Source organism: Parabacteroides sp. AF14-59, assembly GCF_003479515.1.
Lineage (GTDB): Bacteria > Bacteroidota > Bacteroidia > Bacteroidales > Tannerellaceae > Parabacteroides > Parabacteroides faecis.
Genome location: NZ_QUHH01000026.1, coordinates 1 through 103248, shown reverse-complemented (window position 1 = coordinate 103248; position 103248 = coordinate 1). Strand labels below are relative to the sequence as shown.

The 103248-nt window shown below is 41.0% G+C and carries 70 protein-coding genes and 1 tRNA gene; 42 read left to right on the top strand and 29 right to left on the bottom strand.

Going from position 1 to position 103248, the window contains the following annotated elements:
- Positions 1–1048, top strand: a 1048-nt coding sequence (locus tag DWW23_RS21735; protein WP_122356118.1) for a DUF6051 family protein, incomplete at its 5' end; no start/stop codon positions are given.
- A 76-nt stretch (positions 1049–1124) separates the two neighbouring features.
- Here DWW23_RS21735 and DWW23_RS21730 read toward each other — a convergent pair.
- Positions 1125–2537, bottom strand: a complete 1413-nt coding sequence (locus tag DWW23_RS21730; protein ID WP_187576771.1) for an MFS transporter — start codon at positions 2535–2537, stop codon at positions 1125–1127.
- 247 nt (positions 2538–2784) lie between these two features.
- On the opposite strand from DWW23_RS21730, the gene DWW23_RS21725 reads away from it, so the two are divergent.
- Positions 2785–6795: a hybrid sensor histidine kinase/response regulator transcription factor gene (locus DWW23_RS21725; protein WP_187576768.1), complete on the top strand. Its 4011-nt coding sequence runs from the start codon at positions 2785–2787 to the stop codon at positions 6793–6795.
- Here the strand turns inward: DWW23_RS21725 and DWW23_RS21720 are convergent.
- Entirely contained in the window at positions 6781–7854 is a 1074-nt protein-coding gene (locus DWW23_RS21720; RefSeq protein ID WP_262410112.1) for a LacI family DNA-binding transcriptional regulator, read from the bottom strand. The two genes, DWW23_RS21725 and DWW23_RS21720, sit on opposite strands and share 15 nt — an antisense overlap.
- 317 nt (positions 7855–8171) lie before the next feature.
- On the opposite strand from DWW23_RS21720, the gene DWW23_RS21715 reads away from it, so the two are divergent.
- From DWW23_RS21715 to DWW23_RS21630, 18 genes are all read left to right on the top strand, one after another.
- Positions 8172–9104 carry an aldo/keto reductase gene (locus tag DWW23_RS21715; RefSeq protein ID WP_122356112.1) on the top strand — a complete coding sequence of 311 codons (933 nt, stop codon included), beginning with the start codon at positions 8172–8174 and terminating at the stop codon, positions 9102–9104.
- Positions 9101–10024 carry an amidohydrolase gene (locus tag DWW23_RS21710; protein WP_122356110.1) on the top strand — a complete coding sequence of 308 codons (924 nt, stop codon included), beginning with the start codon at positions 9101–9103 and terminating at the stop codon, positions 10022–10024. The genes DWW23_RS21715 and DWW23_RS21710 overlap by 4 nt, the downstream gene beginning before the upstream one ends.
- A 22-nt stretch (positions 10025–10046) precedes the next feature.
- Positions 10047–11297, top strand: coding sequence for an L-fucose:H+ symporter permease (gene fucP, locus DWW23_RS21705; RefSeq protein ID WP_122356108.1), 1251 nt, complete (start codon positions 10047–10049; stop codon positions 11295–11297).
- Positions 11298–11318: 21 nt separating this feature from the next.
- The gene (locus DWW23_RS21700; RefSeq protein ID WP_122356130.1) at positions 11319–12335 is read left to right on the top strand and encodes a zinc-binding alcohol dehydrogenase family protein; all 1017 of its coding nucleotides are present in this window, start codon (positions 11319–11321) and stop codon (positions 12333–12335) included.
- A 125-nt stretch (positions 12336–12460) separates the two neighbouring features.
- Entirely contained in the window at positions 12461–14980 is a 2520-nt protein-coding gene (locus DWW23_RS21695; RefSeq protein ID WP_122356105.1) for a GDSL-type esterase/lipase family protein, read from the top strand.
- 7 nt (positions 14981–14987) lie between these two features.
- Complete coding sequence (locus DWW23_RS21690) at positions 14988–16427, top strand: tagaturonate reductase (protein WP_122356103.1); 1440 nt, start codon at positions 14988–14990, stop codon at positions 16425–16427.
- Positions 16427–17914: a UxaA family hydrolase gene (locus DWW23_RS21685; RefSeq protein ID WP_122356101.1), complete on the top strand. Its 1488-nt coding sequence runs from the start codon at positions 16427–16429 to the stop codon at positions 17912–17914. Before DWW23_RS21690 ends, DWW23_RS21685 begins: the two co-directional genes overlap by 1 nt.
- Before the next feature lie 220 nt (positions 17915–18134).
- Positions 18135–19289 carry a DNA polymerase IV gene (gene dinB, locus DWW23_RS21680; RefSeq protein WP_255419619.1) on the top strand — a complete coding sequence of 385 codons (1155 nt, stop codon included), beginning with the start codon at positions 18135–18137 and terminating at the stop codon, positions 19287–19289.
- A gap of 38 nt (positions 19290–19327) precedes the next feature.
- On the top strand, positions 19328–19921 hold the full coding sequence (locus DWW23_RS21675; protein WP_122356097.1) for an RNA polymerase sigma factor: 594 nt from the start codon (positions 19328–19330) through the stop codon (positions 19919–19921).
- A gap of 74 nt (positions 19922–19995) precedes the next feature.
- Entirely contained in the window at positions 19996–20985 is a 990-nt protein-coding gene (locus DWW23_RS21670) for a FecR family protein (RefSeq protein WP_122356095.1), read from the top strand.
- Between the two features lie 315 nt (positions 20986–21300).
- The gene (locus DWW23_RS21665; RefSeq protein WP_158583228.1) at positions 21301–24603 is read left to right on the top strand and encodes a TonB-dependent receptor; all 3303 of its coding nucleotides are present in this window, start codon (positions 21301–21303) and stop codon (positions 24601–24603) included.
- 24 nt (positions 24604–24627) lie between these two features.
- On the top strand, positions 24628–26439 hold the full coding sequence (locus tag DWW23_RS21660; RefSeq protein WP_122356091.1) for a RagB/SusD family nutrient uptake outer membrane protein: 1812 nt from the start codon (positions 24628–24630) through the stop codon (positions 26437–26439).
- Between the two features lie 116 nt (positions 26440–26555).
- Positions 26556–28676, top strand: a complete 2121-nt coding sequence (locus DWW23_RS21655) for a right-handed parallel beta-helix repeat-containing protein (protein ID WP_122356089.1) — start codon at positions 26556–26558, stop codon at positions 28674–28676.
- A gap of 252 nt (positions 28677–28928) precedes the next feature.
- A complete protein-coding gene (locus tag DWW23_RS21650) occupies positions 28929–29522 on the top strand; it encodes an RNA polymerase sigma-70 factor (RefSeq protein ID WP_122356087.1) in 594 nt (197 codons plus the stop codon).
- Positions 29523–29592: 70 nt separating this feature from the next.
- The gene (locus DWW23_RS21645; protein ID WP_122356085.1) at positions 29593–30612 is read left to right on the top strand and encodes a FecR domain-containing protein; all 1020 of its coding nucleotides are present in this window, start codon (positions 29593–29595) and stop codon (positions 30610–30612) included.
- Positions 30613–30963: 351 nt separating this feature from the next.
- The gene (locus tag DWW23_RS21640; protein ID WP_158583227.1) at positions 30964–34068 is read left to right on the top strand and encodes a TonB-dependent receptor; all 3105 of its coding nucleotides are present in this window, start codon (positions 30964–30966) and stop codon (positions 34066–34068) included.
- Positions 34069–34097: 29 nt separating this feature from the next.
- On the top strand, positions 34098–35627 hold the full coding sequence (locus DWW23_RS21635; RefSeq protein ID WP_158583226.1) for a RagB/SusD family nutrient uptake outer membrane protein: 1530 nt from the start codon (positions 34098–34100) through the stop codon (positions 35625–35627).
- 72 nt (positions 35628–35699) lie between these two features.
- Complete coding sequence (locus DWW23_RS21630; RefSeq protein ID WP_122356079.1) at positions 35700–38069, top strand: TIM-barrel domain-containing protein; 2370 nt, start codon at positions 35700–35702, stop codon at positions 38067–38069.
- Between the two features lie 117 nt (positions 38070–38186).
- Here DWW23_RS21630 and DWW23_RS21625 read toward each other — a convergent pair whose 3' ends face one another.
- Positions 38187–42500: a cellulase family glycosylhydrolase gene (locus tag DWW23_RS21625; RefSeq protein WP_158583225.1), complete on the bottom strand. Its 4314-nt coding sequence runs from the start codon at positions 42498–42500 to the stop codon at positions 38187–38189.
- A gap of 630 nt (positions 42501–43130) precedes the next feature.
- Positions 43131–43367 carry a helix-turn-helix domain-containing protein gene (locus DWW23_RS21620; RefSeq protein WP_183671922.1) on the bottom strand — a complete coding sequence of 79 codons (237 nt, stop codon included), beginning with the start codon at positions 43365–43367 and terminating at the stop codon, positions 43131–43133.
- A gap of 150 nt (positions 43368–43517) precedes the next feature.
- Between DWW23_RS21620 and DWW23_RS21615 the strand changes: the two genes are divergently transcribed.
- The 12 genes from DWW23_RS21615 to DWW23_RS21560 all read left to right on the top strand — a co-directional run bounded on the left by DWW23_RS21615 (position 43518) and on the right by DWW23_RS21560 (position 57805).
- Entirely contained in the window at positions 43518–44078 is a 561-nt protein-coding gene (locus DWW23_RS21615; protein WP_122356126.1) for an RNA polymerase sigma-70 factor, read from the top strand.
- A 78-nt stretch (positions 44079–44156) separates the two neighbouring features.
- Positions 44157–45095 (top strand): FecR family protein, encoded by a 939-nt coding sequence (locus DWW23_RS21610; RefSeq protein WP_122356124.1) that lies wholly within the window; start codon positions 44157–44159, stop codon positions 45093–45095.
- A 203-nt stretch (positions 45096–45298) separates the two neighbouring features.
- Entirely contained in the window at positions 45299–48760 is a 3462-nt protein-coding gene (locus DWW23_RS21605; RefSeq protein WP_158583224.1) for a TonB-dependent receptor, read from the top strand.
- A 26-nt stretch (positions 48761–48786) separates the two neighbouring features.
- Positions 48787–50808 carry a RagB/SusD family nutrient uptake outer membrane protein gene (locus DWW23_RS21600; RefSeq protein WP_158583223.1) on the top strand — a complete coding sequence of 674 codons (2022 nt, stop codon included), beginning with the start codon at positions 48787–48789 and terminating at the stop codon, positions 50806–50808.
- Between the two features lie 445 nt (positions 50809–51253).
- Entirely contained in the window at positions 51254–52558 is a 1305-nt protein-coding gene (locus tag DWW23_RS21595; RefSeq protein WP_158583222.1) for a site-specific integrase, read from the top strand.
- A 13-nt stretch (positions 52559–52571) separates the two neighbouring features.
- Positions 52572–53558: a hypothetical protein gene (locus DWW23_RS21590; RefSeq protein WP_122356069.1), complete on the top strand. Its 987-nt coding sequence runs from the start codon at positions 52572–52574 to the stop codon at positions 53556–53558.
- Positions 53559–53702: 144 nt separating this feature from the next.
- Positions 53703–53981 carry a hypothetical protein gene (locus tag DWW23_RS21585; protein WP_122356067.1) on the top strand — a complete coding sequence of 93 codons (279 nt, stop codon included), beginning with the start codon at positions 53703–53705 and terminating at the stop codon, positions 53979–53981.
- On the top strand, positions 53978–54970 hold the full coding sequence (locus tag DWW23_RS21580; RefSeq protein ID WP_122356065.1) for an AAA family ATPase: 993 nt from the start codon (positions 53978–53980) through the stop codon (positions 54968–54970). Before DWW23_RS21585 ends, DWW23_RS21580 begins: the two co-directional genes overlap by 4 nt.
- Positions 54939–55643, top strand: a complete 705-nt coding sequence (locus DWW23_RS21575; protein WP_122356063.1) for a hypothetical protein — start codon at positions 54939–54941, stop codon at positions 55641–55643. The genes DWW23_RS21580 and DWW23_RS21575 overlap by 32 nt, the downstream gene beginning before the upstream one ends.
- A gap of 168 nt (positions 55644–55811) precedes the next feature.
- On the top strand, positions 55812–56069 hold the full coding sequence (locus tag DWW23_RS21570; RefSeq protein WP_122356061.1) for a hypothetical protein: 258 nt from the start codon (positions 55812–55814) through the stop codon (positions 56067–56069).
- 326 nt (positions 56070–56395) lie between these two features.
- Positions 56396–57205, top strand: coding sequence for an Ig-like domain-containing protein (locus DWW23_RS21565; RefSeq protein WP_122356059.1), 810 nt, complete (start codon positions 56396–56398; stop codon positions 57203–57205).
- 66 nt (positions 57206–57271) lie between these two features.
- Positions 57272–57805 carry a hypothetical protein gene (locus DWW23_RS21560; RefSeq protein ID WP_122356057.1) on the top strand — a complete coding sequence of 178 codons (534 nt, stop codon included), beginning with the start codon at positions 57272–57274 and terminating at the stop codon, positions 57803–57805.
- 316 nt (positions 57806–58121) lie between these two features.
- Here the strand turns inward: DWW23_RS21560 and DWW23_RS21555 are convergent.
- From DWW23_RS21555 to DWW23_RS21545, 3 genes are all read right to left on the bottom strand, one after another.
- Positions 58122–58195, bottom strand: a tRNA-Ile gene (locus DWW23_RS21555).
- Between the two features lie 80 nt (positions 58196–58275).
- Positions 58276–59401, bottom strand: a protein-coding gene (gene prfB / locus DWW23_RS21550) for a peptide chain release factor 2 (protein ID WP_122356055.1) whose coding sequence is annotated in 2 segments (ribosomal slippage) — positions 58276–59337 and positions 59339–59401 — 1125 coding nt in all. Because the reading frame shifts where the segments join, the coding sequence is not laid out codon by codon here.
- A 52-nt stretch (positions 59402–59453) separates the two neighbouring features.
- Positions 59454–61262 (bottom strand): long-chain fatty acid--CoA ligase, encoded by a 1809-nt coding sequence (locus DWW23_RS21545; RefSeq protein WP_122356053.1) that lies wholly within the window; start codon positions 61260–61262, stop codon positions 59454–59456.
- 221 nt (positions 61263–61483) lie between these two features.
- Between DWW23_RS21545 and DWW23_RS21540 the strand changes: the two genes are divergently transcribed.
- Both DWW23_RS21540 and DWW23_RS21535 read left to right on the top strand, forming a co-directional pair.
- Positions 61484–61810: a PadR family transcriptional regulator gene (locus tag DWW23_RS21540; RefSeq protein ID WP_122356051.1), complete on the top strand. Its 327-nt coding sequence runs from the start codon at positions 61484–61486 to the stop codon at positions 61808–61810.
- A 12-nt stretch (positions 61811–61822) separates the two neighbouring features.
- Positions 61823–62920, top strand: a complete 1098-nt coding sequence (locus DWW23_RS21535; RefSeq protein WP_122356049.1) for a PspC domain-containing protein — start codon at positions 61823–61825, stop codon at positions 62918–62920.
- Positions 62921–63131: 211 nt separating this feature from the next.
- Here the strand turns inward: DWW23_RS21535 and DWW23_RS21530 are convergent, their stop codons facing one another.
- From DWW23_RS21530 to DWW23_RS21520, 3 genes are all read right to left on the bottom strand, one after another.
- Positions 63132–63527, bottom strand: a complete 396-nt coding sequence (locus tag DWW23_RS21530) for an HIT family protein (protein ID WP_122356047.1) — start codon at positions 63525–63527, stop codon at positions 63132–63134.
- Positions 63528–63538: 11 nt separating this feature from the next.
- The gene (gene greA / locus DWW23_RS21525) at positions 63539–64009 is read right to left on the bottom strand and encodes a transcription elongation factor GreA (RefSeq protein ID WP_122356045.1); all 471 of its coding nucleotides are present in this window, start codon (positions 64007–64009) and stop codon (positions 63539–63541) included.
- 194 nt (positions 64010–64203) lie between these two features.
- A complete protein-coding gene (locus DWW23_RS21520; protein ID WP_122356122.1) occupies positions 64204–65361 on the bottom strand; it encodes a TlpA disulfide reductase family protein in 1158 nt (385 codons plus the stop codon).
- A gap of 204 nt (positions 65362–65565) precedes the next feature.
- Here DWW23_RS21520 and pnp point away from each other — a divergent pair, with 204 nt between their 5' ends.
- Entirely contained in the window at positions 65566–67803 is a 2238-nt protein-coding gene (pnp, locus tag DWW23_RS21515; protein ID WP_122356043.1) for a polyribonucleotide nucleotidyltransferase, read from the top strand.
- 187 nt (positions 67804–67990) lie between these two features.
- Here pnp and DWW23_RS21510 read toward each other — a convergent pair whose 3' ends face one another.
- Positions 67991–69631 (bottom strand): fumarate hydratase, encoded by a 1641-nt coding sequence (locus DWW23_RS21510; protein ID WP_122356041.1) that lies wholly within the window; start codon positions 69629–69631, stop codon positions 67991–67993.
- 162 nt (positions 69632–69793) lie between these two features.
- Between DWW23_RS21510 and DWW23_RS21505 the strand changes: the two genes are divergently transcribed.
- The 3 genes from DWW23_RS21505 (at position 69794) to DWW23_RS21495 (ending at position 74829) form a co-directional block, all read left to right on the top strand.
- Positions 69794–72025: a trypsin-like peptidase domain-containing protein gene (locus DWW23_RS21505; RefSeq protein WP_122356039.1), complete on the top strand. Its 2232-nt coding sequence runs from the start codon at positions 69794–69796 to the stop codon at positions 72023–72025.
- Between the two features lie 304 nt (positions 72026–72329).
- A complete protein-coding gene (locus tag DWW23_RS21500; protein ID WP_122356037.1) occupies positions 72330–74021 on the top strand; it encodes a hypothetical protein in 1692 nt (563 codons plus the stop codon).
- A 148-nt stretch (positions 74022–74169) separates the two neighbouring features.
- Entirely contained in the window at positions 74170–74829 is a 660-nt protein-coding gene (locus DWW23_RS21495; RefSeq protein ID WP_122356035.1) for a hypothetical protein, read from the top strand.
- Between the two features lie 67 nt (positions 74830–74896).
- Here DWW23_RS21495 and typA read toward each other — a convergent pair whose 3' ends face one another.
- Positions 74897–76693 carry a translational GTPase TypA gene (gene typA, locus DWW23_RS21490; protein ID WP_122356033.1) on the bottom strand — a complete coding sequence of 599 codons (1797 nt, stop codon included), beginning with the start codon at positions 76691–76693 and terminating at the stop codon, positions 74897–74899.
- 170 nt (positions 76694–76863) lie between these two features.
- Between typA and rpsO the strand changes: the two genes are divergently transcribed.
- From rpsO to ahcY, 4 genes are all read left to right on the top strand, one after another.
- On the top strand, positions 76864–77133 hold the full coding sequence (gene rpsO, locus DWW23_RS21485; RefSeq protein WP_122356031.1) for a 30S ribosomal protein S15: 270 nt from the start codon (positions 76864–76866) through the stop codon (positions 77131–77133).
- Between the two features lie 149 nt (positions 77134–77282).
- Positions 77283–77867, top strand: coding sequence for a helix-turn-helix domain-containing protein (locus tag DWW23_RS21480; protein ID WP_122356029.1), 585 nt, complete (start codon positions 77283–77285; stop codon positions 77865–77867).
- 13 nt (positions 77868–77880) lie between these two features.
- A complete protein-coding gene (locus DWW23_RS21475; RefSeq protein ID WP_122356027.1) occupies positions 77881–79536 on the top strand; it encodes an AMP-binding protein in 1656 nt (551 codons plus the stop codon).
- Positions 79537–79926: 390 nt separating this feature from the next.
- Positions 79927–81345: an adenosylhomocysteinase gene (gene ahcY, locus DWW23_RS21470; RefSeq protein WP_122356024.1), complete on the top strand. Its 1419-nt coding sequence runs from the start codon at positions 79927–79929 to the stop codon at positions 81343–81345.
- 67 nt (positions 81346–81412) lie between these two features.
- Here ahcY and DWW23_RS21465 read toward each other — a convergent pair whose 3' ends face one another.
- From DWW23_RS21465 to DWW23_RS21385, 17 genes are all read right to left on the bottom strand, one after another.
- Positions 81413–82414, bottom strand: a complete 1002-nt coding sequence (locus tag DWW23_RS21465; RefSeq protein WP_122356022.1) for a glycosyltransferase — start codon at positions 82412–82414, stop codon at positions 81413–81415.
- 2 nt (positions 82415–82416) lie between these two features.
- A complete protein-coding gene (locus tag DWW23_RS21460) occupies positions 82417–84942 on the bottom strand; it encodes a YfhO family protein (protein WP_122356020.1) in 2526 nt (841 codons plus the stop codon).
- Between the two features lie 16 nt (positions 84943–84958).
- Positions 84959–87475 (bottom strand): YfhO family protein, encoded by a 2517-nt coding sequence (locus DWW23_RS21455; RefSeq protein WP_122356018.1) that lies wholly within the window; start codon positions 87473–87475, stop codon positions 84959–84961.
- A 28-nt stretch (positions 87476–87503) separates the two neighbouring features.
- Positions 87504–88262 (bottom strand): glycosyltransferase family 2 protein, encoded by a 759-nt coding sequence (locus tag DWW23_RS21450; protein ID WP_122356016.1) that lies wholly within the window; start codon positions 88260–88262, stop codon positions 87504–87506.
- Between the two features lie 138 nt (positions 88263–88400).
- Entirely contained in the window at positions 88401–89858 is a 1458-nt protein-coding gene (locus tag DWW23_RS21445; protein WP_122356014.1) for an ATP-binding protein, read from the bottom strand.
- Positions 89859–89965: 107 nt separating this feature from the next.
- Positions 89966–90904 (bottom strand): hypothetical protein, encoded by a 939-nt coding sequence (locus DWW23_RS21440; protein WP_122356012.1) that lies wholly within the window; start codon positions 90902–90904, stop codon positions 89966–89968.
- 5 nt (positions 90905–90909) lie between these two features.
- On the bottom strand, positions 90910–91989 hold the full coding sequence (locus DWW23_RS21435) for a DegT/DnrJ/EryC1/StrS aminotransferase family protein (RefSeq protein ID WP_122356120.1): 1080 nt from the start codon (positions 91987–91989) through the stop codon (positions 90910–90912).
- On the bottom strand, positions 91982–92347 hold the full coding sequence (locus DWW23_RS21430) for an FdtA/QdtA family cupin domain-containing protein (protein WP_122356010.1): 366 nt from the start codon (positions 92345–92347) through the stop codon (positions 91982–91984). Before DWW23_RS21430 ends, DWW23_RS21435 begins: the two co-directional genes overlap by 8 nt.
- A gap of 3 nt (positions 92348–92350) precedes the next feature.
- Positions 92351–93325 carry a glycosyl transferase gene (locus DWW23_RS21425; RefSeq protein WP_122356008.1) on the bottom strand — a complete coding sequence of 325 codons (975 nt, stop codon included), beginning with the start codon at positions 93323–93325 and terminating at the stop codon, positions 92351–92353.
- A gap of 1 nt (position 93326) precedes the next feature.
- Positions 93327–94232: a glycosyltransferase gene (locus DWW23_RS21420; RefSeq protein WP_122356006.1), complete on the bottom strand. Its 906-nt coding sequence runs from the start codon at positions 94230–94232 to the stop codon at positions 93327–93329.
- Between the two features lie 19 nt (positions 94233–94251).
- Positions 94252–95385 (bottom strand): CapA family protein, encoded by a 1134-nt coding sequence (locus DWW23_RS21415; protein ID WP_122356004.1) that lies wholly within the window; start codon positions 95383–95385, stop codon positions 94252–94254.
- 1 nt (position 95386) lies between these two features.
- Positions 95387–96619: a hypothetical protein gene (locus tag DWW23_RS21410; RefSeq protein WP_158583220.1), complete on the bottom strand. Its 1233-nt coding sequence runs from the start codon at positions 96617–96619 to the stop codon at positions 95387–95389.
- A 104-nt stretch (positions 96620–96723) separates the two neighbouring features.
- A complete protein-coding gene (locus DWW23_RS21405; RefSeq protein ID WP_122356000.1) occupies positions 96724–97617 on the bottom strand; it encodes a glycosyltransferase family 2 protein in 894 nt (297 codons plus the stop codon).
- 20 nt (positions 97618–97637) lie between these two features.
- On the bottom strand, positions 97638–98543 hold the full coding sequence (locus DWW23_RS21400) for an FkbM family methyltransferase (protein ID WP_122355998.1): 906 nt from the start codon (positions 98541–98543) through the stop codon (positions 97638–97640).
- Positions 98544–98570: 27 nt separating this feature from the next.
- Positions 98571–100013, bottom strand: a complete 1443-nt coding sequence (locus DWW23_RS21395) for a lipopolysaccharide biosynthesis protein (RefSeq protein ID WP_122355996.1) — start codon at positions 100011–100013, stop codon at positions 98571–98573.
- Between the two features lie 564 nt (positions 100014–100577).
- Positions 100578–101891, bottom strand: coding sequence for a UDP-glucose/GDP-mannose dehydrogenase family protein (locus DWW23_RS21390; protein ID WP_122355994.1), 1314 nt, complete (start codon positions 101889–101891; stop codon positions 100578–100580).
- Between the two features lie 22 nt (positions 101892–101913).
- Positions 101914–102843 carry a UDP-glucuronic acid decarboxylase family protein gene (locus DWW23_RS21385; protein ID WP_122355992.1) on the bottom strand — a complete coding sequence of 310 codons (930 nt, stop codon included), beginning with the start codon at positions 102841–102843 and terminating at the stop codon, positions 101914–101916.
- Between the last annotated feature and the right edge of the window lie 405 nt (positions 102844–103248).

The window sequence follows — 103248 nt, the reverse complement described above, 5'->3', positions numbered from 1 at the left end:
TTTTACGCAGACAATAGGTGCCAGCGAAATTAACGAATTCCAGAAAGAGCTCGCCACGACAGAATTCTGTTCCGTCACCGACGACCATATCCAGGAAAATAAAATATTCAATTATACCGTATTCGCTCCTTCCGGAAAAGAGAAGCGCGACAAAGCCATTATCCTCCTACACGGACTGAACGAACGAACCTGGGAAAAATACCTGACCTGGGCCGAATATCTGACCGAGTCGACCGGAAAGCCGGTCATACTTTTCCCGATCGCTTTCCACATGAACCGGACACCGGGCAGCTGGTGCAATCCGCGAACCGTGTTACCCTGGGTCGGTAAACGGAAACAGGAAATAGACAACCTGGTAAATTCCACTTTCGCCAATGTTACGTTGAGCAGCAGACTGTCGATAAATCCGCTGCGTTTCTATGCTTCAGGGCGCGAATCGGTGTATAACCTCTGGCAACTGGTCTATGAGATCAAGAGCGGAAGACATCCTCTATTCAAAGAAGACACTTCCATTAATCTGTTTGCCTATTCCATCGGCGCTTTGCTGTCGCAGGTATTATTACTGAGTAATCCGGAGAAAATGTTCAACGATACCCGCCTGTTCATGTTCTGCGGAGGTTCCATTTTCAGCGAGATGGATGGTAACGCACGCGATATTATGGACAAGGATGCATTCGACAGCCTGCAACGCTTTTATCGTCATGACTTTCTGGAAAACCGTTCTTTACCGACTTCGTTCAGGAATGATTTTCTCGAACAGGCATTCAAGGCTATGATACGTCCGGATGTTCTGCAGGAATACCGCGAATCCTTTTTCCAGAAAGCGTGTAACCGGATCAAAGCGATCTCATTGAAGAAGGATGTCGTCATGCCTACAAACGGAGTGATCAAGGCATTGGGTAAAGCATCCGACAAAATACTGGAAGAACTGGATTTTCCTTTCTCTTATTCGCATCAGATACCGTTCCCTTTCCGGGCAAAGATCGACCAGACACTCGTAAACCGGGAGTTCAACAATATATTCAGTAAGGCGGCAGCATTCTTATAATGCTAAAAACAAAAAGCGAACGCAGACTTGTATCATCTACGTTCGCTATTATTTTTAATACTTATTTTATCTTTAATTACTCCAACGTAATCACCTTATATTTCGGAACCAACGCCTTCATAGCCACCCATCCGATCAGATAAGCAACAGAACATACGCAGAAGATAATAAAATATCCGGCCGGTTTTCCTTCAAATCCCATAAACGTCATGTGAGTTTCATCAGCATAGACAAACAGGTTACCTGCCACTTTCTGCAGGATCATCGAACCTACACCGCCTGCCATACCACCGATACCGGTAATACTGGCAATAGCAGATTTCGGGAACATATCGCCTACCGTAGAGAAAATATTGGCAGACCAGGACTGGTGAGCCGCACCGCCGATACCGATCAAAATTACCGGGAACCAGGGAGAAATAGTACCTAACGGCTGCGCCAACAATACGACCAATGGGAAGAAAGCGAAGATCAGCATCGCTTTCATACGGGCAGCATACGGATTCATACCTGTACGGTTGATAAATATAGTCGGAAGTTTACCCCCGTAAATAGAGAGCATCGTAATCGCATATAACGTAAAGATCAATGCCATTCCCAACGGATCGGAAGTCTTGATCCCGAACTGTGTATTCAGATAAGAAGGAGTCCAGAACAGGAAGAACCACCATACACCATCCGTCATGAATTTACCGACAATGAACGACCAGGTCTGCTTATAACTGAAACATTGCCAGAAACCGATCTTTTTCTCCTCTTCTTCTGTTTTTGCAATTCCGCCGTCTTCATCCTTATCCTGTTCGATATAAGCCAATTCGGCTGCATTCACATGTTTACTCTTTTCGGGAGTGGTGTACATGAACACCCACATTCCCATCCAGATAAAACCAAGCGCACCGATCACGATAAAAGCCATTTCCCATCCCAGCCATTTAGCCAACGGCGGAATACTGAGCGGAGCGATCAAGGCACCGATAGAAGCACCGGCGTTGAATATAGAGGTCGCGTAAGCACGGTCTTTCTTCGGAAAATATTCGGCTGTTACCTTAATTGCTGCCGGGAAGTTTCCGGCTTCACCCAAGGCCAGCACACAGCGGGCAACCAGGAAGCAATACATACTGACAGTCGCCAGTACAACAACTACATCACCCGTTGCGCCGATCAGCTCGGCCGCACTGTTCATTCCTACATAATGTTCCGTTACAACACCACATAACGCGTGCATGCAGGCACCCACCGACCAGACACCGATCGACCAGAGGTATCCTTTTTTTGTACCCATCCAGTCGATAAAGCGACCGGCAAAAAGCATACAAATAGCGTATACAATAGAAAATACAGATGTGATCGTACCGTAATGAGATTCGTTCCAATGAAATTCGGGTTTGATAAATTCATCCCAGGTTAGTGATAAGACCTGACGGTCGAGATAATTTACTGTTGTCGCAAAGAACAACATCGCACAGATCGTCCATCTGTACTGGGTCATTTTCTGACCAACATTGCCTAATGTGCTCATTTCTTACTGGTTTTTCATGATTTGCGGCAAATATATATCATTTTTTTTAATTACAAAGCATATTGTGTGTGCGAATACACGATTATTTACATTTAATTGGAAACATACAGTAATACGAGAATATAATCAGGAAATGATTTCATAGAGAGTTGGGTGCTATGTTTTTTTTCATCATCTTTGTATGAAGAAAACACACAACACATTACAGGCTGTCTTTATGAGAAAATCTATTCTATACCTTCTGCTAATGATTTTCTGTCTGTCCGGGCTATATGCCGCAAACAGAAAGCCATTCAATTATTACTTTTCACATATTTCAAGTGAAGACGGTTTATCAGAAAGTCAGGTAAAAGTAATATTGCAAGACAGTTACGGCTTTATGTGGTTCGGTACGAAGAACGGACTGAACCGCTATGACGGAACCTCTATCCGTACGATCAATTGCGACGATTATATTGCAGGGACAAGCAATCACAATATATCCGCCCTTTTCGAAGATGAAAATAAGAAGTTATGGGTGGGCACCGACCGGGGCGTATATATCTATGATCCGGTCCACGACATATTCTCTTTCATTGACATGGAAGCAGAGAATGGAGAGAAAATGTTCAACTGGGTAGCTAAAATCACTTCCGACCACGAAGGGAATATCTGGATACTGATCCCTGACCAGGGTGCATTCCGTTATAAAGACGAGAAATTATATTATTATGCCATCACCAATAAAGACAATATCAAGCGGGAAAGCCCCGGAGCCATTTGTGTAAGAGAAAACGGAGAAGTGTGGATCGGGACAACAGGAGTCGGCATCTTCCGTTACGACCCGAAAACGGATTCATTCACCCAATACCATACCGACAAAGAGGGTAATACCCTGATGGGAGAACATATCTTCGCCATGTGCGAATATGGTGACTGGATCGCCCTGGCAGTCCATGACGGCGAACTGAAAAAGTACAATCCGGCTACCAACGTCCTGCAAACAGTGAAAGCACCGGGCGTGCATCATACGATATTACGTGATGTAGTTTGTTTTGATAAGAAAAGACTTTGGGTCTGCTCACACGCCGGCCTGTTCATTGTCGATGAAGAGAACAAAGAGGTGATTCATCTGAAAGAAGACCTGATGCATTCCTACAGCCTCTCTGATAATATCATTTTCTGCATTCATAAAGACAGGGAAGGCGGGATTTGGCTCGGTACTAAGTTCGGGGGTGTCAACTACCTGCCGAATCATAAACTGTTGTTTGAGAAATATGTACCTTCCAGTTCGGAAAAATCGCTCAATACGCGGCGTATCCGTGAGATTGCGGAAGCTCCCGACGGTAATATATGGATCGGAACGGAAGATAACGGCATCAATATTCTGAATCCGGCAACCGGCGAAGTAACGCAGATCGACTATCCGGCTTCCGACAGGAAGAACCATCTCATGACTCAATCCCTGAGCATCCACGACGGGAAAGTATACTGCGGCTTATTCAAATACGGGCTGGACATTATTAACATATCCGACCATTCGATCAAACACTACACCCACCAGCAATTAAATCTCGATGAAGAAAGCGTCTATTCCCAGCTGATCGACAGCAAGGGACGCCTTTGGGTCGGGAATGCATGGGGACTATCCAGAGCAGAGGCCGGTTCTTCGGTTTTTACCCGGATACCGGAAATAGGGCTCGACTGGATCGTATGTATGAAGGAAGATAAAAAAGGACGGATATGGCTTGCTTCCATGGGAAGCGGCGTATGGAAATACACACCGGAAGACAACTCGTTCAAGAAATACTTTAACGACTCGAAAGATGCAAACAGCCTGAGTTCAAATTCCGTCAGTTCCGTTATGGAGGACAGCAAAGGGCAGATATGGTTCTCTACCGACCGGGGTGGCATCTGCCGGTATAATGAAGCCGACGATAATTTCACCACCTTCTCCAAAGAACAGGGATTACCTGATGATGTAGCTTATAAAATACTGGAAGATAAAAATCACAATTTCTGGTTCGGTACCAACCAGGGGCTGGTGAAATTTAAACCGGAGACCGGTGATATCCGTGTATTTACCGTACAGGACGGACTGATCGGCAACCAGTTCAACTACAATTCGGGAGTGAAGGCTAGCAACGGGAAATTCTACTTCGGGACGATCGACGGACTGATCGCCTTCAATCCGGACGATGACCAGCAGAGCGATTTCATATCGCCGGTTTATATTACTAAATTCAGCATATATAATAAGGAAGTAACAGTGCATACCCCTCGCTCGCCGTTGAGTAAAAGTATCCTGCATACGAACCGGATCGTATTGCCCTACGACCAGTCGAACATCAGTTTCGACGTGGCTATACCATCCTATTCGTCGGCACGCAGCGAGGAATGCTTCTATAAGATGGAACCACTGGACCATAATTGGGTAAAGTCGAACAGCAATCAGAATATATCCTATGCCAAACTTCCTCCGGGCAATTATATCTTCCATGTCAAGGCGACGCAGGATGAAGGGGCGGACAGTCAATCGGCCACATCGCTCCGCATCACTATCCTGCCCCCCTGGTGGTTATCTACCTGGGCCTATTTCGTCTATACGATACTGGTATTATGCCTGGTATACGGATGGTTCCGTTGGTACAAACGGCGTAAGGAACGGCAGATGGAAGAAAAGCAGAAACTTTTCGAAATAGCCAAAGAAAAGGAACTCTACGAAGCCAAAGTGGAGTTTTTTACCGAGATCGCCCATGAGGTACGCACCCCTTTGACACTGATCAACGGACCGCTGGAGACAATCCTCGATATGAATATCCAGGACAGCAAGATCACACGTAACCTAACCGTAATTGCCCAGAACACCAAACGCCTGCTCGAACTGACCGGGCAGTTGCTGGACTTCCGGAAAGTCGGCGCCAATAAGTTCAAAATGGATTTTGCCTGGGTGAACGTCACGACGTTGCTGAAAGATACGATCTTACGCTTCGAACCAACCATCCTACAACAGGATAAGGTATTATCCGTCGATATTCCCGAAGAAGAAATCACGGCAGCCATCGACCAGGAAGCCGTCACCAAGATATTGAGCAACCTGCTAAACAATGCCCTGAAATATTCAGCCCATACGATCCGGATCGAACTGCGGCAGGAAGAAACGACCTTCAGTATCCGTGTCACCAGCGACGGGAACCGGATACCGGCCGAACTCAGCCAGCAGATATTCGAACCTTTCTATCAGATCAATAAGAAAGAGGGAGCATCGACCGGTGCCGGTATCGGTCTGCCGTTAGCCCGCTCGCTCGCCATGCTCCATTCCGGAAAGCTCTGGCTCGATACCGAAGTTAACGGTAATTCATTTGTACTGACACTGCCTCTTGTCCAGGAAAAAGTCCGGCAACAGGAAAGCGCCGTTATTCAGGAAGAATTTATTTTCCCTGAAGAAGGTACTACCGTCAATGCCGAAGGCCGGAACTATACGCTCCTGCTCGTAGAAGACAACGAAACCATGCGTTCGTTCCTTTCCGAAAAGTTACAGGAACTGTTCATCACGGAAACTGCTCCAGACGGAAAGGCGGCACTTGAAATCTTGCGCGAACATCATATAGATATTGTCGTCAGCGACATTATGATGCCCGTCATGAACGGTCTCGAACTGTGCAAAGAGATGAAAGCGGACATTGAACTCAGCCATATCCCGGTCATATTCCTGACAGCCAAGAATGACCTCGACAGCAAGATCACCGGCCTGCGCCTGGGTGCGGAAGCCTATGTAGAGAAACCATTCTCATTCAATTACCTGGCGACACAGATATTCTCCCTCCTGAACAACCGTCAAAAAGAACGCGAGGCTTTCTCCAAACGTCCGTTCTTCCCGGTCAATAATATGCAGATGAACAAGGCCGATAAAGAATTTATGGACCGGATTATCGCTATTATTCACGAAAATATCACGGATGAGAACTTCGGCGTAGAGAAACTGGCAGAAATATTATTCCTGAGCCGTTCCAGCCTGTTGCGTAAGATAAAGGTTCTGTCCGGACTGTCACCCAACGACTTTATCCGCCTCATCCGCCTGAAGAAAGCGGCAGAACTGATACTCGACGGCAAGCACCGGATCGGGGAAATTTGTTATCTGGTCGGCATCAACTCTCCTTCCTATTTCAGTAAGATATTCCTGAAGCAGTTCGGGATGACACCGAAAGACTTTGAGAAGCAGAACCAAGGCGCTTCAAACGAGGGATGAGGGAATACCGACTGTGTTCATATTCTTCCGGGAAGTTTCCCGTACTGATAAATGGGTAGGAACGACAATCTGCCGGGGCTTCTCCCGTTTTTTGATCTGTTTGAGAAGCAGGTTACAGCATTCCTCCCCCATCTTATAGGTCTGATGGGTAACGGCTGTCAGGGCCGGTTCCACATAGTTGGAGTGAAGCTCGTCGGTGTATCCGATCAGGGCAATATCGGCAGGGATACAGAGCTGGTGTTTTTTGATCTCTTTCATGGCAGCAAAAGCCAGTGTGTCATTCATTGCCAGAATAGCATCCGGCGGTTGCGGTAACGAGAGTAACCGGTTACATCCTTCCCGTCCTTCCTCATAAGTCATCTTTTTACAAACAATCAGGTCATCCTCCACCGGTAAGCCATATTCTTTCAAAGCTTCTACATACCCGTCACGGCGTTGTTGGACAATCGCCAAATGATCGGAACCACCCAGGAAAGCCACCCGTTTCGAACCCGACTCCAACAGGTGGCAGGTAGCCACCCGCGCTGACTCCTTATTATCGGCAACAACCGAAGGGATCGTATTCGTCAGGCAGACACGGTCGAAAAAGACCAGCGGGATATCCATATCTTCCAAAGAAAGGAAATGAGAGTAATCGGTCGTTTCCTGAGATAGACAGGCCAATATCCCCTCCACCCGCATATTCACCAGGTCCTCCACACAATGCACTTCCTGTTCGTATTGTTCATAGGAGGAAGTAATAATGACGGAATACTCGTTCTTACGCGCCACGTCATTGATGCCGCTGATGATCGATGAATAGAAATGAGTGACAATATCAGGCACGATAATGCCGATAATACGCGGCGTATTTTTCAGCAGGCTAAGGGCAAACGGGTTCGGACGATAATTCCATTCTTCGGCAAGCGCCTTCACACGTTCCCTCATCTCGGGACCGATCTCGTAACTGTCGTTCAACGCACGGGATACGGTAGAAACGGAAACACCCAGTTCTTTCGCCAGGTCTTTCAATGATATGTGTCTTTTCTTAGGCATCACAAATCCGATTAGGTCCGACAAATATATATTTTTTCCGGCAGATACAAGCGATTACCTCCGAGATAGATGCTATCGTATACCGACATCGAGCCGTTTATACCCGATTCTTTATTCGTATCACAGCTGTGATACAAAAGAAATCCATCTGTGAAACAAAAGGAATCCAATAGTGAAACAAAAGAAACGCAACTGTGATATGCAATACTCATAGCGGGATAATAACGATCCGACAGGATCTGCCACGCAAACCTTTGCGTAGATTTTTATGTACAAAACGGTTATAATCAATACATAAAAGCTATACTTTTGGACTATTGCAAACTCAATCTATTTAAACCATGAAGTACTCATATTGCGGAAAAACCGGGATGAAAGTTCCCGTACTAAGTTTTGGAGCATCCTCCCTGGGAAGCGTATTTCACGAAACCCGTGAAGCGGAAAGTATCAAAGCTGTATTCACTGCCATTGAAAACGGGATGAACTTTATCGACGTTTCTCCTTATTATGGGCATTACAAGGCGGAGACAGTATTAGGAAAAGCGTTGAAAGATATTCCGCGCGACCATTTCCTGCTGTCGACTAAAGTAGGGCGTTACGGTAAAGACGGTGTGAACACCTGGGATTATTCTGCCCGGCGGGCCACCGAAAGCATTTACGAAAGTATGGAACGCCTGCACTTGGACTACATAGACCTGATTAACGTTCACGACATCGAATTTGCCGACCTCAACCAGGTGGTAAACGAAACATTACCCGCATTGGTGGAGCTACGTGAAAAAGGGATAGTGAAACACGTCGGTATCACCGACCTGCAACTGGAAAACCTGCAATGGGTAGTCGACCGTGTGCCGGAAGGAACGGTAGAGACTATACTCAATTTCTGCCACTATTGCCTGAACGACGATAAGCTGGCCGACTATTTCGATTATTTCGAATCGAAACAGATCGGCATCATCAATGCCTCCCCCCTTTCCATGGGATTATTGTCACAACGGGGTGTTCCCGACTGGCATCCGGCACCGGCGGCATTGGTTAAAGCCTGCCAAAAAGCGGTGCAGCACTGCGCTTCAAAAGGTTATCCGATTGAAAAGCTGGCTATGCAATACTCCGTAAGCAATCCGAGAATCGCAACAACCCTGTTCAGTTCGGCAAACCCGGATAACGTCCGGAAAAATATCCAATATATAGAAGAACCGATCGACTGGGAGCTGGTTCACGAAGTACAGGAGATTATCGGCGACCAGAAACGTATAAGCTGGAGTAACTCATGAACAGAAAGATTATAGATGCCCATTCGCATCTTTGGCTTCAACAGGACACTGTAGTCGATGGAATGCCGGTACGGACACTTGCCAACGGACGTTCACTCTTCATGGGCGAAATACGGCAGATGATCCCTCCCTTTATCATCGACGGCAGGAATACGGCAGAAATATTTCTGTCGAACATGGACTATGCACAGGTTTCGGCTGCCGTTATCACACAAGAGTTTATCGACGGCATGCAAAATGATTATTTACTGGAGGTTGCCAATCGGTATCCCGACCGGTTCTTTGTTTGCGGCCTCTGCGAATTTCGTCGCCCCGGCTATGCTGCACAGGCACGTGAACTGGCAGCACACGGGTTCAGGGCAATCAAGATTCCGGCACAGCGCCTCCTGCTTAAAGAAGGACGAATCTACCTGAATAGTGACGAAATGATGGAAATGTTTCGTTTTATGGAAAACAACGATATGATCCTCTCCATCGACCTGGCTGATGGCGACAGCCAGACCGGTGAACTGGAAGAGGTGATACAGGAATGCCCCGGATTAAAAATTGCGATCGGACATTTCGGTATGGTTACCCGGCCGAACTGGTTGGCGCAGATCAGCCTGGCCCGCTACCCGAACGTCCGTATCGAATCCGGCAGTATTACCTGGTTGTTCAACGACGAATTTTATCCTTTCCCCGGCGCCGTTAAAGCGATACGCGAAGCTGCTGATCGGGTAGGTATGGATAAACTGATGTGGGGATCCGACTATCCCCGCACGATCACGGCTATTACTTACAGGATGTCGTACGATTTTATCCTGAAAACCAATGAACTGTCTGAATCGGAGAAAGACCGCTTCCTGGGAGAAAATGCCGCCTCTTTCTACGGATTCAGAGAACTTATCGAATTACCTTATATCAAAAATATGTCCGAATAAACACACCCTAATACGATATATTATGAAACAAAGAAATTACGCACTGCCTCTGGCTCTGATATTCAGCCTTTTCTTCTTGTGGGCGATCAGCAGCAACCTGCTGCCGACCATGATCCGGCAGCTGATGAAAACCTGCGAACTGAACCCGTTCGAGGCGTCATTTACCGAAACGGCTTACTGGCTGGCTTACTTCATCTTCCCGATCCCGATCGCCATGTTCATGAAACGTTACAGCTACAAGGCAGGAATCGTTTTCGGACTGCTTCTGGCTGCTTTCGGAGGATTACTATTCTTCCCGGCCGCCATATTAAAGGAATACTGGGCCTATCTAAGTATCTTCTTCATCATCGCAACAGGTATGTGTTTTCTGGAAACGGCAGCCAACCCATATGTAACGGTACTGGGAAATCCGGAAACGGCCCCCAGACGGTTAAACCTGGCACAGTCGTTCAATGGATTAGGAGCCTTTATCTCTGCCATGTTCCTCAGCAAACTGGTTTTAAGCGGAAATCATTACACCCGCGAAACCCTCCCTATCGATTATCCCGGCGGTTGGAATGCTTACATTCAATTTGAGACGGACTCGATGAAACAGCCTTACCTTATCTTAGCACTTTTATTACTGATCATTGCAGTTGTTTTCATTGTCTCGAAACTCCCCCGTATACAGGATGAGGAGCATCAAGGGGAGAAAGAGGGAAAACTAATCGACTTCGGCGTACTGAAACGCTCACATCTGCGCTGGGGAGTAATCGCACAATTCTTTTATAACGGAGGACAGACAGCGATCAACAGTCTTTTTCTGGTTTACTGCTGTAGTTATGCGGGATTATCGGAGTCGGTTGCTACTACTTTTTTCGGCCTGTATATGCTGGCTTTCCTGCTGGGACGGTGGATCGGCACCCTGTTGATGGTCCGCTTCCGGCCACAGGATATGTTACTGGTTTATGCACTGCTCAATGTCGTACTTTGCGGAGTGATCGCTTTATGTGGCGGCATGGTCGGATTATACGCGATGCTGGCCGTATCGTTTTTTATGTCGATCATGTATCCGACACAGTTCTCACTGGCTTTGAAAGGGCTGGGCGATAATACCAAGAGCGGTTCGGCCTTCCTGGTGATGGCAATTGTCGGGAATGCCTGTCTGCCGCAGTTGACAGCTTATGTGATGCATCATTTCGAAGCAGTCTATTATATCGCTTATCTGATTCCGCTGGTTTGCTTTCTTTTCTGTGCTTACTACGGATGGAAAGGCTATAAAGTTGTCGATTAATTTATAATATATATAATGTATATGAAAGCAATACAAATTCCCGCTCCCGCAGTATTACAGGTAGTCGACATACCGAAGCCGGAGGCAAAGAGCGGTGAAGTCCTCCTGAAAATTAAATTTGTTGGTTTTTGCGGCTCCGACCTGAACACCTTCCTGGGACGTAACCCGATGGTAAAGCTTCCGGTCATTCCCGGTCACGAGGTCGGAGCAGTGATCGAAAGCGTAGGTCCCGGGGTTCCTGGCGGATTCGAACCGGGCATGAGCGTGACAGTCAATCCTTACACGAATTGCGGAAAATGTGCTGCCTGCCGCAACGGACGGGTAAATGCCTGCGAGCACAACGAGACTTTCGGCGTACAACGTAATGGGGCCATGGGAGAATATCTTGCACTACCCTGGCAGAAGGTCATTCCGGCTCCCGGTATTTCACCTCGCGACTGTGCCCTGATCGAACCGATGAGTGTAGGATTTCATGCAGTCTCACGCGGACAGGTCACCGACATCGATACCGTGCTGGTCATCGGCTGTGGCATGATCGGTTGCGGGGCGATCGTGCGTGCTGCTTTAAGGGGAGCGACAGTGATTGCCATGGACCTGGACGACGAGAAGCTGGAACTGGCCAAACGTATCGGTGCCCGTTATACCATCAATTCACAGACAGAAAATATACATGAACGTTTGCTGGAAATAACAGAGGGTCTGGGACCAGATGTAGTCATCGAAGCTGTAGGCAGTCCTGCTACTTATATAATGGCTGTAAATGAAGTCGCTTTTACCGGACGAGTAGTATGTATCGGCTATGCTAAAAGCGAAGTAACCTTTCAGACTAAATATTTTGTACAGAAAGAATTGGATATCCGGGGTTCACGCAACGCACTACCGGAAGATTTCAGGGCTGTAGTCCGCTATCTTCAGCAAGACAGTTGTCCACGGGAGGATTTGATATCTCAAATAGTAACACCGGAAGAGGCCTTTGCCGCCATGCAGAAATGGAGTGCCGACCCGGGTAAAATATTTCGTATTCTTGTAAAGTTCTGACATATTAAAAAAATAATTACCTTCGCGGAATTACAATTTGATATGAAAAAAACTTTGTTGTAAAAGTTATGTAAAGGCTTTTACCATATTTGACAGATATAAATCAAGAATCGAGATAAGTTACAATGAAAAAGCTAATCAATCTAATCGTATTATTTCTGATCGTCAGCCTGAACGGCTGGGCGCAGGAAGCCGCTGAAGTAATTCGGGTGGCATGTGTAGGAAACAGTATTACATTCGGAGCCGGGATAGCCAACCGTGACCGCGACAGTTATCCGTCAGTACTCGGACAAATGCTCGGGAAAGACTATGAGGTGCGCAACTTCGGTTTCAGTGCCCGTACCATGCTAATGAAAGGAGATTATCCTTACATGAAGGAACAAATGTTCAAAGACGCCCTCAGTTATAATCCCGACATCGTTGTGATCAAACTGGGAACAAACGACTCCAAATCATTCAACTGGAAATACAAGGCCGGACTTCCCGGAGATATCCAGACAATGATCAATGCGTTTAAGGCAATCCCTTCAAAACCGAAAATCTATCTCTGTTACCCTCCCAAAGCCTATGTCAGCAATGCGAGTATCAATGACAGTATCATTGCTGCCGGTGTTATTCCTGTGATCGAACAGGTGGCGAAAAGAAATAAACTACCGATCATTGATTTGCATACGGCATTAAATGGCATGCAGGAACATTTTCCGGATAATGTCCATCCCGATCCAACCGGTGCACATAAAATTGCCGCAACCGTTTACAAAGCGATCACGGGTAAAGATACATCTCATCAGATGCAGGCTTTCCCCGGGCTCAAGAGCGAATGGAACGGATGCGACCGCTATGATTTCCGGTTTAAAGGACGTGATGCGATCGTAGTAGTGCCTAAACAGGCTGCCAAAGGTAACCCGTGGATATGGCGTCCGGCTTTCTTCAACGCATTTCCCAGTGTAGACAAAGCTTTGCTGGAAAAAGGATTTCATGTGGCCTATTATGATGTGACACATTGTTACGGAAACCCGCGTGCAGTGGCACTCGGTACAGAGTTTTATCAATATATGAAAGAATATTACGGACTTTCTCCGAAGGTAACTCTGGAAGGATTCAGCCGTGGCGGTTTATATGCATTGAACTGGGCAAGTAAAAATACGGATAAAATCGCCTGCATTTATATAGATGCTCCGGTTTGTAACGTTTTCAGTTGGCCGGGAAGGAAAAATGCAGAGTTATGGAATGACCTGCTGAAAGAATGGAACCTGACAGACGAAGATATGAATTCGTTCAAAGGCAACCCGGTCGATAACCTGGAACCGTTGGCAAAAGCCGGTATTCCAATCATCAGCGTTTGTGGAGATGCCGACAAGGTAGTTCCGTTCAAAGAGAATATGGACATAGTACGTTCTCGTTACCTGGCACTGGGCGGTCCGGTAGAAGTGATCATCAAACCGGGAGTAGACCATCACCCACATAGCCTGGAAAATCCGGAACCGGTCGTGGACTTCATTCTCCGCCATCAGCCGGAATATGAGAAATATCTGCATTACAACGTGCGCGGCAGCCTGCAGAACTCGTTTGTCAAGTTTGAGAAAGAACGTAAAGCACGTGTTGCATTCCTGGGCGGTTCCATCACGGAGATGAACGGCTGGAAGAATATGATCGAAAAACAACTGCAACAACGTTTCCCTTATACGACCTTCGAGTTTGTGGAGGCCGGAATCGGTTCTACCGGAACCACACCGGGATCTTTCCGCCTGCAAAACGATATCCTGTCAAAAGGAAAGATCGATCTGCTGTTCGTTGAAGCGGCCGTGAATGACCATACAAACCATTTCACCCCGTTAGAACAGGTACGCGGAATGGAAGGCGAAGTGCGCCATGCTTTACTAAGCAATCCGGAAATGGATATCGTTATGTTGCATTTCATCTATGACCCGTTTATCCCGATGGTTGCAAAAAAACAGCAACCGGACGTAATATTGAATCACGAACGGGTGGCAAACCACTATCTGATCCCGTCTGTCAACCTTGTTCAGGAAATAGGCGAACGGATGCAGGACGGCGAATTTACCTGGGAACAGTTCGGCGGAACCCACCCGCTACCGTTCGGACATAAATTCTATGCAGCGGCAATCAACCACCTGTTCGATACGATGTGGAAAGGGACCACTCCTGACATGCCGGTCGTAGCCCATGAAATACCGGAACAACCGCTCGACGCATACAGTTATTACGGTGGCGACTTCATCGACCTGAAAGAGGCCAAACTGAATAAAGGCTGGAAATACATTCCTTCCTGGCGTGCGGATAATACGTATGAAAAGAGAAGAGGTTTCGTAGATGTCCCCATGCTGGAGGCAACCCGTCCGGGTGATAAGCTGACGCTCGACTTCACCGGAAAAGCGATCGGTATCTTCTGTACCCCCGGTCCGACAGCAGGTATCCTTGAATACAGCATCGACGGTGCCCCGTTCAAAAAACTCGATACATTTACCGAATGGAGTAAATATCTTTATATCCCCTGGGTATATATGCTGGAAACAGAATTAGACGATACAACTCATAAACTGGTACTTCGTATCTCTAAAGAAAAGAATCCCGATTCTTTAGGAACGGAATGCCAGATACGGAATTTCGTCGTAAACAGATAAAAACAAAATGAAAGAATTAAACAGGCAGAACGTTCCGGTCACTACCCGGCCGGAACGTATCATACAATTTGGAGAGGGTAATTTTCTCCGGGCATTCGTTGACTGGATCATCCGGAACATGAATACCCAAACGGATTTCAACAGTAGCGTTGTTGTTGTCCAGCCCATTGAAAAGGGAATGGTCGACATGCTGAACAAACAGGATAACCTGTACCATGTCAACCTGCAGGGATTGGACAAAGGAGAAACGATCAATAGCCTTGAACTGATCGACGTGATCAGTCGTTCACTGAACCCTTACACCGATTTCGAAACATTCATTCAACTGGCTGAACAACCGGAAATGCGTTTCGTGATCTCCAACACAACGGAAGCAGGTATCGCTTTCGACCCATCCTGCAAACCGGATGATGCTCCTGCCTCTTCTTATCCCGGTAAACTGACACAATTGCTTTACCACCGTTTTAAAACATTCAACGGAGATAAGAACAAAGGGTTGATCATCTTTCCCTGCGAACTGATCTTCCTGAACGGACACAAATTAAAAGAGACAATCTACCAATACATCGACCTCTGGCAATTGGGTGAAGACTTCAGAAATTGGTTTGAAGAAGCCTGTGGCGTTTATGCCACTTTAGTCGACCGTATCGTCCCCGGTTTCCCGCGAAAAGAGATCGATGCTATCAAAGAGAAATTACAGTATAACGACAATCTGGTAGTACAAGCCGAAATATTCCACCTTTGGGTGATTGAAGCCCCACAGGAAATAGCCCAGGAATTTCCTGCAGACAAGGCCGGATTGAATGTGCTGTTCGTGCCTTCCGAAGCCCCTTATCACGAAAGAAAAGTGACCTTGCTGAACGGACCGCACACCGTTCTCTCGCCTGTCGCTTTCCTTTCCGGAATTGACATCGTACGGGATGCCTGTCAGGATGATGTGATCGGAAAATATATACGGAAAGTGATGTTTGAGGAACTGATGGAAACGCTGAACCTGTCTAAAACAGAATTGGAACAGTTTGCGAACGATGTACTGGACCGCTTCAATAATCCGTTTGTCGACCATCAGGTCACTTCTATCATGCTGAACTCTTTTCCGAAATACCAGACACGCGACCTGCCCGGACTGAAAGAATATCTGAAACGCAAAGGTGTTTTGCCCGAAGGGCTTGTACTGGGACTGGCGGCGATCCTCACCTATTACAAAGGCGGTAAACGTACAGATGGAACTGAGATTGTCCCCAACGATGATCCGAAAACGATAAGTCTGATAAAGGAACTTTGGGCGACTAACTCTACACGGACTGTGGCTGAAAACATTTTGGCAGCAAAAGAAATCTGGGGCGAAGACCTCAACCGGATTCCCGGACTGACAGAACGGGTTATTCATTACCTGAATGCGATTCAGGCAAAAGGTATGAGAGAAGTAGTAAAAGATATTCTCTGATGAAAAAGTATATCCAAATAAATCCGGCCGATAATGTCGTCGTAGCCATAGAACCACTATCGACCGGAGATCAGATAGCAGTAGGCGATCGTCCAGTCATTATCCGGGAAGATATCCCGGCAGGACACAAAGTGGCTTTGAAAGATTTTGTAACCGGCGATCATATTATTAAATATGGTTTCCCTATCGGACACGCCCGATCTGATATCCCTACCGGAACCTGGATAAACGAGAAGAATATAAAAACAAATCTGGACGGGTTACAGGATTATACCTGGCAACCGCAGGATACGACATTGCATATTCCCGACAAAGGCTTAACCTTTAACGGCTACCTGCGTAAAAACGGCGAAGCTGGCATACGCAATGAGATATGGATCATCCCGACAGTCGGTTGCGTAAACGGCATTGTTAACCAGCTGGCAGAAGCTCTCCGACGAGAAACGGAAGGAAAAAACGTAGACGCGATCGTAGCTTTCCCGCATAATTACGGATGTTCCCAGCTAGGCGATGACCATGAGAATACCCGCAAAATCCTCCGGAACATGGTAAAACATCCGAACGCCGGTGCTGTATTGGTCGTCGGTCTGGGCTGTGAAAACAACCAACCGGATGCTTTTCGTGAGTTTCTGGGAGAATATGATACCGAACGCGTTCGTTTCATGGTTTGCCAGAAGGTAAAGGATGAACACGAAGAAGGAATGAATATCCTGCGGGAATTATACACAATCGCCTCGGCCGATAAACGGACAGCCATTCCCATGAGCGAACTGCGCGTCGGACTGAAATGCGGTGGTTCGGACGGCTTCTCCGGCATTACGGCCAATCCGTTGCTGGGCGTATTCTCCGACTTCCTGGTTGCACAGGGAGGAACAACCGTTTTAACGGAAGTCCCGGAGATGTTCGGTGCGGAAACATTGTTGATGAACCGTTGCGCTACAGAAGAGTTATTCAATAAGACCGTCCGTCTGATTAACGATTTCAAAGCCTATTTTCTGGAGAACAAGCAGCCGGTCTACGAGAATCCCTCACCGGGAAATAAAGCCGGAGGGATCTCCACACTGGAAGAAAAGTCATTAGGATGCACGCAAAAGTCCGGCAAATCCGGAGTAAAAGATGTCCTCATGTACGGAGACCGGCTAACCACCCGCGGACTGAACCTGTTAAGCGCCCCGGGCAACGACCTGGTAGCCAGCACTGCATTGGCAGCTTCCGGTTGCCACATGGTGCTCTTCACCACCGGACGGGGAACGCCTTTCGGAACCTTTATCCCTACTGTCAAGATATCGACAAACACCACTCTATCGGAAAACAAACCCGGCTGGATTGACTTTAATGCCGGAACGTTAGTGGAAGGCGAATCAATGGAAACCCTCAGCGGACAGTTTATCCGATTCATACTGGAAGTTGCCGAAGGACGTTCCATAAGCAACGAAAGGAAAGGATACCGGGAAATTGCCATCTTCAAATCCGGAGTCACTCTCTAAGCGGCTAGTTACAAAGAAGTGTTTCTCCCTAATGAAACAGTTGTTTCTTACTGTAGAAACAGTTGTTTCATTAGGGTGAAACACTTTTGATATAGCAGGATTGAGTTTTAGAGAACCACAATCACGATTTAAACTTTCAAGATTGGTTGATTCATAAAAAATGGTCTGAAGGATTTAGACTACTATTTAGTGTTGCAAAAGATATGTAGAGATAAAATCTATACGGTATCTCCTCTCTTTTACGTATCTTTGTTTAGGAAAAGGAGGTTATACGGAACGTAAAATCATACATATAGATATGGATGCATTCTATGCATCGGTTGAACAACGGGACAATCCGGAACTGCGTGGAAAAGCGTTGGCTGTCGGCTATTCGGAAGAACGAGGTGTGGTCGCCGCTGCCAGTTACGAAGCGCGTAAATACGGTGTCCGTTCCGCCATGTCTTCACAAAAAGCCAAACGGTTATGTCCGAACCTTATCTTTGTTCCGGGCAGAATGAGTGTGTACAAAGAAGTGTCACATCAAATCCATGAGATCTTCCATGAATATACGGATATCATCGAACCCCTCTCGCTGGATGAAGCATTTCTCGATGTCACTGAAAACAAAAAGCAAATACCTTTGGCCGTCGATATCGCCAAAGAGATCAAACAACGGATACGACAGGAGTTGAACCTGGTTGCTTCAGCAGGCGTATCTTACAATAAATTCCTGGCAAAAATAGCATCCGACTACCGGAAGCCGGACGGCCTTTGTACGATCCATCCGGCACAGGCCCTCGACTTTATCGCCCGGCTACCGATCGAATCATTTTGGGGGGTCGGTCCGGTCACTGCCAAAAAGATGCATACGCTAGGTATTCATAACGGAGAAAAACTTCGGGAATGTTCACAGGAAATGCTTACCCGTCAGTTTGGGAAAGCAGGTATCCTGTATTATGAATGTTCCCGTGGAATAGACCTGCGCCCGGTAGAAGCCATACGTATCCGTAAATCCGTAGGATGCGAACATACGCTGGAAAAAGATATTTCCCGCCAGTCGTCCGTCATTATCGAACTTTACCATGTAGCGACCGAACTGATCGGCCGCCTGCAACGAACAGGATTCAAAGGAAACACACTGACATTAAAGATTAAATTCCACGATTTCACCTTAAAAACAAAAAGTATTACCCAATCTCGCGAACTGACTACTTTAAACGAGATCCTCCCTCTTGCCAAGCAACTGCTGAAAGAAGTCGATTACGAAACAAACCCGATCCGGCTACTCGGCCTTTCTGTTTCAAACCCGCAGGAAGAACGGGAAGAAACCGTTAAAAAAGAACAGTGGGAACAATTAAGTTTAGAGTTTAGTGATTGGAAAGTTTCGTATTAAAGTTATATTTGCATAAAATCTAAAAGAGATACTATTATATGCACAAGCGGTTCCTCTCCATATCCGGGCAAACCGATGACGAGTTACTTATTCTTTTGCAAAAAGGAAATGAGAGGGCCTTTACTACGATCTATGAACGGTATCATAAATTGCTTTATGTCGTTGCTTTCAAATATTTAAAGGATAACGATACCGCCAAAGATGCCGTCCAGCAAATATTCCTGAAACTTTGGGAGTCGCGTACACTTCTCAACATTCAGATCAACCTAAGAAATTACCTGTACACCATGTTGAAAAACTATCTGTTGAATGAGATCAGGAATAACTATAGTGCGTTAGAAAAAAATTATGAACTGGCACAAGAGACAATCGAGTATGAAAACGAAATACTGGAGAGACTGGAAGAAAAAGAAATGAACGAACAGTTATACCGGGCTATCGGCGACCTGCCGGAACAGAAGAGAGCCGTCTGTCTGTACAAACTGAAAAAAGGATTATCCAATCAGGAGATTGCTGAAAAAATGCAGATATCGATACCGACAGTCAAAACCCATTATTCTCAGGCCATCAAACTGCTCAGGGAACATTTCGAGAAGTTGTTAATCCTATTACTCTCCTCCTTTTTCTCCTGAAAAAGAAAAAAGAATAATAGAGACTCATACCAACAGTCCAGTTATGTGTCAATTAAGAAAACAGGAATAAGAAAATGAAAACACCAGATAAACATATCATCGACAGAACACTCGACAATACCGCCACTCCGGAAGAAGCACGCCAGGTAATCCGCTGGTTCTCCACTCCCGAAGGCTCCCGATATTTGTCGTCGCTAATGGATGAAGATATGGAAAAGATACAGCCCGGCAACGAAGAACTGTATGCAGAACGGTCCATTCCTACAGACGAAATGTACCGGTTCATCATGAAGAAAATCCACCTGCAACAAAGAAAACGGATCATTTTCCGTGCAGCCGCCATTCTCATTCCATTACTGTTGTTCCTCGGGCAATTCTGGTACATAGATAAACGTATCGATCTTTTCGCCGATTCTGGTTACGAAGAAATATATGTACCTAAAGGTGAACGCATGCAACTGATCTTCCAGGATGGTTCGCGAGCCACCCTCAATGCCGAAACACGTATTAAATATCCCCGGAAATTCGGCTTTTCCGAGCGTAAAGTGGAGTTGGAAGGGGAAGCATTCTTCGAGGTCTCCCCGAACAAGGATCGCCCGTTCATTGTCGATATGAAAGATGTCAATGTTAAAGTACTGGGTACCACATTCGATGTAAAGGCATACGCAACCGATCCGGATATCTTTGTTACTCTGGAAACAGGGAAAGTGGTACTGGCAAACAAATCCAGTTCATTAGCTCATATGAAACCGGGAGAGAAAGCAACGTACAACCGGAAAAGCGGCGTTTGTAAAATATCCCGCCCGGAAAACATAGAGCACACTTCTGCCTGGAAGAATAATCAGATTATATTCAATAATACTCCCTTATCTGAAGTAATAACCACTCTATCCCGTTGGTACAATATTGAATTTGAAGTAGTGGATACTTCTGCGCTATACTACAACTACACATTAATATCCATGAACCAGCAACTCGAACAGATATTAAATGATCTAGAAAAAATAACGCCTGTACAATTCATTAAAGAAGAAGGACTTATAAAAGTAAAGATAAAAAAATAAAATAAATCCATCTTTCTCACTCATACTTTTTTTTTCATCGTGTGTCTATTATATAAAGACCATAAAAAACAACTCTTTTCCGGAAGGGGCGAGATTCTATTATATTGTTTAACCTTTAAATTAAGACAAACATGAACAACACAACATAACAAATTCAAAAAATAACCGGAAATGTCCCCACATCTCCGGTTATCCAACGTACCGAAATTCAAATTAATTTCTAATACATAAATTCATTTCAAAAGTATGAAAAAAAATTATTTGTGCCTTATATCCAGGTACCTTTTAATATTAATTGAGAAAATCCCGAATACAATGAAATTAACATTTTTATTTCTGGTCATCTCTTTGTTAACCTTTACAGCAGAAGCCTCTGCTCAAAAGGTATCCATGTTCTTTAATAACGTAAAGGTAGAAAAAGTCTTATCTGCCATTACCAAGCAAACAGGACTCAGCATGGCATATAGTAAACAGATCGTCAATCTGGACAGAAAAGTCAGTATTCAGGTTGAAGATGCTGATGTCGCGCTAGTTTTAGACAAACTCGTTACAGATACCAATCTGAGTTACGAGATCAAGAACAACAAGATTTATTTGTTTGAGAAACAAGCTATAACAATAGCTACAGTAGTCCTACAAAAGAAACAGATTTCAGGAACAATCGTTGATCAAAACGGCGAACCTATTATCGGTGCTAATGTCGTTGAGAAAGGCTCTACAAACGGAACTATCACAGATGTAGATGGAAAATTTGTTTTAGAAGTTGATAATAATACATTGTTGCAAGTAAGTTTCATTGGCTACATAGAATTGGAAGTACCTGTAAAAGGAAAATCTTCTTTGCAGTTGATCTTGCAAGAAGATACTCAAAAATTAGATGAGGTAGTAGTCGTAGGGTATGGTGTACAAAAAAAGAGTACTCTTACCGGTGCCGTTTCTTCTGTTAAGTCAGAACAGCTGACAATAGCTCCGGTGGGCAACGTGACCAACACGTTAAGTGGTAAGTTGCCCGGCTTAATCACAAAACAAACATCAGGTATGCCTGGTTCCGATGCTGCATCTCTGAATATTCGTGGATTTGGATCCCCCTTAATAATTGTAGATGGGGTTGAAAGTAGTTTACAAAATCTCGATGTAAACCAGATCGAAAATATAACCATTCTGAAAGATGGTGCCGCCTCTATCTATGGCTCACGCGCGGGTAATGGCGTTGTATTGGTCACAACCAAACGAGGTATCAATCAAAAACCAACTATAACCGTTAATGCCTCTTATACTTTACAAGGTGTAACCAATTTGGCGAAAACTGCGAGTTCGGGACAATTAGCTCAGATGCAACGGGAAACTCACTTACAGTCCGGACAACCGGAAGCCACTGCCCCGTTTACAGCAGAAGCTGTTGCCAAATTCTTTGCAGGCGATGATCCGGCCTATCCATCTACAGATTGGTACAACGTAGTATTTAGAAATTGGGCACCTCAAAACAATGAAAATATTTCTATTCGAGGAGGTAGCGAAAAGATCAAATATTATGGACTTTTTGGCTATCAAAACCAGGAAACAATGATTAAGAAGAACGGAGGAAGCTATACCCGTTATAATCTGCAATCCAATATTGATGCTGTCGTGACCAACCGGATTACCTTGTCTATAGATTTAATGGCTATTTATGACAAAAGTAAGTTCACCGGTCGGGGAATAGGACAAGGAGAAGGCATAATCTGGCAGGATTTGTATATCACGAAACCCTGGTATCCGGCTTCGCTGCCTGATCCTAACAAACTGGCGTACGGAGGAATCGATGTGGGAAGTGTCGCTTTGTCTTCCGATATGGATGTATGGGGCTACGTCTTAACGAAAAACCGCGATATTCGCACTACGGCCACGCTCGTTTATGATGTTCCTTTTGTCGATGGATTGACGGCAAAAGCGATGATCAATTACCGGGATTGGGAATCGTACAGTAAGAACTTTCAGAAACCATACCAATTTTATACTTATAACCAAGCGGCAGATCTTTATACCTTGGCAGGAGGGATGAGAAGTGCTGCCCAATTGAGAGAAGATGTCAATTTTAACAGGCAATTGACCCAGCAGTACTCGTTAAACTATGATCGTGCGTTTAACCAGACACATCATATTACGGCATTAGCCCTTTTTGAAAGTATCGACCAGTCGGGAAATAACTTTTGGGCATCACGCAGGGATTTTGTAACACCCACCATCGAACAATTATTTGCCGGCTCAGATACGGGTAAAGATAACTCAGGTTCTGCATCTGAAATGGGACGAATGAGTGTAATCGGACGTGTCAATTATAGCTATAAAGACAAATACTTGGTGGAAGCAATTTTGCGGGCTGATGCTTCGGCCAAATTTGCGAAAAGAAACAGATGGGGATACTTTCCAAGCGTCTCTGTCGGATGGACTCTTTCAAAGGAAAATTTCATGGCTAATATTTCAATGTTAGATTTGTTGAAAGTAAGAGCCGGTTATGGTTCATCAGGTTACGATTATAATGGAAATTTCCAGTATTTGTCCGGATATAACATCGGTGGCTTGTACCAATGGGACGACGATTTAGTCAGTTGTTTGATTCCGACGGGAATGGCTAATACGATCTTGACATGGGAAAAAATGCACGTATATAATGGTGGTGTGGACTTCTCGCTTTGGGATCGTATACTTTACGGATCTGTGGATGGTTTTTATCGGGTACGTGACGGTATTCTGGCTACCCGGGCAACATCTGTTCCCGGTACATTTGGCGCTGTTACTCCCTTGGAAAATATTAACAGCAGTAATGACCGTGGATTTGAATTGTCGTTGGGGACAGCTAAAGATAATGGCGAATTTAAATACGACATCAATGTTAACCTTTCGTGGGCACGCGCTAAATGGGATCACTATGAAGAAGCAGAGTATGCCGATCCGGATCAAAAACGTCAAAAGCAACTATCCGGACAATGGACCGATCGTGTATTCGGATATGTATCCGACGGATTATTTACCAGTCAGGAAGAAATTGACGCGTTGCCTTATTCTTATGTTGGACTGGGTGGAGAAAATAAAACACTTCGTCCCGGTGACGTCAAATATAAAGATATGAATGGAGATAATGTTTTGGATTGGAAGGATCAGGTGGAAATCGGCAAAGGCAATACGCCTCATTGGTTTTATGGCCTTACAGGGTCTTTCAGTTATCTGAATTTTGATCTTGTTGCGATGTTCCAAGGTGCAGCAGGATACTCTACCTCGGTTAGCAGTAACAATACGGCACAAACATATGAGCTAAGGTGGACAGAAACGGACAATAATAGCGATGCTTTAGTTCCCAGATTAGGAGGAGCAGCATCTAATCTTTGGACGTCGGATTATTGGATGAGGTCGGTCTCCTATCTGCGTTTGAAGAATTTAGCATTAGGCTATACGATTCCTAGAAAAATACTGGAGAAAGTCAATGTGGAGAGATTACGCGTATATCTTTCAGCGACCAACCTGTTTACATTGAGTAACCTGAGTAAATATAACATTGACCCGGAAGTTCCTAGTGGATTTGCAGCGAAGTACTATCCACAACAACGCACTATCAGTCTCGGAGTTAACTTATCGTTTTAATCACTGTAAAAATTGGAGATAAACATGAAAAGCATAAAATTTTACCGGATATTGGTCATGGCCCTAGTAACCATGCTGACCTCTTGCAACGATGTATTGGATAAAAGGCCGTTGGATATTCTTTCGGATGACGTGATCTGGGATGATCCGTCTTTAGTGGACAAGTATATGGCTAATCAATATGCCAATATGTCTGTTTTGAAATTCGATTCGCCACAATATCCCAGTTCGCTTTGGACTGACGTTGCCGGATTTATGAATGTTATGCATATATCAGACGAAGTCGGTATGCCTGTTTGGGGATTGGTCAACGTCCATGCATACAAAATAGGAGGATTGACCGTGACCGGCGGATTGCTGGAATATTGGGAATTGCCGTATACGATAATCCGCCAACTGAACACATTAATCGATAAATTGCCGAACAGCTCGAATGACAAGGCCTTTATAGAGTCTCGCCTCGCAGAAGCACGTTTTTTGAGAGTGTTAAATTACTTTTACATGGTGAAGCGGTATGGAGGTGTTCCATTAGAGACAGAGGCCTTACCCTTAGATGCCTCGAAAGATAAAATGTTTCCCAAAAGAAGTAGTGAGAAAGCGGTGTACGATTTTATCATCACTGAACTGGATGCTGTTGCGGAACAGCTGGATGGTCTTCCCACCCAATATGGACGTGCTACGCAGGGTGCAGCATTGGCCTTGAAATGCCGTACTGCTTTGTATGCCGGTAGTATCGCACAATTTGGCACGGTGCAACTCGACGGTTTACTGGGAATACCTCAGGCGGAAGCTACAAGCTATTACCAGAAAGCGTACGACGCCGCAAAAAAAATACAAAGTCTCGGTAAATATGAATTGTACAATAATGAGGAGAATAAGGTCCAGAATTACAAGAATGTCTTCTTAAATGAACGAAATAGCGAAATGATTTTTGTCAAACAATACAAACCTACAGTAAACGGTTGGCTTTGGTGTTTCATCCTTTGTCCCAAACCGCACGGATATGACGCAGGAATGGCTGCCGCACCTTACTTAGAGACAGCCGAAGAGTTCGAATATACGGATGGCCGGCCGGGAAAATTGGACAGAGAAAAGATCCAACAAGGATTATGGAGTATGGATGAACTTTGGAAAGACAAAGATCCCCGCTTCTTCGCTACTATCTGGACAAATGGGACACCCTGGAAAGGCGGTCATGTGGATTCTCACCATGGGTTAATCGGTGGGGATGGCGTATTGTATGAAGATCAGCAAGATGCTTACGAGGGGATACCGGCTTGGGGAAATCAACATTTTGGGGGTATTTTTGGCTCTGGCTTCGGAGTATTGAAAATGTTGAACGATGCCTCCAACGCGAATATGGAAGAATTTGGTGACGGTACAGATTGTCCTGTATTTCGCTATGCAGAAGTTTTGTTAAATCTGGCAGAGGCGGCTTTTGAATTGGGTAAAACAAATGAGGCACTCGATGCGATCAATCAAATTCGGACCCGGGCGGGCATCGCACCCAAAACAACTATTGACCGGGAAGCTATCCGACATGAACGGAAAGTGGAATTACTCTTCGAAGGACACCGTTATTGGGATGTACGTCGTTGGCGCATAGCAGAAGATGTACTATCTAAACACGGTTCCGGTCTCCGATTTATCCTGGATTACAACGCTACCAATTTTACCAGTGATGATTTTAATACATCCCATAAATACAAAATACAAGTGCTTTCTAACTATGATGGCAGACAACCTCAATTTAACGCTTGTAATTATTATCTTCCAATTACAAACGACAGAACGGGGCAAAATCCAAATCTGGTCGAGAATCCGGGATATAAATAATCATCTAATTGATTAAATGACAAACTCAACCCCTCGAAAGCAACTGAAAAGCTTTCGAGGGGCTTTTAAAATTATTAAATCGCATACTTAGTCTCTGAATTATAAAATAATATAATATGAAGTCGATCTTTTTTACATTTACAATCTTCTTGATTTCTCAAGCACTCAATGCCGGTGTAAAGATCTATATGTCTCCGCATGGGAATGATGGAAATACAGGCTCTATACATCAACCTTTAGCTACTTTTGAAGGAGCTCGGAACAAAATCCGCGAGTTACGTTTGAAAGAACAAATTATAGATACAATTTTTGTGGAAGTACAATCCGGGACCTATTATATTACCCACGCATTTGCACTTACGGAAAAAGATTCCGGTACTCCTCAGACAGTTGTGGTATTTCGGGGTAATGAAAATGACAGACCACTTGTTTGTGGCGGTAAGAAAACAAACCGTTTTGAAGAAGTAACACCCAACCTTTGGCGCGTTTATATTCCGGAGGTTGCCGATTTAGGATTTTATTTTGAACAATTATATATAAATGGCGAACGACGTATTCGGGCACGGACCCCAAACGGGGAAGATCTTTTACATCTAAAAAGAGTCAATGAAATAATATTGGATACTACAAGGCAAAATTACATAGCAGCATTTGCTGCACAAAAAGTAATTGTAAATACAGAAGAATGGCAAACACTGAAAGATATAGAAAAAGAGGAATGGAATGATATTTTAATTTCATTTTATCATAAATGGGAATATACTCCAAGACATATTCAACAAGTGAATGTTACCGATTCAGCAATTTATGTCACAGGAAACGGGATATTTGTTCATAACAAACTAAATCAAGATAGTCGTTACAGGATTGAAAATTATAGAAATGCATTGGATCAACCAGGAGAATGGTTCTTGCAACGGGATGGATATCTTTATTATATACCAATGCCGGGAGAAACAATAAAGAACACGCAATGCATATACCCTATTTCAAATAGTTTATTGACAATAGCGGGTAAAAGAGGTAACGAAGTAAGTTCCGTCCAATTCAGAAATATTCGGTTTGAAACGGAAGCTAATAAAAAACCAACGCGTAAGTATGCTGCTCTTCAAAGTGCAGCAGAAGAAGAGGCCGCCATTATGATTGATCATGCTAAACACATTGAATTCCTGAATTGTGATATAGCGCATACCGGACATCATGGCATCTGGTTTCGTGAAAACTGCTCCTTTTCAAAAATGGAACATTGCCATCTGTACGATTTAGGTTGTGGTGGAGTGAAAATCGGAAGTTATTTACCTTCATTTACTCCTACTGATCAAAAAAAATTGGCTGATACCCACCATATAACTGTCCTCAATAATATTATTCAACATGGAGGATATGACTATCCTAATGCAACCGGAGTAACGATTTTTCATGCAAGTGACAATACAGTTACTCATAACGATATCGCTGATTTTAGATATTCAGGTGTTTCTGTAGGTTGGGTTTGGGGATATGCCCCAAGTCCTTCAAAACGAAACATAATAGATTTCAATCATATCCATCATCTGGGATGGGGACAATTGAGTGATATGGGAGGAGTTTATACGCTGGGAGCTTCTGAAGGTACAAGTGTTAGCAATAATGTGATTCACCATATACATTCATTTACCTATGGAGGTTGGGGATTATATACCGATGAAGGTTCAGCGGGTATACGAATGGAAAATAATCTCGTCTACAGATGTAAGAATTCCGCATTTCATCAACATTATGGGAAAGATAATATAATCCGGAATAATATTTTTGCATTAAACCTGTATTCTCAGATGCAATTGTCACGTATTGAAGATCATTTGTCATTCTCTTTTACCAACAATATCATTTATTACGATCAAGGATTGTTGTATATGGATATGGGGCAAGATACTTGGTTGAAAGCTCAGACCATTCTTGACAAAAACTGTTTTTGGAATCCCACTAATCAGAAGCAAGACTTCCATGGATTAAGTTTCTCTGAATGGAAAAAATCAGGAAAGGACAAACATTCCGTTATAGCAGATCCTCAGTTTATTGATCCGATGAATTTCGATTTCCGATTCAAAAGTACAAAGGTTACAAAAAAAATTGGTTTTAAACCTTTTGATTATTCTCGTGCAGGAGTTTATGGAGATCAGGTTTGGAAAGAGAAAGCCATATTATCAAAAGAGTTAGAGGATAAATTCGATGTAGTTATGAAAAATGTAAAATAAGTTCAGGTTATATGAAGTTATCTCAGTAACTAACCTTTGGACGGGGAGTAACGATAATATTGCTACTCCCTCTCCCTCAGTTTTCAGAATAGGACATAATACCGAATGAATACGGTATTCAAATGTTTATATATATTTTTAAGTCTAGCCAACTTTTCTCAAGATTGGATATAATACCATATATTTTCTCAAAGTTATCATGTATATTTGCCACAACTCTTTTGGGAAACAAGAGGCTTCAGACAATATATTATGGAAAAAGAGAAAGAACTACATTTGATTCATTCCCTGAAATCAGGAGATAATCAAGCATATAAATACATATATGACCACCATTATGTATTGTTATGCAAGATTGCCTATGAGTTCCTGAAAGATGATTTTCTGGCTGAAAGTATTGTCGATGATATTATTTTTCATCTTTGGGAGAAAAGAGATACCATCGAGATTACCACTTCCCTTCGCAGCTATCTGGTCCAGGCTGTCCGCAATCGCTGTATAAACTATCTGAATTTGGAAAGAGAAAAAAGAGAAGTCCGTTTCTCTGTTATCGATCAACAGGGTGAGTGGATAAACTCCGTCTTTCCATCCGATGACTACCCGCTGGCACGATTGCTGGAAAACGAACTCGAACAAGAGATCAGGAATGCCATCGATAGACTTCCTGAAGAATGTAAAGTCGTATTCAAGAAAAGCAGGTTCGAAGAAAAACGCTACGAACAAATAGCCGAAGAACTCGGTATCTCTGTTAATACGGTAAAATACCATATCAAAAACGCAATATCCCGCTTAAATGCAGATTTAAGTAAGTATTTGCTTCTCCTCATATGCTGTTTTTGGAATTAAATTAAAAAATTTGTCCGAACACACTACCCTCTCGCCTTTTCTAACTGTCATATATACAAGAAGACGATAAATGAGACCTACAAACATACATACCAGGATAGAAGAACTGATCACAAATTACTTTTCAGGAAGTTTGGGAACAGAAGAATTAGCTGAGCTTGAGAATTGGCTCAAAGCCTCTCCGGAAAATCAAAAATATTTCCGACAGATGCGGGAAGTCTGGTTCTCGACGATCGGAGCCAACGAAGAGATACGATACGATAAAGAAAAGGCTTTTCGACGATTCCTTGCTAAAACCCAGGTGGCATCGGAGAAAAAAGTTGCCAAAAAGTATTCTCTTCATAGATATATGTATGGAGCAGCGGCAATTGCTCTTTTATGTATCATTTCTTTCGCCTCCTATTGGAGTGGTTCGGAACAAGTGAAAAAACAATTTGCCGAAATGGTAGTAGAAGCTCCTTTAGGCTCAAAAACTAAATTATACCTCCCGGACGGAACATTGGTATGGTTGAATGCTGGTTCGAAAATCACTTATTCACAAGGTTTCGGAGTTGCAGAAAGAAAATTGCAACTAACAGGTGAAGGTTATTTTGAAGTCACTAAAAATGAACAATTACCTTTTGAAATCAGAACAAAAGAATTAGAACTGCGGGTGATGGGTACTAAATTCAATTTCAGAAACTACCCTGAAGATGAAGAAGTTTCAGTCAGTTTGCTGGAAGGAAAAGTCCGCCTGATAAATTACCTGAAAAACAATGACCTGTGTTATCTGGAACCCGATCAGAAGGCGATACTGAATAAAAAAGACGGCCAATTAAAGATCTCTCCGGCAGAAGCCCGGTATACCGCAGAATGGACAAACGGTTATCTTTTCTTCGATGAAGAATTATTGCCGGATATCATCAAGGAACTGGAAAGAAGCTATAACGTAAAGATCTATATAAAAGACGAGTCTTTAAAAACATTCCGTTTTTACGGAAACTTTATACGAAAAGAACAGACAATTCAGGAAATATTGGATATGTTGGCTTCGACCGGCAAACTCGAATATAAAATAAACGGAAAAGAAGTACAGCTGTACGCAAAATAAAAGCTTTTATCAATAACTGTATTATTAACTTTAAAATTGAATTTACATGAAAAGAAAAGACCCTGATTAATGGAGGAACAGAGTCTGAAATAAAAAAGAACCGGAAGATCTGCACAATCTTCCGATTCAAATTTCCGGACTTCATCTCTGCGAACTTCCGAAAGTATTGACAAATATAGTAAAACTTTACTTCCGGTATTAAGATTTCTTGTTTAAAACAATTAATTCTAATTACTTATGAAAATCAAAAAGAAGGCCATATATATGGTCCTGGCAGTGTTTTGCCTTAATTTAACAGCGTTTGCACAAAACATCAACCTCAAATTAAATAACGTGACAGTGAAAAAAGCCATGGAGACATTGAAGGAAGAAAATGGGTATTCCTTTGTTTTTGCTTCCGGCGATGTAGATACGAAAAAGGTCATTCAGGTAGATGTACATGATGGGACAATAGATCAGGTAGTAAAACAAATACTACATGACCAAAAAGTTTCATACGAGATCAAGAATAAGAACATCATCGTTCAGAAAGACGTACTTTCAAATCAACCGAAAGCCGATAAAAAGAAAATCACAGGAACCGTCACCGATCCCGACGGTTTACCTATCATCGGTGCCAACATCGTAGAAAAAGGGACGACCAACGGCATCATTACCGATATGGATGGTCGTTTTCAACTGGAAACAGCCGGTAACGCAATTCTACAGGTCTCTTATATAGGATATGTAGCTCAAAACATACCTGTAGGAAAACAGTCCGATCTGACAGTTATACTCAAAGAAGATTATCAAAATATAGAAGAGGTAGTCGTCGTTGGTTACGGTTCTGTAAAAAAATCAGACTTAACCGGTTCTATCTCGTCTATTTCCGCAAAAGATTTCAATAAAGGAATCTCACGCAGTCCGGATCAGTTGCTGGCTGGAAAAGTTCCGGGATTAATGGTAAACCGCAGCAGCGGCGACCCGAACAGTAGTGTGACAATGCAATTACGCGGTCCCTCGTCCTTAACGGCATCCACAGCTCCTTTTTATGTAATCGATGGAATACCCGGAGCGTCTATTAACTTAATATCTCCGGATGATATCGAGTCGATGAACGTTTTGAAAGATGCTTCCGCTACTGCCATTTACGGCTCCCGCGCGGCGAATGGAGTAATCATGGTTACCACGAGGAAAGGACGTACAGGAAAACCTCTGGTAACCTACAGCGGATATGCAGCATTGGAAAGTGTATCCGGCCGGGTGAACGTACTGAATGCCGATGAGCACCGTACATTCTTAGCAGAACATGGCATGTCGCTTGCCGCCAGCGATGAAGGGAATGGCGCCGGTACCGATTGGCAAAAAGAATTATTACGGAATGTCGGTTTCTCACACAATCATAATCTGAGCCTGGTCGGAGGTAGCGAGAATACCAAATACAATGCATCCGTCAACTATCTGTCTAACCAGGGTATTGTAAAACATAGTGATTACGACCGTCTGGTTGCCCGTATCGGTGTAGATCAGGAAGCGTTGAACAACCGCCTTCATATAGGCCTGTCCGTATCCGGCAGTTTCGTCGGATCAGACCATGTGGACTATAGTATATTCAATTACGCAGCCCGCTGGTTACCCGAATCACCGGTCATGTCCGACGATCCTGCCTACCAACAATACGGAGGATACTTTCAGGTACCGGGGCGTATGACCTATTATAACCCCGTCGCCATCCTGGAACAACGGAGCGACCATCGTTCCCGTAACATCCTGCAAGGAATAGGTAAGATCGGATTAGATATCATCGATGGTTTAAGGTTCGACATGTTGGCATCCATACAGAATGAAACATACGATCAGGCCTATTATCAAAAAACAACGGATATCTCCGTACTGGGTAAAGGAAATGCCATCCGTGAATTCCTGAAAAACACAGATAAGCTGATAGAGACAACCCTCAATTATTCCAAAACATTTGCCCAAAAACATGACATGAAATTAATGGCAGGTTATTCATACCAGAAAATCATCAACAACGATGGTATACGGGGAACCAATAACTACTTTACTTCGGATGCTACCGGAGCTGATAACCTATCGGTAGGTAACGGAGATAAAGCCATTCATTTCCAGAACTACCCGAATAAAACTCAATCGGTACTGGTGTCATTCTTCGGTAGAGTAAATTATGGATTTGATAACCGGTATTTATTAACGGCAACTTTACGTCGCGACGGTTCTTCCAAGTTCGGAGCCAATAACAAGTGGGCAATGTTCCCCTCTGTTTCCGTAGCATGGAAGATCACGGGAGAAAAGTTCATGGAAAACCAATCCTTCTTCCAGGATTTAAAACTGAGAATCGGTTATGGTAAATCGGGTAATCAGAATATTGATCCTTACACATCACTTACACTTTACGGCCCACAATCCAGCCAGTTCATCTATAATGACGAATGGATCAATAGTTATGGGGTAACCCAGAACCCGAATCCGGACCTGAAATGGGAAAGTACCTCTATGACAAACGTGGGAATCGATTATTCTATTTTCGGCGGCAGAGTTTCCGGTAGCCTGGAAGTATATAATAAAGAGACCAAGGACATGTTGTATAAATATAACGTTCCGTCTCCTCCTTACCAATACAACCAGTTGCTTGCCAACGGCGCAAGCATGACCAATAAAGGTATTGAATTCATGGCAAATGTAGTTGCCGTAGATACCCGGGATTTCAGTTGGATCAGTAACTTCAATATTTCTTCAAACAAAAATAAGATCGGATCGCTGGCTAGCAATATCGAAAACTTATCCATCGCCGAACGGTATGAAGGAACCATGACACTGGAAGGATGGACAGCCCAAACAGTCTCCCTGGTCAAACCGGGATTGCCTATCGGTACATTCTATACATTTAAATATGTCGGCTATGACGAAGAACAGCAGAAAACTTTGTACGAAAATGCCGCAGGCGAAATCGTGACAGTCGATAAACTGAAATCGCCGGATGATTATAAAGAAGTAGGAAAAGCTCTGCCTAAAGTTATTTTCGGTTGGAACAATACTTTTCGTTATAAACGTTGGGACCTGAATTTTTTCCTGCGGGGAATGGCCGGCAATAAAATCTTTAACGCCAGTCGTGCCGACCTTTCCAGACTGAACCAGGCAGCGACTTGTAACATCTCGCACGAAGCCGTAAAAGACGGTATCATGGAAGCTCCGCAACCCTCCAGCCGCTGGTTGGAAAACGGTTCTTTCCTGAAACTGGACAACCTGACACTAGGCTATCAGTTCAATATGGAGAACATAAAAGAGATCGGTCAGCTACGTCTTTACGTAACGGGGCAGAACCTGTTTACCATTACCAAGTACACTGGTGTAGATCCGGAAGTGAGTCTCAGTGGTTTGGCTCCGGGTATCGATAATCGTAACTACTATCCGAAGACACGTTCTTTCCTGTTAGGTGTAAATATTAGTTTTTAAAATTGTCTAATCACATGAAATCATTCGTTATGAAACTAAATTGCATATACATTGCCGGAGCACTGGCATTTACATTGAATTTTACAGGATGTACCAATCTGGACGAAAAGGTCTATTCATCTTATACAGATGAGAATTTCCCTTCTTCACCCGAACAGTATGCATCTATGACCGGCCCTATTTATGTGGCTGCACAGAAACTTTTCGATAACAATCTATACGAATTGCAGGAGATGGGGACAGATGAGATCATCGTTCCCACCCGAGGTGGCGACTGGTATGACGGAGGACGTTATGTCGATATGCACTATCACATCTGGACTCCTTCACATATTCTGATAAAAAATGCCTGGGACTCTGGTTTTAGCGGGATAGGAACCTGCAACCAGGTATTGAGCCAGTTTGAAGCGTTACCTGACAATGACGGGAAAATACAGACGATCTCAGAGATCAAAGTCATGAGAGCCTGGTTCTACTTTTATATGATGGATACTTTCGGTGGAGTCCCCATTGTGACAAAGTTCGATCAAAGCGTTGCCGCACCGTCTGCCAATACGCGTCAGGAAGTATTTGATTTTATCGCTAAAGACCTGGAAGAAAATGCCGAATACCTGAGTAGTGAAGCGAACAACCAGACTTACAGCCGTCCCACACAAGGTATGGCCTACACCCTGGCAGCCAAACTATACCTGAATGCAGAGACATATACCGGTAAGCCGCAATGGGAGAAAGCTGAATATTATTGTGACAAAGTCATTGCTTTAAATCAATATCAGCTCGGAGACTATTTCGATATGTTTAAACCGGATAATGGTGCAAAAGATAAAGAACCCATCTTCTCCGTTCCTTTTGATGCGAACAAAGCCAAAGGAAACCGTTGGTTCCTTCGCACATTGCATTTCAGTCATCAGAAAACATTTTCTTTGTCGCAGGCTCCTTACAACGGTTGGTGCGTAGCTCCGGATTTCTTCGACTTCTATACGGATGACGATATCCGGAAAAAGATATTCCTGTATGGTCAGCAATATGACGCTTCGGGAAATCCGATGATCTATAACGGAGTGAACGTTGTATTGGATCCTTATGGGTTCAATGCATTCGATGTTGGAGGAGCTGACGACAAAGGTCGTCTGGTCGGAGCACGTTGTATCAAATACTATCCGGATAAAGATGCCATCGGCGGTTGGGCAAACAATGACTTTGTTGTTTTCAGATACGCCGATGTATTGATGATGAAAGCGGAGGCTTTACTCCGTCAGGGAAAAGAGCTTTCTACCGCGGTTGAACTAATGAACCAGATCAGAAGCCGGGCCTTCCCGAACAATCCGGAAATGTTGTTCACTACAGCAACATTAAACCTGGAATCCCTGTATGAAGAACGTGGGCGTGAATTGATCTGGGAAATGCACCGCCGTGTCGATATGATCCGTTTTGGAAAATTTGAAGACCATATGCTCTTTAAGCCATCCACAAAAGGAGAAGAATACAGACGGATATTCCCTATCCCAACTTCCGTATTGGCATCCAATCCGAATCTGGACCAGAATACCGGATACTAAATACTGCTAGTAAATAAGATCGTATGGGAGGATAGTTTTTTTCTTATTCTCCCATACATAAACAAGATAATCATGAATAAAGCTCTATTCTTAGTAATCTGCTTCTTGCATATTACTATTTCCCACAGCGAGAATATCGACAAGGGATTCAGTGTAACGGATGATTCATTGCAGATATCCGTTTCATCTCCTCGGGACAAAATTATCCATGTACAAGTTGTACCTTTAGGTTCGCAACCAAGTAAATCGTTGATCATACCAGAAACATCAGATCCCGTTCCTGACTGTCAGATACAAAAGGGAGATAATTATATTTCACTGAGAACGGCGTCCGTTACAGCCACTTATTCCTATACGGATAAAAATATACGCTTTACTGATTCGAAAAGTGGGAAACAGCTGCTTCAGGAACAGGCACGCTCTTTCGAACAAAAAAAAGTGGCAGACGAAACAGTATGGCAGATAAAACAGATATTCAAATTACATCCGGACGAAGCATTATACGGACTGGGACAGTATCAGGAAGGTATTATGAATTACCGGGGACAAAAGGCTAAACTCGTACAGGCCAATATGGAAATTGTCAATCCATTCCTGTTATCCACACAACCATATGGTATTTTATGGGATAATTACTCCAAGACGTTGTTCGAAGATAATGAAAAAGGAGCCTCCTTCTGGTCGGAAGTAGCCGATGCCATCGATTACTATTTCGTTTACGGCACTGATATGAAGGATGTTGTAGCCGGTTATCACCGACTGACAGGAAAAGTGCCCATGTTCCCCAAATCTGCATTCGGATATTGGCAATCCAAAGAACGCTACAAATCATTTGATGAACTTATTGATGTCGTAAAAGAATATCGCAAACGGCATATTCCACTCGATAACATCGTACAGGACTGGGAATACTGGGGAGACCGCGATCATTGGAACAGCCTTCGATTCGATACTGTCAATTTCAATCATCCCACAGATGTTATCCGTCAATTGCACGATCGATACAATGTGAGCCTGATGCTTTCCGTATGGCCGGGATTCGGAAAGAAAACGGACGTATACAAAGATATGGAGAAGATCGGAGCACTGTTCGACGAACCGACCTGGGCAGATTATAAAGTCATGGATATATACAATCCGCAAGCTCAAAAGATTTTCTGGGAACATCTTTATAAAGGACTATACCGCACAGGAGTGGACGCCTGGTGGATGGACGCCACAGAACCATCCTTCAGGGAAGGTTTTACCCAGGATAAACAAGAGGAAAAAACAAAGTCGGCCGGGCAAACTTATATAGGTTCATTCGACCGTTACCTCAATGTTTATTCCTTATTCTTATCCAAAGCCATGTACGAAAACATACGCAAGCAGGACAATAAACGAGTAACAATTTTAACCCGTTCCGCATTTGCCGGTCAACAGCAATATGGAACTGCCGTATGGTCGGGAGATATTACTGCCTCCTGGGATGTATTCAGAAAACAACTACCTGCCGGATTAAACCTCTGTATGAGTGGAATACCCTACTGGACAACAGATATCGGAGGTTTTTTTGTAACGACAAGGGGCAGCCAATATACCAAAGGTCTTGCCGATCCTTCTTATAAGGAACTTTATTTAAGATGGTTCCAGCAGGGAGTATTCTCACCTATTTTCCGTGCTCACGGCAGTAATGTCCCGCGGGAAGTATGGCAATTCGGCGAACCAGGCGATCCTTTTTATGACGGGTTATTAAAGATGATCGACCTGCGGTACAGTTTGCTCTCCTATATATACTCATCAGCCTGGCAGGTAACATCAAATTCCCGATTAATGATGCGCGGGTTGGTCATGGATTTTCCGGATGACCGGAATGTACATAACAGAGCTGATGCTTATATGTTCGGTCCCTCATTACTGGTCAAACCGATAACAAAGCCGATGTATTATACAACAGAGGGAGCTATCGGTACACCTGACACAAAAGAGTCTGTTTATCTACCAGAACACACAGGTAAATATTGGTTCGATTTTAATTCCCGGCAGATCTATACGGGAGGTAAAACTATTTCATATCCAACTCCACTCGATGTTATACCGGTATTTGTAAAAGCCGGTTCTATTATTCCCATAAATAAAGTAGTCCAATATGTCGGAGAACAAAAAGAAGAAGAGTTGGAACTAAGGATTTATGCCGGGGTAGATGCCGATTTTGAACTTTATGAAGACGACAATAAAACTTATGCTTATGAAAATGGCGTTTATTCACTTGTCCGGTTTCATTGGGATGATCAAAACAAGCAACTGAGTATATACGATAAAGAGGGGACATTTGTCAATTATCCGCAAAGAAGTTTCCGGATAAAACTTTATATAGCGGAAGAAAGCAGCTCAAACTATTCTGTACGGGAAAAGCTTATCCGATATGAAAATAAGCATATTACGGTCGATATGATCAAATGAATTAAAATCTCGTTTAAAACGAGATAAAATTCGCTTTAAACAAAGTTACAGTCCATCTTAAACGAAAAAAACTCCTTTTAAACGAACCTCAATATCGTTTAAAAGGAGTTTTTCACTTTATTTCTTCACAAATTTGAATGTCTTCCTGTTACCATTTGCACAGACTACCTGTGTAATATAGACACCCTTGCTTATTGAGCGAATATCAATGGTCACAATATTGGTCATCGGTGATTCTTTTCTAATAAAACGTCCCGAAACATCTAAGATATCTATATTACGAACAAGATCGGTTGCCTCAATGATCAGGTATCCGTTGGAAATTTTATAACTGATAGCCTCATCACTGATATTCTCATTTCCTGTCGGTTGATCTTTAGAGAAATAGAGATTATCCAGGTAGAAGGTTCCTTTTGCATCACTTTCAAACCGAATATATTTAACAATATTCAAATCAGGTAAGAAAAATTGGAAGATCTGCCATTTTTCTTTTGCAACCGGTAATGTGGCAAACTCTATTTCATCTATTCCGTCCGACAGATAAATCTTCAAAGTTTCTTCATAAGGACTCCATACATCCAGGTGTAGATATTCCATAGAAGAAACATCCAATAACCCTACGTTGACCGCCAACAGATTCGTGTTAGTCAGTTTCCATACGGGAACGCCTTTGATCGTAATAATTTCCACTTCCGTTTCTTGTCCATCCACCCTTTCAAAGCTAGAATTAATATTCTCATAAGGATTGCTATGTACAGAGACCACATTTTCCTGATGGAGAGTAGGTACAGAAGCAGGCCAGACTGGTGCAGGTTCCTCTGGATCGGGGTCAGGGTCGGGATCAGGATCAGGATCGGGGTCTGGATCAGGGTCTGGATCAGGTGTTACCGACTCTTGGTATAGGTAGACATGATCCATATATATCCTGCGCTCTTCACCGGCCCCACCTGAAAAGTTGATACTTTTAAGTTTTCCTCCTGTCCGGGATAAAAAGTCGGCTAGGTCTATATCAATGCTATTCCATGCATGTGGTTTCAATGTATAACTTTTTTTAGATGAAGTTATTCCATTTCCAGTAGCAGTAATAGTTATATCAAACCAACTTCCCGGATATATTTCCAGATGAAGTTTCGTTTTATTTTCCGGAAACATTTCATTGAAAGAAAGTGCTTCCGATGCAAAATTCGAGAATAAGATTATTTTTTGGTTCTTCGTATCCAATGCGGAATCATCATCCGGCAAATCATACAAATTCACTTTATATTGTGAGCTGAAAATACTTGACACATTTTCAACACTTTTGGATGGAACAGGAGCCTTGGGAATTATTTCAGAACCCTTTTTTATAGTTATATCTTTTAAAGTTACCGTCGCTTCCCCTCCATTACCCAACTCAAATGCTATACGAGCGGAATTATCCGTTTCGTGATGCATGGTAAAGGTATAGGAGAACGTTTGCTCATTCAATCTCGGGGTAAAATAAAAACTTCCATATTTAGTATAAGGCTCATCATTAAATCCGATGTAACTCGAATAAATATCGCCGTTATTACTCGTTGTCTTAGCAATAAAGGAAATCTCATAAGTTGCATTTTTTTCTATGGTGAAGCCTGACAACAATGTCATAACCGAATAAGTTACATTGCCTCCATCGGTTATTTCTATTGTTAAAGATCCTTCGCCTTTATTCAATTTAGCATTTCCTCCCTGATTTTGAAGCAATGCCCAGACTTTGCCTTTCGGATCATTGATATCATAAACAACTTCTTTAGAAAGGAACTGTATTTCTGCTGCTTTAGCTGGGATGCCATAAGTCAGCAATGCATCGGGTAAATAAGGATATTCTCCTACCGATTCGTTGTATATACTCGACGTCAGATGCCAGTAAGCAGAACTAAAGCCGTATTTCTCAATTGTCCGAGCTATATGATTTGTCCACAGGAGGCGTGAATCGATATCCGCTTTATAATGAACACCGAACTCTCCGATATGGATAGGAACATCGTTGCTGTCACTAAAAGCTTTTATCTTGTCAAAATCAGCGGTAACAGCATCTCGCTCGCTCTGAGTATCGCTCCACCTTAACCCGACGGGGTACATAGGATTTACCCATTCAGCTCCCTGATGGGTAAAAGGTAATGGATTGTAATAATGGATTGTTACGATCAGATGATCATCATTTTCCGGCAGTACTAAAGCATTCGCACCTTCCAGGCCATAAATCGTACCCCAATTGGTCGTACCGACCATGATGGCGCGATTTTTATTATTATCGTTCCTGAAATCGTATGTTTGCCTTATCGTTTTGATAGCCTCCGGAAAAACATGATTCCATTCACTATCCATCTTATCCCTGGGCTCATTCAATATTTCAAATACCAGTCTTTCATCATAGTTCTGAAAATAGTCAGCCAACTGCTCCCAAAGAGTCATGAAGCGCTTGATCTCACCAGTCTGGGCTTCACCCGACAAGTCCATCAACGGGTCATAATGGTGCATATTGAGAATAACTTTCAGATCGGCAGCCAAAAGTTTATCAACGACTTTCTGTATCTCAACCAGAAATTCCGCTTTTATATTATAAGGAGCCTTATCCATACTCCTAGGATCTCCCTCCGGATAATCATCCCAACGGACAGGGAGACGTACATGTTTAAAGCCTTTTTCTTTTATCTTTTCAATATATGTATCACTCCATGGATAGTCGGCCTGTTGTTCAAAAGTGGCACCGATGTTAACACCACGACCTAACTGATTGTTAAATACGGCAACAGGAGTTGGGGTAAAAGATGCTTGTTTGTTATAAAAATATATATTGTCGATAAAGAAGGTTTTAGTGCCTTGATGACTATTAATTGACAGATATATGCCATACAAAGGACCTGATAATCCATTCGTTACATCTATCCGTGTCCATTCATTGGCAGTAAGTTTCTGAGCCGGAATTTCATAACTATCATCTCCTATCAAAGTAATAGTTAATTGTGTCTCTACCTCTGAATATACATCTATATGGAAAAATTCCATAGCACTAACATCGATTCCCGGAACATTTATTGGAATATGATTCATCTTGGCTAATGCCTTTACTTCACGATCTCCAATAGATGTAGGCAGTGGTACTGTTGTCTGATGTTTATTATCTGTAACAAAAGTAAGCTCACCCTCAATTCTGGAATCAAGGTATGAATCACCAAATAAAGAAACCACTTCTTCGGTATTACGCACAGGAGGAAGATAAGCGGTGAAATCGGGCGTACCTTCAACAATTATTTGTTTGCTGTCATAAAAATAGATATGATCTAGGTATACAGTTGAACCTCCGGACGAAGGCTGAATAACACTTACATATTGATTATCCTCTGTTTCTACGTAATATTCAGAAAGATCTACCTCAATAGAATTCCATTTACCGCCAGTAAGATTCTCAAATGTGAATTCCTTTGAAACCTCATCCGAAATACCCTCCACTCTGTCTTTATAAAGAATGAGCTTTACAGCAAATGAGATATTGGTTTCAGGATATACTTCCAAATGCAATCTATCTTTTCCACTAATATTCAATCGATTATTATCCGGATTATATTGTATACCCATCCAACCCAAATTCGAGAATTTGAGAATGTTTTTTTCATTTTCATCCTTTACTACGGATTTTACAGTCTGAGAACCCCATTGTTGATATTCCAAACTAATCCCTGTTCCATATTTTGTGCTGTAAAAGTTTTTGACATTAGAACTTTGACGTATTGGAACAGGTGCAGCTTTGATAGATGTCGGAGAAGGATTCTTTTCTTTATAGAAAAAAATATTATCTAAATAGACTGTTACTTGCCCCTTAGCAGAACTATCCGACTTATCCACAACCGTTAATTCTATAGAATTTATTTGCTCCAATTGATTCGTACCTGTCACATATTCAAATTCACTTAAAGGAATCCTCAGTGTATGCCAACTATCTGGAAGCAATTCACTGCCCACATTATCCATTGAAACAGTATATCCATAGACTGGTTTTGAACTGGGAGCATGCAATTTTATATTAAGCTCATCTATTTTCTCACTTAAATAAATATCGATATTGATATAGTTAATAGATGATGTTTCTATCTTAATATTAGGTTCACTCGCCTCCTCACTATAAAAGGCTATAAACTGGTTATCAAATGTAGAAAACTTAATTATATCTTGATCATTCCCGTTTTTCTCAATGGACTGTACTGTCGTATGATTTGGCTCCCAAGATACAAATTGTAAATCAGTACGCTTTCCATAGTAATTACTATAAATAAATTTTATACCATCATCTATTCTATCAAATCCGGGATCATTTGCAGCCGGAATAGTTTCCGCCCATACATTCTGTATCCCTGTAATCCCCGTTAATAAATACCAGATAATAAATAACTTTGAAAAAAAACTTGTTCTCATACTTGTGCACATACTACTCCTCATACACTGAATATCTTTGCCTGTAGGAAAAGCGAAAGAAACCCAGTAACAAATTGGTTTTTAACTCATTATACTCAAATACAAATATCGCTATATTTATTAATATAACAGATATACATTAAGTTTATTTGTAATTTAATAAAGATATGTCCAATCTCTCTCCTTATTATCATTTTGTCACTACTCTACCAGGAAAACAAGATTTATATACCAGGTAAATGGAAATACCCTAGCGGGTAATATTTTTTAACATATCAGATTAACATCTAAAGAAGAACTACTCAATCCTCCCTTAAACTCTTTTATCTTGCTGACTTGAACTATTTTATAAATCAACGAAGGGCGTATATTTGCTTTTTTTGCATTGACAAAATGACAATTTATGTAAAGAAAGGATTTATCTCCAATGAAAAAGTATCTTTGAAGCGTGAAAAGTACAGTGTCGGACATCGTGGATATCCTGCGCCAGGCATATCGTAATGAGGATATCATATCACAAAAAGAACATCAATATATGAATATGCAAATCAATCATTCATTTAGAATGGCTTCTATGAGAACGTTCTCTATCCCTTCCCATGCCAACGCAGGCAAACCTATGCTAAATTATCATTTTGACAAATGTTTTTCAATTCGATTAAAGAAATCTGATAAAGATATCTGAAAATAATCACATAATACTTTTAAGGTACTGACAGTTATATTATTCTTTCCCTGTTCCAAACGACCACAATGTATATCTGTATCAAGATAAACATCTTCCTGCGACAAATTCCGGGAAAGCCGAAGCTCTTTAATCTGCCGTGCTATTTCTTTTATTAACAAATCATTCTTAATGTTCTGCATGATTCAAATTACAGCAGCTTTTTCCACTTTCTCAATGACATATATGTCATATATCACAAAAAGCATTACCTTTGCCAAGAGATATTGATTATGGGAAGAAATATTGTAATCTTCAATTTTTATATATCTTTACCCTATCAATCATTCGATATGGAGAACATTTCAGAGATAAAGGAATTTAACAAACTGTTTTCAAACTATCAGGGAATTTTCATCCGTTTTGCTAATACTTATATTCAGGATGAAGAAACTGCCGAAGATATAGTAGTCGACAGTCTGGTATATTATTGGGAAAATCGGCATTCTCTCACCTCCAATTCGAATATCCCGGCTTATGTCATGGAAGTCGTCAAACATAAAAGCCTTAACTACCTGCGTAATCAGCGAATCCGGGAAGACATCGAACAGAACCTCTGGGCACACATGGACAGAGTCAGGAGACTAAAAATCACGACATTGGAAGCCTGCGATCCGGAAGAGTTGTTCAGTTCGGAAGCACAACGCCTGATAGACGAGACATTAGAAAGTCTACCCGAAAAGACACGTACCATCTTTATTATGAGCCGGTACGAAAACAAAACCCACAAAGAGATTGCCGAGTACTTTGGCTTATCCACTAAAAGCATTGAATTTCACATCTCTAAAAGCCTAAGTTCATTAAGGGAAAGACTGAAGGATTATCTCCCTTTATTTCTTATCTTCCTGAATTAATTTGCGGCTATCATATCTTTTTCCTAAAAAAGTAAATTTTTCCATTAGGGATACATTTTACTTATGTGCTTATTATATATGGAAAGAAAAATACTATATCGTTTTTTCGAAGGAAAAGCTTCCTATGAAGAAGAGGAAGAGGTTTGCAATTGGGCTGAAGCTTCTGAAAAAAATATGCAGGAATATATAAAGGAACGCAAATATTTCGATCTTCTGCTTATTCAGAACAAGAAAAACAGCACACCGTATTCTTCCTCGGGAAAAATGTTCCAACTGAACAATCTAATCAAATATGCAGCGGCTATCGCCCTGTTTGTCATGTGCGGCTTACAAGTCTACCGGATAACAAAACCGGAAGCGGAGCAGGAAATAAACATGATCACAGTTCCGACGGGACAAAGAGTTAATCTTTTATTATCGGACGGGACAAGTGTATGGCTCAATTCCGGTTCTAAAATGAAATATCCGGCCTCCTTTACAAAAGGGAAAAGCAAACGGAAAGTAACACTAGACGGAGAAGGTTATTTTGAAGTAGCCAAAGACATAAAAAGACCATTCATTGTACAAACCGATAAATATGACATACAAGTTTTAGGTACAAAGTTTAATGTCGAAGCCTACAATGACACTCCGTCATTTTCTGCAGCATTAATGGAAGGTTCCATACAGATTTCGGATAAGAGCGAACCTTCTAATATAATCCTGTTACAGCCTCAACAAAAAGCAAATCGTATAAACGGACAACTAGTTGTCGAAAAGATACAGAATTATGATATTTATCGCTGGAAGGATGGGTTACTCTGTTTTGAACACATCACGTTTAACAACCTGATGAAAGCATTCGAAAAGACATATGATATACAAATCATTAACAAAAACAAGAATCTGGACAACTATATTTGCAGTGGAAAATTCAGAATTTCAGATGGTATAGACTTTATATTACAGGTCTTACAACGAGACGTTAAGTTCCGTTTCTACCGAAATGAAAATAATACGATTATCTATATAAATTAATATGTTAAACCTTTAAATCATATTGCCTATGAAATAGCTCATAAAGAAAAAAAGCGATAAATGCGGGAACATCTATCGCTTTATGACTAAAACAATTATCAACAACTGTATTAATCTTTAATAATTACAAAGTTATGAATAAAGTATCTTTGTCGGGACCCTATTATCTAAAAAAATCACGACATAAACATTTTTTCAGAATCATGAGAATAACCTCATTCTTAGCATTTGTATTGATCTTTTCATTACATGCTGTCAATTCAAACTCGCAAAATACGCGAGTTACTGTCCAGGCCACCAATACTTCCCTAAAAGAAGTGCTGAATACGATAGAAAAACAAACTGATTATTTATTTGTATATAATATAAATGTTAATACAAATCAGAACGTTGGAGTCAATGCAGTAAACCTGCCGGTAAATCAGGTCTTAGATAATTTATTTAAAGGAATAGGATTGAGTTATGTAAAAGAGGGTTCTTATATTGTAGTCTCTACTGTTACCGAAAAAGCTTCTGTGAATCAACAAAAGAAACGGGTAGAAGGAACAGTAACAGATGCGGATGGCGAACCTATTATCGGAGCAAACGTAGTTGAAAAAGGAACAACAAACGGAACTATCACTGACCTGGATGGCAAATTCTCTTTGGAAATAACTCCCGGAGCCTTATTACAAGTATCTTATATCGGATATAATACCAAGGATATCACAGTTAACAGCAATCAGTCCATTCTGGCTATTAACTTATCAGAAGACACCCAGGCAATCGATGAAGTCGTTGTCGTAGCTTTTGGTACACAGAAAAAATCCAACCTTACAGCAGCCGTAGCAACTGTCGATTCAAAAGCATTGGCAAACCGACCGGTAGCTAATGTCTCACAAGCATTACAAGGTATTTCTCCCGGGTTAAATATTATTGCTTCCGATAAAGGGGGAGCACTGAATGAAACTCCTTCTATCAATATCCGTGGAACCGGTAGTATCGGAGAAGGTTCCAAATCGTCTCCCCTTATATTGATCGATGGTATTGAAGGTGATATGAATTTAATCAACACACAGGATATCGAAAGTATCTCCGTATTGAAAGATGCCGGTGCCTCAGCTATCTATGGTTCAAGAGCGGCATTCGGCGTTATCCTGATCACCACAAAGAAAGGGGAAGAAGGAAAGACTACAGTTAATTACAATAATAATCTGCGTTGGTCTACCCCTACCAAACTTCCCTCTTTCTTGAACGGTTATGAATTCAATACTTATTTCAACGAAGCGGCCGCCAACGCTGGCCTCGGAGCACAATACACTTCGGACGTGATGGAAAAAACAAGGCAATTCATTTCCGGAGAAATTGATTATGCGACAGAGTACGACTCCAACGGCATCTGGAAAAAGAATCTGGACTCCTGGGGAAATACAGAATGGTTTGGAGTTTATTATAAAGATTGGAGTTTCTCCCAGGAACATAACATAAGTATCAGCGGGGGTGGTAATAAAGTGAACTATTATATTTCCGGTAATTTTCAGAATCTGGGCAGTGACCAGAATTATGGGAATGAAGACTATAAAAGATATGCATTCAATGCAAAGATAAATGCTAAACCTTTTGAGTGGTTGGATATCAATGCTAATGTTAAATTCTCGCGCAAAGATTATCAGGCTCCTTCTTACCAGATGAACCAGGTATATTATCACAGTATGCCACGGCGGCGCCCCTCCAATCCGGTATATACTCCAGATGGTATCTTCAATAAAGAATCGCAATTAAATGAGATAGATCACGGAGGTATGTATTTCGAAGATCTGGACGTGTTGTATCAACAGCTACAGTTAGTTGTCAAACCGTTAAAGGATTGGCAGATAATAGCAGAAGCCAATTATCGTATTGACAGAACAGAAAAGCATACAGATGTTCAACTCATCATGGAAAAGAAAGAGGACGGTTCCTATTTTGCTATGGCCCGCGACGACGGTTACGGAGGACGGTCTTTTGTGAAAGAAGAAGCATTACGGACAAACTATTTTAATCCGAACATATATACTCAATACAGTAAAGATCTGGAAAGCGGGCATTCTTTTACCGTGATGGCCGGATTCCAGGCAGAATTAAACCAGTACAAACGAATTTATGCCCAAAGAGACGGCATTATTTCTCCTGAAATTCCGTCATTAGGAAACACAACTTCCAGTACTGCATACGAAATGGGAAGCGACCTGAATGAATGGGCTACCGTAGGTTTCTTCGGACGTCTGAACTACAGTTACAAAGGCAGATATTTAGCAGAAGTCAATTACCGATATGATGGAAGTTCACGTTTCAACCGGGAACAACGCTGGAATAGCTTCCCTTCTGTTTCCGTTGCCTGGAATCTGGCACATGAATCATTTATGACAGAAAATCAGGATTTGGTCAATACACTTAAAATAAGAGGTTCGTACGGTAACCTGGGAAACCAAGCTACAGAAGAAATTTATCCATTCTATTCGTCAATGATACTGGGAATGGGAACTGGTGGCTGGTTATTGAATAATCAAAAACCCAATAAAGCAGAACCTGCCAAGCCCATATCACCGTTACTTACGTGGGAAACAGTTACATCTTATGACCTTGGTCTGGATTTAGGAATGCTCAATAACCGATTGACCGGGACATTCGATTATTTCTGGCGAACAACCAATGATATGGTTGCCCCAGGTGAAGAGTTGCCAAACACTGCCGGAGTTACCCCGCCTTATACTAATAATGCTAAAATGAGAACAACAGGTTGGGAACTCAGTTTAAATTGGCGGGATGTTTTGAATTCTGGTTTTAGTTATGGTGCCACATTGGTTCTGTCCGATAATCGCTCAAAGATTCTCAAATATCCCAATACGACTAAAACAATTTTTGACAGCGATAACAAAGTCCGTTACTATGAAGGAGCTATGCTCGGAGATATCTGGGGATACGAAACAATTGATCTGGCACGTACTGAGGAACAAATGAAAAACCATTTAGCCAGTCTACCTAACGGAGGGCAGGATGCACTCGGCTCTAACTGGGCAGCCGGTGATGTTATGTATACCGATCTCAATGGAGATGGAAAAATCGATGGAGGAAAAGGTATCGTAGGCGATTCCGGAGATAAAAAAATTATCGGAAATACTACTCCACGCTACAATTTCGGTCTAACCTTGAATGCCGCCTATAAAGGATTTGACATAAGTTTGTTCTTTCAGGGAACGATGAAAAGAGATGTATGGTTGACCGGACTTTATTTTTGGGGAGCAGACAATGGGTACTGGCAATCAACAGCATTAAAAGAAACGCAAAATTATTTCCGTGCTGCAGATACGGATAGCTATTTTGGTTCCAATGTCAACGGCTATCTTCCACGCCCACTTTTAAGCGGAGATAAAAAAAATAAAGAAATCAGCACCCAGTATTTACAAAACGCAGCCTATATCCGTTTGAAAAATATGCAAATCGGATACACACTTCCACTTCAGGTTATTAATAAAATTAAAGTAAGTAATCTGAGAATTTTCCTATCCGCAGATAATATATTTACAATCAGCGGATTAAAAGCTGACGCCTACGATCCGGAAGTATTGGACGGATATGCTGCCGGTTCGGGAAAAGCATCCCCACTAAAAACTACGATCTCATGTGGATTAAGTGTTACACTATAATTACAGATATAAAAAATAGAATCAATATGAAAAAAGTCTATTATATATTAGCAACGGCTCTTTCTCTCATTTCCTGTAACGATTTTCTCGATCGTGAGCCTCTTGATAAGATCACCCCTGAAGTGTATTTCTCAACTTCAGAACAATTAGGGACTTATGCAATTACCTGTTATGCTTATAAGTTAAATGACAACTATACTTTTAACTCAAATAATAAGGATGGTTATGGACTGGGGGTCTTCAAGTTAGATAACAATACCGATGTGCAAGTTGCCACGGAAGGCGATCAGGATAGATGGGTTCCAGGCATTCTTAAAGTAAGCGATGGTGACGGCGAATGGGAATTCGCAGAAATATATAACATAAACTATTTCTTTGACCATGCAATGCCCAAATACCAGGCAGGTCAAATTTCCGGAAGCAGAACGGATATAGAGCACTATATCGGAGAAATGTATATGTTAAGGGCTAGGGCATATTTTGAAAAACTTAAAAAATTTGGCGATTTTCCTATCATTAAAACCAACATTAACATAGCAGACAAAGAAGCATTGGTGAAAGCTAACGAACGCCGTCCGATGAATGAGGTCGGACGCTTTATCCTGAATGATCTGGATTCCGCTATCATACTAATGTCATCTCCCGCTTCCGACGATATAAAACGTAACCGATTGACCAAAGATGCAGCGTTACTCTTCAAATCGCGTACCGCTTTGTACATAGGGTCATGGCTGAAAAACTTCAAAGGGACAGCTTTTGTTCCAGGAGGAAACGGCTGGCCGGGAGTATCAAAAGACTATAATTCAAATTTTAGTATCGATATAGATAACGAAATTAATTTCTTCCTCACTGAATGTATGGAAGCATCCAAAGAGATAGCCGACCATATTCCATTAACCGAAAATACACAAACAGATTATTCGTTTAGTAATAATCCATATGTACAGATGTACACAGATAAAGATCTATCTGTGTATCCGGAAGTTCTGTTTTGGAGTGAGACTAACTTAATCGGTGGAGGACTGGGATACGGATTCGCTCATAGCAAAGGCGGATCAGGAAGTGGATATACCAAAGGTTATATCAATAGCTTCCTGATGAAGGATGGAATGCCTGCCTATGCTTCTTCGTTATATGCCGGAGATGAAAATCTGAAGAATGTCAAACAAAATAGAGATAACCGGTTAGTTCAATTCCTTAAAATCAAGGATGAAGCACTTTCCATAAAATCAGATGGAAGCAAAGCTTTATTACCAGCTCCAATGATCCTGACAACCGCAGAATATAAATCAGTAACAGGATATGACATAAAGAAAGGTCTGACAATGTCTGTCGACGATAAGACAGGCCCGGTACAGGAGTCTGGCGTTATTGAATACAGGGCTGCAGAAGCATATCTGAATTATATCGAGGCTTCTTACATAAAAAACGGTAACATAGACGGAACAGCAGAGAAATACTGGAAAGCACTCCGGGAACGTGCAGGCATTGATACTGACTTCCGCAAAACAATTCAGGCAACGGATATGGGAAAAGAATCTCATCTGCTCTCTGCATATACAGCCGGTCAGCTAATAGATGCTACCATGTATAATATCCGCAGAGAAAGGGCATGTGAACTGATGTCAGAAGGTTTCAGATGGGATGATCTGAGAAGATGGAGGTCTATGGATCAGCTAATCAACCAGAAATATATTGTCGAAGGATTTAAATTATGGGGAGAAATGCAAAATTGGTATATGGACGAATCCGGACAGTCTCTATTAAAATATACCGGCGGCAACGGTAGTTCAAAAGATGCTAATGTATCGAACCCAGCTAACAGTAATTATTTAAGACCCTATCAGATTGTAAAAGACAATAACAATTTGTATAATGGTTACGGCTGGATGGCTGCCTATTATCTGTCTCCTATCGGAATGAGCCAGTTCAACATAACATCTTCGGGGAATAGTGGAAATATAGATTATACCATCTCACCATTATACCAAAACCCCGGATGGCCGACAGAAGCCGGTGCATCTGCTGAAATGGTAAATGGTTTCTAAAATATTTTTACCAAACGCAGAATTCTAGATTAAATCTTTTTTATGGGAAACAATTTAGAATTCTGCATTTTCAACAAAATTCAAAATATGTAAATTAATCTACGCTAGACCCAAAATCAGGCTTTTCAAAGTATATTATTAAACAATTACTAAGCCACAAATATCACAAGGCATAAAAAAAGCAATTGCAAATTATGCAATTGCTTCATTTTTGTGGTCCCACTTGGGCTTGAACCAAGGACTCCCTGATTATGAGTAACACAAACAGCGTTTCTCCTTGTTTTAATTGGTTTTTGTACGTATCAAAATAATACATATAATATTAATTATCAATCACTTGCTATTTCGAATTGTTTTATGTAGTTTTACTGTGTATTAGAAAAATGTTTTCACAATGTTTACATTTTTGAATACACAAACATCTTAATAATTAAATCTTATGCACATGAGTTCAATAATAGGAAAATACGTAAAAGAAGCATTATTCACCAAGCAAGTTGAAGGAGCAAAAATTGTACTCATACTTGATCCTAGAAGTACGCTTGAACAAACTCATGTTACAGTAAGAGTGACTTATAACAGAAAAAGCTTTTATTACCGTACAGGCTTACAATGCGACCTGGAAATGTGGGATAAACTCCATGTAGCTAAAGGCACTAGCAAAGCCAATATAATCAGAAAAAGCCAAGAAGACATTTTTGATAAAGTAGTGAGCAAGGTCACCGAACTGTTTTCACTTGAACAATTCTCATTTGATCGACTCAAACAAGTGCTGAAAGAGCGTAATCAAGGAACGTTTTCTTCTCTTTGGGAGTCAATTATCGACTCTCTACGCAAGGAGGGAAGAGCTGGAACAGCAGACAGCTATCAGAATGCTTACAATAGTTTTTCTAAAAACATAGGTACCAATATTCCTTATACAAAAATAGGAGTTGAGACGATAGAAAAATGGACTGAAAGAATGATAGACGCTGGACGATCACAAACAACAATCGGAATATACCATCGCGGCATAAGAGTTGCGATCAACAAAGCCATCGCGGAAGGCCACATAAAACCAAGCCAATATCCATTTGGTAAAGCAACGAATAAAATTTCTATTAGAAAAGGCAGAAGTAAAACAGAGGCCTATCTTCCCGTTTCAGATATCCTCAAATTAAAGGGTTACGACACGCCTGAAAAACGAGAGAAATATCAAACAAAATGGATTTGTGAGGCCGTAAACATGTTCCTCTTCTCATATTTAGCCAATGGTATGAATCTAATGGATATTTGTTTGCTCACATATAACGACCACTATTTTAACAGTGAGGGCAAAGAGTTGATGTTTGTTCGTAAAAAGACAGAAGCTACATCTGAATCAGAAATTCAGATTATCATACCTATTATCCCCGAACTGGAAGAAATACTCAATCACTACGCCTCAGCTCCATCAAAAGACAGCTATGTTTTTCCGGATTTACTAAAAGGAGAAACTAATCCGACCAACATAAAAGCAATTGTAAAGGACTTAAATGCGGATTTTGGCTTCCGTCTCAAAAAAGCAGCAAAAGAAGTAGGAATATCAAAACCCATTTCAATGACCTACGCTAGGCATAGCTTTGCCACCAATTTGACACATGCAGGCGTTTCAGAACGGTATATCTCCCAAGCAATGGGGCATAGTAACAAAAATGTAACAGGTGGCTATATAGCTCCTTTTTCGCCTCAAAAAAGAGTTTTGTTTAATTCAATGTTATTAACCGTATAATAAAAGATTATTAATGAAAAGACGATTAAAAAAAAGAACAATCAAAAGGATAATAGACAAGAGGTTCATTACCCGAAAAATAACTCGTTTACTTAGATACGAAAAAACCATTCTATTTAAATATATTGATATTAAAGACACAGCTCTATATAACTCTTTTTGGATAAGTGGATTTATAAGCAGAGAGAAACAACTTCTTTCTAAATTTAATCCTTATGTGTGGGGAGACGCTTACGAAGAAATTAACCGGTTCTATGACTTTTTAGAAAATGTAGGAAGCAGAAGAATTGAGAAATCAGATGATAATAAAGAAATTATAAAAATTAGATTTTATCTATATCTGCTATACGATTTGTACAAAGATGAAGTTTATCTTTATAGATTAATACTAAAAGGAGATGCTAATCCCGGAAAGCTTCAAACTGAGCGAAAAGCGTGCCTTTCAGCAACCCCAAAAGCAGAGAAAATAAAAGTTACAATCCAAAGAGGAGCGATCCAAAAAGTTGAATCATATAAGTCTACTAAATATTTCCCTATGCCTCTAATTATCATGAAAAGAGCTTTCATCCCTGCAATTAAGAAAAGCCTAATTGCAAAAAGATTTGATACGATAGACAACGAAATGTCTGAGCTCATATTCTATAATGGAATAGTCTTCGAGACACTAAAAGAGATTATAATCGAATCTCTTGATAAGTATACGAGATTTGCTGATAAGAAGCAAGGGGGAAGCGATAGAAGTAGTTTCATCAACGACATAATGAAAAGATTTACAGCTCTCCACTATTTTATAAAGGATTGTGATCTATATATCCAAGGAGAGAAATGTCCAACAACAGAAAGAGACTTTATCTGTAAGTTTCTGAACATAGATATCCCTGAAAGCAAATTTCAGAATTTTCGAGGCTGGAATAAAAATCATAAAACGGAATTTCCTAATCCAAAACTACCAAAAGATACAAAATTAGACCCCATTTTTATTTATTATCCAGGTATGTAATTATGCTTACGTAAATCCGCAAGCACAACTACGTATTTTTCAGAAAATCAACACATTACATATCATAACCAATTTATACCTTTGTACCAATCAAACCGATAGCTGATCAGTATCGGGGCGAATCATTTTTTTTAATAATAAGGTATGGATATGAAATTATATCTAGAACAACAGATTGAAAGTGCAGTAAAAAAGGCACTAGAATCGTCCCTAATTTCTCAACCAATTGTTGAGGAGACAAAGGGCAAAATTAAATTGTTTGGAATCCGGAATGGTGCCGCTTATGTTGGATGCGCACCTTCCACTTTCCAAAAGTTAAAAAACTCAGGGAAAGTCCCATTCTATGAAGTAGGTAAACGAGTATTTTTCTTTTCAGATGAAATAGATGAGGCTTTAAAGTGCAAGAAAGGAGGTAAATTATGATTAAGCAGGAATTTGGCGAAGCGTTCAAACAGCCAGTTGAGGCATTAGGCGATAATCTATTGATCAATTATGCAGATAGAATAGAAAATTCTGTTGCCCTACTAGCAGTAAAGGATATTCTTATAGCCTCTGTCGGAAACATCTCTGTTATTGGAGGTAAGCAAAAAAGCCGAAAATCCTTTTTCACAAATATGCTTCTGACAGCATACTTAGAAGGAGAATATGGAGTAATAACGGGGAATAGCAATGAGAAAAGACCCGCTTTACTGTTCGACACCGAGATGGGGAAAAATCATGTTCAAAAATCACTTCGACGCATCTGCCGAATGTGCGGTCTAAATGAACAACATGATCGACTAAAAGTGTTTTTTCTACGTGAATGCAGCATTCAGGAGAGGATTGAAATAGTCAAGACCCAAGTAGAGAAGTATAAACCTGGATTTGTTGTTATAGATGGCGCTGTCGATTTATGTGCCAATTTCAACGACATAGACGCTTCTACTAATGTTGTACAGTGCTTGATGGAATTAAGTAGCAAATACAATTGTCATATCACCACTATCCTACATGAGAACAAAGGATTAGCTGACAGCAATTTAAGAGGTCATTTAGGAACAATATTATCTCAGAAATGTGAATCAGTTATCCAGCTTCAGAAAGACGGAGAGAACACCCGTGCATCGGCTGTTGCCACTCGTAACATACCCTTTGACGATTTCCTATTTAAGATCAACGATGAAGGTCTACCTACCATATTAGAATTGGTTAGCGTACCTCCAAAGCCCACTGCAGAGGATAAGATGATAAAGGTAATGCGCTTAGTATTGGACGAAAAAGCTCTTAATTACGGGATATTACAGAAAGAATATGAAGAAGCGGCAGGGGTGAAAGAAAGAACTGCTCAGAGCCACATCGCAAAATGTCTTCAATTAAAAATTATCTATAAGTCAGATACTGATGATAAGTACCGATGCACAAAATACCGTTAGAAAAAAACTTTTGGTTCCCGTTAACCGCACCCGCATATCTATATATGCGGATGCGGTACGTACGGTACAGCAAAAATTGCGATTAGAATGGTTATACGATGACTACAGAAGAGAATGCCCTAGCAACAACAACAATATGATGTTTTGCAAACTCTACCCCTTTCGCTTAGGAAAAAGCGTTTGTACTACTATGTTTATAAATTTAAAAGCCCGTGTGAAGGAGCACGATACAGAAAAAATGAAAAAGTTTTTGTACACAATTAAGCTTTATATCATTAGCTATAAAGATTATTTACAACGGATTTATCCTGACATCATTGACCGTATATATTTTAGGTTGAGGGATTATGACAATTCAAATTATGATAAGAGAGCTTTATCGTTTCTCATCGACGAAGAAATCGACAGGTATTATCGGCAATACAAAAACCTAATTGGTTTTAATCTAGACTGCCTTTACCGCGATGTCCTAAACCACGTTTGTGGAAAATATGAATATGCAAACTCAGACGAAATTCTAGCAAGGCTTTGTTTCAAAATTTTGAAGAGCAAAAAGGATATCGATCAAAATGGCAAGGAACGCGTTTCCCTATTTTTAAAAGAACTGAATAAACGCCGAGCATTTCTGTTCTCCGACGAGTTTCCCAGTAGTGAGGGGAGAGTTCGACTATGATTAAACAGCGTCCTCAACCTGATCATAAATATAATAGTATCCGGCATTCATGCCGGAACTGTTATAAATGGAAGCATTGTAAATTTGGAGAAAATAGACCGACATCATTAACTGCTGACTATGGCCTTTATGGTTGTATTGAGCACCAATTAAACTCAAGTAAGAAACATGAGAAGAAAAAAATTAAATAAGTATAGCACATGGCGCCATACCCACAGTGGATGGACACTCCTTAAAAATGAACTTGATATCCAAACAAGAACAGCAATGGTTCTTCGGGTATTAGGCGGTTATCCCATGGCAGAAGCATATAGAATGGCGTTCAATTTTAAAGGAAAACCTTCTTCACTTGCACCAATAGCCTCCCGATGGTGGAATGATCCTGAAATAAAAGATTATTTTTTCATCTTTTGTTTCAATTGTTAAGTTTTAAGGTATAAAACAGTCAAAGTTATGAAGGATATAAGTTAAGTCTGTGTAACAGCTTTTACAAACAATTACTAGCTTATCTTTCCAGATGACTAAATAGTAAATATTTACCATTTATCCTTTGCCTTTGTTCATCCCTTTTGTATATTTGCACAATATTCTGATAGAAAACGGAATATTTTTACATAAGAGCCTAATCGTCATCGAACTCCTACATCGACCAACAACAGGCTTTCAGACTTACTCATTGGGTTAGTGTATCTATGCCACAGGCGTAGAGCTGCACCATTGAGTAAGTAGGCTGTAGGAGGCCTAGATGACGTATGGCGGTGGCTCTACGTTTTTTTATGCATGTAAGTAGAGTAGTAGCTAGCTTGGTAGAAACCACTTTTGATTTTATTAATAATAAATTACATGTCATGAAAAAAAACTTATCACAATGTATGATGCTAATCACAGCATTTGTTTTCATGTTGCCATCTTGCTCAGAAGATGAAAAAGAGAGTATCGGACTAACTCCTAAAAATGTAGTTCTAAAAGCTGGAGACACCATAAAATTAGAGTATGGTGCAACATGTACTTGGACATCTGATAATGATTTTATAGCCAGCGTATCCAACAACGGAATGGTTACCGCAAACCATGTAGGTAATACCTTTATTAAAGCGAATGATGATCTTTGCGAAGTAAAGGTTTCTCCGGTCTACGACTTATATAAGGAACCTTGTATTGATTGGAATAAGACAAAGAGTGAAATAATAAATATGTATGGCACTCCAGATCTTGAAGATTATAATTCTATAAGCTATAATACTACTAACACCAAAGCCCCAGCAGTAGTATATTTCTTCAATAATAATAAACTATCTTCTTCCACTGTAATGGTAGACAGTTCATATTTAAGTGATCTAACTGCTTTTTTAAGCGAAAGATACGAATATGCAGGATATTCAGGAGGGACTTATACTTTTTATAGAAATAACAACAACGGCATTTTAGATATGGGGATTGGCTTTAAAAAGCTATCCGGATATAGACTGTATACTGTCATGTATATACCTTCAACCGATGTTAAAAGCATTAGTACTACAGATTATACAGAAATCGTTAAAATGATAGTAACAGGTAGATAAGACAAGGACTACACTCTAATCTATAGATTGTTTTTGATTTAGTATTAACTAATTAATTTACACATCATGAAAAAGAACTTTATTTTATTATTTATCTGCAGTTTCTTGTCCCTTGGAGCACAAGGGCAAAGCTACAAATATCAGGGAGAAGTCTTAGGCGGATACTCTGCCGGTATTGGGACATTTTCTTTGGACAGAGTCAATCTCCACACAGTTCACGGCGTTAGATTTAACCAATATCTATTTGCCGGTGTAGGTTTGGGCGTCGACTATTTTTACAATTTCGATGCATACCTCAGCGACATAGACACTAAAGGTGAGCTAACAATGCCTATATTCTTTGATATAAAAGGATATCTACCAGTCTCTCCCAAAGTGAGTATTTTTGCATCATTTGATATAGGCGCGGGCATTGGATTAACTGAGGGCGTATCAGGTTCAAAAGGCCTAATGTTCACACCTGCTATCGGAACAAGTCTGAAAGTATCTTCTAAAAACGCAGTGACGCTCAGTGCCGGATATAACTATCAGGCTTGGTCTGAGAGTGGACTCAAAGTTAATACAGACGCTATATCTCTAAAACTCGGATTTCAGTTTTAAACAATAGCATAGTCTAAATAGAAAGGAATGGTTTACAGCCATTCCTTTTTTATCTCATTCAATCTATTCTCCTCTTCGCATGAGCGAGCTTGTACGATGTAAAATAAAAAAATCTCAGGATCAGAAGCGCGTATATTATCAGCAGGCCAGGTACCCCTCCCACCCTTCACTGAAAAGTTCCTTAATCAAACAGCCATTGTAAAATCCCGACATATTCGCTCTTGGAAACGGAGCTAAAAACAATTTGTTTTCACAATGTTTACATATAGAAACAAAAAAAGCAGTCACTTATTTAGCAACTGCTTGATTTTCAACGTGGTCCCACTTGGGCTTGAACCAAGGACTCCCTGATTATGAGTCAGGTGCTCTAACCAACTGAGCTATAGGACCGGTATTTCAGAGGGTTACTCTGAAATCGGGTGCAATATTACGACTTTTAATCGGATTTTGCAAGTATTCTATTAAAAACTTTACTTTTCAGAAGTTTCCTCACCACCAAACTCCATCAGATAAGCTTTAATGAACTCATCGATCTTACCATCCATGACGCCATTCACATCGGATGTCTGGTAATTTGTACGATGGTCTTTTACGCGGCGGTCATCGAAAACATAACTACGGATCTGTGATCCCCATTCGATCTTCTTCTTACCGGCCTCGATCTTTGCCTGCTCTGCTAAACGATGCTTCAATTCCTTATCGTACAAGATTGAACGCAACTGGCGCATCGCATTTTCACGGTTCTTCGGCTGGTCACGCGTTTCGGTATTTTCAATCAGAATCTCTTCCTCCTCACCTGTATAAGGATCTTTAAACTGATAGCGTAAGCGTACCCCTGATTCTACCTTATTTACGTTCTGTCCACCTGCACCGCCTGACCGGAAAGTATCCCATGAAATAGCAGCCGTTTCAACCTTTACTTCGATCGTATCATCCACTAGTGGAGTAACGAACACAGAAGCAAAAGAAGTCATTCGTTTACCCTGTGCATTATACGGAGAAACACGGACCAAACGATGTACACCATTCTCACTTTTCAGATAACCGAAAGCATAGTCGCCTTCAATATTAATAGTGACAGTCTTGATACCTGCTTCATCACCTTCCTGCAGGTTGGCAATAGATACTTTATAATTATGTGATTCTGCATAACGCAGATACATACGCATCAGCATAGAAGCCCAATCCTGACTTTCAGTTCCTCCTGCTCCGGAATTTATCTTGAGCACGCAACTCATCTGGTCGGCCTCATCACGAAGCATATTCCGGAATTCCAGGTTCTCTACCAACTCCAAAGCCTTGGCATAAGCAGAATCGACTTCTTCTTCAGTAATAACTTCTTCCTTTACATATTCATAAGACAACTGCAATTCCTCTGCTGCTGCATTCACCTCATTATAAAGTTCAATCCACTTTTTCAGCTCTCTTACTTTTTTCATCTGAGTTTCCGCCCGTTTGGCATCTTCCCAGAAACCGGGATCCTGCGTACGCAATTCTTCTTCTTCTAACTGGATGGTCTTACCATCTATGTCAAAGATACCCCCTCAGCGCTTGCTCGCGCTCCAACACGTTCTGTAGTTGGTCTGATGTTATCATACTCTTGTTCTTGTTTTAAATTTTGTGCAAAGATAAGAAATTAATCGCCAGTTCACTCAGCATACATCGCTTCAATCTCATCTGCATATTTTTGCAGAACGACCGGACGACGTAATTTCAATGTATCTGTTAGTTCACGTCCCTCCATCGTAAACGGCTGGGGCAATAAAGTGAACCGCTTGATCTTTTCATACGAAGCCAGATTTTTTTGATGTTCTTCGATATGCGACTCTATGAGGCGAATTATTTCATGATTGGTCATAAGCTCCTCACGACTATTATAAGCAATCCCTTTTTTCGCAGCATACTCTTCCAGAAGAGGATAAGACGGCACGATCAGAGCACTGACAAACTTACGCTGGTCACCGATAACGGCGATCTGCTCGATATATTTATCGCTACTCATTTCCATCTCGATAGCCTGCGGAGCTATATATTTCCCATTTGAAGTCTTATAAAGATCTTTAATACGTTCTGTAAAAAATAATACATTTCCTTCCAGGCGTCCGGCATCTCCCGTACGGAAAAAACCGTCTTCGGTAAAGGAACGGGCATTTTCTTCCGGTTTGTTGTAGTAACCGGTAGTAACAGTCTTCCCTTTTACAAGGATTTCTCCGTTACTTTCATCGATCTTCACTTCCACCCCAGGCATTGTTTCGCCGATAGAACCGAACTGGAAACCTATTTCCGGATAGAAACAAACAGTAGCCGTCGTTTCACTCAAACCATAACCATATACTATCGGAATATTGACAGACTGCAAAAATTCATTGACAGTATCAGACAATGGCGCACCTGCAACCGGGAATAAACGACCTCTCTCGATACCCAGAACCTTTTTCAGGAGTGTAAATACCGTTTTATCATAAAACTCAAATTTAGCTTTCAGACATAATGGCGCCTTGATACCTTTATTCTTGTATTCCAGATTATATAAACGTCCGGTTTCGATTGCGTTCAGGAATATTTTCTTCAGGAAAGGTGACGAAGAGTTTATTTTCTCATGAACGCCGACATATACTTTTTCCCAGAAACGCGGCACATTACACATTAAAGTAGGATGAACCTCCGGTAATGTCTTTTGTATCATCTTCGGATCCTGGTTGATAGCGATCTTCACCCCTTTATGAAGGCAATAGTAAGTCCATGCCTTCTCAAAAATATGAGTCAACGGAAGAAAACACATCGATAAATCTTTATCGTTTACCATCGGCAGACGAATATCATGGATACGCATCGCCTCCAGGTAATTAAAGTGGTGAAGAACCACTCCTTTCGATTCACCGGTCGTGCCTGACGTATACATTATAGTAGCAACATCATCAGGATTTGCTTCGTTGGTACGGATCTTTACCGTCGTTTCTGCATGCGCATTATCACCCAAACGCAGGAAATCATCAAAATAAATGGAAGTCTTATCGTCTGGGTTCAGTTTAACGGCCGGATCAAAAACAATCAGACGCTTTAGCACAGTCGATTCTTTCTGTACTTTAAAAGCATTGTTATACTGAAGTTGTTCGCCGACAAACAAAGTATGTATCTCCGCATCATTAATGATATACTCAATCTGCGCCGGAGAATTTGTAGCATACATCGGAATCGAGATCACCCGGTTTCCATAAGCCCCAAAATCAGTAAACAAACACTGAGGCATGTTCTGGGAATAGATACCGATCTTCTCCTGCACCTCTATTCCAAACTCAGCCATTGCTTTGGCCGTAAGCATTACTTTCTCAGAAAACTCTCTCCACGAGATCTTCAACCATTTTCCGCTCGCATTATCGCGGTATTTTAAAGCTGAACGCGAACCATATTTTTCAGCCTGTCGGTGAATTAGCTCTGCATAGTGGTAATATACCATAATTCTTCGTTTTGAATTGATACAACAAAAGTACGGCTTTCCTACTGAATAGCAACACATTCCTTTCTTTTTTTACACACTATTGCACTTTTTGTGCAAAAAGCGGATTCGGAAGTGTAATCCTACCTCCACTTGACAGATGTTAAAATAGAATAAATATAGTAGTATGTATTGCATGGTACATAGGCAATACATATATTTGCAACATAAAATAATAAAAGATGAATGCAGAGAACGTAAAATCACAGATGAGGAAAGGGACACTGGAATATTGTATCCTCTTACTTCTCAAAAAAGAACCGGCTTACACCTCTGACATTATTCAGAAGTTACAGGAAGCAAAACTGATTGTAGTAGAAGGTACACTATATCCTCTCTTAACCCGGTTAAAGAACAGTGAGTTGTTAAGTTATCAGTGGATAGAATCGACTCAGGGGCCGCCCCGCAAGTATTATCAACTCACTCCAAAGGGAGAAGAATTTCTTGGAGAACTGGAAAACTCGTGGCAGGAACTAAATGATACAATAAACCACATTAGGAACAATTAAAATTTGAAGACAATGAAGAAGACGCTTACAGTTAATTTGGGAGGAACAGTTTTCCACATTGACGAAGATGCATACCAGCTGTTGGATAAATATCTTTCTAATTTACGTATACATTTCCGTAAAGAGGAAGGATCCGAAGAGATCATGAATGATTTCGAAATGCGCATTTCCGAATTGTTCGGCGAACGTGTACGTTTAGGACATGAAGTGATCACGATCGAACATGTGGAAGAAGTGATCAATCGTATGGGGAAACCGGAAGAGATTTTTGAAGAGGAAGAAACTGAAGAAGAAAAAGAGAACGCTAAAAAACGCGTTTTTCAGGAACAGGTTATCACCGGCAAGAAGAAACTGATGCGTGATCCGGACAACCGTGTAATCGGTGGTGTTGCCGCAGGTATCGCCGCCTATATGGGCTGGGACACTACTGCTGTCAGATTAGCCATGATCTTGCTGTTGTTCATCCCGTTCGTGCACTGGATGGCTCTGCTGTACATTATACTCTGGATGGTTATGCCAGTAGCAAGAACAGCAGCCGACCGTCTGATCATGCGAGGAAAGAGTGTCACACTCGAAACGATTGGACAAACAGTCACAGATGGTTTCGAAAAGGTATCCAGTAATGTAAACGATTATATCAGTTCTGACAAACCTCGAAATTTTTTTCAGAAACTAGCTGATCTGTTTGTTACAGTATTCGGCTTCCTACTAAAATTCGGAGCTGTCTTAGCCGGAATTATCCTGCTACCTCCTCTTTTGCTCATCGTTTTTATATTGTTCATTGTGACTGTAGCCTTAGTCGGAGGCGGAGCAAGCGTTTTATATCAGCTTTCACCTTTCGGATGGGATCTGTATAGCGGAGTACCTGTTTACATGGCTGTAATCGGCTGTATCGGCGTAATTTTATTAATAGGTATTCCTGCAATCGCATTACTTTATGCAGTATGTGGACAACTATTCAATTTAAAACCATTACCCACCTCAGCCAAATGGACATTGTTAGTTTTATGGTTGATCGCAGTTGCAGGATGTATCATTTATTTTGTAAACGTAGGATTACCTGCACTCAGCCCATACCTCTGGCATAACACCTACTCAATACATATATAAAAGATTAGATAAAAAACTTGTTTATAATTTGTGTGTTTAAAAAAAGAAGGCCGCTCTGTCTCAGAGGGGCCTTTCTTCTAAGGTTAACAAATTTATGAGTAAAAACCACTAATGAATCATTTAAAAAACCACTATCACTGCCGTTTTGAGACTTGCAGTAATAGTGGTTACAAATATAGGTATAATTTTCAATAAAAAAAACTTTATCGAATTATTTGTAAGCTTTTCTTATCAAGGCAGCAACCTCTGCCAACTCATCCTGAGTTATTGTCTTTTTTTCTCCTCCAAAATACATATCCGATTCCTTGGTTATAGGGATTAGATGAATATGTGCATGAGGCACTTCCAACCCCATCACAGCTACCCCTACACGCTTACAGGGGATAACTGCTTCCTGAGCACGCGCCACACGTTTGGCAAAGGCCATCATTCGCCCTAGCAATGGGTCTTCCAAGTCAAAAATATAGTCTGTTTCCTGCTTCGGAATAACCAATGTATGACCTTTTGCGACTGGATTTATATCCAGGAAGGCAAAGAATTCTTCGTCTTCCGCAACCTTATGGCAAGGTATTTCACCTGCCACTATTCTACTGAATATTGTTGCCATATCTTATTGTATTAAATTGAAATTTCCATAACTTCAAAGGTCATCAATCCGGATGGGACTTTGATTTCCACCACGTCACCGACCTTCTTACCCATCAGCCCTTTGGCGATCGGAGTACTGACAGCGATCTTACCTTCTTTCAGGTTCGCTTCAGAGTCAGAAACCAATGTATATGTCATTACAGCATTATTTTTCGTATTCTTGATCTTTACCTTGTTCAGAATCTGAATTTCATTTGTCTGAACACGTGATTCATCAATCAGACGTGCATTAGAAATCAGACCTTTCAACTGGGCCAGCTTCGCTTCCATGATACCCTGAGCCTCCTTTGCTGCATCATATTCTGCATTTTCAGACAAGTCACCCTTATCTCTGGCTTCAGCAATCTGGGCAGAAATTTCGGGACGCTTCACGGTTTCCAAATAGTTGATTTCAGCTAAAATCTTGTTGTAGCCGTCTTCTGTCATATAACTAACAGCCATATTAATTCCTCCTAATTATTGATTTTTAAATTAATGTTTATTACTACATAATAAAAAAAGAATCCCGACCAGAACATGGCCGGAACTCCTCTTTCTCTTTATTTAAGACAATGCAAAGATAAGACATCTTTTCAAGATGCACAAACCAGCGCAAGTGCTTTACAACATATAAATCTGATTGTTAGCGTACTACATTAAAGTACTGCTTTTACATCCGCTTCCAGGTTTTTCACATCATCCACCCGTTTCACCAGGTTACCTTTACGGTCAAGGATAAAGATAGCAGGCAATTGCTTTACATTATACAGTCCTGCGATCTGGGAATAAACCGACTGCGGATCCCGCACGGCCACCCAGGGAAGATTGGATGCGGCATTCTTCCAGAAATGGACATCAGAGTCAAGCGATACCTGATAGACATCCAATCCCTGACCATGATATTTCGTATATAATTCACCTAAGGCCATATTCAGTGCCGGAGACCACTCAGCCTGGTAAGCCGTAAAATTAATGATCACAGGTTTCCCTTCCGCTACAGAAGATAGTTTTACTACTTCCCCTTTCAGATTCGGCAATTCGATATCCAAGAAACTCACCTCGGTCGTTTTCACGTCATCCAGGTTCACCGGACGTTGTGCACGAAGAACCTTCATAGACTGTAATGTCAGGTTATAAAGATGTTTCGAACGCGGACTTCCGGGATAAAAATGATCGTAGCTGGTAGCTACCGCTCCATAAGCCTTCACATCGTCTCTGTCGTACAGATCAAAGAACAGCAATCCGTCAATCTGCTGGAACAACGCATAATAAGCTGCTGTCGACATCGGAGCCGAATAGATGTACTTACGGGCCACATCCTTGTAAGCTTCAGCCGTTTCTATTAATCTTGCACGGTAAGTCGTATCTGCGATATGTTTATCTTCATATTCTTTGCGCAAACGTCCGATCGCCTGGTTAGCATCGAGCTGAGCCAGTGTAATCGCTTTGATCGCCTTGCAGTTCTCCGATCCTTCCACCGAATAAGAAGTGGCGAATGTTCCCGCATCGGCAGCAAAAGTGATCGTCTCGACCGAATCGATCGCAAAATTGATCTTCTGATTATTCAGTCGCAAACGATAGAAATCCGGAAAGTCCGGACGTTTATGAGTGAATTTGAACTTACCTGCAGCTGTGAGCTTGACAGAATCCAACAATTCAACATTTGATATACCGACATTTTCCAAATACATGGTCTGGCCGTCAGCGCCGGATACAACCCCTTTCACAGTAAAATCAGAAGTGTTGTTGCATGCCGTAAACAACAGCATACTTATTCCGAAAAGAACCAGTAGTCGTGCAGATATTTGTTTCATCCTAATTTCCTTTACAATGTTCGTAATTCCGATGCAAATATACATTATTTTACAATTGTGGCACTATTATTCGTAAAATCTTCCCTTTATTTTTATAAAAAAGGGCTTTTCTGATGTTTTTTATTTTCATTTTCATGTGTTTACAGGTAAACTTTCATTACATTTGCACCAATTTTTACAGATAGAAAAATAAGAAAGAAGATTATGCTTAATCCAATTAACAAGACGATCGAGTTGGCTGATGGAAGAACCATCACCATCGAGACCGGGAAATTGGCTAAACAGGCGGACGGTGCGGTTACCGTTCGTATGGGCAACACAGTGTTGCTGGCTACTGTTTGTGCCGCTAAAGATGCAAATCCCGGTGTTGACTTCATGCCGCTGCAAGTTGAATACAAAGAAAAGTACTCCGCATTTGGCCGTTTTCCCGGAGGTTTTACAAAAAGAGAAGGAAAGGCTTCAGATTATGAAATCCTGACATCGCGCCTCGTTGACCGCGCGTTGCGTCCGTTATTTCCGGACAATTACCACGCAGAAGTATATGTAAACGTTATATTATTCTCTGCTGACGGCGAAGATATGCCGGATGCTTTGGCTGGTTTAGCAGCATCAGCTGCTTTAGCTGTTTCCGATATACCTTTCAACGGACCGATCTCTGAAGTTCGCGTAGCACGTGTCGACGGTAAATTTATTATCAACCCGACATTCTCTGAATTGGAAAAAGCAGATATCGACATGATGGTTGCTGCGACGATCGACAATATCATGATGGTTGAAGGCGAAATGTCTGAAGTACAGGAAGCAGACATGCTGGAAGCAATCAAAGTCGCTCACGAAGCAATTAAAGCACAGTGCCAGGCTCAGCTCGAGCTGTCGGAAGCTTGCGGCAAACTCGTTAAACGTGAATATTGCCACGAAGAAAACGACGAAGAACTGCGCAAAGACGTACACGATAAATGTTTCGCAAAAGCATACGCTGTTGCCACATCAGGCACAGACAAACACCAGCGCTTCGATGCTTTCCAGGCAATCGTAGACGAATATAAAGCTAACTTCTCTGAAGAAGAGTTGGAAGCCAAGGCTGAAATGATCGGCCGTTACTACCACGATGTAGAAAAAGAAGCCATGCGCCGTGCTATCCTTGACGAAGGAAAGCGTCTGGACGGTCGTAAGACTACTGAAATCCGTCCGATCTGGATCGAAACGGATTATCTTCCGGGACCTCACGGATCTGCAGTCTTCACACGCGGTGAAACTCAGTCACTGACAACTGTTACACTCGGAACCAAAGCCGATGAAAAGATGGTTGACGACGTACTGAACCACAGCAAAGAACGTTTCTTATTACATTATAATTTTCCTCCGTTCTCTACAGGTGAAGCTAAAGCATCACGTGGCGTAGGACGTCGCGAAGTAGGTCATGGCAACCTGGCTCACCGCGCTTTGAAGCGCATGATCCCTGATAATTATCCTTATGTTATACGCGTGATCTCTGATATTCTGGAATCAAACGGTTCTTCTTCTATGGCAACTGTTTGTGCCGGTACACTGGCATTGAGAGATGCCGGCGTTCCGATGAAAAAACCGGTATCAGGTATCGCAATGGGTCTTATCTCTGAGAACAAAGGTCAGAACTATGCTATCCTGTCGGATATCTTAGGAGACGAAGACCACCTGGGAGATATGGACTTTAAGGTAACAGGTACAGCAGACGGCATCACTGCCACTCAGATGGATATCAAGGTAGACGGTTTATCATACGAAATCCTTGAAAACGCACTGGCTCAGGCAAGAGAAGGCCGTATGCATATCTTAGGAAAGATCATGGAAGCTCAGCCGGAAACACGTGCTGAACTGAAACCGCATGCTCCGCGTATCGAATCTATGACGATCGGTAAAGAGTTCATCGGTGCAGTGATCGGCCCGGGTGGAAAGATCATCCAGGGTATTCAGGAAAAGACAGGTGCTGTTATCACGATCGAAGAAGTTGACGGTGTAGGTAAGATCGAAATCTCCGGAACAAACAAAGATACGATCGATGCTGCTATCAGAGCGATCAAGGGTATCGTTGCCGTTCCTGAAATCGGTGAAGTATACGAAGGAAAGATATCTTCTATCATGCCTTACGGTGCATTCGTTGAATTTATGCCGGGCAAAGACGGTCTGTTGCACATCTCTGAAATCGACTGGGCTCGTCTGGAAACAGTAGAACAGGCAGGTTTGAAAGAAGGCGACACTATTCAGGTGAAACTGGTAGACATCGATGCAAAGACCGGTAAGTTCAAACTTTCTCGCAAAGTGTTACTACCGAAGCCGGAAGGTTACGAAGAACGTCCGCCGAGACCCGAAAGAGGTCCGAGACCGGAACGTGGTGATCGCGGAGACCGTGGTCCTCGTCAGGATCGTGGAGATCGTGGAGACCGACGTAACGATCGTTATTAATAAACGACTTTCTTATACATTATATATAAAGAGCTATCCTGTAACAGGATAGCTCTTTTTTGTCTTCTTACCCTTGGGTGAAGGCGTTTCGTATAAGTCATATTGTACGCTTATCAGTCATTTATTCACAAAAAAAACCTGCCCCGAACAAACGGAGCAGGCTCTTTACCTCTTATTTAGCAATAGTTTATTTACTGCAAGAACAACGCGGCTTCAGTTGTTTGAAGAAATCGTTGCCTTTATCGTCAACCAGGATAAATGCAGGGAAGTCTTCCACTTCGATCTTCCAGATTGCCTCCATTCCCAGTTCCGGATATTCCAGACATTCTACTTTCTTGATGCTTTCCTGTGCAAGGATAGCTGCCGGACCACCGATACTTCCCAGATAGAAACCACCATGCTTCTTACAAGCGTCTGTTACTTGCTGGCTACGATTACCCTTGGCAATCATGATCATGCTACCGCCATTATCCTGGAACAAGTCCACGTACGAGTCCATACGACCGGCAGTTGTCGGGCCGAAAGAACCGGAAGCCATTCCGGCAGGAGTCTTGGCAGGACCTGCATAATAAATAGGATGATCTTTGATGTATTGAGGCAGACCTTCACCCTTGTCGATACGCTCTTTCAGTTTGGCATGAGCAATGTCACGACCTACAACGATCGTTCCGCTCAGAGAAAGACGAGTTGAAACCGGATATTTAGTCAGTTCTTTCAGGATATCGGCCATCGGCTGGTTCAGATTGATCTTTACAGCATTACCTTCACCTGCTTTACGTAATTCTTCTGGGATCAGGCGACCCGGATTTGAATCCATCTTTTCGATCCAGATACCGTCTTTATTAATCTTACACTTGATGTTACGGTCGGCAGAACAGGAAACCCCCATACCTACCGGGCAAGAAGCACCATGACGGGGTAGACGAACGATACGAACGTCGTGAGCATAATACTTACCACCGAACTGGGCTCCCAGACCGATGTTATGAGCAGCTTCCAATACTTCTTTTTCCAATTCGATATCACGGAAAGCCTGTCCGCCTTCGTTACCGCTTGTAGGCAGGTTATCGTAATAATGAGTGGAAGCCAGCTTCACTGTCAGCAGATTCTTTTCAGCAGAAGTACCGCCGATAACGAACGCAATATGATAAGGAGGGCAAGCAGCCGTACCTAATGTCTTCATTTTTTCTACCAGGAACGGAACCAGGGTTGCCGGATTCAGGATCGCTTTCGTTTCCTGGAACAGATAAGTCTTGTTGGCTGAACCACCGCCCTTAGCGACACAAAGGAATTTATATTCCATACCTTCGGTAGCTTCGATGTCGATCTGTGCAGGTAAGTTACATTTCGTATTTACCTCGTCGTACATATTTAAAGGAGCATTCTGTGAATAACGCAGGTTTTCCTCCGTATACGTTTTGTAAACACCTAGAGAAAGCGCTTCTTCATCGCAATATCCTGTCCATACATGTTGACCTTTTTCACCGTGGATAATAGCCGTACCGGTATCCTGACAGAAAGGGAGCTGACCTTTTGCAGATACTTCCGCATTACGCAGGAAAGTCAGTGCCACGAACTTGTCGTTGTCGCTGGCTTCCGGATCGCTCAGGATCTTAGCCACCTGTTCGTTATGCTCAGGACGAAGCATGAAAGCCACGTCACGGAAAGCAGCGTTAGCCATCGCTGTAAGTCCCTCTTTTGCAATTTTCAGCATCGGTTGTCCTTCAAACTCGGATACCGATACATACTCTTTTGTAAGCAGATAATACTCTGTCGTATCCGGTCCGAGTGGGAACGGTGCCTGATACTTAAAAGGAGGTGTTGCCATATCTTTATTATTTAATTATGTAATATTGGTTTTACAATTTCAGAATCATTCTTTTTCGCTTGGCAAACTTAGATAAAAATCACGAAATACGGGAGTGCTTTCACAAATTTGTTCACCAGAAACAATTAATTAGTTAAAAGAAAAACATATATTTGCACGTATATGAAAAAGCTAGTCACACTTTTCATCCTGTGTATATTGTCATCTAACCAATTGGCAGGGCAGGTCAGCCACGGAGGCAAACCTCTTCCGTTTGCGACACTCAGTACCCGTTCGGGAAGCCAGTTCAAAGAGATGCCTCCTTTCGACGTTGCCGAACAATTACGAATCGACTCACTGAATGAAAGTGACCTGCGTAGCGGATTCCATTTCGCTTACAAATTCATGACAGATTTTACCCCGGAGAATTCAGGAAACTGGTTCACGCAAGCTGATGGCACGCGGGTATGGCGGTTAGGCATACGGTCGGCAGGAGCCTACTCGATCAATGTCCTATTCTCCGAATACGAAATTCCGGAAGGCGCCCAGCTTTTCTTGTATAACCCGGACCAGACACATATATTAGGCGCTTTCAACCATCTGAACAACTCCGAGTTAGGCAGACTCCCCGTCTCACCGGTCCAGGGCGACGAACTGATCATCGAATATCAGGAACCTGCCAATGTTCCGTTTCACGGCAGATTGAAAGTAGGTGAGGTAAATCATGATTACCGCAACCTCAGAGGACATGAACCTGTCGGGCACAGCCTTATTTATCATTGGTGCATAAAACCATTGGCATGCTTCCAAAACAATACGGACAAATACAACGAAATAGGCCGTAGTTCTGTACTGATCATCGTCAATGGACAAAATGCCTGTTCGGGTACTTTAATTAATAACACATCGAACGACGGAAAACCCTATCTGTTAACGGCATCACATTGCCTGAACGATCAGTTCGCAATCAAAAATCCTGATTATGAAATGATAGCAGGTAATATCGTTACATTCTTTAATTACGAAAGTCCACTTTGCGATCCTGTTATGAAAGGCACGGAAGAAATGTCGATGGCTTCGACTCATTTCAGGGCGACCAACGAAAGCACCGACATGGCCTTACTTGAACTGACGGAAATTCCGCCGGTCTATTACCAACCTTATTATGCCGGTTGGAATGCAAAAGATCAAGGTTCTGCCCCCTATGTCGGAATCCATCACCCGGATGGTTCTGTAAAACGGCTCAACACGACCGATCAAGTCGAGTTAACGACCTATCCATTTACAGATAATTTTATAAAGAACGGACACTGGCACATAAAAGAATGGACCGACGGCTGCACACGCCCGGGGTCCTCCGGCTCCGGCTTGTTTGATAATAACAACCAAATTATCGGAGGACTTTCAGGAGGTATATCCAGTTGTCCGTCACCTTATGACGATTTCTATTTCGCTTTAAGCCAAAGCTGGGACGTCTCGCCGGACGCAGATAAACAACTGAAAGCATGGCTCGACCAGGCAGGAACAAACACTGCACGAACCTGTAAAGGACTCGACCCTTACAGTGCCACCCCTTGCATCCGTCTGAGCAATGTCAAAGAAAGCGGAAAAGCGGAAAATGTAGAAGCGACGCTCCTCCCCTCTCCCGGAACGGGTCCGGCCTTCGGAAACAATTCGCTGAACATGAACGAGTTCGCTGAAGCTTACAAAATAACCGGAGAGGCGAAAATATACGGTACATATATCGTGAATCCGGCTATAACCAAAGACAAAGAGATAGATGTAGAAATTACTGTTTACGGTGGCTCCGGCAAACCGGAAACATTGCTACATACCGAATCATTCAAACCGTCGTTCGTAACCACCAATAACAACATCGATTTTATCGATTCCATTAAGCCATTGAACCGTGATCAGGAGACGTTCATCACGTTTTCCGAACCGGTAGATGTATCCGGCGATTTCTTTATCGGATATAAGATCAAGACAGCAACTGCCGCCACCTCTTTCTCGGCATATAATCTCCCGAAAGGAGAAACAAGCAAAAACACTACGTGGATCAACTACAAAGGGCAATGGATAGAGGCATCCGCCCATCCGGCCTCTCCCATGAGCACTTCCCTGTTCATCGATCCCGTCATCCAATACAATACGGCTTCTGCCAACACACCTATCGACAACAACAACCCAATTCGCATATTCACGGAAACGGCATCCGAAACAGTCCATATCCTGCTACCTGCCACAATCCGTGAAGCCCAATATTCCATCATATCCATGAACGGAAATACATTACAAAGCGGGATTGTCCGCAGCGGACAAAATACGATCCCGGTAGCAGGTGCCACATCAGGTATTTATCTGATACAAATCACCTACGGCGAGACGGGTTTTACGCAAAAGATATTATTTTAATCAAAAATACACAATAAGTGAACGACAGACGAAGCATGTCAAGATAGACAAAGAGAAATGAAACTTGAAATTTTAACTAAAATACAGTCGGACAAGCATCATTAGAACGTCCGTAAATCCTGCATTTTATATCCTTTTTAAGGAAAAAAGAGGCACGGATTCATTAATAAGTATTAATTAGAAAGATTTTATCGTATCTTTGCTATTCATAACAAAAAAATGCTTTAGTTTTGCACTTTGATGGCTAAGGGACAATTGAAAGTGAATATATAAACATAGTAACATTTTAAACTTACATCAAATTATGAACAAAAAGTTTTTATTGTCATTCTTTGTAATGGCAGCAATTTTAACCCTTTCTTCTTGTTCAAACAAGTTGAAACCGCTAGCTGAAGAGTACATCAAAGCTGAGCCGCAGCCGCTAGAGGCTATCGGAGGCAAAGTACCCGTGACTATCAACGCTACTTTCCCTGCAAAATGGTTCAACAAGAAAGCAACTGTAACAGTAACTCCGGTTCTTCGCTATGCCGGTGGTGAAGCATGGGGAACTTCTTACACTTATCAGGGTGAGAAAGTAAAAGGTAACAATCAGGTTATCCCGCAGAAAGAAGGTGCTAACGTAACCATGAAATCTGCTTTCACTTACAAACCTGAAATGAAGAAATCAGAATTGTATCTGACTTTCGATGCAAAGATCAAAAACAAAACAGTTAAATTGCCGGACGTAAAGATCGGTGAAGGTGTAATCGCAACTTCTGAACTGGCTGACGCTGCTACTGCAACTGCTGCTATCGCTGCTGACAAATTCCAGCGTATTATCAAAGAAGCTCACGATGCTAACATCATGTTCTTGATCCAGCAGGCTGAACTTCGTTCAAAAGAACTGAACTCTACTGCTATCGCAGACTGGAAAGACTTGGTTAAAAATGCAGACGAAGCTCCTAACCAGAACGTAGCAATCGAAATTTCTGCTTATGCATCTCCTGATGGTGGTGTTAAACTGAATACAGGTTTGGCTGAAAGACGTGAAGGTAATACTTCTAAATATCTGGCTAAAGAATTGAAGAAAATGAAAGTGGATGCTCCGGTTGACGCACGTTACACTGCTCAGGACTGGGAAGGCTTCAAAGAATTGGTATCTGCTTCTAACCTGCAGGATAAAGACCTCGTATTAAGAGTTATCTCTATGTACCAGGATCCTGAAACAAGAGAAAAAGAAATCAAAAACATCTCTGCTGTATATTCTGATCTGGCAGAAACTATCTTACCTCAGTTACGTCGTTCTCGTTTGACTGCTAACATCGAAATCATCGGTAAGTCTGACGACGAAATCAGCGCATTGGCTAAGAGCAATCCTTCTGAACTGAACATCGAAGAAATTCTGTATGCTGCTACTCTGACTAACAACGATGCTGAAAAGATGACAATCTATACTAAAGCTTCTGAGCTGTATCCTAACTGCTACCGCACTTGGAACAACATCGGTATGATGGCATTCAAGGCTGGTGACCTGGCTAAGGCTGAACAGATGTTCAACAAATCTAACTCTGTTAAGGCTAACAACGAAGCTAACATGAACTTAGGTCTTATCGCTCTGACTAAGGGTGACCAGGCTAAAGCTCAGCAATTGTTCGGTAACGCTGCAGGCGTAGCTGAATTAGGCGAAGCTCTGGGTGTTCTTTACCTGGAACAAGGCGAATGGGCTAAGGCTGTTAACTCTTTCGGTTCTGTTAAGACTAACAACGCTGCATTGGCTCAGATCTTGGTAAAAGATTATAGCAAAGCATCTCAGACTCTGAACGCTGTTGCTAATCCTGACGCAATCACTTCTTATCTGAAAGCTGTTGTAGCTGCTCGTACAAACGACGCTAACGGCGTTGTAAGCAACCTGAAGGCTGCTATCGCTGCTGACAGAGCTTTGGCTAAAGAAGCTGCTATCGACCTGGAATTTGCAAAATATGCAACTAACAGCGAATTCGCTAGCTTGGTTAAGTAATTAGATATTACCACAATCCTATAAAAAAAGGCTGTCTCGTAATGAGATGGCCTTTTTCATTTCCAGAACTTATCAAATACAAAAAAATCACAAGTCATTCTTTTATTAATCAGAAAGTTGTATATTGCAGACATAAATCTTAAGCATTATGAAACGGCTCGCTATTTTTCTATTTATCAGTATAGGTTTTCTGATTGAAGCTCACGCACAACGAGTTCCGATCGATAGCACACAATTCCTGTTGCAGCATTTCGAAAACGGGCATGTGTACTACAAAGACGGGCGGGTATTCAATGTTCCGCTAAATTACAGTCTTTTGATCAAGAAATTTTTATTCCGGGATAAATACGACAAAAATAACATCAAAGAGTTCTCTGAGCCGGACATGGTTGCAACGATTAAAATCGGGGAAAGAATATTCCTCCCGACTAAAGACGGGGCAACGGAGGTGTTACAGAAAGATCCGCCTATTTTCGTACAGTACAGAGGTTCATTAAAATGGGAAGGGAAACAAGTAGGCTACGGCGGCCGTTCGGAAACATCGGCTGTCGACACTTATTCGTCGTTCCAGTCAGGCAGCACCATGCATAAACTGGAAACGGAAAAATTGATCCTGACCCGCATCGACAAGATCTTCCGGATAGAACGTAAGGGAAAACAATACCGCTTCATCAACGAAAAGCAATTCCTCAAAGCCTTTCCGAACCATAAAAATGAGCTAAAGAAATATGCCGATGACAATAAGATCGATTTTAACGACATCGACAACGTCTTACAAATCTACAACTACGCATCTGCACTAAAATAAAAGTAGATACCAAATAAAAAGCCGGATACACGATGTGAACCCGGCTTTTCTATATTATAGATGTAAATTATCTACCCTGACGTTTACGTTCTGTTTCATCCAGGATGATCTTACGCATACGCATATTGTTCGGAGTGATTTCTACATACTCGTCTCCCTTGATATACTCCAGGGCATCTTCCAGACTGAATACAATAGGAGGAGCCAGAGACACTTTATCGTCTGAACCGGAAGCACGCATATTCGTCAGTTTCTTCGACTTTGTTACGTTAACAACCAGGTCACCTTCCTTTGTATGCTCTCCCACTACCTGTCCGGCGTAAACTTCTTCCTGCGGAGCAATAAAGAAACGACCACGTGACTGAAGATTGTTCAAAGCATAGGCAAACGCAGTTCCGGTCTCCATCGCAATGATAGAGCCATTGTTACGACGTTCGATATCTCCCTTCCACGGCTGATATTCCAGAAAGCGGTGAGCCATGATCGCTTCACCGGCAGAAGCAGTCAGAACAGCATTGTTCAAACCGATAATACCACGTGAAGGTATATTGAACTCAAGATGCATACGGTCGTTCTTGCTTTCCATCATCGTCATCTCACCTTTACGTTTTGTCACCATATCGATAATACGGCTGGATGATTCTTCCGGAAGATTGATTGTCAGCTGTTCTACCGGTTCACATTTTACACCGTCTATTTCTTTGATGATAACCTGCGGCTGACCTACCTGCAATTCGTATCCTTCACGACGCATCGTTTCGATCAATACAGACAAGTGAAGCACACCACGACCATATACCAACCACGAATCGGCTGAATCGGTCGGAACCACACGCAATGCAAGGTTCTTATCCAGCTCTTTCTGCAAACGTTCAAATATATGACGTGAAGTCACGAATTTACCGTCTTTACCGAAGAACGGAGAGTTATTGATCGTAAAGAGCATAGACATGGTCGGTTCGTCGATAGCGATTGTCGGCAATGCTTCCGGCTCATTCACATCGGCAATCGTTTCACCGATCTCAAAACCTTCGATTCCGATTACAGCACAAATATCACCCGATTGAACAGAAGATACTTTTGTACGGCCTAAACCTTCAAATACATCGACTTCCTTGATCTTTGATTTCACCATCGAACCGTCACGTTTACACAACATAACTTCCTGGCCTTCTTTCAGCTCTCCGCGATGAACACGTCCAACCGCGATACGTCCGACATATTTTGAAAAGTCCAGCGAAGTGATCAGCATCTGAGGAGTTCCCTCCAGCACTTTCGGTTCCGGTATATATTCAATAATAGCATCCAACAATGCCAGAATATCTTCTTTCGGTTCTTTCCAGTCGGTCGACATCCATCCCTGTTTTGCAGAACCATAGATTGTCGGGAAATCCAACTGCTCTTCCGTTGCGTCCAGGCTGAACATCAATTCGAAAACCATTTCCTGAACTTCCGACGGACGACAGTTCGGTTTGTCTACCTTATTAATAACCACAATCGGTTTCAATCCCAACTGGATTGCTTTTTGTAATACAAAACGAGTCTGAGGCATCGGCCCTTCAAACGCGTCGACCAACAACAAACAACCATCGGCCATGTTTAATACACGCTCTACCTCTCCTCCGAAATCGGCGTGACCCGGAGTATCAATAATATTGATTTTGTAATCTTTATAATTAATAGAGACATTCTTGGCCAAAATCGTAATTCCTCGTTCACGTTCCAAATCATTGTTGTCCATGAACTGATCCGGTTCTGCCTGTCCTTCACGGAAAAGCTTACCGGCTAATAACATCTTATCCACAAGCGTCGTTTTGCCGTGGTCTACGTGCGCGATAATCGCGATGTTTCTGAGTTTTTGCATCGAAGACTAATTTATTGGCTGCAAAAATACGACATTTTTACGATATATATATGTCATTCATGTCTCAAAATACAAAAAATAAGATGAAAAGTCTTGTATATCTCAAAGGAATGCCTACCTTTGCATCCGCTTAGATAATATAGTATCAATTTATTAAAGTACAAAGAATCATGTTTTTAGATTCAGAAAAGAAAAAAGAATTATTCGAAAAGTATGGCAAATCTGCAACTGACACAGGTTCAGCAGAAAGCCAGATCGCTTTGTTCACAGTTCGTATCGCACACTTGACAGAGCACCTGAAAAGTAATCACAAAGATTACAGCACTGAAAGAGCGCTGAAAATGTTGGTAGGTAAACGTCGTCGTTTATTGGACTATCTGATTAAAGTTGATATCAACAGATATCGTGCTATCATTAAAGAGCTTGGTATCAGAAAATAAGAAACTACTTCTCCGGAAGTTACAAAAGGGCAACTCATACAAGGGTTGCCCTTTTTTTCTTTCAGCAATTTACATGGTAAAATAAAATATTAATGTAAATTTGCGGCGTTTAGTTACAAATTAAAAGAAAATCTAAAATAAACATACTTATGGGAAACAACAAAATCATCGGAGCCAAAATTAAAAGTATCCGTGAATCAAAACAACTTTCCGTTGAAGAAGTAGCCGAACGCTCCGGCCTGAGTATCGAACAGATCGAACGCATAGAAGGTAATGTAGACTTTCCTTCACTAGCGCCACTTATCAAAATAGCACGGGTACTCGGTGTCCGTCTGGGAACATTCCTCGACGACCAGTCAGAACTGGGTCCGGTTATCTGCCGCAAAAAAGACAGCAACGATTCCAATAGCATCGGTTTCACCAACAATTCGATGGAAAACCGCAAACACATGGAATATCACTCCCTGTCGCAGGATAAGTCCGGGCGGCATATGGAACCGTTCCTGATCGATGTTTCCCCATCAGAAGAAGGTGTTGATTTCGTTCTTTCCACACACGAAGGCGAAGAATTTATTTATGTACTGGCCGGCGTAGTTGAAATAAACTATGGGAAAAATACGTATTTACTGGAAGAAGGCGACAGTATTTACTACGATTCTATCGTTGCCCATCATGTTCACGCTGCCGCCGACAGCACAGCTAAAATACTTGGAGTTGTTTATACCCCGTACTAATTGACCGAAGGATATGGAAATACAATTACAGGACAAGACTTTAGGTCAATGGCTGGAACATTGGGCCACTTTGACGCCGGACAAGGAATACGTGGTTTATTCCGATCGTGACCTGCGTTTCACATGGAAAAAGTTTAACGAACGTGTCGACCGGATGGCGAAAGGTATGCTGTCTATCGGTGTCGAACACGGCACACACGTAGGTATCTGGGCAACCAATGTACCCGACTGGCTGACATTCCTTTATGCAGCTGCCAAGATTGGGGCCGTTGCCGTTACGGTAAATACGAACTATAAGCAGAACGAACTGGAATTTCTGGTTGAAAATGCCGATATACATACCATGTGTATCACCGACGGTGTATTCGACGGAAGTTATATCGATATGATGTATTCCATGCTCCCCGAGTTAAAGGAATCACAACGCGGTTACCTGAAAAGCAAGCGTTTTCCACGACTGAAGAACGTGGTTTACATCGGTCAGGAGAAATACCGCGGCATGTACAATACACCGGAGTTGTTACTGCTGGGTGAAAACATCAGCGACGACAAACTGGAAGAAGCCAAAAAGCTCGTCAATTGCCACGATGTTGTCAATATGCAATATACCTCCGGTACGACAGGTTTCCCGAAAGGGGTTATGCTGACGCACTATAACATTGCCAACAACGGTTTGCTGACCGGCGAGCACATGAAATTTACTGCCGACGACAAACTATGTTGCTGCGTTCCCCTCTTCCACTGCTTCGGCGTGGTATTGGCATCCATGAACGTACTGACACACGGATGTACACAGGTGATGGTTGAGAAATTCGACCCGCTGGTCGTGCTGGCATCTATCCATAAAGAACGTTGTACGGCTCTTTACGGCGTACCGACCATGTTCATCGCCGAACTGAACCACCCGATGTTCCCGATGTTCGACCTTACCTCACTCCGCACCGGTATTATGGCCGGTTCACTCTGCCCGGTCGAACTGATGCGCCAGGTGGAAGAGAAAATGTATATGAAAGTAACCAGTGTATACGGCTTGACGGAGACATCTCCGGGTATGACACACTCACGCATCGACGATCCGATGGAAGCACGTCATAACACGGTAGGACGCGACTTTGAATTTACGGAAGTGCGCGTTATCGACCCGGAAACCGGCGAAGAATGCCCGGTCGGTGTACAAGGAGAGATGTGTAACCGCGGTTACAATAACATGAAAGGTTATTACAACAACCCTGCCGCTACAGCCGAAGTAATCGATAAAGACGGTTTCCTTCATAGTGGCGACCTCGGTATAAAAGATGAAAACGGATATTATCGCATCACCGGCCGCATCAAGGATATGATTATCCGTGGCGGAGAAAATGTATATCCGCGTGAGATAGAAGAATTCCTGTATCACCTGGAAGGTGTGAAAGACGTGCAGGTGGCAGCCGTTCCGTCCAAGAAATACGGAGAGGAAGTAGGCGCTTTCATCATCCTGCATGAAGGTGTAACGATGACAGACGATGTGGTAAAAGATTTCTGCCGCGGCAAGATCGCCCGCCACAAGATACCGAAATACATCTTCTTCGTCGATACCTTCCCGATGACCGGCAGCGGAAAGATACAGAAGTTTAAACTGAAAGACCTCAGCCTCAAGTTGCTTGCCGAACAAGGCATTACTCCAGTATAAGTCCGGAATTTTATTACCGGTGCGCAGATGACGCTGATTAAACAGATAACCGCAGATTTATCGTTTTAAATAGAAATGAAATCTGTGTGAATCTGCTTAATCAGCGTTATTTGTATACTCTTTTATCGCCTTTTGCAAAGTATCACTCATAATACTATTACACAACCGATTACAGTTTTTTCGTAATTCCAAGCTCAGGAAACTCCGGTTTCCTGCCTGGGGAACTGTAATTTCCTGCCGAGGGAACTAGCGTTTCCTGCCTTGGAAACCGGAGTTTCCCAAGCGGGAAATTTTGAAGACACCAGGGGATGATTATGTTTGTCCCCAGGAATTATCTGAACAACCTAATAATTTCTTATCTTTGCCACACATTCAAAATAAGTATTATTTATGTCACAATTATTTCCAACTAATCTGCCTTATAAAGTGGCAGATATGAGTTTGGCAGACTTCGGTCGTAAAGAGATCGAGATCGCCGAACACGAAATGCCGGGACTAATGGCTCTGCGCCAGAAATATGCCGATCAGAAACCTCTGAAAGGTGCCCGTATCACCGGCTCACTGCACATGACTATCCAGACTGCAGTGTTAATCGAAACATTAGTTGCGTTGGGAGCAGATGTACGCTGGGCAAGCTGTAACATCTTCTCTACACAGGACCATGCCGCTGCGGCTATCGCTGCCGATGGCGTTCCCGTTTTTGCCTGGAAAGGTGAAACGCTGGAAGAATATTGGTGGTGTACCGACATGGCACTTCGTTTCCCCGACGGGAAAGGCCCTCACATGATTGTTGACGATGGCGGAGATGCCTCTTTATTGGTTCACATGGGATACCGTGCCGAAGATAACGCAGAAACGATCAACCGTAAAGGCGGAAACCATGAGGAACAGGTAATTCTGGATACTTTACATCGCATCCTGGAAGAAGATAACGGACGCTGGCACCGTACAATTGCAGAAATGAAAGGTGTTTCGGAAGAGACAACCACCGGTGTACACCGCCTGTATCAGATGATGGAAAAAGGCGAACTGCTGGTTCCGGCTATCAATGTAAACGACTCCGTAACGAAGTCCAAATTCGATAACCTGTATGGTTGCCGCGAATCGTTGGCCGACGGTATCAAACGCGCTACCGACGTGATGATTGCCGGTAAAGTCGTTGTCGTTGCCGGATATGGCGATGTCGGTAAAGGTTGTGCCCATTCCATGCGTTCCTACGGGGCTCGTGTACTGGTTACGGAAATCGACCCGATCTGTGCTTTGCAGGCCGCTATGGAAGGCTTTGAAGTAACTACAATGGAAGATGCTGTGAAAGAAGGTAACATCTTCGTTACGACGACCGGTAACTGCGATATCATTACAATCGGTCATATGTCTCAGATGAAAGACCAGGCTATCGTATGTAATATCGGTCACTTTGACAATGAAATCCAGGTAGACAACCTGATCAACTATCCGAATATCCAGCATACCAATATCAAACCGCAGGTAGACAAATATACTTTCCCGACAGGAAATTCTATCTTCCTGCTGGCTGAAGGCCGTCTGGTTAACTTAGGTTGTGCAACCGGTCACCCGTCATTCGTGATGAGTAACTCGTTCACCAACCAGGTGCTCGCACAGATGGATTTGTGGCAGATGGCTTATGAAGTAGGTGTTTACCGCCTGCCGAAACGTCTGGACGAAGAAGTAGCCCGCCTACATCTCGAACGGATCGGAGTGAAACTGTCTAAATTGAGTCCTAAGCAAGCTGAGTATATCGGAGTTCCGGTAGAAGGACCATATAAGGCGGATCATTACAGATATTGAAACAAAAAGGACCTGACAGATGTATTGGAAATACTCTGCCAGGTCCTTTTCTTTATTATACGTTTCTTCAGGCTTTCTTCTTGTAATGTTTTTTTAGCTCTGCTTCCACATCCACTTGCTGTTTAAGAATCACTTTGCGGATAAACGCACCGATAAAGCCTATGCCATATCCTCCCAACTGAATAAAACTGGTCACAATAGAAAGCAATGCGATCGGCAAACTCTTATTAACCCAAAGGGATTCCAGAAAAAGAGCCAGTATATAAATTCCCAAAGGGAGTAAAGCCCAGGGACAAACCAAGGACGACAACAGTAAAAAGACCACTCCCAGAACAAAACAAGCAGGTAGCAGATGAACTAATTTCAAAGAGTCCGGATGCATCTGATATAAATCGACACGAGCCATCCCAAACACATAAACCTGCCTGTAAAATGATTTAAGACTCACTCTGCGCTTGTGATAAACATAAGCATCCGGGAACAGTTCCACTGTAAATCCAGCCTTACGGATACGTGTACTCAAGTCGATGTCTTCTCCGAACATATCCTTGAACCCACCCACTTTTTGATAAACCTCACGGGAGAATCCCATATTGAACGTACGGGGCACGAACTTTTCCAATCCTTTCTTACTTCCCCGGATACCACCGGTAGTCAGAAAAGAGGTCATCGAATAACTGATCGCTTTCTGCATCAGGGAAAAAGAGGAATGTGCCCTATCCGGACCACCGAAACAATCAGCCTTCGTTTCCTTCAGATAGTTTGTTACTTTCTCAAAATAATCTTCCGGAATAATACAGTCGGAATCAAAAAACAGTTGGTACTTCCCTTCGGCCCGTTCCATTCCATAATTCCGGGTCAGGCTACGACCGGAATTGGGTTTAAAGAAATAACGGATATTCAATCTATCCTCATATTCCTTAACGACCTCATCACAAGGGACGACAGAGCCGTCTTCCACAATCAGGACTTCAAAATCCTTACAGGTCTGATTGACCAGACTCTCCAATAATTCACGCACCTCAGCCGGGCGGTTATATACGGGTATTATGATTGAATAAGAAATCATCGTTATTTTATTTCTGTAGTAGCAGAATGTTGCTGACGCCAGTATTTCCAGCCGGACCAGCCCACTGCAACGATTAGCAATAATAAAATCAGGAAGGAACTATAAGAAGATATATTGGCAGCTATCACATAATTCTCCGGGTAAAAATCAAAAACGACCGTATGTTCCCCGGCCGGAATCAACATAGCACGCAATATCCAGTCGGCACGGAAATGGGTTGTTTCTTTCCCGTCTATTGTCACTTTCCAACCCGGATAATAGATCTCAGAGAAGACAGCCAGTTGTTCTGACGAAGCTTTTGTCTTATAGGTTAAACGGTTTGGACGGTATTTCTCCAATACGATCGTTGCTGTAGTATCTTTCTCCGGAATAAAACCTTCCAGATCTTTCGCAAACCGTTTATCCACCACTGCCGTTTCCTGGGGATCAATCGTGTTCAAGGCTTCAATTTCCCCATCTGCGTTCGCTACGACATTCACCTTATCCACAAACCAGGCATTCCCATAAGCAAACGGATTACGGATCGGAGCCTGATCCGGATTATAAATGATGTAGCGTGTGTTCAGCATATTCAAAGAAGGAGAAGATGCCAGGGCAGGTAATATATCTCTTATCGTCTGTGCCTTTTGTAAAGCCCCGATTATATTCCGGTACTCTCCATTCAGACGATGTTCGATCAGTTCCTGATAACGCCGTAATTTAACAGCATGATATCCGCCCAAAGAGTGATGGAAATAGGAAACGGTCGTCTCCTCCCAGGGATTATTCAACCCCAATACACGATAGGACTGATCGGTATCTTTCAGTATCTCCGCATCTGCAAGCCGTTTTTTATAAGATTCCTGCGGACTCTCTTTTACATAATTGCCATCGTTCAGATAACGCCGGTCGACCGTCCAAAGGTCTGCAAGCATCAAAACTGCAATTCCTGCACTCACCCAAACGGCCGTTTTCTTTTTATCTTTCGCTTTCCAATACCAGAACAATAAAGCTGCCCCCAGAAGAATAAAGATAAGAGAACGTAGTGCATCGGCAGAAGTCAATGATGCTCTATCTCTCAACAAAGCAGTATAATACCAGTCCGGAAACTGATTTTGTATATTTACATCCATAGGAGACTGGAAAGTCAGAAGTAGAGATGGCATCAGCCACAGGATAAGACAGATTCCTCCGGTAAGTCCCAATGCCCACAAAAAGCCTTTCTTCAGGACTGATTCCCCTACATTTCCTGCAAATAACTCCCGCAATCCCCAGATAGCAACGACCGGGAATATTAACCCCGGAATAACCAAAGCCATCTCTACCGTCCTGAATTTATTATACAAAGGCAAATGATGAAACACAACATCATTAAAAAGGTCAAAATAACGACCTAACGCCAAAAATACAAAAAAGACAGAAGCAGCAAACAGCCACCACTTCATCGGATTACGGATCACAAACATTCCCAGAACAAACAGGAAACAGACCAAAGCTCCGAAATACACAGGTCCGGATGTGCTCATTTTATCTCCCCAATAGGTATAAGTCTGTATTTCTTTTCCTACCTGGGCTCCATTGGCTTTCATCTCCTTATAAAGTTCGGAATCGCTGCCTAATGTACCGATACTGGCACCCCCATAGGCATTCGGAACTAATAAAGTGAGGAGTTCCATCCTTCCATAACTCCAGTGAAATGCATAATCTTTATCAAGTCCGGTCGAGATCTTCTCCCCGGCAGGAGTTGTTGTTGTCAACTCCGTCGGCCCACGAGTGGAATGCTGGCTCAAATCCCAGTTAGAATAGAGATGTTGTGTATTGGGTAATACCGCCAGTATGACACATCCGACCATAATCGCCGATACTTTGCCCAACTCCCCTATCGACTTTTCCCTGATCAGCCGGATCGCATATCCCAGATAAATAAAAAAACAGAGTAAAGCCAGATAGTAAGTAATCTGAACATGTCCGTTAGCGATAGAAAATGCGACTCCCAATAAAAAGATCACAGCGCCCCAAAGATACCGGCGCCTGAATAACAGGATCATTCCTGCCAAAGTAACAGGCATATAAGCAATAACATACGCCTTTACAATATGTCCTGCTACTATTATTATAATATTATAAGATGCGAACGCAAAAGCAATGGCTCCAGCTATTGCCAGCCACCAGTTCACTCCCATTATGCACATCAGCAAATAGAAACAGACTAAACCGACGAAAACCATTGCCGCATGTGTATAACCGACTTTCTTCAGCCAACCGTCGATTATACTGTAAGACGGAAGTTCCGGAGCAGGATTTCCATATCCCGGTCCATAAGGCATTCCGGAGAACATCGCATCAGACCAGACACTAAATTCTCCTTCTTCAGCAGTTTTGGCATATTCATCGACCTGGCTGCCTCCCATCCCGGCTGCCTTAATATTATCACTTTGGCTGATGACCTTTCCCTCAAACACTCCCGGAGAGAAATAAGCCATAACCAATGCCAGGAACAGAAGAACTGCTACAACATGCTTACCGACTTTATCTAACAGAATACGCATCTTCTATACAAATCGATTAATCACGTTTTTTCTGCCATATCTGCCAGCCGGACCAGCCCACTGCCACAATCAATAACAGCAGGATCAGGAAAGAGCTATATGCCGAGACATTAGCCGCCAGAACATAAGTATCCGGATGAAAATCAAAAACAATCGTATGTTCTCCTGCCGGAACCAACATACCACGCAAGATCCAATCGGCACGGAAATGAGTTGCATCTTTTCCATCGATCGTTACTTTCCAGCCCGGATAGTAGATTTCAGAAAATACAGCTAATTGCTCCGAAGAAGCCTTCGTTTTATATGTCAACCGATTAGGACGGTATTTCTCCAATACAATCGTTGCTGTAGAATCTTTATGAGGGGTGAAGCCTTCCAGGTCTTTTGCAAAACTCTTATCCACAACAGCCGTTTCCAGAGGATTGATCGTATTTAAGGCCTCAATCTCCGCATCTGCATTCTCCACAATATCGATCTTATCTACAAACCAGGCATTCCCATAAGCAAACGGATTACGGATCGGAGCCTGATCCGGATTATAAATAATATAACGGGTATTCAGCATATTCAGGGAAGGAGAAGCTGCCAGGACAGGCATTATATCCTGTATTGTTTGTGCCTTCTGCAAAGCTCCGATTATATTACGATATTCGCCATCGAGGCGGTGATCGATCAATTCCTGATAGCGGCGCAATTTAACGGCATGATATCCTCCGATAGAATGGTGGAAGTAAGATACGTTGGTGTCCTGCCAGGGATTAGTCAGGCCAAACACACGGTAAGATTCATCCGTATCCTTAAATATCTCTTTATCGGCAACGCTTTCCTTATAACTTTCTTCAGCTTTCTCTTTTACATAATTACCATCATTCAGGTAACGACGGTCGACAGACCACAAATCAACCAGTATCAACACTGCCATACCGGCACTCACGATCAGGGAAGCCGTCTTTTTATTTTTAGCTTTCCAGTACCAAAGCAATAAAGCTGCTCCCAATAATATAAAGATCAGAGAGCGTAGCGCATCGGCCGAAGCCAAAGAAGCACGGTCCATCAACAAGGCTGTATAATACCATTCCGGTACCTGATTCTGGAACTGTGCATCATATACAGAATGGAAATTCAACAATAACGAAGGTATCAAGAAGATAATCAGACAAATACCTCCCGTTATACCCACAGACCACAAAAAGCCATTCTTCATTGTTTTATCATCGACATTTCCTCTGAATATCTCCCGTAATCCCCAAATACCAACAATAGGGAATACAAATCCGGGAATAACCAGAGCCATCTCCACCGTTCTGAACTTATTATACAAAGGCAGATAATGGAACATAATATCATTAAACGCATCAAAATTACGTCCCAATGCCAGGAATGTCAGGAAAATAGAACCTGCGAACAACCACCATTTCATCGGATTACGCACCACAAACATTCCAAGTACAAACAAGAAACACACCAATGCCCCAAAGTAAACAGGACCCGACGTAAACGGTTTATCTCCCCAATAGGTATAAGTCTGTACCTCTTTCCCTACTTGTGCCCCATTTTTCTTCAATTCTTTATATAATTCGGAAGAGCTATCCAGCGTACCTCCTGAACTACCACCATATACATCCGGGATCATAACAGTCAGCAGTTCCTTCCAACCGTAACTCCACTGAAATGCATAATCTTTATCCAACCCGGAAGATGCTTTTTCCACCTTTCCCGTTTCATCCGGTTTCGGAGTCAGTTCCGACGCCCCACGAATCGAGTGTTGGCCAAGGTCCCAGTTAGCATACATATGTTTTGCATTCGGAAGAACTGCCAATACGACACAAGCAAGCATAATCAAAGAAGTCTTTAACCAATCTGCTGTTAATTTTTCTCTGATCATCTTTATAGAATATCCCAAATAAACGAATAAACACAACAAAACCAAATAATAAGTAATCTGGATATGCCCATTTAATAAAGAGAAAGCCACTCCTAAGAGAAACAAGACTGCTCCCCAAAGCCATTTTCGTTTAAATAAAAGGAACATCCCCGCCAATGTAATAGGCATATATCCTATTACATAAGCTTTTACAATATGCCCAGCCTCTATAATAATTATATTATAGGAAGCAAAGGCAAAAGCAATAGCCCCTGCAATTGCCAACCACCAGTTTACCCCCATTATGCACATCAATAGGTAAAAACATACCAATCCGGTAAAAACCATCGCAGCATGAGTATATCCAGGTTGTTTCAACCAATTATCAACGATGCTGTAGGATGGTAACTCGGGTGCAGGATTTCCATATCCAGGTCCATAAGGCATCCCTGAGAACATAGCGTCCGACCAGACACTAAACTCCCCAGGTTCAGCCGTCTTGGCATATTTATCTACCTGACTACCGCCCATACCTGCCGCTTTCACATTATCACCTTGTCTAATGACTTTTCCGTCAAATACAGCCGGAGAAAAATAAGCCATTACCAACCCTAAAAATAAAATCAGGGCAGCAACATGCTTACCCACATTTTTCATAATACTATGCATAATATGTATCTTCTATATATTGTTTCGTTTATACTCTTCCTTTCACCCACTTTGCAAAATAAAAGCGAATGGCAAACCACACATGAAGCAGGGATGTTGATACAGTCCCGTAATACCGGCACATTATATCATATCTTTCTTTCAATGAGGCTTTACGCTGAGTCGTACTGACTCCGCCATCCAGAAAATTAGACAGGGTCATCCGTGTATTATATATTCTCTTCGCCTGTTTCATACACCGGATACACCAATCAAAATCAGCAGAATAACGATATGTTAAATCATATAACGGAGCAATTGTCCGTTTTGTTATAAATGACTGATGACAAACCAACATTCCCATCCGAAATTTCTTCCATGTTAGTTTATCCGGAGCTTTCAACCTCCGTTTCCCCAGCGATTTTCCTTCTTCATCAATAAGAATAGTTTCCCCGTAAATAATATCAGGCAGCACTTTCTTTTTTTGAATTAAGGAAGCAACACCTTGTACGGTATCAGAAGTATATAAAGAATCACCAGCATTAACAAACCACACATAATCTCCCGTAGCCTTTTGAAGCCCTTTATTCATTGCATCGTATATACCTTTATCCGGTTCACTGACCCAATAAGAAACTCCGGAAGCGTATTGTTTGATAATATCTACAGTCCCATCGGTCGACCCTCCGTCAATAATAATATATTCGACATTCGGATACGACTGGCTCAACACATTCAAAATGGTCGACTCCACCCAGCGGGAAGCGTTATATGTTATTGTAATGATCGAGAAAACAGGTTGTTGCATACATAATCATATTTACTTTGCATTTACTTTGCATTTACTTTGCATTTACTTTGCATTTACTTTGCATTTACTTTGCATTTACTTCGCATTTACTTCGCATTTACTTCGCATTTACTTCGCAAAACACATAAAAACAAACTAAACCATCTCATAAGTTTGAGTCGGATCATTTATCCTTCCATTACGCTTGATAATACCTAAACTAATCAAGTGATTCAATCTCATTATTATTGTTCTACTCGCTTTGCCTGTGTGCATTACCAGTTCAGAGCGAATCACTTTTGACCGACTCCCCATATACGTTAGTATTTTCCTTTCTAACTCATCTAGTTGATTCCAGATATCACCATCAACATTCGCTTCAATACGTGCAGACTGCCGTATAGTTCGCATCACAATATTATTTTTCAACACAAGTTTTACCGACTGCTCCGGTTCCGTATATATCGGATCGTCCAAAAAGAATTCTCTCATATCCGAATAAATACGTTTCACTCCCTCATTCAACTCTCTAACCCAACCAAAATCTGTTAAGACTCTTGCGATTCTAGGGTTTCTCGAATAACGAGTTTCCCTTATATTATCAATTGTTACCACATTTGGTAATTTCCCTGGACTCAAAATCTCTAATCGATCATCAAACATGGTAACCCTGATATATCCCCCTGCCATACCATATTCACGATGAGTAACAGCATTAACAATTCCCTCAAGCCAAGCGAATTCAGGATACTCCGGAACTATTTGAAATTTACCGCTTTTTTGATTCAATGCAGTAAATTCTCTCAATTGAGATGATATAAATCTTTTAGCCTCATCAATGATTTTCAATATTGGCAGTTCTATATTAACGTCTCTAATGATATTTATACTTGTACCAACTTGAGCAGAACTTCCTTCATAACGAATAAATCGTATTCTACAGTTCGGATAAAATTGTTGTACATTCTGTGCAAATAATAATACTGCTGCATTTGTCAGATATTCATCGCAACCCCGTTTCCTCAAAAAACCTCGAGCACGCAACACTTGTTCCATTGATAAATGAGTAGCTCCTATATACTGTTTATACTCTGCAACAACTTCTAAATCTAAATCCGAAATCGAAGCATCCATATTACATTCATCTTCATAGTGCCGACTACTTTTACTATATTCTAAATTCCGTAAATCAGCTCCTTTCAACTCTTTAGTCTTATCACCTATTCTTAAATAAGTGGAATCATTAGTCGTTCTTATTATCTGATCTACACTCGCATGAATATGGAGAAGTAAAATTTGATCTTTCTGCCCAGCAGAATTTGTCACATCCAAAAACTCTTCTTCATAAACCGGCATTGGCTTACAACAGTCCTTAGGCACAGCAAGAAAACTATTTATTTTCTCTACACCACAATGATTTATACCTTCGATTGTCCTTGTTTTATCACTTATCCCAATAGCAATAGTTCCACCCTCCGCATTAGCAAATGCAACAACTAAATCGGCAATATCAGAAGCTTTAATTTTAGCAGACTTCCTATCGAAATATTTATTTTCAGGTTGTGAAGTTAAATATTCTAAAGTCAGTATAGGATTAATTTTCGACTTTATCATTATTATATCTTTCTTTCGATTTATACCCCAAATATCATTATCCTTACATCTGCAATTTATAGAAAATGCGCCGAACCTTTGATATCAAGAACAATGCCATTGATACTTTATTTCAATTTTGCCTTCACAAAATTAACTATCATTTGTGGATTATGAATTGCTTTTTTTATTCCTTTCAACCTGGCCCCCAATATCTCTTTTGACAAGGACCATTTTAAATTATACCAAAAACCGGAATGATGAACTTTATGCTCATCCACTATATACTTATACATTGAATACTTCGAACGTCCCTGAAAATGCAAACAATAAAATCGAACCAGGGATTGATCATTCATTAATTTTCCATACGGAAGATTATCTATCCAATAAACCTTCTTTTTACCGTCTTCCATTTCGAAACCCTGCCCCCATGTAATACATCCGTCAAAACATGTACCGTTCGTCGGAATAGCAATGTCTATCACATTGCATTTTGTATTATCCTGAAACCAGACAAATGCAACCATATCACATACACCGCCCAATTGTTTATTATCAATAATCTCTTGATACATAGATTTCATCTTGTTTAAAAGAATATCTTCTGTATACATAGACATCATATATTCACAAAAATCAGATATAGAAGATATATTGAATAAAGCGCAGCCAGGCCCTTGTTTATTGCATGTAGTAAAGTCATAAGATATATATTGTTGCATGACTTCATCAATATTACAATACAGCAATACATCAGAATCCATACAAAGAAAATTCTCTATTTTCTGAGTTTTTACAAAATCCCGAATGCAAAACCATCTCTGAAAACATATCAATTCATAATCATAGGGATTAGATGACATATGTATATAAGCCATCTTAAAAGCATCAGCTCCTTTCGAATAATCATCAATATTGTAATGCTCTACAAAACAATATTTATCAGTAGAAGCATCACTGATCAAACAAATTCTAGTATGAGGATTAAATAAACGGATTTGTTCTAAAACAAGCTTCAGATAAAATGTATCTCCCCTATGTACTATGATTATCGGTATATTCATTGTTATTAAAACTTATTTAAGACTTCTATTACTTTAGAAACATCATCTAAAGTATGCCCATATGATATAGGAAGACTTAATGTTGTCTTATGTATTTCTTCTGATAATGGATATTCACCCTCAAAAAGACCTTCCATCGCTTTTTGTTTATGAGGGGGAATCGGATAATGAATATCTGTTTTAATTCCATTTTTAAGAAGATATTCCTTCAAATCATCTCTTTTAGGATGACGTATATTAAAAATATGATATACGTCAAAATAATCAGGAGAAACTACCGGTTTTATAAAATCCTCTTTTAGTTCCTTCAAATAAATATCAGCCAATTCTCTTTTATGTGAATTAATCCGATCCAAATATTTAAGTTTTACATTCAACAATGATGCTTGAATTTCATCCAAACGCGAATTATAACCTATATAATCATTCTGATATTTAATCTTTGAACCATAATTTCTCAAAGCTTTAAATAGTTCTTTTTTATCAGAATCATTTGTTGTAATTGCACCAGCATCACCTAAAGCTCCTAAATTTTTAGTTGGATAAAAAGAGAAAGCTCCTATTCCAAATGTTCCGACCTTCTGTCCTTTAAACATCGCACCATGAGCCTGTGCACAATCTTCGATGACAGGTAAAGCATATTTATCAGCAATCCCCATGATACTCCCCATATCACAAGCTTTTCCATATAAATGGACAACCATGATAGCACATGTATTTTTCGTTATTTTCTCCTCTATGTTTAAAGGATCAATATTATAAGTATGAATATCAGGTTCTACTAAAACAGGTTTAAGATCACATTGAAGAATAGACAAAATTGTTGCTATATAAGTATTTGACGGGACAAGTACTTCACTACCTTTCGGGAAATCATAACTACGCAAGGCCAACATTAGAGCATCCAGCCCAGAAGCGACTCCTATACAATGTTTTACCCCACAGTATTGTGCAAAAGCATCTTCAAAAGAAACAACTTGTTTACCAAGAATATACCAACCACTATTCAGTAATTCCCTAAAACACTGCATGTATTCATCTTCGAAAGATTTATTCAATCTTCCTAAACTCTCATATTCAATCATAAGGCTCATAAATATAATCGTTCGAATCAAAAAATTCAGAGGCTAATACCATTAAAATAGCATCTTTGCTAAAATGGTGCATAATATGCCAATCCGTAGGTTCCAGGATCAGGCATTTGTGCGGAGAATCCAATACAAATTCTTGTTTTTCCGCTCCTGTATTATTGGATATCGTACAATGTCCTTGCAAACAAATAGCTGCCTGTACTGTTTTATGATGGCGATGTCCTCCTCTTACAGAATCATCAACGCCATATATATAAAATATTCGTTTTATATCAAACGGTAATACCTTTTCTACCACAGTCAGATTTCCACGCTTATCTGTAAATGTTTTTAAATCTATTATATGAGCCATATTTTAATTTTCATGTAACAACTTAATATAATGTTTTTCTCTTAATCCGCGACGAACCAAAAGTTCAAGCAGATATTTATAATATTTCAACCCATGCAAATATAACTCAGAGGTTTGTATTACAGGATATTTACTTCTTATTTGTTTTATTTCTTTCACATATGGTTTAAAGAGCAATAAAATTGATGAATCATTTCTTTCATAATAAGGGCGTGGAGAAAAAAAGTCTGGAGATACAAAGACAAAAGAGTGAAAATGGAAAAAGATAACTGAAAATTTTTTATTTGTATTCAGTTCAGTACCTATTACCTTATCATCTTCCTGTTCAAACTTATATTGTTGCATATTCCAGGGAGCAACCCCACCTCCTAAATTTTGAGAGACAAAGACTCCTTCAAAACGATTAGGCCAATCATCCAGATATTTCTGATCTCCAAAACGTCCGTCTTCAAACCGAGCATAACACCATTCAAGACAGGCATTACGCCACCATTCTAAAACAGTTCGTCCTTGCCTATTATTTTTAAAGGTAACGAACTGTACACAATATATCCCTGTCTTCACACTTTGGTCATATTGCCGGGTATATCGATGAGGAGTTATCAGCACTGAGTTTTCTCCCATTTCGTCCAGCAAGACTTGAGGTGATGAAAAAAAGTACAAATCTGAATCCAGATACGTACAATGATCTACATTATAACGATCTAATACATATAATATGGTTGAAGAAGAACAGGTCCAGCAGTATTCAGCTCTTGTACGAGTCGGTTTTACCCTTAACAATTCTTCATCTTCAAACTCAGACAAAGAAATTACTGTGACATTCTTCAACTGCAATGCCTGTAAAATCGAATAGCACTTATCATTAAAAGCAAATATATATAAATGGAAATCCTTACAATGTTGACTTAACGAATTATACATCGCTAAACCTCTTGAAAGATAAACAGAGTCAAAAAGGGTACAAAAATTAAGCATATCAACTAATTTTGAAAATACGTTTCAGTCTAGCCTTTACTTTATAGTAAAACATTATATATCTAAAATAATAAATAAAAGCATCTCTTCCCTGCTTCGATTCTTGAATATCTATATTAGAAAGTACTATAGGTGAATTAGTCAAAGGTACATCAAACATCTCATTAGTACTACAATGAGTACCACTTCCATCCATTCCTATTTGATTTACCAAAGATCGGCCTGGATATAATGTTAACTTATTATGCAAGAATGCCGATGCATACCAACGAACTGCCCACGAATTATTCCTTCCTTCAATTTGATGTTTTAGCATTCTACAATAGGGATAGGAATTACTAAAATCAAACTCTTTCTTTAAGTTTCGCTTCTCTATTTCTCCTAATAAAGCTTTTCCATCCGAACAAAATAAATCCCAGCCACGTTTCCAAGTAGCCCACCCCCAGCAATCAGCACCTTTGATGAAAAAGGTCTCAGGCAAAGGCTTTTTTACAGGATAAACATATCCATGAATGCAACAAACATCTTCTTTATTCTCGTACAAGTCCAACGCATCATTCATATATTTAAGAAAACATGATGAAACGATTAAATCATCTTCCAAAACAATAACTTTCCCATATTCATTGATAACAGAGGTCACCCCATCAATAATATTATTGGCAAGTCCATAATTAGTAGAACGTTCAATCAATCTTACACTTTTAAAACCTAAAATAGATTTAATATACGTACGCGTTTGTTGTACAAGATTAATATCAGCGGGAGTCTTAGCTCCATCTGAGTAAACAATCAAATCACTATATTGAAAATACTCATTATATCTAAGAGAAGATATTAATTTCTGTACATGTGTTGGCCTATTATAAACAAATAAAACTATTGGGGCAAATTTATTATATTTCATACCATTTATCCTAGAAGTTTTATCGCATCTTACTCTTTAAATCCAAAGCCCTCTGAATTAACCATCTATGGCTTTCACATCTAAATATATTTAACAAAAATAAAGGCATTCCTTTTTTACGAAATAATGCTCCATATAACCGTTTTAAAAAGAAATTCAATCCGTATTTCAATGTTAATCCATTAGTTCCTATGAATAAGTACTTTTCATAAACATTATCCCACAAATCAAGAACCAAATTATTGAGAGAACTCATGTATGACCCATTGGATATCCGTTCTGACAAACTTTTAACATATTCATTAATCTCAGGACATTTATCCACTCTAATAACCCCATCGTCATTCAACAAATTTAAAATACTGATATTAACAATAGTATTGTTTTTATATTCAAGCACAACGCCTAGTCCTCTATTCCACATCGGAATATCTGAATGCATATCAAAATAAAAATTACCCAAGCTATAAAATATGGGTTTTCCATTTATTAACTCCCATCCTTGTGGGACATGAGGATGCATACCTATTACAGCATCTACACCTAAATGAATAAAAGATTTATAACGTTCTCGCCATTCAGGTAAAGGTAAATCAATATCTTCAACACCTGCATGTGCTACCAATATCAGCAAATCAACCGTTTTTTTACTTTCCTCTATAAGACTATCCACACATGGATGATTGATCCATGCAGATCCTAAAGTTTTATTATCATCCCTATTATCCAGGATACCAAATTCATAATGACAAAAAGCTAAAAAACCTATTGTATTTTCTCCTATCTTCACCTTTTTCAAGGAATATGCCTGTTCAAAGGTCCCAACTCCAAGAAGTAATGAATGTTGAAAAGATTCCATTGTTCGCAAAATCCCTTCTTGTCCAAAATCAGCAACATGATTATTTGCTAAACCAATGACATTAAATCCTTTTTTCTCAAGAAAATCAGGAGCTTTTACAGATTGTGCCAAAGAAGGACCAACTTTCTGTGTAGCTATATTATCAATTTTGATAGGAGCTTCAAAATTACAAAAAACAATATTACTCGCATTTATCTCCCTCTCCAACTCAGACGAAAAACTAACTTTCTCAATATCATTAGAATAAAAATCCCCTACAAAAAGCAAACGCAACAAATCTTTTTCTTGAGCCATATTAAATATTCAGCTTCTGTTGTACCAATCTATATTTTCCGCGGGGAGTTAATGCAATATCATCCACGTAAAAAAACTCAACCTCAAATCCCATTAACAAGAACTTATTCCTTATCTCTGATTCGTCTTTTTCTGTATAATAATTATTCTTTATTATTTTTATATCCACTTTACCCAATTCTGATTGAATTATCTGCCACCTCAGAATATTCGCAAACGCATGAAAATGTTGACCAAATATTAGTGCTGTTATATTAATTCGATTCTTCTCAAAATCATATATAAAATCTTGTTTTCTCCCGATAATTGCTGTAAAAATAATATTCCCATTTTTGTCCACACCGCCATATTCAGCCAAATCACCTGTGTCATACCTTAAAAAATACATTGCATTATTATAATAGCTGGATACTGTAATTCGTCCAACCTCACCTATTTTAACATGATTATTATTTTCATCCAATATTTCAACAAAACCATAATAGGAAGAACATGTATATGACAAAGAGTTAGCTTCAGTATAAGCAAATATACATTTCTCTGAATGTCCATATTGTCCATATACTGGGGCATGAAAGGCTGCATTAAGCAAATGTACATGCTTCTCCATTATATTTTCTGCTGTCAAAACTATCCCCTTTAATTGAAAATCTATTTGAGTACCTGAACTTAATATAAACTCAGCTATTTCACATATTGCGCTAGGATAACCTCTTAATATAGCAGGCTTTTCACGTTCAAATGATTCTAAAATATAAGGAATACTTTTTGAAGATATTGATAATGCAGAATAAGCATATGAACCAAACACTGCGTCAGAAGAACCACTCTTAATCCAATAAATATGTTTACTTTGTAAATCTTCAGGAATGATAGTCCCATCAATTGAAAAAACCTTATCACCTCGCTTATATCCTATTTTTTTATGTAAAAACCGCTGATGAGCAGCATCCACATAACCAGACAGCCTATTAGTATAAAAAACAAAAGGCTCACCTGTACTCCCTCCCGTATTAAATCTAAAACGATTATAAAATGGACATTTTGCATTGATAAAATCATCCATATTCTCCCGAATAATGCTTTTATCGACTACAGGTAAATCCATTAATCCATTGCCATTATTCCTTTTATAATATAAAGCATTCTTTTTCGCTGAATCAAGAATCAAATTTAAACGAGAATTCACAAATGAGTTTAAGCTTTCTGATGTTTCTTTTTTTGACTCTAACAAATTCAATATTCTTTTAGCAAATAACAATTGCCTAAAACAGAGTAATTGCATTACAAACTTTCTGCAATTAATAATATAGTATTTTACCTTAGTATTCATAAAGTTCAAAATGACTTTAATCGCTGATAAAAAGTACCACAAAGAAAATCTACAGCGCCTAACAACGTTGCTCTCAATAAATTATATTGCTGATTTATAAAATATTTCAAACATCTTTGAGGTATTGATACTCCTAGTGTAAAAATTATCGAACAATACTTATACCTTCCTCTCAAATTGCGTTTAAAAATCAACAATCTATTTCGAGTAGTATAGTATTGAACTAAAGGACTGTTCTTCCCCGTTGTCATAGATCCTTTATGATATATAGATGCATTAGAATCATACCAAATCTCATACCCATGGCGACCTATACTCAGACACCAATCCAATTCCTCCTCATAAAGAAAATATATTTCAGGCCAAAATCCAACTTTATCTACAACCTCTTTTTTTACCAGCATAGCTGTTCCTGGAGCATAAGGTATAGGAAATGATTTACATGCCGAAACTTCATCATCATAGTAATGTATCCTAATTAAAAATTTACCTAACGGCTTTGAACCAGCATAAATAATTCTGGAAGTATCAAAATCTAAAATTTTAGGAGTTACAACCCCTATTTTATCACTTTGCCGAAATCTATTCAACAGTGGAATTACTATATCATGATCTATGATAACATCATTATTAATAAACAAGTAGTAATTACCAGAAGCATGCTCTATTCCTAAATTATTACCTCCGGAGAATCCTCTGTTTTGAGAGCTAGAGATAACTTTGACCCAAGAATATCTATTTTTCAACAACGTTACATCATCCGTTGTCGAGGCATTATCTACAACAATCATTTCATAACTATAGCCTCTACAGGTTAAATTATTCCTTATAGAATCCAAGAACTCTGTTGTTTCGAGGTAACAATTATAATTGATTGTTATTATTGAAATCAAATCCATTATTAAAACAAAACTACTTATTATCTATTTTGACTAAAATGTAATACAGCATGCCTCATCTCTTTCTCAAAATATAAATATCCTGGCTGTATTGAGGTCCTACATGCGTTATTACATAAATATTTTTCAATGACTTCTTCATCGTCATGCCGATGATATATGCAAATGGCACCTGAAATATTTCTAAAACTACTCAAAAGTTTTTTACACCCTTGTAATGCCTTTCGTTCATACCCCTCGATATCCATTTTGATAAAAAGATTATCAGCACTTTTCTCTCTAAAAAAGTGATCTAAAGTCATACTATCTACCCCATTATCAACATCACTTATATAACTTCTAATAATTGTCACTTTATCGGACCAAGGTCTAAAAGTAGCATTTAAAGCCTCTATCCAATCTTCATCACACTCAAACAAATATACATGTTTAACAATATCAATCATTTCCAATGCAAAATAAGCCTCTGCAGAACCAATATCAAGTAAAACTTTGTTCTTCAGTTCATCATAAGATTTTATATAACAATGTGCAGAGCGTTCATCTTGTTCTATAAGCAATGACCGGTATACATCAGATACAATATCAGACATACTCCTTTTAAAATATAAGCGTTTTTGCTTATGTAACACATAAGGCAAACCATTTTCTGTATCTATATAACTCGGATAATCAATTCTTTCATATTCTTTTCTCCACAAATAAGGATATGGAGAGACCCCCATTTTTCCTAATAATAGATAAGCTCTCTCCTGATCATTTTTAGGTTTTCTAAAAAAATAATAAATAAGATACCATTTGCATCGCAAACACTCTTTAAAATTACGAAAAAAGAAAAGAATATCACCTAAAAACAATTTATAGATACGAGATCGCATCTCTTTTGGTAATAAACTCCTATATAAATTTACAATAAAAACAGCCATAATGATTATTCTATCTAGAAAAGATTACTAAAATCGTCTTTTACCAATAAAAAAAATAGTTTCTCGCAAAAGAACAGATTTCATTCTCCATAATATAGCGATATAAAGCAAGGTTACTATAAAAATCTTAGAGAAAAACAAAATATATAAATTTTCTATCTTTAAAGTTGCAAACCAGGATATTAAAATACAAATTACTATAAGAGAAAAATAAGGTGATATATCCTTTAATAAATCAATCGTTCGAATCTCAATTAATCTTTTAGCACAAAAATGCCAAAAGAGATTTGAAAAAACAGTTAATATAGAACATCCAATTATCATAGTAAAAATCCCGTATGGAACTAAACAAAAAGCCAATATCAAATTTGATCCATAAATAATAGAACTTCCATATAATACAACATTAGATTTACCATGCGTCAACAACAAACTACAATACAGATTTGTAATAAAACTAAAAGAATATGCAATAGTCAGAATTTGAAGATATGGAACACTGTTAATCCATTTTTCTCCGACTGTAAGCAAGATAAACTCTTTCGCAACAAAAGCCAACCCCAATAATGTAGGAAAAGAAATAAAAGCACCAAATCGCAACATCTTCCTAAAAACGTTCTTTTGTCGCTCTTTATCATCTACGACTTCAACCAAAACAGGTTGAGCCACCCCTTGTATCATACCACTTACCGTTGTATTCCCTATTATCATCCATTTGTTTCCTTGTGAATAATAGCCTGTATCAGTATCTGTATAATACTTACCCAGCAATACAGAAAAAACATTCATATTCACTTGTCCCAATATATTGTTAAATAATATCTTAGAACTAAATCCAAACATTTCTTTAATCGGAGAAAAATCAAACGAGAAAGTAGGCCGCCATCCTGAAAAACACCAACGTAATAAAGTTGCAACCAGACATTGAGTAACCAACTGTATTGCCAACGCCCAATAAGCAAATCCTAATAACGCGAATATCAATCCAACAACCCCCGAAACAAAAACGGCAACTATATCAACAATTCCTCTCTGTTTAACCTTGAGTTTCTTAAATAAAATAGCATTATGAGCAATACCTAAACTCGAAATCAAGAAGCTTAAAAACAATACACGGGAAAGATTAAGAAGAACCGGTTGATTATAAAATTCTGCAATAAGAGGAGCAGAAAAAAATAAAATCACATAAATAATTATTCCGCAAAATGCACTAAACCAAAATACTGCATTGTAGTCTTCATGTCGAATAGTTTTTTTATTTATCAATGCCGTTGTAAAACCACTATCCATAATTGTATTAGCAACAGCACTAAAAATACCAAGCATAGCCATCAAGCCATAATCTCCCGGATTAAGGATGCGCATTATAAAAATCCCCAAGACCATTCCTATTATTTGCTGAAAGAATGTACTAATTCCTCCCCAAAAAAGCCCTTTAGCCGTCTTATCTTTTAATGTTTCTTCCGCCATGATTATGAAATCATATACGACCTATTGAAAAATACAATTTCATCATAAAAATTTGTGCAACAACTATCATACTATCATAAACCATCTTATTGGATATAAAATTCAACTAATACAGAGCATGACAGTTTCAATGATAGTGACTAATCCATCTATCATACTATCATAAAAACAGTTATCTTTTCTCCCTCAGTATATTGTTTATTTTCAGATATATAACTATAAAAATCCATTGAGACCCGGATCTCAATCACCTCCACACCCGGGTCTCAGTATCGATCAGATGGGGGTGTAAAAGAGGTGAAAATGGGTATCTCTGCTAAGTTTCCCTACTACTTTCTCTTAAAAGGTAACTACTTCTGCGAATAAAAGACTATGTATATGCAAAAGTGAGACTCTTTTTAAAGCCTTTGGGAGACCTGTTTTTCGACAAAACAGCTAAGAATGATAGTTGAATGAGGGTTTATGATAGATAAATGATAGATAAAACGAACAACTATCATACCCAGAGAGCTTATAGATTAAGCCTTCAGGCATAAAAATGATAGTATGATAGTTGTTTTTCGATTATCTTCCTATGCAATGATAAACAAACCCATTCTCCTCCATTTCCTTGATATCGTAAATATTACGGCCGTCAAGAACGAGCGGAGTAGCCATTAGTTTCTTTACTGCAGACCATGATGGCATACGGAATTCTTTCCACTCCGTTACAAGCATCAGGGCATCGGCATCTACAACTGCATCATAAATGTCTTTTGCATAATGGATCGCATCGCCAATACGACGTTTTGCTTCTTCTACTGCAACCGGATCATAAGCATACACTTCACAACCCGCAGCCAGTAACTTTTCAATCAGGACTAAAGATGGGGCCTCACGCATATCGTCTGTTTCGGGTTTAAAAGCTAATCCCCAAATAGCAACACGTTTCCCTTTCAAGTCACCATCGAAATGTTTTTCAAGCTTACGGAATAAAAGAGACTTCTGTTCATCATTTACTTCCTCTACAGCCTGGAGGATACGCATCGGGTATTTATTCTGTTTAGCCGTATTGATCAATGCTTTCACATCTTTAGGAAAGCAGGAACCACCATATCCAATGCCGGCATACAGGAAACGGTTACCGATACGGTTATCCGAACCGATGCCTTTGCGAACCATGTTTACATCCGCACCGATGATCTCACATAAATTGGCTATATCGTTCATAAAACTGATACGGGTAGCCAGCATCGCATTCGCTGCGTATTTGGTCATCTCTGCCGATGGAACATCCATAAAAATTACACGGAAATTGTTTAAAAGGAAAGGACGGTACAGACGAGTCATCAACTCTTCCGCACGCTCAGATTCGACACCTACAACCACACGATCCGGACTCATAAAGTCCTTGATTGCCGCACCTTCTTTCAGGAATTCAGGATTTGATGCAACATCAAATTCAACCTGCACACCCCGTTTATCCAGCTCTTCCTGAATAGCCTGGCGCACTTTTTTAGCAGTTCCCACAGGAACCGTACTCTTCGTTACGACCAGAATATGTTTCTTGATATGACGACCGACAGTACGGGCTACTTCCAGTACATACTTCAGGTCAGCACTACCATCTTCGTCAGGAGGTGTACCAACGGCACTGAACAAAACCTCTACGTCGTCCAGGCATTCGGTAAGATCGGTTGTAAATTGTAATCGCCCGGCTTGCTGGTTACGATGAACCATTTCTTCCAGACCAGGCTCATAGATAGGAATGATACCTTGTTTAAGGTTCTCTATTTTTTCAGTATTTACATCTACACAAAAAACTTCGGTTCCCATTTCTGCAAAACAGGTCCCCGTAACCAGGCCTACATAGCCCGTTCCTACTATCGCTATTTTCATAATTTATAATCAAAATGCAAAATTAAAGGCTCTTGAAATATTTAATAGTCTCTATCAGACCTTCTTCCAAACGTACTTTCGGTTCCCAGCCATTCAGCTTCTCTTTGGCTAAAGTAATATTCGGTTTGCGCTGTTTCGGATCATCGGAAGGAAGAGGTGTAAATATAATTTTCGACTTCGAGTTCGTCATCTTCAATATGATCTCTGCCAGTTCGATCATGGTGAATTCACCCGGATTTCCCAAATTGACAGGGCCTGTGAAATTTTCAGATGCCATCATACGCACCATTCCTTCAATCAGGTCGTCCACATACTGAAAGCTACGTGTCTGCATACCATCCCCGTAAATAGTGATATCTTCCCCTTTCAATGCCTGCATGATAAAGTTCGATACAACCCGGCCATCATCCGGACGCATCCGCGGACCATATGTATTAAAAATACGGATAATCTTAATGTCTACCTTATTTTGACGATGATAGTCCATAAACAATGTTTCCGCACAACGCTTTCCTTCATCGTAACAACTACGCAAGCCGATAGGATTCACATTCCCCCAATAGCTTTCTTCCTGGGGATGAACAACCGGATCTCCATAAACTTCACTGGTAGACGCTTGAAGAATCCGTGCTTTCGTACGTTTTGCCAATCCAAGCATATTGATTGCACCGATAACAGATGTTTTAGTAGTACTCACCGGATCGAACTGATAATGTATCGGGGATGCCGGACATGCCAGGTTATAAATCTCATCCACCTCCACATAATACGGAAACGTCACGTCGTGGCGCACCATCTCAAAATAAGGGTTGTCCAACAAATGAACAACATTTTGCTTACGACCTGTAAAATAATTATCCATACAAATCACATTGTTTCCGTCTTTCAACAGGCGTTCACAAAGATGAGAACCAATAAATCCGGCTCCTCCGGTAACTAAAATCTGTTTCATGCTATTTGTTCAATTGGTGTTTTCCTATATATCTCAGTTATTTTCATAAACAGAGAGCACAACAATGTTGGTCAGTCCCAGACCGGAAATGACAAAACTTGCACAAAGATAGGAATTTGAAAGGATTCTTTCCCTTCAAAAGTCGTTATTTATACGAAAGGGAATTTAGCAATCTCCATTTCTTATTCATATCGGATATTCAATATAAATATTCCTCCCTATTACTTGCTTGTTCACAAACGTTTATTCGTTTGATATATATCAAACGAATAAAACACATATATGTTCTTTTCTTTTGATAATTGTAGACCTTTCATTCAATATATATCAAACGGATATTTGTATTGCTACTTTGACCTTTACTGAAAGTAGTTTACAGATAAAACATTTATTACTAAAAACAAT

Bases quoted from the DNA above. Each gene is read 5' to 3' on its own strand.
- rpsO (WP_122356031.1), top strand. From the start codon at position 76,864: ATGTTTTTAGATTCAGAAAAGAAAAAAGAATTATTCGAAAAGTATGGC.
- DWW23_RS21425 (WP_122356008.1), bottom strand. From the start codon at position 93,325: ATGCTTAATTTTTGTACCCTTTTTGACTCTGTTTATCTTTCAAGAGGT.
- DWW23_RS21435 (WP_122356120.1), bottom strand. From the start codon at position 91,989: ATGATTGAATATGAGAGTTTAGGAAGATTGAATAAATCTTTCGAAGAT.
- DWW23_RS21540 (WP_122356051.1), top strand. From the start codon at position 61,484: ATGAATGCAGAGAACGTAAAATCACAGATGAGGAAAGGGACACTGGAA.
- DWW23_RS21575 (WP_122356063.1), top strand. From the start codon at position 54,939: ATGATAAGTACCGATGCACAAAATACCGTTAGAAAAAAACTTTTGGTT.
- DWW23_RS21630 (WP_122356079.1), top strand. From the start codon at position 35,700: ATGAATAAAGCTCTATTCTTAGTAATCTGCTTCTTGCATATTACTATT.
- DWW23_RS21635 (WP_158583226.1), top strand. From the start codon at position 34,098: ATGAAACTAAATTGCATATACATTGCCGGAGCACTGGCATTTACATTG.
- DWW23_RS21600 (WP_158583223.1), top strand. From the start codon at position 48,787: ATGAAAAAAGTCTATTATATATTAGCAACGGCTCTTTCTCTCATTTCC.
- DWW23_RS21645 (WP_122356085.1), top strand. From the start codon at position 29,593: ATGAGACCTACAAACATACATACCAGGATAGAAGAACTGATCACAAAT.
- DWW23_RS21385 (WP_122355992.1), bottom strand. From the start codon at position 102,843: ATGAAACAGATTTTAGTTACCGGAGGAGCCGGATTTATTGGTTCTCAT.
- DWW23_RS21500 (WP_122356037.1), top strand. From the start codon at position 72,330: ATGAACAAAAAGTTTTTATTGTCATTCTTTGTAATGGCAGCAATTTTA.
- DWW23_RS21695 (WP_122356105.1), top strand. From the start codon at position 12,461: ATGAAAAAGCTAATCAATCTAATCGTATTATTTCTGATCGTCAGCCTG.
- DWW23_RS21650 (WP_122356087.1), top strand. From the start codon at position 28,929: ATGGAAAAAGAGAAAGAACTACATTTGATTCATTCCCTGAAATCAGGA.
- DWW23_RS21430 (WP_122356010.1), bottom strand. From the start codon at position 92,347: ATGGCTCATATAATAGATTTAAAAACATTTACAGATAAGCGTGGAAAT.
- DWW23_RS21690 (WP_122356103.1), top strand. From the start codon at position 14,988: ATGAAAGAATTAAACAGGCAGAACGTTCCGGTCACTACCCGGCCGGAA.
- DWW23_RS21530 (WP_122356047.1), bottom strand. From the start codon at position 63,527: ATGGCAACAATATTCAGTAGAATAGTGGCAGGTGAAATACCTTGCCAT.
- DWW23_RS21625 (WP_158583225.1), bottom strand. From the start codon at position 42,500: ATGAGAACAAGTTTTTTTTCAAAGTTATTTATTATCTGGTATTTATTA.
- DWW23_RS21660 (WP_122356091.1), top strand. From the start codon at position 24,628: ATGAAAAGCATAAAATTTTACCGGATATTGGTCATGGCCCTAGTAACC.
- DWW23_RS21605 (WP_158583224.1), top strand. From the start codon at position 45,299: ATGAGAATAACCTCATTCTTAGCATTTGTATTGATCTTTTCATTACAT.
- DWW23_RS21495 (WP_122356035.1), top strand. From the start codon at position 74,170: ATGAAACGGCTCGCTATTTTTCTATTTATCAGTATAGGTTTTCTGATT.
- DWW23_RS21505 (WP_122356039.1), top strand. From the start codon at position 69,794: ATGAAAAAGCTAGTCACACTTTTCATCCTGTGTATATTGTCATCTAAC.
- pnp (WP_122356043.1), top strand. From the start codon at position 65,566: ATGCTTAATCCAATTAACAAGACGATCGAGTTGGCTGATGGAAGAACC.
- DWW23_RS21455 (WP_122356018.1), bottom strand. From the start codon at position 87,475: ATGCATAGTATTATGAAAAATGTGGGTAAGCATGTTGCTGCCCTGATT.
- DWW23_RS21400 (WP_122355998.1), bottom strand. From the start codon at position 98,543: ATGGCTGTTTTTATTGTAAATTTATATAGGAGTTTATTACCAAAAGAG.
- DWW23_RS21725 (WP_187576768.1), top strand. From the start codon at position 2,785: ATGAGAAAATCTATTCTATACCTTCTGCTAATGATTTTCTGTCTGTCC.
- DWW23_RS21535 (WP_122356049.1), top strand. From the start codon at position 61,823: ATGAAGAAGACGCTTACAGTTAATTTGGGAGGAACAGTTTTCCACATT.
- DWW23_RS21595 (WP_158583222.1), top strand. From the start codon at position 51,254: ATGAGTTCAATAATAGGAAAATACGTAAAAGAAGCATTATTCACCAAG.
- greA (WP_122356045.1), bottom strand. From the start codon at position 64,009: ATGGCTGTTAGTTATATGACAGAAGACGGCTACAACAAGATTTTAGCT.
- DWW23_RS21580 (WP_122356065.1), top strand. From the start codon at position 53,978: ATGATTAAGCAGGAATTTGGCGAAGCGTTCAAACAGCCAGTTGAGGCA.
- DWW23_RS21560 (WP_122356057.1), top strand. From the start codon at position 57,272: ATGAAAAAGAACTTTATTTTATTATTTATCTGCAGTTTCTTGTCCCTT.
- DWW23_RS21460 (WP_122356020.1), bottom strand. From the start codon at position 84,942: ATGCGTATTCTGTTAGATAAAGTCGGTAAGCATGTTGTAGCAGTTCTT.
- typA (WP_122356033.1), bottom strand. From the start codon at position 76,693: ATGCAAAAACTCAGAAACATCGCGATTATCGCGCACGTAGACCACGGC.
- DWW23_RS21445 (WP_122356014.1), bottom strand. From the start codon at position 89,858: ATGATAAAGTCGAAAATTAATCCTATACTGACTTTAGAATATTTAACT.
- DWW23_RS21510 (WP_122356041.1), bottom strand. From the start codon at position 69,631: ATGGCAACACCTCCTTTTAAGTATCAGGCACCGTTCCCACTCGGACCG.
- DWW23_RS21675 (WP_122356097.1), top strand. From the start codon at position 19,328: ATGCACAAGCGGTTCCTCTCCATATCCGGGCAAACCGATGACGAGTTA.
- DWW23_RS21640 (WP_158583227.1), top strand. From the start codon at position 30,964: ATGGAGACATTGAAGGAAGAAAATGGGTATTCCTTTGTTTTTGCTTCC.
- DWW23_RS21475 (WP_122356027.1), top strand. From the start codon at position 77,881: ATGGAAATACAATTACAGGACAAGACTTTAGGTCAATGGCTGGAACAT.
- DWW23_RS21670 (WP_122356095.1), top strand. From the start codon at position 19,996: ATGAAAACACCAGATAAACATATCATCGACAGAACACTCGACAATACC.
- DWW23_RS21420 (WP_122356006.1), bottom strand. From the start codon at position 94,232: ATGAAATATAATAAATTTGCCCCAATAGTTTTATTTGTTTATAATAGG.
- DWW23_RS21700 (WP_122356130.1), top strand. From the start codon at position 11,319: ATGAAAGCAATACAAATTCCCGCTCCCGCAGTATTACAGGTAGTCGAC.
- DWW23_RS21710 (WP_122356110.1), top strand. From the start codon at position 9,101: ATGAACAGAAAGATTATAGATGCCCATTCGCATCTTTGGCTTCAACAG.
- DWW23_RS21465 (WP_122356022.1), bottom strand. From the start codon at position 82,414: ATGATTTCTTATTCAATCATAATACCCGTATATAACCGCCCGGCTGAG.
- DWW23_RS21615 (WP_122356126.1), top strand. From the start codon at position 43,518: ATGGAGAACATTTCAGAGATAAAGGAATTTAACAAACTGTTTTCAAAC.
- DWW23_RS21570 (WP_122356061.1), top strand. From the start codon at position 55,812: ATGAGAAGAAAAAAATTAAATAAGTATAGCACATGGCGCCATACCCAC.
- fucP (WP_122356108.1), top strand. From the start codon at position 10,047: ATGAAACAAAGAAATTACGCACTGCCTCTGGCTCTGATATTCAGCCTT.
- DWW23_RS21440 (WP_122356012.1), bottom strand. From the start codon at position 90,904: ATGAATATACCGATAATCATAGTACATAGGGGAGATACATTTTATCTG.
- DWW23_RS21620 (WP_183671922.1), bottom strand. From the start codon at position 43,367: ATGCAGAACATTAAGAATGATTTGTTAATAAAAGAAATAGCACGGCAG.
- DWW23_RS21685 (WP_122356101.1), top strand. From the start codon at position 16,427: ATGAAAAAGTATATCCAAATAAATCCGGCCGATAATGTCGTCGTAGCC.
- DWW23_RS21395 (WP_122355996.1), bottom strand. From the start codon at position 100,013: ATGGCGGAAGAAACATTAAAAGATAAGACGGCTAAAGGGCTTTTTTGG.
- DWW23_RS21590 (WP_122356069.1), top strand. From the start codon at position 52,572: ATGAAAAGACGATTAAAAAAAAGAACAATCAAAAGGATAATAGACAAG.
- DWW23_RS21565 (WP_122356059.1), top strand. From the start codon at position 56,396: ATGGCGGTGGCTCTACGTTTTTTTATGCATGTAAGTAGAGTAGTAGCT.
- DWW23_RS21520 (WP_122356122.1), bottom strand. From the start codon at position 65,361: ATGAAACAAATATCTGCACGACTACTGGTTCTTTTCGGAATAAGTATG.
- DWW23_RS21450 (WP_122356016.1), bottom strand. From the start codon at position 88,262: ATGCAACAACCTGTTTTCTCGATCATTACAATAACATATAACGCTTCC.
- DWW23_RS21610 (WP_122356124.1), top strand. From the start codon at position 44,157: ATGGAAAGAAAAATACTATATCGTTTTTTCGAAGGAAAAGCTTCCTAT.
- DWW23_RS21715 (WP_122356112.1), top strand. From the start codon at position 8,172: ATGAAGTACTCATATTGCGGAAAAACCGGGATGAAAGTTCCCGTACTA.
- DWW23_RS21545 (WP_122356053.1), bottom strand. From the start codon at position 61,262: ATGGTATATTACCACTATGCAGAGCTAATTCACCGACAGGCTGAAAAA.
- DWW23_RS21415 (WP_122356004.1), bottom strand. From the start codon at position 95,385: ATGGCTCAAGAAAAAGATTTGTTGCGTTTGCTTTTTGTAGGGGATTTT.
- DWW23_RS21585 (WP_122356067.1), top strand. From the start codon at position 53,703: ATGGATATGAAATTATATCTAGAACAACAGATTGAAAGTGCAGTAAAA.
- DWW23_RS21390 (WP_122355994.1), bottom strand. From the start codon at position 101,891: ATGAAAATAGCGATAGTAGGAACGGGCTATGTAGGCCTGGTTACGGGG.
- DWW23_RS21655 (WP_122356089.1), top strand. From the start codon at position 26,556: ATGAAGTCGATCTTTTTTACATTTACAATCTTCTTGATTTCTCAAGCA.
- DWW23_RS21665 (WP_158583228.1), top strand. From the start codon at position 21,301: ATGAAATTAACATTTTTATTTCTGGTCATCTCTTTGTTAACCTTTACA.
- ahcY (WP_122356024.1), top strand. From the start codon at position 79,927: ATGTCACAATTATTTCCAACTAATCTGCCTTATAAAGTGGCAGATATG.
- DWW23_RS21480 (WP_122356029.1), top strand. From the start codon at position 77,283: ATGGGAAACAACAAAATCATCGGAGCCAAAATTAAAAGTATCCGTGAA.
- DWW23_RS21405 (WP_122356000.1), bottom strand. From the start codon at position 97,617: ATGGATTTGATTTCAATAATAACAATCAATTATAATTGTTACCTCGAA.
- DWW23_RS21730 (WP_187576771.1), bottom strand. From the start codon at position 2,537: ATGACCCAGTACAGATGGACGATCTGTGCGATGTTGTTCTTTGCGACA.